The organism is Ereboglobus sp. PH5-5, assembly GCF_029504805.1.
In the GTDB taxonomy this organism is placed as follows: Bacteria; Verrucomicrobiota; Verrucomicrobiia; order Opitutales; family Opitutaceae; genus Ereboglobus.
In genome coordinates this window covers 1-115343 of record NZ_JAQFIT010000012.1, presented here as the reverse complement: position 1 = coordinate 115343, position 115343 = coordinate 1, and the positions used below count along the sequence as shown (strand labels likewise).

83 protein-coding genes and 1 tRNA gene (1 of these 84 running past the window's edge) are annotated in these 115343 nt (G+C 58.8%); 27 read left to right on the top strand and 57 right to left on the bottom strand.

Annotation, left to right across the window (positions count from 1 at the left end; genetic code table 11):
- On the bottom strand, positions 1 to 416 hold the 5' end (the start) of the coding sequence (locus M2103_RS09400; RefSeq protein ID WP_277510187.1) for a PilT/PilU family type 4a pilus ATPase. The gene continues 751 nt to the left of window position 1, outside the view; only the first 416 of its 1167 coding nucleotides appear in the window; the start codon lies at positions 414 to 416; its stop codon lies beyond the left edge, outside the window.
- 765 nt (positions 417 to 1181) lie between these two features.
- On the opposite strand from M2103_RS09400, the gene M2103_RS09395 reads away from it, so the two are divergent.
- The 3 genes from M2103_RS09395 (at position 1182) to M2103_RS09385 (ending at position 4910) form a co-directional block, all read left to right on the top strand.
- Entirely contained in the window at positions 1182 to 2036 is an 855-nt protein-coding gene (locus M2103_RS09395) for an MBL fold metallo-hydrolase (RefSeq protein WP_277510186.1), read from the top strand.
- 287 nt (positions 2037 to 2323) lie between these two features.
- Positions 2324 to 3667 carry a thymidine phosphorylase gene (locus M2103_RS09390; protein WP_277510183.1) on the top strand — a complete coding sequence of 448 codons (1344 nt, stop codon included), beginning with the start codon at positions 2324 to 2326 and terminating at the stop codon, positions 3665 to 3667.
- Positions 3668 to 3878: 211 nt separating this feature from the next.
- Positions 3879 to 4910 carry a DUF4886 domain-containing protein gene (locus M2103_RS09385; RefSeq protein WP_277510181.1) on the top strand — a complete coding sequence of 344 codons (1032 nt, stop codon included), beginning with the start codon at positions 3879 to 3881 and terminating at the stop codon, positions 4908 to 4910.
- A gap of 12 nt (positions 4911 to 4922) precedes the next feature.
- Here the strand turns inward: M2103_RS09385 and M2103_RS09380 are convergent, their stop codons facing one another.
- Complete coding sequence (locus tag M2103_RS09380; protein WP_277510179.1) at positions 4923 to 5579, bottom strand: guanylate kinase; 657 nt, start codon at positions 5577 to 5579, stop codon at positions 4923 to 4925.
- Between the two features lie 18 nt (positions 5580 to 5597).
- Positions 5598 to 6143, bottom strand: coding sequence for a hypothetical protein (locus tag M2103_RS09375; RefSeq protein WP_277510177.1), 546 nt, complete (start codon positions 6141 to 6143; stop codon positions 5598 to 5600).
- Positions 6144 to 6314: 171 nt separating this feature from the next.
- Between M2103_RS09375 and M2103_RS09370 the strand changes: the two genes are divergently transcribed.
- Both M2103_RS09370 and cls read left to right on the top strand, forming a co-directional pair.
- Positions 6315 to 6390, top strand: a tRNA-Gly gene (locus M2103_RS09370).
- 191 nt (positions 6391 to 6581) lie between these two features.
- The gene (gene cls / locus M2103_RS09365; protein ID WP_277510174.1) at positions 6582 to 8177 is read left to right on the top strand and encodes a cardiolipin synthase; all 1596 of its coding nucleotides are present in this window, start codon (positions 6582 to 6584) and stop codon (positions 8175 to 8177) included.
- Between the two features lie 60 nt (positions 8178 to 8237).
- On the opposite strand, the gene M2103_RS09360 is transcribed toward cls, so the two are convergent.
- From M2103_RS09360 to M2103_RS09340, 5 genes are all read right to left on the bottom strand, one after another.
- Entirely contained in the window at positions 8238 to 10346 is a 2109-nt protein-coding gene (locus M2103_RS09360; RefSeq protein WP_277510172.1) for a prolyl oligopeptidase family serine peptidase, read from the bottom strand.
- A 60-nt stretch (positions 10347 to 10406) separates the two neighbouring features.
- Positions 10407 to 11390 carry a DMT family transporter gene (locus tag M2103_RS09355; protein WP_277510170.1) on the bottom strand — a complete coding sequence of 328 codons (984 nt, stop codon included), beginning with the start codon at positions 11388 to 11390 and terminating at the stop codon, positions 10407 to 10409.
- 89 nt (positions 11391 to 11479) lie between these two features.
- Positions 11480 to 11761, bottom strand: coding sequence for a hypothetical protein (locus tag M2103_RS09350; protein ID WP_277510169.1), 282 nt, complete (start codon positions 11759 to 11761; stop codon positions 11480 to 11482).
- Positions 11762 to 11861: 100 nt separating this feature from the next.
- Positions 11862 to 13100, bottom strand: a complete 1239-nt coding sequence (locus M2103_RS09345; protein ID WP_277510168.1) for an alginate lyase family protein — start codon at positions 13098 to 13100, stop codon at positions 11862 to 11864.
- 149 nt (positions 13101 to 13249) lie between these two features.
- Entirely contained in the window at positions 13250 to 14482 is a 1233-nt protein-coding gene (locus M2103_RS09340; protein ID WP_277510167.1) for a glycoside hydrolase family 88 protein, read from the bottom strand.
- A 441-nt stretch (positions 14483 to 14923) separates the two neighbouring features.
- On the opposite strand from M2103_RS09340, the gene M2103_RS09335 reads away from it, so the two are divergent.
- On the top strand, positions 14924 to 16582 hold the full coding sequence (locus M2103_RS09335) for a hypothetical protein (RefSeq protein ID WP_277510166.1): 1659 nt from the start codon (positions 14924 to 14926) through the stop codon (positions 16580 to 16582).
- A gap of 152 nt (positions 16583 to 16734) precedes the next feature.
- Here the strand turns inward: M2103_RS09335 and alaS are convergent, their stop codons facing one another.
- From alaS to M2103_RS09315, 4 genes are all read right to left on the bottom strand, one after another.
- Positions 16735 to 19515, bottom strand: coding sequence for an alanine--tRNA ligase (gene alaS / locus M2103_RS09330; RefSeq protein ID WP_277510164.1), 2781 nt, complete (start codon positions 19513 to 19515; stop codon positions 16735 to 16737).
- Between the two features lie 67 nt (positions 19516 to 19582).
- Entirely contained in the window at positions 19583 to 19960 is a 378-nt protein-coding gene (locus M2103_RS09325; protein WP_277510162.1) for a GxxExxY protein, read from the bottom strand.
- Between the two features lie 45 nt (positions 19961 to 20005).
- Positions 20006 to 21118, bottom strand: coding sequence for a 3-isopropylmalate dehydrogenase (gene leuB / locus M2103_RS09320; RefSeq protein ID WP_277510161.1), 1113 nt, complete (start codon positions 21116 to 21118; stop codon positions 20006 to 20008).
- 254 nt (positions 21119 to 21372) lie between these two features.
- Positions 21373 to 21678: an HPr family phosphocarrier protein gene (locus M2103_RS09315; protein ID WP_277510159.1), complete on the bottom strand. Its 306-nt coding sequence runs from the start codon at positions 21676 to 21678 to the stop codon at positions 21373 to 21375.
- Positions 21679 to 21766: 88 nt separating this feature from the next.
- Between M2103_RS09315 and kdsB the strand changes: the two genes are divergently transcribed.
- Positions 21767 to 22513, top strand: a complete 747-nt coding sequence (kdsB, locus tag M2103_RS09310; protein WP_277510158.1) for a 3-deoxy-manno-octulosonate cytidylyltransferase — start codon at positions 21767 to 21769, stop codon at positions 22511 to 22513.
- Between the two features lie 92 nt (positions 22514 to 22605).
- Here kdsB and M2103_RS09305 read toward each other — a convergent pair whose 3' ends face one another.
- The 5 genes from M2103_RS09305 to M2103_RS09285 all read right to left on the bottom strand — a co-directional run bounded on the left by M2103_RS09305 (position 22606) and on the right by M2103_RS09285 (position 25634).
- Positions 22606 to 23298, bottom strand: a complete 693-nt coding sequence (locus M2103_RS09305) for an acyl-ACP thioesterase domain-containing protein (protein WP_277510157.1) — start codon at positions 23296 to 23298, stop codon at positions 22606 to 22608.
- An 82-nt stretch (positions 23299 to 23380) separates the two neighbouring features.
- Positions 23381 to 23797, bottom strand: coding sequence for a hypothetical protein (locus tag M2103_RS09300; protein ID WP_277510156.1), 417 nt, complete (start codon positions 23795 to 23797; stop codon positions 23381 to 23383).
- Positions 23798 to 23821: 24 nt separating this feature from the next.
- Entirely contained in the window at positions 23822 to 24298 is a 477-nt protein-coding gene (locus M2103_RS09295; protein ID WP_277510155.1) for a hypothetical protein, read from the bottom strand.
- Between the two features lie 89 nt (positions 24299 to 24387).
- Complete coding sequence (gene pdxH / locus M2103_RS09290) at positions 24388 to 24987, bottom strand: pyridoxamine 5'-phosphate oxidase (protein WP_277510154.1); 600 nt, start codon at positions 24985 to 24987, stop codon at positions 24388 to 24390.
- Between the two features lie 146 nt (positions 24988 to 25133).
- Positions 25134 to 25634 (bottom strand): hypothetical protein, encoded by a 501-nt coding sequence (locus M2103_RS09285; RefSeq protein ID WP_277510153.1) that lies wholly within the window; start codon positions 25632 to 25634, stop codon positions 25134 to 25136.
- Positions 25635 to 25735: 101 nt separating this feature from the next.
- Between M2103_RS09285 and M2103_RS09280 the strand changes: the two genes are divergently transcribed.
- The gene (locus M2103_RS09280) at positions 25736 to 26635 is read left to right on the top strand and encodes a DUF1266 domain-containing protein (RefSeq protein ID WP_277510152.1); all 900 of its coding nucleotides are present in this window, start codon (positions 25736 to 25738) and stop codon (positions 26633 to 26635) included.
- 36 nt (positions 26636 to 26671) lie between these two features.
- Here the strand turns inward: M2103_RS09280 and M2103_RS09275 are convergent, their stop codons facing one another.
- Positions 26672 to 27469: a phosphatase PAP2 family protein gene (locus M2103_RS09275; protein WP_277510151.1), complete on the bottom strand. Its 798-nt coding sequence runs from the start codon at positions 27467 to 27469 to the stop codon at positions 26672 to 26674.
- 101 nt (positions 27470 to 27570) lie between these two features.
- Here M2103_RS09275 and yegQ point away from each other — a divergent pair, with 101 nt between their 5' ends.
- Positions 27571 to 28944, top strand: a complete 1374-nt coding sequence (gene yegQ, locus M2103_RS09270) for a tRNA 5-hydroxyuridine modification protein YegQ (protein ID WP_277510149.1) — start codon at positions 27571 to 27573, stop codon at positions 28942 to 28944.
- 496 nt (positions 28945 to 29440) lie between these two features.
- Here yegQ and purU read toward each other — a convergent pair whose 3' ends face one another.
- The 4 genes from purU to sufU form a co-directional block, all read right to left on the bottom strand.
- Entirely contained in the window at positions 29441 to 30301 is an 861-nt protein-coding gene (gene purU, locus M2103_RS09265; RefSeq protein ID WP_277510148.1) for a formyltetrahydrofolate deformylase, read from the bottom strand.
- Positions 30302 to 30379: 78 nt separating this feature from the next.
- Positions 30380 to 31750, bottom strand: coding sequence for a hypothetical protein (locus M2103_RS09260; protein WP_277510147.1), 1371 nt, complete (start codon positions 31748 to 31750; stop codon positions 30380 to 30382).
- Between the two features lie 165 nt (positions 31751 to 31915).
- Positions 31916 to 33151, bottom strand: a complete 1236-nt coding sequence (locus M2103_RS09255) for a cysteine desulfurase (protein ID WP_277510146.1) — start codon at positions 33149 to 33151, stop codon at positions 31916 to 31918.
- Between the two features lie 32 nt (positions 33152 to 33183).
- Positions 33184 to 33627 carry a Fe-S cluster assembly sulfur transfer protein SufU gene (gene sufU / locus M2103_RS09250; protein ID WP_277510144.1) on the bottom strand — a complete coding sequence of 148 codons (444 nt, stop codon included), beginning with the start codon at positions 33625 to 33627 and terminating at the stop codon, positions 33184 to 33186.
- A 162-nt stretch (positions 33628 to 33789) separates the two neighbouring features.
- Between sufU and M2103_RS09245 the strand changes: the two genes are divergently transcribed.
- Positions 33790 to 38085 carry an autotransporter domain-containing protein gene (locus tag M2103_RS09245; protein ID WP_277510143.1) on the top strand — a complete coding sequence of 1432 codons (4296 nt, stop codon included), beginning with the start codon at positions 33790 to 33792 and terminating at the stop codon, positions 38083 to 38085.
- 72 nt (positions 38086 to 38157) lie between these two features.
- Here the strand turns inward: M2103_RS09245 and M2103_RS09240 are convergent, their stop codons facing one another.
- Positions 38158 to 39069 (bottom strand): A24 family peptidase, encoded by a 912-nt coding sequence (locus tag M2103_RS09240; RefSeq protein WP_277510141.1) that lies wholly within the window; start codon positions 39067 to 39069, stop codon positions 38158 to 38160.
- Positions 39070 to 39377: 308 nt separating this feature from the next.
- Between M2103_RS09240 and M2103_RS09235 the strand changes: the two genes are divergently transcribed.
- A complete protein-coding gene (locus M2103_RS09235; protein WP_277510139.1) occupies positions 39378 to 39809 on the top strand; it encodes a GYF domain-containing protein in 432 nt (143 codons plus the stop codon).
- Positions 39810 to 39885: 76 nt separating this feature from the next.
- Here the strand turns inward: M2103_RS09235 and M2103_RS09230 are convergent, their stop codons facing one another.
- The 7 genes from M2103_RS09230 to M2103_RS09200 form a co-directional block, all read right to left on the bottom strand.
- Positions 39886 to 40455, bottom strand: coding sequence for an iron-sulfur cluster assembly protein (locus M2103_RS09230; RefSeq protein WP_277510138.1), 570 nt, complete (start codon positions 40453 to 40455; stop codon positions 39886 to 39888).
- 137 nt (positions 40456 to 40592) lie between these two features.
- Positions 40593 to 41891 (bottom strand): Fe-S cluster assembly protein SufD, encoded by a 1299-nt coding sequence (gene sufD / locus M2103_RS09225; RefSeq protein WP_277510137.1) that lies wholly within the window; start codon positions 41889 to 41891, stop codon positions 40593 to 40595.
- Between the two features lie 213 nt (positions 41892 to 42104).
- Positions 42105 to 43553, bottom strand: a complete 1449-nt coding sequence (sufB, locus tag M2103_RS09220) for a Fe-S cluster assembly protein SufB (RefSeq protein ID WP_277510136.1) — start codon at positions 43551 to 43553, stop codon at positions 42105 to 42107.
- A gap of 65 nt (positions 43554 to 43618) precedes the next feature.
- Positions 43619 to 44380 carry a Fe-S cluster assembly ATPase SufC gene (sufC, locus tag M2103_RS09215; protein WP_277510134.1) on the bottom strand — a complete coding sequence of 254 codons (762 nt, stop codon included), beginning with the start codon at positions 44378 to 44380 and terminating at the stop codon, positions 43619 to 43621.
- A 125-nt stretch (positions 44381 to 44505) separates the two neighbouring features.
- Complete coding sequence (locus tag M2103_RS09210) at positions 44506 to 44952, bottom strand: transcriptional repressor (RefSeq protein WP_277510132.1); 447 nt, start codon at positions 44950 to 44952, stop codon at positions 44506 to 44508.
- Between the two features lie 263 nt (positions 44953 to 45215).
- A complete protein-coding gene (rrtA, locus tag M2103_RS09205; RefSeq protein ID WP_277510130.1) occupies positions 45216 to 45860 on the bottom strand; it encodes a rhombosortase in 645 nt (214 codons plus the stop codon).
- A 237-nt stretch (positions 45861 to 46097) separates the two neighbouring features.
- The gene (locus tag M2103_RS09200) at positions 46098 to 48179 is read right to left on the bottom strand and encodes a VIT and VWA domain-containing protein (protein WP_277510128.1); all 2082 of its coding nucleotides are present in this window, start codon (positions 48177 to 48179) and stop codon (positions 46098 to 46100) included.
- A 333-nt stretch (positions 48180 to 48512) separates the two neighbouring features.
- On the opposite strand from M2103_RS09200, the gene M2103_RS09195 reads away from it, so the two are divergent.
- Positions 48513 to 50093, top strand: a complete 1581-nt coding sequence (locus tag M2103_RS09195; protein WP_277510126.1) for a sigma 54-interacting transcriptional regulator — start codon at positions 48513 to 48515, stop codon at positions 50091 to 50093.
- Positions 50094 to 50332: 239 nt separating this feature from the next.
- Here the strand turns inward: M2103_RS09195 and fabF are convergent, their stop codons facing one another.
- The gene (gene fabF, locus M2103_RS09190) at positions 50333 to 51589 is read right to left on the bottom strand and encodes a beta-ketoacyl-ACP synthase II (RefSeq protein ID WP_277510124.1); all 1257 of its coding nucleotides are present in this window, start codon (positions 51587 to 51589) and stop codon (positions 50333 to 50335) included.
- 287 nt (positions 51590 to 51876) lie between these two features.
- On the opposite strand from fabF, the gene M2103_RS09185 reads away from it, so the two are divergent.
- From M2103_RS09185 to tnpA, 3 genes are all read left to right on the top strand, one after another.
- Entirely contained in the window at positions 51877 to 53571 is a 1695-nt protein-coding gene (locus M2103_RS09185; RefSeq protein WP_277510120.1) for a putative manganese-dependent inorganic diphosphatase, read from the top strand.
- A 187-nt stretch (positions 53572 to 53758) separates the two neighbouring features.
- Positions 53759 to 55777, top strand: coding sequence for an FAD-dependent oxidoreductase (locus tag M2103_RS09180; protein ID WP_277510117.1), 2019 nt, complete (start codon positions 53759 to 53761; stop codon positions 55775 to 55777).
- Positions 55778 to 55993: 216 nt separating this feature from the next.
- Positions 55994 to 56446 (top strand): IS200/IS605 family transposase, encoded by a 453-nt coding sequence (gene tnpA / locus M2103_RS09175; RefSeq protein WP_277510113.1) that lies wholly within the window; start codon positions 55994 to 55996, stop codon positions 56444 to 56446.
- A 189-nt stretch (positions 56447 to 56635) separates the two neighbouring features.
- Here the strand turns inward: tnpA and M2103_RS09170 are convergent, their stop codons facing one another.
- From M2103_RS09170 to M2103_RS09145, 6 genes are all read right to left on the bottom strand, one after another.
- Positions 56636 to 58066, bottom strand: coding sequence for a lipid biosynthesis B12-binding/radical SAM protein (locus tag M2103_RS09170; protein ID WP_277510111.1), 1431 nt, complete (start codon positions 58064 to 58066; stop codon positions 56636 to 56638).
- Between the two features lie 9 nt (positions 58067 to 58075).
- Complete coding sequence (locus tag M2103_RS09165; protein ID WP_277510109.1) at positions 58076 to 60484, bottom strand: MMPL family transporter; 2409 nt, start codon at positions 60482 to 60484, stop codon at positions 58076 to 58078.
- On the bottom strand, positions 60481 to 61158 hold the full coding sequence (locus M2103_RS09160; RefSeq protein WP_277510107.1) for a LolA-related protein: 678 nt from the start codon (positions 61156 to 61158) through the stop codon (positions 60481 to 60483). Before M2103_RS09160 ends, M2103_RS09165 begins: the two co-directional genes overlap by 4 nt.
- Complete coding sequence (locus M2103_RS09155; protein WP_277510105.1) at positions 61155 to 61946, bottom strand: glycosyltransferase family 2 protein; 792 nt, start codon at positions 61944 to 61946, stop codon at positions 61155 to 61157. Before M2103_RS09155 ends, M2103_RS09160 begins: the two co-directional genes overlap by 4 nt.
- On the bottom strand, positions 61943 to 62686 hold the full coding sequence (locus M2103_RS09150) for a lysophospholipid acyltransferase family protein (RefSeq protein WP_277510103.1): 744 nt from the start codon (positions 62684 to 62686) through the stop codon (positions 61943 to 61945). Before M2103_RS09150 ends, M2103_RS09155 begins: the two co-directional genes overlap by 4 nt.
- 265 nt (positions 62687 to 62951) lie before the next feature.
- Positions 62952 to 63833: an alpha/beta hydrolase gene (locus tag M2103_RS09145; RefSeq protein WP_277510101.1), complete on the bottom strand. Its 882-nt coding sequence runs from the start codon at positions 63831 to 63833 to the stop codon at positions 62952 to 62954.
- A 606-nt stretch (positions 63834 to 64439) separates the two neighbouring features.
- Here M2103_RS09145 and M2103_RS09140 point away from each other — a divergent pair.
- Positions 64440 to 66239 (top strand): DUF262 domain-containing HNH endonuclease family protein, encoded by a 1800-nt coding sequence (locus M2103_RS09140; RefSeq protein WP_277510100.1) that lies wholly within the window; start codon positions 64440 to 64442, stop codon positions 66237 to 66239.
- Between the two features lie 67 nt (positions 66240 to 66306).
- On the opposite strand, the gene M2103_RS09135 is transcribed toward M2103_RS09140, so the two are convergent.
- The 5 genes from M2103_RS09135 to M2103_RS09115 all read right to left on the bottom strand — a co-directional run bounded on the left by M2103_RS09135 (position 66307) and on the right by M2103_RS09115 (position 71026).
- Positions 66307 to 67221, bottom strand: coding sequence for a hypothetical protein (locus M2103_RS09135; RefSeq protein ID WP_277510099.1), 915 nt, complete (start codon positions 67219 to 67221; stop codon positions 66307 to 66309).
- A gap of 41 nt (positions 67222 to 67262) precedes the next feature.
- Complete coding sequence (locus M2103_RS09130; RefSeq protein ID WP_277510098.1) at positions 67263 to 67928, bottom strand: hypothetical protein; 666 nt, start codon at positions 67926 to 67928, stop codon at positions 67263 to 67265.
- A 164-nt stretch (positions 67929 to 68092) separates the two neighbouring features.
- Complete coding sequence (locus M2103_RS09125) at positions 68093 to 69289, bottom strand: hypothetical protein (protein ID WP_277510096.1); 1197 nt, start codon at positions 69287 to 69289, stop codon at positions 68093 to 68095.
- 31 nt (positions 69290 to 69320) lie between these two features.
- On the bottom strand, positions 69321 to 69596 hold the full coding sequence (locus M2103_RS09120) for a phosphopantetheine-binding protein (RefSeq protein WP_108824723.1): 276 nt from the start codon (positions 69594 to 69596) through the stop codon (positions 69321 to 69323).
- Between the two features lie 83 nt (positions 69597 to 69679).
- Complete coding sequence (locus M2103_RS09115) at positions 69680 to 71026, bottom strand: sodium-dependent transporter (protein ID WP_277510092.1); 1347 nt, start codon at positions 71024 to 71026, stop codon at positions 69680 to 69682.
- Between the two features lie 135 nt (positions 71027 to 71161).
- On the opposite strand from M2103_RS09115, the gene M2103_RS09110 reads away from it, so the two are divergent.
- Complete coding sequence (locus tag M2103_RS09110) at positions 71162 to 74140, top strand: VIT domain-containing protein (RefSeq protein ID WP_277510090.1); 2979 nt, start codon at positions 71162 to 71164, stop codon at positions 74138 to 74140.
- Positions 74141 to 74205: 65 nt separating this feature from the next.
- On the opposite strand, the gene M2103_RS09105 is transcribed toward M2103_RS09110, so the two are convergent.
- Positions 74206 to 74700: an HIT domain-containing protein gene (locus M2103_RS09105; protein ID WP_108824720.1), complete on the bottom strand. Its 495-nt coding sequence runs from the start codon at positions 74698 to 74700 to the stop codon at positions 74206 to 74208.
- Between the two features lie 507 nt (positions 74701 to 75207).
- Between M2103_RS09105 and M2103_RS09100 the strand changes: the two genes are divergently transcribed.
- The gene (locus tag M2103_RS09100; protein ID WP_277510086.1) at positions 75208 to 76002 is read left to right on the top strand and encodes an outer membrane beta-barrel protein; all 795 of its coding nucleotides are present in this window, start codon (positions 75208 to 75210) and stop codon (positions 76000 to 76002) included.
- 25 nt (positions 76003 to 76027) lie between these two features.
- Here M2103_RS09100 and M2103_RS09095 read toward each other — a convergent pair whose 3' ends face one another.
- Positions 76028 to 78241, bottom strand: coding sequence for an adenylate/guanylate cyclase domain-containing protein (locus tag M2103_RS09095; protein ID WP_277510084.1), 2214 nt, complete (start codon positions 78239 to 78241; stop codon positions 76028 to 76030).
- A 4-nt stretch (positions 78242 to 78245) separates the two neighbouring features.
- Positions 78246 to 78944, bottom strand: coding sequence for an MTAP family purine nucleoside phosphorylase (locus M2103_RS09090; RefSeq protein WP_277510083.1), 699 nt, complete (start codon positions 78942 to 78944; stop codon positions 78246 to 78248).
- A gap of 236 nt (positions 78945 to 79180) precedes the next feature.
- Between M2103_RS09090 and rpsT the strand changes: the two genes are divergently transcribed.
- Positions 79181 to 79441: a 30S ribosomal protein S20 gene (rpsT, locus tag M2103_RS09085; RefSeq protein WP_277510082.1), complete on the top strand. Its 261-nt coding sequence runs from the start codon at positions 79181 to 79183 to the stop codon at positions 79439 to 79441.
- A gap of 245 nt (positions 79442 to 79686) precedes the next feature.
- Here the strand turns inward: rpsT and M2103_RS09080 are convergent, their stop codons facing one another.
- The 3 genes from M2103_RS09080 to M2103_RS09070 form a co-directional block, all read right to left on the bottom strand.
- Positions 79687 to 80103, bottom strand: coding sequence for a secondary thiamine-phosphate synthase enzyme YjbQ (locus M2103_RS09080; RefSeq protein ID WP_277510080.1), 417 nt, complete (start codon positions 80101 to 80103; stop codon positions 79687 to 79689).
- A gap of 107 nt (positions 80104 to 80210) precedes the next feature.
- The gene (locus M2103_RS09075) at positions 80211 to 80699 is read right to left on the bottom strand and encodes a DUF6530 family protein (RefSeq protein ID WP_277510078.1); all 489 of its coding nucleotides are present in this window, start codon (positions 80697 to 80699) and stop codon (positions 80211 to 80213) included.
- A 19-nt stretch (positions 80700 to 80718) separates the two neighbouring features.
- On the bottom strand, positions 80719 to 81144 hold the full coding sequence (locus M2103_RS09070; RefSeq protein WP_277510076.1) for a hypothetical protein: 426 nt from the start codon (positions 81142 to 81144) through the stop codon (positions 80719 to 80721).
- Positions 81145 to 81226: 82 nt separating this feature from the next.
- Between M2103_RS09070 and M2103_RS09065 the strand changes: the two genes are divergently transcribed.
- Complete coding sequence (locus M2103_RS09065) at positions 81227 to 81910, top strand: trimeric intracellular cation channel family protein (protein WP_277510075.1); 684 nt, start codon at positions 81227 to 81229, stop codon at positions 81908 to 81910.
- A 55-nt stretch (positions 81911 to 81965) separates the two neighbouring features.
- Here M2103_RS09065 and M2103_RS09060 read toward each other — a convergent pair whose 3' ends face one another.
- A complete protein-coding gene (locus tag M2103_RS09060) occupies positions 81966 to 82745 on the bottom strand; it encodes a VC0807 family protein (RefSeq protein WP_277510074.1) in 780 nt (259 codons plus the stop codon).
- A 127-nt stretch (positions 82746 to 82872) separates the two neighbouring features.
- Here M2103_RS09060 and M2103_RS09055 point away from each other — a divergent pair, with 127 nt between their 5' ends.
- From M2103_RS09055 to M2103_RS09045, 3 genes are all read left to right on the top strand, one after another.
- Positions 82873 to 83619, top strand: a complete 747-nt coding sequence (locus M2103_RS09055) for a pyridoxine 5'-phosphate synthase (RefSeq protein ID WP_277510073.1) — start codon at positions 82873 to 82875, stop codon at positions 83617 to 83619.
- Between the two features lie 138 nt (positions 83620 to 83757).
- Positions 83758 to 84225, top strand: a complete 468-nt coding sequence (gene acpS, locus M2103_RS09050) for a holo-ACP synthase (RefSeq protein ID WP_277510072.1) — start codon at positions 83758 to 83760, stop codon at positions 84223 to 84225.
- A 156-nt stretch (positions 84226 to 84381) separates the two neighbouring features.
- On the top strand, positions 84382 to 84987 hold the full coding sequence (locus M2103_RS09045; RefSeq protein WP_277510070.1) for a hypothetical protein: 606 nt from the start codon (positions 84382 to 84384) through the stop codon (positions 84985 to 84987).
- 395 nt (positions 84988 to 85382) lie between these two features.
- Here the strand turns inward: M2103_RS09045 and M2103_RS09040 are convergent, their stop codons facing one another.
- Positions 85383 to 87470 (bottom strand): ATP-dependent helicase, encoded by a 2088-nt coding sequence (locus M2103_RS09040; RefSeq protein WP_277510068.1) that lies wholly within the window; start codon positions 87468 to 87470, stop codon positions 85383 to 85385.
- Positions 87471 to 87601: 131 nt separating this feature from the next.
- On the opposite strand from M2103_RS09040, the gene M2103_RS09035 reads away from it, so the two are divergent.
- A complete protein-coding gene (locus M2103_RS09035) occupies positions 87602 to 88489 on the top strand; it encodes a DUF3592 domain-containing protein (protein ID WP_277510066.1) in 888 nt (295 codons plus the stop codon).
- An 83-nt stretch (positions 88490 to 88572) separates the two neighbouring features.
- Entirely contained in the window at positions 88573 to 88947 is a 375-nt protein-coding gene (gene queF, locus M2103_RS09030) for a preQ(1) synthase (RefSeq protein WP_277510065.1), read from the top strand.
- Between the two features lie 109 nt (positions 88948 to 89056).
- Here the strand turns inward: queF and M2103_RS09025 are convergent, their stop codons facing one another.
- The 5 genes from M2103_RS09025 to M2103_RS09005 all read right to left on the bottom strand — a co-directional run bounded on the left by M2103_RS09025 (position 89057) and on the right by M2103_RS09005 (position 94165).
- Positions 89057 to 89452 carry a hypothetical protein gene (locus M2103_RS09025; RefSeq protein ID WP_277510062.1) on the bottom strand — a complete coding sequence of 132 codons (396 nt, stop codon included), beginning with the start codon at positions 89450 to 89452 and terminating at the stop codon, positions 89057 to 89059.
- 15 nt (positions 89453 to 89467) lie between these two features.
- Positions 89468 to 90355 (bottom strand): GIY-YIG nuclease family protein, encoded by an 888-nt coding sequence (locus tag M2103_RS09020; protein WP_277510061.1) that lies wholly within the window; start codon positions 90353 to 90355, stop codon positions 89468 to 89470.
- A gap of 83 nt (positions 90356 to 90438) precedes the next feature.
- Positions 90439 to 92085 (bottom strand): fumarate hydratase, encoded by a 1647-nt coding sequence (locus tag M2103_RS09015; protein WP_277510060.1) that lies wholly within the window; start codon positions 92083 to 92085, stop codon positions 90439 to 90441.
- Positions 92086 to 92904: 819 nt separating this feature from the next.
- Positions 92905 to 93270, bottom strand: coding sequence for a hypothetical protein (locus tag M2103_RS09010; protein ID WP_277510059.1), 366 nt, complete (start codon positions 93268 to 93270; stop codon positions 92905 to 92907).
- Positions 93271 to 93280: 10 nt separating this feature from the next.
- Positions 93281 to 94165: a hypothetical protein gene (locus M2103_RS09005; protein WP_277510058.1), complete on the bottom strand. Its 885-nt coding sequence runs from the start codon at positions 94163 to 94165 to the stop codon at positions 93281 to 93283.
- 576 nt (positions 94166 to 94741) lie between these two features.
- Between M2103_RS09005 and M2103_RS09000 the strand changes: the two genes are divergently transcribed.
- The gene (locus M2103_RS09000; RefSeq protein WP_277510055.1) at positions 94742 to 100720 is read left to right on the top strand and encodes an ATP-binding protein; all 5979 of its coding nucleotides are present in this window, start codon (positions 94742 to 94744) and stop codon (positions 100718 to 100720) included.
- A gap of 620 nt (positions 100721 to 101340) precedes the next feature.
- Positions 101341 to 102825 (top strand): Fic family protein, encoded by a 1485-nt coding sequence (locus tag M2103_RS08995; RefSeq protein ID WP_277510054.1) that lies wholly within the window; start codon positions 101341 to 101343, stop codon positions 102823 to 102825.
- An 87-nt stretch (positions 102826 to 102912) separates the two neighbouring features.
- Here M2103_RS08995 and M2103_RS08990 read toward each other — a convergent pair whose 3' ends face one another.
- Positions 102913 to 104550 (bottom strand): hypothetical protein, encoded by a 1638-nt coding sequence (locus tag M2103_RS08990; protein WP_277510053.1) that lies wholly within the window; start codon positions 104548 to 104550, stop codon positions 102913 to 102915.
- 799 nt (positions 104551 to 105349) lie between these two features.
- Positions 105350 to 115333, bottom strand: a complete 9984-nt coding sequence (locus tag M2103_RS08985; protein ID WP_277510052.1) for an immunoglobulin domain-containing protein — start codon at positions 115331 to 115333, stop codon at positions 105350 to 105352.
- Positions 115334 to 115343: the final 10 nt, after the last annotated feature.

Genomic DNA, 115343 nt, shown 5'->3' with positions numbered 1-115343 from the left:
GATTTGCCGGAGCCCGTGTAACCCGTGACCAGAATAAGCCCGGTCGGGCGTCCCTGGCGAATGAGGTCCTGAAACGCCTTGGGCAGCATCACGTCCTCCATGGACGGGATTTTTCCGCGCATAAAGCGGACTGCCAGAATCGGCTTCGTGTTGGCCCAGTAAAGGTGGCAGCGCATGTCCCAACCCGCGCAGTTCACGGCAAAGTCGGCGGCCAGCGCCTGCTCCTTGAACGCCTTGTGCTGGGCCGGGCTCAAGCGTTTGTAAACGTCCTCAAAAAACGGCGCGCCCGTGGTCAGTCCGGGACAGGAGACAATGTCACCGTCAAGACGCAGATAAATGTTTTCATCCAGCGCCAAGTGGACGTCGGATGCTTTCCGCCCCGTGGCGTATACAACAACTTGTTCCAGGGTATCCATGTTTTACCGCTTACAAGCAGATACAAGCACTGCGAAAGGCGGGCTTCTCAACAAAGCGCGCGCTATTGGGCAAATAAACATCCGTCCCGTGCCCCGCAGCCGTGGGCATCACTTTCTTTTTCGAAGAATATATCAGGAAACTGACCATGTATTTGCAGAATGTTTTAATTAAGTTTTATGGATACATGCAAGTGTGCGGCAATCGAGTCAACTTCTATTTTGAACTTTTTGCATATGGCTATCAATAAGCCCGCCGTGGTCTGTATTGCGCTAATCATTAGCGCATTAAGGAAGCGTCATATTACATTTTGAATCACAACTAGTTGCGCCGAACGTCATTACATTTCCTTTTTACTTTCCCTGCAATAAATCGAATTTGGCACCCCGCGTTCAACTGCACAAAAAAATAAGCGGAACAGGATGTCACATATATAATTACATGTTTTTGTTATGCCAAACAATTCGAATGCAACCAAAACGATGCCACAATGACATGGTGCGCATAAAAAAACACCCGCTTATGGTTGCCGCGCAAACAACAGAACCTTGGGACATCCCGACAGTTTTAACCGCAAGTTTGCACTTTATCCCGTGGCTTCCAACTGGTTTGTTTTTCACTTCCGCCACCGTTTTCCGAAGAGAATTCGCCCGCCCCAACAACACAAAGGAACGCCCATGAACCGACGCCACTTTCTCCGCGCCTCCGCTCTTTTTGCATCGATGGGTTTGCTATCGCGGGGCGGACTTTTTTCACAGACCAGAGCAATGGCATCGATGCCGGACGGTTTTGTTCGTCTGCGGCGCAATGTCGGCATTTTTAACGGACGCGGCGGCACCATCGGCTGGCTCGCATCACCCGACGCCCTCGCCGTCGTGGACACGCAATTTCCCGACACCGCTGCAAAATGCCTCGCCGGAATACCGCAACGCGGCGACCGCCAAATCGACGCGCTCATCAACACGCACCACCACGGCGACCACACTTCGGGCAATTCGGTTTTCCGCCCCGTGGTGAAAAAAATAGTCGCGCACAAAAACGTGCCCGGACTTCAACGCGCCGCCGCCGCGCGCGCGAAACCACCCGCGCTCGACAAGCAAGTTTACGCCGACACGACCTTCGCCGAAACATGGTCGCTCGCCCTCGGCGGATCGCGCGCGGGAACCGAGACAATCCACGCCCGCCACTTCGGCCCCGCGCACACGAGCGGCGACATCATCGTGCTTTTCGAAAAGGCCAACATAGTGCACATGGGCGACCTTGTTTTCAACCGCCTCCATCCGGTGATCGACCGCGCGGGCGGCGCGAGCATTGCCGGCTGGATTGCCACTCTTGAAACCGCGGCGAAAACCTACCCTGCGGACGCGATCTATGTTTTCGGGCATGGTGGCGCCACTCCGCGTTTCGGCGTGACGGGCGGGCGCGACGATCTGCTCGCCATGCGCGATTATTTGACCGGACTGCTTGATCACACCCACCGTCAAATCGCCGCGGGCAAAAGTCGCGCCGAAATCATCACACTCGATAAACTTCCCGGGTTTGAGGAATATCAACAAACCCGCCGCCTCGCCTCAAATTTGGGCGTCGCCCACGATGAAATTATAAACGCCCCGAGAGCTTGAGAATAGTTGCGCGCGCATCCGGCAAACCAGAATAAAAACAGGGGAAATGGCCTGCACAAGGACGCCTCGAACCAACACAGCCAACAAGTTTGCAGTTGTTCGACATCGTTTGCAAATGACGCAACCAACTATTGATTAATAAATTGCACACTTCTCAATCAACAGGCTCACGCTCGCCTCCCATAGTTTAAGCTCGACATCCGCAATAAGTCTGTTTGCGTTATACACTTTTACCGCCCCTGCAAAGGGGGGCGGATATTTTTTTCTATACACACGCAAGAACGACAATGACCAAACGCATAATTCCATCACGGAGATTTATCAAACCCACATTCGAATTTCTCATCGAAAAAAAACGCGACGGCGGAGAGTTCAACAAGGAGGAAATCCGCTACATCATCGACAGCATTCTCGACAATGAAATGCCCAAGCACCAGCAGGCCGCGCTGGCCATGTCGATCTTCTTCCGGGGCATGTCCGCCCAGGAGTCCGCGGATCTCACCGAGGAGATGATGCTTTCCGGCGACGTAATCGATCTCTCCGACATCGCGAAACCCAAGATCGACAAATACTCGACCGGCGGCGTGGGCGACAAAACCGACCTCGTGCTCGTTCCGCTCGCGATGGCCAGCGGCGTTGTTGTTCCCATGATGTGCGGCATCGAGCACGACTACGTCATCAACACACTCACCAAACTCTGCGCGGTGCCCGGCTTCAAGCACACCATCTCCAAGGATCACTTCGTTTCGCAACTCGCAAAAATCGGCGGCTCCATTGCCAAACAGGTTGACGACCTCGCGCCCGTCGAAGGCAAGTTCTACCAGCTCCGCAAGGAAACCGGCACCATCCCGAGCCTTCCGCTCATCACCGGCAGCGTGCTCTCCAAGAAACTCGCCGAGGGCGCCGAGGGGCTCGTCATCGACGTCAAGTGGGGCAACGGCTCATTCATCAAGGAACTCGAGCAAGCCAAGCAACTCGCCCGCTCCATGACCCGCGTCGGCCGCACGCTCAAGCGCCGCTGCGTCGCGCTCGTCACCGACATGAACCAGCCGCTCGGCGACACCGTCGGCACCTCGCTCGAAATCAAGGAGGCCATCCAGCTTCTCAAAGGCGAGGGTCCGGAGGACATCAAGGACCTCGTCATGAAACTCGGCATGGAAATCGTGCGCCTCGCCGGAGTCGCCGGCTCCACGCTCTCCGCCAAGCAAACCGTGCAACGCCACCTCACCGACGGCAGCGCGCTCCAAAAACTCAAGGACCTCGTCAAGGCCCAGGGCGGCGACCCCTCCTACATCGACGACCCGTCCAAATTCGCCACCGCGAAACACGTGCGCAAACTTCCCGCCCCCAAGCGCGGCTACGTGCACATGATCAGCGCGGGCATGATCGCGCACGGCGTGCACATTCTCGGCGCCGGCAAGACCAGCGCGCACGACAAAATCGACCACGCGGTCGGCGTCTCGGAAATCAAAAAAGTCGGCACGCAAGTAAAGCAAGGCGAGCCGCTCATGATGATTCACTACAACGACGAGGCGAAACTCGAGCAGGCGCTCGAATACTTCAAGAACGCCTACCGCCTCGCGCCCAAGCGCCCCACCCCGCCGCCGCTCGTCGTCGAGCGCGTCGCGTAAGCCCGCGGGCAAATCCCTTCCACACGAAACCGGATGTTTTGAAGACATCCGGTTTTTATTTCCCCCATTGCCACAACGGCCTGGAAAAAGCGGGACTCCATGCCCTGGCCGCCCTTCCCTCCGTGAGATTCACGCGCGGGCGAAATCAAGGCTCCACTTCCCCCGGTTTTTGACAAAGCTGATGGCTGCAATCCTCCAAAATACCACACCCATGAAACCCATCACACGCCTCGTCCGGCGGGCACAGTTCCCCCTCTCCGCATTTGTCATTCTCGGTGTGGTTTGCCTTGCGCAAAATTCCCCCGCCCAAACGCCCCCGCCCAAGCCCGCGTCGCGTGACGCCGCCAAGGTGCTCACCATCGGCAACAGCTTTGCGGACAACGCCACCGAGTTCCTGCCGCAAATCGTTGAGTCCACGGGACGGCAACTCGTGCTCTTTCGCGCCAACCTCGGCGGTTGCTCGCTTGAGCGCCATGCGCGCCACTTGCGCGCCGCGCTTGCCAATCCCGACGATCCCAAGGGCAGCCCGTATGCCAACAACGCCGGCGTGCTCGGCATCGCCGGCAAGAAAAAAGTCAGCCTTCCCGAGGCGCTTGCCGCCGTGGAGTGGGATTTTGTCACGATCCAGGAGTGGAGCCAGCGGAGCTTCAAGCCGGAGCACCAGGAACCCCACGCGAAGCAGCTCATCGACGCGATTCGCAAACTCGCGCCCACCGCCGAAATCGTCATTCACCAGACTTGGGCATACCGGGAGGATCACGCCTGGTATCAGAAAGGCGACGGTTTCACGCAGCAGAAAATGCATGCCGGCCTGCGCGCCGCCTACAAGGAGCTCTCCGCGCGCCACGGACTGCGCATACTGCCCTCCGGCGACGCGATGCAGGCCGCGCGCGCCACACCGCGCTGGACCTACGAACCCGACAAAAATTTCGACTTCAAAAACCCGCCGGAGGGAAAATTACCGGGGCAAAAAGGCAGCCTCAATGTCGGCTGGCGCTGGCGCACCAAGAACGGCAGGCGGACTTTCAGCCTTGATGCGATTCACGCCAACACTGCGGGAAAATATCTCACCGGCTGCGTTTTCTTCGAGGGTCTTTACGGGACGGACTGCGCGCGGGTGAGGTTTGTGCCCGAAGATTTGACCGGGGAGGATGCCGCGGATTTGCGCCGCATCGCGCACTCTGTTTCCCTCGGGAAAAAGCCCGGCGGCGCCAAGGCCGGAGCCGGGCTCGCAAAACCATGATCTAGGCCCGCCTCAAGCCTGCTCTTTTTGCGCCGCCCCGATTCGCTCGCAGGTGCCGCGCCACGCGGCCTGCAACGCCGCGAAATCCCCGTCCCTCGTCGTGCTCCTTATCAAATAGTCAAACTTGCCGGCCTCCCGCACTTCCCGCTCGGCGGTTTTCATCCGGCGTTCGATTTCCGCGTCGGAATCCTGGCCGCGCAATTTCATGCGCTTGCGAAGCTCCTCCATCGGCACGTCGATAAAAACCGTCGCCATGTGCCGCGCGAGAATCGGATTGGTTTTCGCCGCGTTGCGAAAACTTTCCACGCCCTGCACATCAATGTTGATCGCGAGGCTGCGCCCGTTCGCAAGCGGTTCGAGCACCGAGGACGCAAGCGTTCCGTAACGATGCTTTTGGTGCACCCACGCCCATTCCAAAAATTCCCCCGCGGCCAGTTTTGCGTCAAATTGTCCGGGCGTCAAAAAATGATAATGCACGCCGTCGATCTCGCCGGGACGCGGCGGACGCGTGGTGGTTGTCACGACCCTGGAAAACTCCGGCTCCGTTGAAACGAGCCGCTCGCACAAAGTGGACTTGCCCGAACCCGCCGCTCCCGCGATGACCAGCAGCACGGGCGGCGTTGGCTTGGCGTTGGATTGGTTTGGGCTGGCGTCCGGTTGCGATGACATCGTTGCGACAAGTGTGGTTTAATACGAAAAAGCGATTCCCGCGACGAGCAGCCCATACGCGACAAGAAACGCTCCCAGCGCGCGCGCGCGTTGCACGCGGACAAACAGCCACTGGATAAAATCGCGCGCGCGATACGGCACGCATCCGAAATAAATCGCCAGCACGATCGCCGCATACACAAACCCGACGACAAACAAACGGCGGCTGTAATCATACTCGCCAAAAAGCCCCGTCAAAACTTCCCACGCGGCGAGCAGCGTGAGCGCGCTCAACCCGCGAATTGCCAGGAAATCGGGCACAAAATAAAACGCCGCCACCGCCACCGCCCCGAAAAACGCCGCCCAGGGCTTTGGCGTCTCAAAAAGCACCAAGTCCGCCGGCGCCAAATGCCAGACCACGTAGAGAAACCAAACCGCCGCCGCGCCCCAGAACACCGCGGCGGCAAGCGGCGAGCGCGGCACCGCCTTGAGTGATGTCGCGATCAGCGAATTGCCGATGAGCAGCGGCACGCCAATCACGATCAAAAACAAACCCGGAAAAAACGTGGCGGAAAAAAGTGACATGTTTGAAAACCGGCTATGAGAACGATTTTCCCCCGAAGAACGAGAAAGAAAGTCGAGTCGAATTTCCCGCGGCGGAGCACCCGTGCTGATATTTTCCTAAAAATCCGTGCGAAATTGCTATTGACGCGGCCAAACGGCTGCTTACTCATTCACGCCTGCAAATCACTTTTTGCGGGCGTAGCTCAGTTGGTAGAGCACCACCTTGCCAAGGTGGACGTCGAGAGTTCGAACCTCTTCGCCCGCTCCATTTTCAGCCAAACGGGAGGCTGGGTTTTTTCAGGGGAGAGTGTTGCGAAACTGAACAAAAAACTCGCCCGCCAACCATGCCCGCAAGTTTACGGACTCATCGCCCGGCATGAAATTAATCACACCCGGAGCCCGCCACTTGCGCATTTTTCCATTGAGAATGAGGCGCGGGGCGCACACATATCAGGCGCAATGCGCGAACGTCGTCTCACACGCACTGTGGTTTTGCTCGGCATGGTTGCCGGTTGCTGCGCCGTCGCCCGCGCCGCGAACGCGGCTCCCGCATCCGAAATCGCAAGCGGATCAATTATCGACGGCATTGTCGCCTGGGCCTCCGCCGTTTGGGACTACGTGCGCTCGCACACCGGCGCGGTCGTCAGCGTCGCCTACATCCTCATCCAAATCGCGGGCGTGCTGACAAGCATCCGCGCGATTCTCACGGCGCGCACTTCGCAGGGCGCGGTCGCGTGGGTCGTCGCGCTCATTTTGATGCCTGTTGTGAGCGTGCCCGCGTATTGGGTTTTTGGGCGGAGCAAATTCCACGGATATGTCACGCTCCGCCGCCAGAGGTCCGCCATCTCCGCGCCCACGATTCAGGCCGCGCTGATCCGCATGCGGGCGAAAAACATGCTCGTCACTCCGCAATTCGGCGAGCCCTTCGCCATCGAACTGCTCGCGCACCTTCCGCTCACGCGCGGCAACGACGTCGAGCTGCTCATTGATGGCGACGACACGTTCTCATCAATTTTCGACGGCATCGACCGCGCCAGGGAATACGTGCTGGTGCAGTTCTACATCATCCACGACGACGACACCGGCCGCGAATTGCTTTCGCACCTCGTGGCCAAGGTCAAGGAGGGCGTGCGCTGCCACGTGCTTTTCGACGAGATTGGCAGCAGCGGACTGACGCGCAAATACGTGCGCGACATGCGCGCCGCCGGCATCAACGTCTCCGCGTTCAACACGAGACGCGGGCGCTGGAATCGTTTTCAAATCAACTTTCGCAATCATCGCAAAATCGTCGTGGTCGACGGACGCGAGGCGTGGGTCGGCGGCCTCAACGTCGGCGACGAATACCGCAGCCGCGACAAGAGGGCCGGCTACTGGCGCGACACGCACACGCGGCTTGCCGGGCCCGTCGTGCAATGTGTGCAGGCGGTTTTTCTTGAGGACTGGCATTGGGCCACCGGCGAGATTCCGAAATTCGAATGGCGCCCGGAGGTCGCGCCGAACGGCGTGTCGCGTGTCGCGCTTTGCCTGCCGTCCGCGCCTTCCGACGAGCTCGAAACCGCCACGCTGTTTTTCCTTGATGCGATCAACACCGCGCGCACCCGCATCTGGATCGCGAGCCCATACTTCGTGCCCGACGAACAGTTCATCTCGGCGCTTCAGCTCGCGGCGTTGCGCGGGGTCGATGTGCGCATCCTCATCCCCGACAAGGCGGACAACTTTCTCGTGCAGCTTTCCGCGTGGTCCTACATCGAGGAGCTCGAAACGGTCGGCATTAAAACCTTCCGCTACACAAAGGGTTTCATGCACCACAAGGTCGTCGTCGTGGACAACGCCTACAGCACAATTGGCACGGCCAATTTCGACAACCGCTCATTTCGCCTGAACTTCGAGCTGACGATGGCGTTTGCCGACAGGCAGTTCAACGAGCAGGTGACAAAAATGCTCGAAAACGATTTTGCGTGCTCGCGCCTGGCAACGTCGGCGGAGCTCAACGCGCGCGGTTTTTGGTTCCGCCTCGCCGTGCGCGTGGCCATGCTCCTCGCGCCGGTGCAGTGAGGCGGGCAAACGCGGCGGCCTCGGCGAGGCCGCCCTACCCTCGCGAAAGGAACGGTGGCGTTATAGTCCGAGCTCCTTTGCGAGGAAGGTGAACGACAGCGCCCACATGCGGGCGCGTTGCCCGGCGTTGGCGGCGCCGCCGTGGCCGCCTTCGATATTTTCGTAATAGAGCACGTCGTGGCCCTGCGCCTCCATGCGGGCGACCATTTTGCGCGCATGCGCCGGGTGCACGCGGTCGTCCCGCGTCGAGGTGGTGAAAAGCACGCGCGGATATTTCACGCCGGGTTTCACGTTTTGGTAGGGCGAGTATTTTTTGATGAAGGCCCAGTCCTCCGGCACGTCGGGGTTGCCGTATTCGGCCATCCAGCTCGCGCCGGCGAGGAGCTTGTTGTAGCGGCGCATGTCGAGGAGCGGCACCTGGCAGACGACGGCGCGATAGAGGTCGGGGCGCTGCGTGAACGCCGCGCCGACGAGCAGCCCGCCATTCGAGCCGCCCATGATGCCGAGGCGCGCGGGCGAGGTGATTTTGCGCGCGATCAGGTCCTCCGCGATGGCGGCGAAATCATCGTAGGCGCGCTGGCGTTTTTCGCGGAGCGCGGCCTGGTGCCACGCGGGGCCGAACTCGCCGCCGCCGCGCAGGTTGGCGAGCACATACACGCCGCCGCGCGCGACCCACGCCCGGCCAAAGTGCGCCTTGTAATCCGGCAGCATCGAAATCTGGAATCCGCCGTAACCGTAAAGCAAGGCGGGCGCGGTGCCGTCGGCGCGAAAGCTCTTTGGCGCCAGCACAAAATACGGGATTCTCATGCCGTCGGCGGAGGCGGCCTCGTATTGGAAAACCTTCATGCCGCCGGCGTCGAAAAAGGCGGGCAGGCGCTTGAGTGTTTCGCGTTTCGATTTGCCGATCGTGCCGAGCACGAGACTGGGCGGTGTGAGAAAATCCTGCGTCTGAATGAACACGTCGTCGGATTCGTCCTCGTCGATTCCCGAGATGCTCGTGACGCCGAAGTCGGGCGCGGGCACGGGCTGGCGCGTCCACTTGCCGGTCGCGGCGTCGAGAGTCCACGCGAATAGTTTGTTGCGCACGTTTTCGAGCTCGTTGACGACGAGGTGGTTTTTGGTGTCGGCGGTCCCGGCAAGCGATTTGCGCGGGCCGGGCTCGAAGAGCACGGTGAAATCGCGCGCGCCGGCGAGGTAGCGTTTCAGATCGGCGGCGAGGAGCGCGCCGGCGGCGTGGGTGCGCCCGCCGACAGTCCAGTCCTTGCGCAAAACGAGCAGGATTTGCCCGCGATGAAAACCGACGCTGACGTCGTCGGGCTTGTCGAGCCTCACCCACGCGCCGGCGGGGTTGCGAAGCAGGACTTCGTTGGTGAAAAAGGCGGGGCGTCGCAGGATCATGTCGTAATGCGCGCCGTGGTCATGTATCCGAAATGCGGATACAGACATGTCGGTTTTGTCCGCCTCGAAAATCGTCGCGGCGGAGGCGAGCGGCGTGCCGCGCTTCCATTCCTTGACGATGCGCGGGTAGCCGGAATCGGTGAGCGAGCCGGCGCCGAAATCGGTGCCGACGTAGAGCGTGTCGCGGTCGTGCCAGGCAACGCGGCTCTTGGCCTCGGGGAGCGCAAAGCCGCCGGCCCCGGGCGCGACGAAGGTTTTTGTTTTCAGGTCGAACTCGCGCACCACGTCGGCATCGGCGCCGCCGCGCGAGAATTTGACGAGCGCGCGGTCGCGGTCGGGGTAAAGGATGTCGGCGCCGTGCCACACCCAGTTTTCATTTTCGGCGGCGGCAAGCGCGTCGAGGTCGATGACGGTTTCCCACGCGGGGGCGGTCTTGCGGTATTCGGCAAAAGTGGTCCGGCGCCAGACGCCGCGCACATGGTTTTCGTCCTGCCAGAAATTGTAATAATGCGCGCCGTGTTTCGCGACGTAGGGAATCTTTTCCCTGGAGTTGTAGATGGCGAGGAGCGCGGCGCGGGTTTGCTCGAAGCCGGGCGAGCTTTCGAGTTCGCGCGTGCTGACGGCGTTGCGCTCGCGCACCCAGGCGAGCTGTTTGTCGCCGGTCACATCCTCAAGCCAGAGGTGGGAATCGTCAGGGGCGTCCGTTGAGGCTCGGGCGGGCATGATTGAGAGCGAGGCAAGGGCGAGGCCGGTGAGGATGAGTTTGCGCATGGGGAAAAGAGAGGCGAAGCATCGGGACATGTCAGGAGTTTTTTGCGGGGACGAAACCTGTCAGGATTTTACCGGAGGTTTCAGTTGCAGCAGAATATTCGCGGCGGTGATAAACGCGCCGCCGGTCAGAAGCGTCCAGGTGAAGGTTTCGTTGGCATAGTTTATTCCGAACGCGGCGGAGAACAGGCCGGGCAGAAACAGGGCGAGGAGCGTGCCGAAGATCGGCTCGAAACAATACACGAGGCCCGCCTCCGTCGCGGTGATTTTGGGCTGCCAGGCGTTCATCAAAAAGAACGCTCCAAACGTGCAGAACACAACGAGGAGCAGCGTGAGCATGATGAAGGCGGGCGAGGCCCACGGCGCGACGAGCGCGGAGAGATTCGGGGCGGTTGCGAATGCCATGATGGAATAAATCACGGCCTCGGTGGCAAACATCACGAGTGTGATGCGCATGACGCGGTTGCCCGCGAATTCGGGCCGGTCGAGCGTGAGGATTTGCCCGGCAAAGAAAAACGCGCCGAGCAGGGTTTCAAATTCGCCGCGCCCGAGGCGGAGTTCGCGCCAGTCAAACTGCCCGAGGATCGCCACGCCGGTGATCACGAGCGCGCAGCAAAACCACACGCGCCAGCCGGGATTCTTGCGCATGCGAAACGCCACGTAGAGCGGAATGAGGATGGCGGTGAGCTGCGTGAGAAACGCGGAGGTGGAGGCCGCGGTGAATTGCAGCCCGTCGTTTTGCAAGATCATGCCGCCGGCGGCGAAGGCGCCGAGGAGCAGGCCTTGTTTCCACTCGGCGGGCGTGGTGCGCCGGCGGGTGTTGCCGCGCAGAAAAAGCAAATGGATAATCAACAACACAACCGTGCCGATGACAAAGCGCGGGCCGACGGTCGCGGATGCGGTGAACCAGTTGCCGCTGCCGGGCTGGATCGCGGCGTGCACGAGCGCGAGCGCCTTTACGGTCGGAAAGCTCAGTCCCCAAAACGCCGTCGCAAGAACAAGCATGCCGATGGCGCGCCAGTGACGGACATTTTGCGTTGGATTCATGGGCGGGGGTTCAGGCGCGAGCGCTCGGCTTGCCCCGGCGGCATCCGGAGTTTCTTGCACGCGGGGGTTGCGCGTTCGCCGCGATCAAATCAGCGCGCCTGCCCGGCCGCGCCTTCCTGGGAAGGCTGGGCGACGGTTGTCGCGGCGAATCGTTTGCCGAATTCCTCGGTTGCGATGCGTTTCGCCTCGTCCGCGTCGGCGGCCTGCTTGAGCGCCACAAGGTCGGCGGCGCGCGCGATGATCCAGCGATCCTTAAAGTTTTGCTCGACCTCGGTTGCGATAAGGGGACTCGGCTTGGGTTTGCTGGAGCAACCCGCGAAAGGCAGGAGCGCAAATAACGGCAGGAGGCAAAGGAGGAGGAAGCGTTTCATTGAAGATTGGAAAAATATCTGACGGATAAAAGCGGCGCGTGTTCCGTTGTCAAAGGGCGAAAAAACAGGGGCTTCGTTTTTCAAGCGCCAAAAACAGTCCCTACCTCGGGAGGGGCGGCAGAAGAAGATGCCAGCGCTCCTTGGCGAGGTCGGGCGTGGAAACGGAATAAGTTTCGTAGAGCGCCTTGAATTGCGCGTCGTCCTGACGGGCGAGATAGGCGCGAAGAAGCGGCAGGATGCGGGCGGTTTTTCCGGGCGTGATGTCTTTCTTGGGCCAGGGCTTGGCGGGGTCGAGGTAAGGCGCCACATAGGCGAGGGCGGCGCGCAGGCTGCGCCCATCTTTCGTTGTGTGAGTCCAGCCGCCGGTGTAGCCGGCGCGTTCGCCGAGCTGCGCGAGTTCAAAAAGGGGCTCCAGGTTAAAAATCGAATAGTGCAGGGAATTGGTGCGCGCGAGTTCGTGCGGCTGGCGTCCGTCGGGCTCGATCTGCGTGGCGATGTAATGCGGAAGTTGCTTCTCGACGCGGCGGCGCGCGGCGGCGGTTTTGCCGAGGGCGAGCTCAAGGTGCGCGGCTTGCACGGCATACCATGTGCCGTGGTTGTTGGCGGCGGCCTCGGCGAGACCGATTTTGCTGGTGGTGAGCCAAGTGTGATACGACTCGAGCCAGGCGCGCATGGCGGTTTGTTTTTCGGCGGGCCATGCGGACGAGGCGGCGATGAGCGCGAGGCCGTCGGTGAGCGCGGTGATGTGTCGGCCCTCGAGCACGCCGGCTCCGCGCCCGCTGTTGCGTCCGCGAATGCCTTGCGCGTGATTGAGGTTGGGGTTCATGCGTGTGGCTTCGTCGAGAAACCAGACGCGGGTGAGCAGCGCGGCGGTTTCGGCGTAGGTTTCCCTGCCGGTGAGGTAATAGGCGAGGCCGAGCGTTTTGACGGCGTTGCAAATCCGGACGAACTTGAGCGCGTCGTTATCCCGCTTGCTCTCGGGGTTGACCTGACCGTCGCGGCGAATGTAGGGCAGGCCGTCGGGCTTGGCCGGATCGGGCCACCAATAGGGAGCGAGCGAAAGGTAGTCGTGTTTGTCACCCGAATCGGCGGTGAGCTTTTTGTCGATCACCGACAGGGGTTTGAGGGCGAGCGCCTTGTCCGCCTCGCGAAGCACGCGGTCGTAGGCGGGGCGAAACGCGGGGTCGTTTGCGTGAGCGCGCTCGCGGGCGTTGGCAAGCACGGCGGGATCGCAGCAAAAGATCGCAGGCGGTGGGACCGAGTTCGCGAGCGCGGCGAGCGGGAATAAAATGGCGGCCACGGCAAGGGTGGCGCGACGCAGGCGGTCGGTTGTGTTCATTGGGGCTTCATGACGCGCAAGATGCGCGCGGATTTCAAAAGGGGATGTTTTTTCCGGGAAGTTTTTTTGGCGATGCGCTCAAAGGCGCGCCAAAGAGCGGAGGCACGGGCGAGCCGTCCGTGCCTCCGCAAACCATTTCGGACGCGGGCTTAATTTACGGGCGCGGGAACGGCGGGTTTGCCGGACATCTTGGCGCGGTAGCGAAGGAGCGCCTCGAGGAAATAGTAGTCGGCGTAGTTGAGCGGCACGTCGATTTCGCTGTTGCCGGGAAGATGGCCGACCGAGTGCATCAGGATGAAGCCGCCGTTTTCACCGACCTTGGCGCGATAGGCGGGAGAGGAAAGCGAGAGGAGCTGCTTGCGCGCGGTGTCGAGATACCACTTGGAGAACTTGGCGTCGGTCGTGTAGTCGCTCAACTCGATGAGCGCGGAGGCGATGATCGCGGCGGCGGACGCGTCGCGCGGCGCGTTCGGAATGTCGGGCGCGTCGAAATCCCAGTAGGGGATTTTGTCCTTCGGGAGCCTGTTGTGATGGAGGATGAACAGGGCGATTCGTTGCGCTTGCTCGAGGTAGGCGGGATTGCGCGTTTCGCGATACATCATGGTGAACCCGTAGAGTCCCCACGCCTGGCCGCGCGCCCATGGCGACCAGTGGGCGTAACCTTGCTTGGTGTGGCGGAACAAAACCTTGCCGGTGCCCGGATCGTAATCGACGACGTGATAGCTGCTGCCGTCCTCGCGGAAATGGTTGGCGAGCGTGGTTTGCGCATGGCTGATTGCGATTTCGCGGTAGCGTGGATTGCCGGACTCGCGCGAGGCCCAGAAAAGAAATTCGAGATTCATCATGTTGTCGATGATGACGGGGAACGTCCAGTAGCCGTGATCCCACGAACGGATGACACCGGCGCAGGGATTGAAGCGACTGGCGAGCGACTCGGCGCCCTTGAGCATGATGTCGCGGTAGGAGGCGTCGTTGGTGAGCCGGAGGCCGTTTCCGTAGCTGCAACCGATCATGAACCCGAGGTCGTGCGTGCCCTTGTAGTCCTTGATGCTTTCGAGGCGCGCGGTGTATTCGCGGGCGGCGTCGCGCCATTTTGCGTCGCCGGTGTATTCGTGAAGGAGCCAGAGCGAGCCGGGGAAAAAGCCGCTGGTCCAGTCGCGCGGGCGGATCGTTACGAGCTTGCCGTTTTCGAACCTGCGGGGCTGGCGGTTTTTCTCGGCGACATCGGCCATCGATTGGAGGAGTTTTGTGTATTGTTGCGCGGCGACGTCGAAGTTTTCGCGCACGAGTTGCTCGGTTTTGTCGTCGGCTTTTTGGGCGAAGGCCGGAATGGCCAATACAGCACTGACAACGGGGATGAGGAGGGCGTTTCGGAGTGTCATGGTAAGAGGGTGAAAATTAGAAGCCACAAATGCGGGTAAATGCACGCGAATTAAAACGGGGATAAAAGAGCCTCTCGTTTTTTGGACACAGATTGACGCATATTCAACCCGATTGGCCGCAAAGAGGCGCGGAAGTCGCAAAGAACGGAGTTTCCTTTTTGCGCCTGTTGTGCTTTTCGCGGCAGATTCTGATCTGCATTCATTTGCGTGCGTTTATTTGCGGTTAATTTTTTCCTGGGTTGGTTGTGAAAGTCCTCAAAACGCCACGCGCCAACATGTGATTTGGCGCTCTTTTTTCGCACGCATATTTTTTAATATTCCCGGCGTTCGCAGGTTGGGAATATGAGGCGTGCGGATGTTGACCGTTTCCCGAAACGGGCTTCTACTCGCGCAACAACCACCCGATAAATTATCCAACCCTGCTTCACATTCATTTGCTTTATGAAAAATCCCAAAGTCTTGCTCATGTGCTTTTGCTGCGCACTTGTCGGAGTTGTGTTGGGCGTGGGATTGGGGCGCGTGTCGGAGTCAGGTGACGGGACAAAGTCCGACGCGGGCAAAAACCCGGCAGTAATTGATTCGCAAGGTGCGACTTCAAAAAGCGGCGGTAAAGCCGATGCCAGCGGCGAGTTTCCAGACTTGGCCGGCTTAAAAACGCCGGAGCAATGGCGCGGGTATATTGAGCGGTGGATGACGGCGGGGTGTCCACCGGGACAACAAAAAAATGTGTTCGAGGGTTTGCGGCGTTGGTCGGAGGTCGATGCGGACGGGGCGTTGGCGTTTGTTGACGGAGCCGCAAAATTTCCGGTGCGCAATGAGGCATACGCGATTCCGCTGGCGGCAATCGGGACGAAGCACCTGGGGCATGTGATCGGCTGGCTTCAAAAAAATCCCAACAAAAGCGATAGCGGCAGAATTGCCGAGATGGTGATACTGAAACTGAAGGACGCTCATCCCGAAGAGGCGTGGAAACTCGCGCTTGCGGATGCTATTCCTGTGAGTCCTCACTATTTTGGGGAGATCATGCAGTCGATGCTGAAGACAAACCCGGCGAACTCGTTGCGGGTGCTGGAAAGTTTATCAGATTACGGCAAGGACGATGTTACGGGTGACTTTGCCGTCGCATGGCTGAAAATGGACGAAAAGGCCGCGCTCGAATGGTGTGCGCGGCAGCAGGACAAATCGTATGGAAGCGAGATGTTTTCTAATATTCTAAATTATTACGCCAAAGAAAATCCTTCCGCGATGCTTGCGGCGATTGAAAAACTGGGAGCTGTATTTAAGCAAAACCAACACTATGGATTTATGTATGAGTTGGCGCGAAAAGACCCTCTGGTCGCCTTGGAGGTGCTGCAAAAAATGCCAGCCGATATGATGGGACAGTATGGAAACGGCGTAATATGGGAATTATTCAAGACGGATGTCGACCAAGCGGTGGCAGCGGCACAGGTGATTTGGTCTGATGAAGTCAATCGCTCGGATAACCTTTGGCGAAATTATGCTAACTGGGCACGTTCCGACCGCAAGGCCGCCGAGGCGTGGCTGGAGAACGAGGCTGATGGCACGCTGCGCGAACAAATTAAAACGAGGCAATTGTTGCAGGATAATCCAACCGCATTTCTCGGCTCAGTGGGTGCGAATATTAACTCTCCGTTAATGAAAAACTACATAAATGAGGCGATGTGGATGGCTGCTCGGCACGGTCAATCCGACGCTGCGTTGCGCTGGCTGTTGGCAAATCCTGATCAGATTACCCAAAGCCGGATGAATGATTTTCTATACAGAGGCGTATCGAACTGGAAAAGTGTGCTGACGCCGACAAATATTTCCACGATTTCCGAGGGCAAGGGACGCGAGACGTTGATTGATTTTGTGGCCGAGGCATCAACACAATCACAGGATTGGCGGAGTGCTGTGGAATTGCTGCCGTTGGTCACAGATTCCGGCAAGCAGGACGCACTGCGTTTCAAGATTTTTTCGAGCATGATGAGCCGTGAGTCCGAACGCGAGGCCGCGCGTGAATGGCTGGCGACACAGCCATTGAGCGAAGAGGTGCGCACCTCGTGGGAGGCGCTTGCCGGGCCTGCGACTAGGGAATGATGCGGATGGCGGCAGGGCGTCGGCGCATTTCAAATTTTGATCGAACTACGCTTGCGCCCGGGAACGCGGACATCCTGTCCGCAAGTTTGGAAGTTTGGACGGCGCGGCGCGGCGTCTTGCGGGCAGGATGTCCGCGCTCCCGGGAAGACGCTCTACTTTAACACTTCGGCGAGCTTGCCGGCGGCTTTGCCGCCGCCCATGGCGAAGTCGGGTTTGCCGCCGCCTTTGCCGTCCAATTTTGCGCAGAGTTCGGCGACGAGTTTGCCGGCTTGATGACCGGCTTTGTTCGCGGCGGGGGAGCAGAAGACGACCACGGATACTTTTTCGGGGCCGAAGGCGGCGCCGAGTTTCACCACGCCTTCGCCGAGTTTGCTTAGCACTTGGCTGCCGATGCTGCGGAGGGCGTCGGGCGTCGGGGCCTCGACAACGGCGGTGACTTGCTTGAGGCCGTCGGCGAGCGCGGTGGCTTTCGCGGCGAGGTCGGCGGCGAGGCTGGCGGCGGCGCGTTGTTCGTGGAGTTTGAGTTTCTTTTCCGTCTCGGTTTTGTGCGCGAGAAGGGTGTCGAATTTGTGGAGGAGGTCTTGCGGGCCGGCTTGGATGCGGGCGCCGATTTCCTTGAGGAGCGTTTCGTGGTCGGAGGCGAGCGCGTAGGCGTGGAGGCCGGTGACGGCTTCAATGCGGCGCGTGCCGGCGGCGATGGCGCTTTCGACGGTGATTTTGAGGAGGCCGAGTTCGCCGGTGGCCGCGGTGTGCGTGCCGCCGCACAGTTCCATCGAGTAGCCGTCGAGTTTGCCGGGCGTGCCGCCGATTTGGACGACGCGGACGCGGTCGCCGTATTTGTCGCCGAAGAACTGGTTGATGTCCTTGCGGGCGGCGATGTCGGCGTGCGCGACTTCGGTGGCGCTCACGGTGGCGTTTTCGATGATGCGCTGGTTGACGAGGGTTTCGATTTGGCGGAGTTGGTCGGGTTTGACTTGCTCGAAGTGCGCGAAGTCGAAGCGGAGGTAGCCGGGGTTGACGGAGGATCCGGCCTGGCGGACATGCGCGCCGAGCACTTCGCGGAGCGCCCAGTGGAGGAGGTGCGTGGCGGTGTGGTGGCGCTGGATCGCGCGGCGGCGGACGATGTCGGGGGAAAGGCTGAAGGGCTGAAGGACTGAAGGGCTGAGCTCGGCGGCTTCGGCGGGGTTGGCGAGTTCGTGGAGGTGGCGGCCGGATTTGTCCTTGATGGTGTTGGCGATGGCGTGGGTTTTGCCGTCGATGGAGACGGTGCCGGTGTCGCCGACTTGTCCGCCCATTTCGGCGTAGAAGGGCGTGCGGTCGAAGACGAGACAGGCGCGTCCGTCGGAGACGGTGATGATTTCTACGAGGCTGGCAGTTTGCGGCTCGGGCTCGGCGTTGTATTGCGTGTGCGTGTAGTCGAAACCGGTGAAGAGCGTGGGCTCGGCGGTGGCGCCGTCGTTTTCGTTTTCGGTGACGGTGATGATTTCCCTTTTCTGCGCGGCACGGGCGCGGGCGCGCTGGGCTTCCATTTCTTTTTCGAAGCCGGCGGTGTCGACGGTGAGGCCGCGTTCGGCGGCGAGGAGTTCCGTCATGTCGAGGGGGAATCCGTAGGTGTCGTAGAGTTCGAAGGCGGCTTTGCCGGGGATTGTTTTGCCGGCGAGGTTTTCGGTGGACTGATTAAAAACGGCGATGCCGCGGTCGAGCGTTTTGCCGAAGTTTTCCTCTTCGTTGCGGATTACTTTTTCGATGAGCGTCTGCTGCTCTTTTAGTTCGGGGAAGGTGCCGCCGAGGGAGGCGACGACGGCGGGGACGAGTTTGGTGAAAAAGCCGGTGGAGAGGCCGAGGTCTTTGCGTCCGTAGAGGATGCCGCGGCGGAGGATGCGGCGGATGACGTAGTTGCGGCCTTCGTTGCTCGGCAAAATTCCGTCGGCGATGGCGCACGAGACGGTGCGGGCGTGGTCGGCAAGGACGCGGAAGGCAATGTCGGTGCGTTGTTGCGCGGTGAGGTTTTCGCGGGTGGCGGGGACGGTGCCGGTGTAGGTTTTGCCGGAGAGTTTGGCAATGGCCTCGAAGAGCGAGGTGAAGATGTCGGCGTTGTAGTTGGAGGGCTCGGGCGTAAAATCGGTGAAGGCTTTTGTGGTGGCGTAAATGCCGGCGACGCGTTCGAAGCCCATGCCGGTGTCAACGTGGCGCGCGGGGAGCGGCGAGAAGCTGCCGTCGGCGCCGGCGTTGAACTGGATGAAGACGTGGTTCCAGATTTCGATGCAGCGGGGGGAGCCGGAATTGACGAGGGCGCGGCCGGCGGCTTCGTCGTCGGAGGGGAGGAGGTTGAAGTGGATTTCGGAGCAGGGGCCGCAGGGGCCGGTGTCGCCCATCATCCAGAAGTTGTCTTTTTTGTTGCCGTTGACGATGTGGACGGCGGGGTCGAGTCCGGCGGCGCGGAAGAGGCCGGCCCAGATGTCGTGGGCTTCCTGGTCGAAGTCGGCGGGGTCGTTTTTCGATTTGTCGGGAGAGTAGACGGTGGCGAAGAGGCGCTTGGCGGGGATGCCCCAGACTTTGGTGAGCAGTTCCCAGCCCCAGGCGAGGGATTCTTTTTTGAAGTAATCGCCGAACGACCAGTTGCCGAGCATTTCGAACATGGTGTGGTGGTAGGTGTCGAAGCCGACGTCATCGAGGTCGTTGTGCTTGCCGCCGGCGCGGATGCATTTCTGGGTGTCGGTGGCGCGGGTGTCGAGCGCGGGGCGGAGGGTGTTGGGGCGGTGCGCGGCGTCGGGTTTGCGTTCGTTGAGGAAGATGGGGACGAACTGGTTCATGCCGGCGTTGGTGAAGAGCAGGCCGGGCGAGTCGGGCATGAGCGAGGAGGACGCGACGATGCTGTGCTGCTGCGAGGCAAAGTAGTCGAGGAAGGATTGGCGGATTTCGGAGGCGGTCATGTTGAAATGGAATTTATTTATTCACCACGGAGACACGGAGGGGCACGGAGATCGGAGGTGAGTTTTTTTAGAGGGAGAGGCGTTTGATGCCGTCGCGGAGGAGCGGGACGTTGAAGTTGATTAGGAGCGCGGTTTTGATGTTGGCGAGGCGCAGGTGGGTGAGCGTTTGCGCCGTGTGGATGGGCATGAGCGTCTCGACGGCTTTTAGCTCGAGGATGAGTTCGTTGTTGATGACAAAGTCGATCCGATAGGCGTCGTTTATGTCTTCGTCGCGATAGGTGATCGGGAGGATTTTTTGCCGTTCAAACGGGATGCCAAGATGGCGGAGCTCAATGGCGAGGCACGTTTCATACGCCGGTTCCAGCAAGCCCGGACCGAGGTGTTTGTGGACGGCGATCGCGGCCCCAATAACACGCCCTGCCAAATCATCCCGATCCAGACTCATATTTGAACTCCGTGCTTCTCCGTGTCTCCGTGGTGAACAAAAAACTCAGAGGTTTTTGATGATCGCGTCGGCCATTTGCCTGGTGCCGACGGACGGGCGTCCGAAGGCGATGTCGCCGGTGCGGATGCCGTCTTGCGTGACGGTTTTGCGGACGGCTGCCTCGATTTTTTGGGCGAGCGCCTCCTGTCCGAAGCTGTGGCGGAGCATGAGCGCGGCGCTGAGGACTTGGGCGCAGGGATTGGCGAGGCCTTTGCCGGCGATGTCGGGCGCGGTGCCGCCGGCGGGTTCGTAGAGGCCGAAGGGAAGTCCGAGGGAGTTTTTGCCGGTGCCGAGCGAGGCGGAGGAGAGCATGCCGAGCGAGCCGCAGATCACGGCCATCTCGTCGGAGAGGATGTCGCCAAACATGTTTTCGGTGAAGAGCACGTCGAATTGGTTCGGGTCGCGGGCGAGCTGCATCGCGGCGTTGTCCACATACATGTGCGAGAGGGCGATGTCGGGGTGGTTTTTAGCGAAGTAGTCGGTGACGGTTTTGCGCCAGAGGACGGAGGTTTCGAGGACGTTGGCCTTGTCAACGGAGCAGACTTTTTTGCCGCGCGATTTTGCGGTGGCTGCGGCGGTTTCGGCGATGCGCTCGATTTCGGAGACTTTGTAAACCATCGTGTCGCAAGCTTGGAGTTCGCCGTTGTCGAGGGTGATGGTTTGCTTGGGCTGGCCGAAGTAGATGCCGCCGGTGAGTTCGCGGATGCAGACGATGTCGATGCCGTTGGGGATGCGCTCGGACTTGAGCGGGGAGGCGTCGGCGAGTTCGGAGTAAAGCAGGCCGGGGCGGATGTTGGCGAAGAGGTTGAAGGCCTTGCGCAGAGGGAGGAGCGCGGCGCGCTCGGGCTGCTCCTTGGGAGGGAGTTTTTCCCACTTGGGACCGCCGACGCTGCCGAAAAGGATGGCGTCGGATTCGCGGCAGACTTCGAGCGTGGATTCGGGGAGTGCTTTGCCGTGGTTGTCGATGCCCGCGCCGCCGACGTCGGCGATTTTGTAGGAGAGCGCGAGGCCGGCGGGTTTCGTGGCGTGTTCGAGCACACGAAGGGCCTCGGTCATGACCTCGGGTCCGATGTAATCTCCGGGAAGAACGGCGAATTTAAGCGTGGTGTTGTTCGACATGATAAATGGAAAAGTGGAAATCGGTAGCGGTTGGGGGCGGGGTTGGAAAGCGAGAAGTGCTGGAGGGGGAAATTCCAAAATTGCGAAATGCCAACTCCAAAAAAATTTCGGCCCCAAAATTCCAAAAACGAGTCGCTGCGAAACCCGGCGGTTCGCGCTACGAAAATTGCGCGAGGAAGAGGGCGCGCAGCGGCGCTGACTTTTGGAATTTGTCTATTGGTTATTGGAATTTACCGCGGCGTCCACGCCGCGGTCTATGCCTCGTCGAACTTGCGGGCGAAGAGCTGCTCGAGCTCGACGAGCATTTGCGAGGCGTCGGCGCCGCTGGCGGTGAACTTGATCTTCGAGCCTTTGCCCGCGGCAAGCATCATGAGGCCCATGATGCTTTTGCCATTCACCTGTTCGCCGTCCTTTTCCATGAACACATCGGCCTTATATTTGTTCGTGATACGCACAATCATGGCGGCAGGACGGGCGTGAATGCCCATTTTGTTCTGCACGACGAGCTCTTTTACCAGCGGGCTGGCGGTCGCGGATGATGACGTTTCTGTATTTTCCATTAAGGTGTGTTATGTGCGGAGAGTTGCCCATGGTTGGATTGATGGCGCAGCTTGCAATCTCAAAAACATGCCACAAAGTGTGCCAACCATGTTCCCTGATGTCGCAATCATCGTCCCCTGCCGGCTCGAATCGACGCGGTTTCCGCGCAAGCTTTTGCATGAAATAAAACGCAAACCCTTGATATTGTGGGTCGCGGAACGAATCGCCAGCGAGGCTCCGGAACTGCCCCTCTTTTTTGCCGTGGACGACCCGTTGCTCGCGAAACCTCTTGAGACATCAGGATTTAAAACAATCCTGACAAGCGTGAAACACCAGAGCGGCACTGACCGCATCGCCGAGGCAAACACCACCGTGCGCGCCAAGCGCATCGTGAATGTGCAGGCCGACGAACCGCTGGTGACGGGCGCGCAGATTCGCACGCTGGCGGAGTTGATCGCCGGACCGGCGGACATGGCGACACTTGCGACGCCGTTCACGCGCGCGGCGGATTTTGCGAATCCGAACCAGGTGAAGGTCGTGGTGCGCAATGACGGGCGCGCACTGTATTTTTCACGCTCGCCGATGCCGTATGCGCGGGACCGGGCGGGACAGGTCGATGATGCGTGGGTGGCTGCGAACCCGTGTTACCGGCATCTCGGCCTCTACGCCTACAAGGCGGAATTGCTGGAACGGTTTGCGACCCTGCCTCTGAGCCGGATGGAGCAGATCGAAAAGCTGGAGCAACTGCGCGTGCTCGAAAACGGCTACGAAATCGCGGTCGGTTTCACGAAGGACGCGAGCATCGGCGTGGACACGCCGGAGGATGCGGAAAAGTTCGAGCGGGTTCTCGGCTGATTTGAGGCAGGGCGAACCGTCCCGGTGAGCCGAAACATTCCCGGCTCACCGGGACGGTTCGCCCTACCCAAAAAGCATTTTCTTGCGACAACTTACCGGTCGCAAAACTCCAGCACCGCGTGGCTCAGCCCCGATTTGTTTTTTAGCCGCGTGTATATGCAACCGTTTTCAGTCGCCAGGGTTTGCGGATGCAGGGTTTCGCCGAGCTTGGCGGGGATTTTGTATTCAACCCTGAATCTTTTAATCTCAAACGAAGGCGGCAGCAACTCGGCGGCGATGCGCGCATACTGCGCGTTGTTCATGTGGCGGTTGTAATCGATGTCGTCCCTGAGCACCTCCACCGGCGCGTGGTTTGCGGACTCCCCGGCGGGAACGGTTATTTTCCGGTCGAGGTATTCCATGCCGTATTTTGCGTCGATAACCAGCGAGTTCACAACCTCCGCAGGTATTTTGGACATGCGCCCCGTGTTGAGGTTTACGAACGCCCCAACACACCATGTGGCATAACAGGGCGCGCCGGATTCATCATATATGATCGTATTGCGATGCCCGAACGCGCCCGCGCAGCCAAACACGCCGGTTGTGATGGTCAGCTTTTCCTTGATGCGGGGGACTCGCAACACATCGACCTGGCGCGAGACGAGCAGCTGCGCGATGTTGTTGGCGCGAAAGTAATCCCTGTATGCGGGCTCGGAATCAATCCACAGTTCCGAGCAATCCTGCATCATTCGAAGCGCGGAAACAAATTTCAGCCGGCAGTCTTCACCCGTCCGGCTAGGAGTCACGGTTTCTGTAATACTAAACATGCGATGTAAAAACTCGAACTGCCTGACAGAAAACAGGCGGCCAGGGTTCCCCCGGACTTTGTCAGGTTTCGCCCGCGAGCGCCTTTTCGAAGGTGCGCAGGGCGGCGCGGATTGCGGAGAGCGTGCGCCCGAGAATCGCGGTGAAGCGCTCGGGTTCCGGCATGAGCAGCTCGGCCACGCACCAAGTGTCATCATCGAGGGTGAAAATTTTCACGACCTTGGTCGAGGCGGTGGCTTCCTGCGCGGCGGCGGTGGCCTTGGCACGCGCGGCCTCGTCCTCGAGGGGATGAAAATTGATGATCACGATGCGCAGCATCTCGCGATCCTTCTCAACAGTTTGGAGATAACAAACCTTGCCCTCGAAATGGAACATGATTTCGCCGTCGGCGTTGACCGAGGGGCGGTAACCCTCCGCGGACATGTATTCCGTGATGGTGTTGCGAAGCGATGCGAGCGATTCGGGTGTGTGATTTTTCATGGCGTGGTTTCCTTTCCGCTGCGTTCAGTTGAAGCCAGCGTCATCGTCGTCATCGTCGGCGCCGGGCAGGGGCGGCGGTTTTGACTGGCTGCGCATGTGCTCGGTGAAGGTGTTGACGGCGGCGCGGATTGCGATGAGGCAGCGCTGGAGGATGGGGGCGAAAAGCTCCTGTTCGGGCAAAAACAACTCGACGGCGCACCAGGTGTCGTTGCGCACGATAAAGACCTTGGCGACCTTGATGTCGCTGCAGGTGATGTTGGCCGCCTCGATGATGCGCGCGCGCTCCTTGGGCGATTCGATGTCCCAGAAGTTCGGCATGACGACGCGGAAAAACATCGGGTCATCCTCGCGCACCTCGATGAAGTAGCTGTTGCCCTCGTGGCGGAAACGCACGTCGCCGTCCTGGTCCAGCTCGGGGCGGTAGCCTTGTTGCTCGAGCGCGTCCATGTAGAGCTTCTGGAGTTCCTCCCTTGTGCGGCGATGTGGTGCTTGTGAAGACATGACTTAAAAAGTGTGCGTGATTGTGGTGCGTTTATTTTGGTGAAAAGGACGGGCAAATATGGGCGGTGTGCCGGCGCGCGCAAACATGATTATGGATACAACCACTGCTCCCCGCCCCAGGGCGCGTCGGTCGAGGGGCGCTCGTAGGCAAAGCGCTGGTGATGGCGGAAGGGCTTCTGCCACCAAAACTCGATGCGCAGCGGCTTCACGCGAAAGCCGGACCAGTTTGGCGGACGCGGCACCGAGCCGATTGGAAAACGCAGCAGCGTGGCGGCGACCGCTTTTTCGAGCTCCCAATAACCTTCCATCGGGCGCGATTGTTTCGAGGCCCACGCGCCGATCTGGCTGAGCCGCGCGCGCGTGGCGAAATACGCGTCGGCCTCCGCGTCGGCCACCGGCTCGACCGGTCCCTCGATTCGCACCTGCCGGTCGATTGCGTGCCAGTGAAAACAAAGCGCGGCGCGGGGATGCGCCCGCAAGTCGGCGGCCTTCGGACTGTCGAGGTTGGTGTAGAAAACAAACCCGCGCTCATCGAGCGCCTTGAGCAGCACCACGCGCACGGACGGGCGACCCTGCGCGTCGGTCGTGGCAACCGCCATGGCCGTCGGGTCGCAGGTTTTGGTCCGCGCGGCGTCGTCCTGCCATTTTTTGAAAAGCGCGATCGGATCGTTGTTGTCGGTGTCGGGCATGGTTCAAAACGAAGGCGCGGAGCTCCCAAGCGACAAGCACGAAAGATTTTTTTATAAGGAAAAATGCCGATTCCCGTGCGGGAGCGAGCCTTGCGCGCGCCGATTTTGCGCGTCCGCCGGCGGCCAAAACCTCCGGGGAAAAATCCCTACAAAAACAAGAGGTGCAGCTTCGCGTTGCGCGGGGTGCGCGCGGCGGCGAGCTCGCGAATAAAGTCGAGCAACTCCTCGTAGTCGCGCACGCGCCTGGGCGTCTTGCGGCGCTCGGGCGGCAGGAGGGCGGGACGGATGTTGGTGATGAGGAGCGTCGATTCGTCGTAGGGCGCGAGATGTCTCAAGCCGGCCATGACTTCGTTGCGCGCGAAAAGCGGCGTGGCCGACTCGAGCGACTTGGCGGCGTCCCAATGATAAAACCCGTGCTTCTCGTGCTCGTGGAAAAACTTCTCCAGCAATTGCGCGGCGGCGGCGGTGAACGCGGCGTCGTATTTGGCGGCCATCTCGGGATGCTCGGCGGTTTGCTGCTCGAGCTCGGCGAGGCTGAACGCGATGGCCGCCTTGATCTGCCCGGCCAGATAGAGGTCGCGCCCCGTGACGTGCGCGAAAAGGGAATTGATGAAATGAAGGCGGCGGAGTTCGTCGCGAGTGGACATGCGCGTCATATATGGGAGCCGCGAAACGGACTGCCAAGTCCCGGCGCAAAAACTTATTCACATTGCTTTTAAACGCATCCCTTTTGTATTTTTCGCCAATCATGCCCCTGCTGCAAATTGCCATCACCATCCCCGACTCGGCCACGCCATACATCGCCGCGTTCATCATTACGGTCACGGCGAGTTACTTTTTCTTCGTCAAAATACTTCCCGCGCTGCAAGGCCGCCCGAGCCCGATTCGCGAAGCCGGCGATGACGAGGAGGACGACGAGTATGATGATGAGGACGAGGACGACGAGGATCGCATGATTTATTACAATGATGATCCCGATGTCGCGCTACCGCCCGAACAGTATAAAAAACTCTCCCTCGGCGCGATTTACAGCGAGCAGCAAAAGGCGTGGCTGAACACACTCGACACCGGCCTCCCCAAAAAAGAAGTCCGGCGCGTTGTCGGCGAATGGTGGGGAATCGCGGGCGTTGATGATGCGGCCACCACGCTCGATTACCTGCGCGACAAGGGATTTCGCCATTATTTTCCCGTCGTGATGCGCGCCTATCGCGAACCCGCCGCGGAGCAAAAACGCATCGTCGCGGCCGCGTTTCCCGACAGCGAGGAGGACCGCGAAAAAACGCTGGCTCAAATTTCCCACCTCAACGAAACGCTTGATGAGCTCGTGGAGGACGGCGTGATCGACTCGACGGCGAGCGCGAGCATCGAGCGTTACGGAGTCGCCGGATGGGATTGCGGGCGGCTTGTGTATCTGGCGCGACTGTGCCGCGAGATGCGTTACATCAACGACGAGCAAACTTGGAATTACATTGAGGCCGCCCACCAAATTGCGGGGCAAACCTTCGGCTCGTGGAAAGAATACGCGAAGAGTTATGTGCTCGGCCGCGCGCTCTGGGGCGGCGCCGATTGCGACAACAGCGACATTGCCGAGATCGCCGATTATTTGCTCGAGGACGAGGACAGCCCGTGGGTGCAAATGCCGTGGTGACGAGGCGCGAACTATCCGCGCGCCGCCAATGACGGCTTAAGAGCCGGCGCGCCCCGCGGGCGGTGTCATGCGATTTCGGCAAACCGCGACAAGACCCGCAACAACCACCCAGCCCAGTAACACACCCGCCGCCACATCGCCGGGCCAGTGCATGCCGAGCGCAAGGCGCGTGATTTCCACGAGCAGCGCCCATGCAACCAGGGCGCAGCAACACACTCGCCCGCCCCACCCCCGCCTCCACAACAACGTCACGCCCAGCAACGCCCAAACTGCGACAAAGGCCGTGTGCCCCGAGGGAAACGAATACCCCGTTTCCGCCTCCCAATGTTCGCGCAGCGCTTCGGGCACTCGCGGGTCGGCGGCGATGTTTTCCCGCAACCATTCCGCGCGCTCACCGCGCATCATCGCGTAAAACTGCTCGCTTTTTAGTCCGTGATTTTGCGCAAGCCATTCGACATACGGACGCGGTTCCTGAAATAAATTCTTCAACACCGTCTTGACGATTTGGCCGCCGCAAACCGCCGCCGCGCACAGCAGCACAACCATGAGCGCGCCGCGCGGCCACGACGGCTTGATCAACAAGACAAACAACGCCGCCAGCGCCGCGCATGTCGCGATCGCGAAGGGAAACCCCGCGGTGTCCGTCACAATTACCGCCACGGAAACCCACGATTTGTTTTCGGGCGCCCACTGCCAGTCGGCAACCCATGCCGCCAGCGCGGGAGCAAGCAGCACGACCGTTGCGATTGCGGTCGCGAGGACGATTCGCGACAAACCGGCGGATCGATTTGCGACACCGTCACGGGCGCGTGATGAGTTGGAAGGCTGGGACACGCCGGAAACTATTGGCGGGCGCGGCGACATTTGGAAATCCTTTTAACGCGGCGCGATTTTGCACCTCGCAACACACACCGCGCCGTCTTCTCATGGCGCGCATGAACAAACCACGCCGTCCCGAACTCCTCAGCCCCGCCGGTTCGCTGAAAGCCCTGCGCTTCGCCTGCGCCTACGGAGCCGACGCCGTCTACGCGGGCCTGCCGCGCTACAGCCTGCGCGTGCGCAAAAACACCTTTCGCAACGCCGCCGCCCTCGCCGAGGGCATCGCGACCGCGCACACCGCCGGCAAACAATTCTTCCTCGCCGTCAACCTCGTCCCGCACGACCGCAAAGTGCGCACCTTCATCGACGACATGGCGCCCATCCTCGACAACGCGCAAAAACCCGACGCGCTCATCATGGCCGACCCCGGGCTCATCATGCTCGTGCGCGAACGCTGGCCCGAAATGCCCGTGCATCTCTCCGTGCAGGCAAGCACGATGAACTCCTCGAGCGTGCGCTTCTGGCAAAAGCTCGGACTGCGCCGAATCATCCTCTCGCGCGAGCTTTCGCTCGATGAAATCTCCGAAATCCGCCAGGCGTGCCCCGACATGGAGCTGGAGGTGTTTGTCCACGGCGCGCTCTGCATCGCGCATTCGGGCCGCTGTTTGTTGTCCGGTTATTTCAGCAGTCGCGATTCAAACCAAGGCGCGTGCACCAACTCCTGCCGCTGGAAATACGGGATTGCCCCGGCCCCGTCCGCGGAGGCGCGCCCGCAAGACGCCTTCACCCCCGATCCCGCCTACCATCCGCATCCGCTCGCGCAACAACCCTGGCTCATCGACGAAACCGCCCGCCGCGCCGGCGAATACATGGAAATCTTCGAGGACGAAAACGGCGCCTACATCATGAACTCGCGCGACCTCCGCGCCATTGAGCACGTGCGCCGTCTCGTCGAGATCGGCGTTGACTCGCTCAAGATCGAGGGCCGCACCAAGTCGCACTACTACGCCGCCCGCACCGCGCAACTATACAAGCGCGCCATCGACGACGCCGTCGCGGGCCGCCCCTTCGATCCCGCGCTCCTCGCCAAACTCGACGGCCTCGCAAACCGCGGCTACACGGACGGTTTTCTCGGACGCCACGAGGCGCGCGAAACGCAAAACTACGAACGCGGCGAATCACGCACCGACACGCAGGAATTCGTCGCCGAGGTGACTGCCTATGATGCGGCGACAGGCTATTCCACGCTCGACGTGAAAAACCGCTTCGCCGTCGGAGACCGCTTGGAAATCATCTCGCCCGACGGCGACCGCGACATGACGCTTGGCGCACTCGAAAACACCGAAGGCCAGCCCGTCGAAACCGCCCCCGGCAACGGCCACACGGTTCGCGCCAAACTCGGCGAAACGCTCCCGGGATTGACGCTGGTGGCGCGGTATTTGCAAACAGCGCGGGAAGCGCGTCCCCAACCCGGCCCGGCAGGCTCGTGATCTTTATTGTTTCTCCAGCAAACACAAAAACTCCCGGACGTGTTTAGGACGGCTGCCCAAGTTTCGGCTGGCGAGGAAGGTGTTATATTTTTGTTTCGAGAGATAATATTCGTTTGTGATGCGGCTGTAGTTTTCGAGATCGTTGGCGATTATCTGCCGAAGTGCCGCTTGAGGTAACGCGCCGCGATTCCTGTGCCCGAAAACAAACCGAGCGAGCGCGGTTAGTTTTGCCCGAGCCGCCTTTTGACAATGCCGAGCCCCTCACCGATGAACGGCAGCAACGCGCGCTTGTTGCCGATGCAGGTGATGACTCTGCGGCTGGAGGCAGGCGTCGGATTTCATGTGGGTCAATCGTCCGCGAGGGTTTTCATATTGGCCTGAGGCGGCTTTGTGCTTTGGCCAATCGCTGAATCAATCCAGCAATTGGCCAAGTCTTGGTGTGAATAAATCGATGGCGTGCCACCTTGATTGCGCTGTGCCTGGCATTCCACTCGGATCAATCAAACACCACGGTTTTGTTTCCGTAGATGAGCACGCGGTGGTCGAGGTGCCAGCGGACGGCTTGGGCGAGGACGATTTTTTCCAGGTCGCGGCCCTTTCGAATCAAATCCTCCACGCAGTGACGGTGCGTGACTCGGGCGACGTCCTGCTGGATGATCGGGCCGTCGTCGAGCACGGGCGTGGCGTAGTGGGCGGTCGCGCCGATGAGTTTCACGCCGCGCGTGTGCGCCTGGTGATACGGTTTGCCGCCGGCGAAGGCGGGGAGGAACGAGTGGTGGATGTTGATGACGGGAAACGTCGCCTTGCCCAGAAAATCGGCGGAGAGCACTTGCATGTAACGCGCCATGATCACGAGTTCGACGCCGAGTTTTTCGCAGAGCGCGAGTTGCGCGGCCTCGGCTGCGGGTTTCGTCTCCGCCGTTACGGGAATGTGGTGAAAGGGCAGCCCGTAGTTTTGCGCGGCGGCTTCGAGGTCGCGGTGGTTTGATACGATGGCGACGATGTCGCAGTGGTAGTCGCCCGATTTCCATCGGAGGATGAGGTCGTGAAAACAGTGGTCGAACTTCGACACTAAAATGGCGACGCGCGTGCGGTGCGAGGCGTTGGCGACGCGGACGTTCATGCCGAGGTTTTCGGCGAAGCGCTTGAAGAGCGTGCCATCAGAGGCGAGCCCCTTGCCGGTTGTGGCGGTCCACTCGATGCGCTGGAAAAAAATTTCGGCCTGCATATCGCGATGCTGGTCGGCATGGAGAATGTTGCCGCCGTTTTCATAAATCCAGCCGGAGGTTTTGGCGACGAGTCCGGGCTGGTCCGGGCCGTGAAGGAGCGCGACGAGGGTGGTTGTGGTATCAATCATATATAAATCCGTGGTAAGATGTGTGTGTATTAGTTAAGGCTCGCGATTCAAGATATTCGGAGTTTTCGCCAAACTGAATTACGGGCGAGTTGATTCATTTTTGGGATTGGGCTGACCAACCGCTTCGGCAAGAATGGCGCTCAAGTTGCCATTGGTTAGTTTTTTCCACGCGCTTTCCACAGTTTTCATCGACACTTTTCTTATGGGTGTTTTGCCGATCTCCGCAAACAAGCGGGGCAGAATATCATTCCCTGCTTTTTGATTCATTAAAAAGACCGCTTGCGTGGCGAAGGTGTAATTCGCGGAGTTGAGGCGACTTTTGCGGTCCTTTTCGGTTTGTTTTGCCGCAACAGGCCATTTGCGCAGATCAATCTTGGCGCGCAGATTGTCATAGCGTGTCAGCTGGGAGCGCACATCATAGACGGATGTCGCGATAGACTCACCGTGCATGTCGCGAACTACCCGCCAGGAAATATAATTGGCCACACCATCGCAAAACCAACGCCTGTCCGACTTGCGATAGTAATGATCTATAATGCCGATCTCCGCAGTCTCATGCAGAACGATTTTGGCGATACGATAATCAACAAGGGGGATGCGAATACTCTCAACACCTTCGAACAGCTTTATGAAAGATTCGTTCCATAGTTTGGCGGCAAGTTCATGGACTGGAGCATCAACATCCACATCGGGGATAATTACCGGGAACCATCCTGTATTTTCCTTGGACGCGGTGTTTTTAGTTTTCGATGGTGACGTTTTTGCAGGTGACGCGTTGCGTTTTTTTGTCGTCACCCGCCCACGATAAGAAACGTGGTCACTGTCGCCATCAAGCAGCAGTTGATATTCTGCGCGCAAAGAATCCCTTTCGACAGACAAAGTCTCCATGTTCTTTTGCGTTTCACTAAAAAAGCTAAATTTAGCCCCCACTTTTTTCGCAACTGGATCGTAACTCATGCCGGAAATCTTTTCTCCGGCCTCCAGTCTGCGCATCAGTTCAGGCCGGTTCCAAATCGTAATGCGCCCGCACGTTTTGATAAATGTGGGAAAATTTCTCATTTCCGCATAACCGCGCATAGTCGCCTCGTAATTTTTCAAAAATTCGTCATAGCATTCCTCCTGCCAGTCCGTTGGCTTTTTCAGGTTCAACTGTGACGCAATATGGCGAAGATAATCATCGCGGTGAGCCCGCATTTCAGCGGGACTGAGCGGCTCCTTGCTTTCTGTTTCTTCTGCGACAGTGCTTGCCGGTGTCTCGTGGTGATATTGGTTCAAACGGCGCGCCAGCTCTTGCGCCAAAGTTTCCTGCCCCGGCGAGAACTCGCACTCAATGTCGTGGTATATCGCGGTAAGACGTCCGGCTGGTGCCGCTGTTAAAACCGTGGTCATGAACGCCCAGAGAAAAGTGAACGCGAGCAGGGCGTAATGGGGTAATAAATGAGGCTTCATGCATATCATGTTCTTTGGTGTTTATCTGGGGTGGTGGCGGATGACATGGATGGTTTGTTCGAAATTTTTATTAACCACGGAGAACACGGAGAAGCACGGAGGTGAAATATTTGTGCTCTGTCTGTCTCCGTGTCTCTCCGTGCCCTCCGTGGTTAAATAATAATACTAACTGCCGAAGAATTTCAGGATTTTGTGGAGGGATTTTATCAAGGTGTCGATTTCCTCCGGCGTGTTGTAGATATAAAAACTGGCGCGCGTGGTGCTGGGCAGGCCGAGTTTGCGCATGAGGGGCTGGTTGCAATGATGGCCGCCGCGCAGGGCGACGCCGTCCTGGTCGGCGAAGGTGACCACGTCGTGCGCGTGCACGTCCTTGAACGCAAAACTCACCAGGCCGCCGCGTTTGCTGTTTTGCTCGGGGCCGAGGATGCGGATGCCGGGCAGCTCGGCGAGCGCGGCGCGGGCTTGCGCGGCGAGGCTGTTGTCGTGTTCGGCGATGAGCGGGCGTCCGATGGCGTCGAGGTAATCCATCGCGGCGTGAAGGCCGATGGCTCCGGAGACATCGGGCGTGCCGGCTTCGTAGCGCTCGGGCGAGGGTTTGTAGGTGGTGTTGAAATATTCGACGCTGGCGATCATGCCGCCGCCGCCCTGCCACGGCGGCATCGCGTCGAGGAGCGCGCGGCGTCCGTAGAGAACGCCGATGCCGGTGGGGCCGCACATTTTGTGTCCGGAGAAGGCGAGGAAGTCGCAATCGAGCGCGCGGACATCGATCGGTTCGTGTCCGATTGACTGCGCGGCGTCAACGAGCGTGAGCGCGCCGATTTTTTTCGCGCGCGCGCAGAGTTCGGCGACGGGGTTGATGACGCCGAGGGTGTTTGAGATGTGCGTGAAGGCGAACAGCCTCACGTCGGGCGTGAGGAGTTTGTCGAGCGCGTCGAGGTCGAGCCCGTGCTGCGCGTTTTCGCCGGCGACGGGCACGTAGCGGAGCGTGGCGCCGGTGCGCCGCGCGATTTGCTGCCACGGCACGAGATTGGAGTGATGCTCCATTTCCGTGATGAGGATGACGTCGCCGGCGCGGAGGTTTGCCGCGCCCCAGCTTTGCGCGACGAGGTTGACCGACTCGGTGGTGCCGCGCGTGAAAATGATCTCGGCGGGATCGGCGGCGTTGATGAATTGCGCGGCGCGCTTGCGGGCGGCCTCATAGCCGTCGGTCGAGCGCATGGAGAGCGCGTGGAGGCCGCGGTGGACGTTGCTGTTGTCGCGTTCGTAATAGCGCGAGATCGCGTCGATGACCGCGCGCGGTTTTTGCGAGGTGGCGGCGTTGTCGAGATAGACGAGCGGATGCGCGCCGACATTTTGGTTGAGCGCGGGAAAATCGGCGCGGGTGTGTGCGAGTGAAGTCATTTCGAAAATGGGAAGGCGGCGCAATCGCGGGTTTATTGTTGGGGCTCCGGCGTTTTGTCGGGCTGCTTGAGCGCCTCGAGGGCGGCGTGCCAGGCGAGCGTGGCGCATTTTATGCGCGCGGGAAAGGCGTGCACTCCCGCAAACGCGGCCAGCTCGGAAAACTCCTCGGGGGCGTTGCCGGTTTTCACGATTTCGGCGAATTCGTTAAACGTAGTCTCCGCGTCGGCGGCGGTTTTGCCCTTGAGCTGCGTGGTCATGAGCGAGGCCGACGCCTGCGAAATCGCGCAGCCGGAACCCTCGAAAGTGATCTCGCCGATGCGGTCCGCGTCCATGCGCACATACACCGTGCACTGGTCGCCGCAAGTCGGGTTGTCGCCCGTGGCGACGCGCGTGGCGGCGGGCAGCTTGCGGCGGTTGCGCGGGCGCTTGTTGTGGTCGAGGATGACCGATTGGTAGAGATCGTTGAGCTCGCTCATGAGATGAAAATTTTCCCCGACTATGGGAAAAACCCCGCGCGGCGCAATAGCGTGAAAATCGCGCGAATGGCCAAAAAAACTTGGGCTTGCCGCTGTCCGGATATCAACGTAGTCAGAGCATCGACACAGCCCCGCGTTTCGCAACCCCCGACACCCCTCGACATGCCCGCAACATCCCGATTTTTTGTGGTTTTTATTTGCGCGTTCGCACTAGGCACGCTTTGCGCCGACCCGGTCCTCATAACAACCAGCACGACCATCGATCCCGCGCCGCGCACGCTCAACGCCTCCGGCACCACCGCCTACCTCGTCGCCGACGGGGCGACGCTTGTGTTCGCCAACGGCCTTGGCGCGAGCGGCACCGATGGCGGCGTGTTCGCCTACAACGGCTCCGCGTCCGGCATGGTGCTCAACTTCGCGCCCGCCCCGGCCGCCATCGCCGGCAACGGCGCGGTGAGGTTTCAAAACAATCGCGCCGACAAACACGGCGGCGCCATCGGCATCACCAACAACCGCGTCCTCCTCACACTCGCCAACGCCATCCTCGAGCTCAATTCCACCGGATCGGGCAATGGCGGCGCGCTCATCACAAACGGCACCTCGCGCATCCATAACGCCGTTTTTGCCTCCAACACAGCGGGCGCGAGCGGCGGGGCGTTTTACGGCACCGGTTACGCCACCATCACGCAAAGCCATTTCGACGGCAACACTGCCGCGACCCACGGCGGTGCGGTTTACCGCGGCGGCAACACGCTCATCCTCACCGGCGGCACATTCTCGAACAACACCGCCGGAACCAATGGCGGCGCCATTTACAACACCGGCGCAAACACCAGTTCCTTTTTGACGGATGTTGTGTTTGCGGACAACACGGCCAACGCCGGCGGCGCGCTCTTTGCCAACAGCGGCACGGTCGTCGTTGAACGCGCGCGGTTCAAGGGCAACGTCGCGGCCTCGTCGCACGGCGGCGCGGTCAACGCCAGCACCGCGGCCTCGGTGGTGCTCGCCGACGTCACGTTCACCGACAACACCGCCGCGGGCAACGGCGGGGCGATATTCACAAATCGCGGCACGCTCACAATCCGCGCCACCACATCCGCCACCAGCACCGGCAACAAATCCTCCGGCACCACCGGCGCGAGCGGCGGCTTTCTCTACATCACCGGCACCAACGCCATCGTGAACTTCGACATCACCGGCCCGGACACGCGCTACGTTATCGGCGATGCGAACGCCGCCGACCGCACGCTCGACACCATTGCCGACGGCGGCTCAAGCGGCGCGGCCATCGGCCATGTTATCAACAAAACCGGCGACGGCGCGCTCGTTCTCAACGCCGACAACTCCAACTACCGAAGCGCAATCAACATCACCGGTGGCGCGCTTCTCCTCGGCAACGCCGGCGCAAAACTCAACGCCTCCGCATACACTGTCGGCGGCGGCGCGCTCGGCGGCATCGGCGCGCTCTCGGGCTCCGCCGCGTTTCTCGCCACCTCCACGCTCTTCGTCGATGGCGGTCTTCTCACCATCGTCACCACCGCGACAACCGGCGTCACACTCCGCGACGGCGCGGCAATCGGCGGCTCCGGCACGCTCGTCCTGGCCGGCGAAAACAACACGCTCCAACTCGACGCCGGCGCCATCGCCGCGACCGTTGGCGCGGGAAAAACGCTCACCCTCGCCGCCGCGCTCACCGGCGGCGGCGTGCTCGAAAAACGCGACTCCGGCACGCTCCTTCTTGCGAACGCCGACAGCACCTTCACCGGCGGCGTCATGCTCGCCGGAGGCACGCTCGCCATTTCCAACGCCGCGCAACTCGGCGCGACCACAAACGAAATCCGCTTCGCCTCCGCGAGCGGGGCCACGCTCCGCGTCGACGCCAACGAACAAACCCTCGCCAACACCATCACGCTCGCGCCCGCCTCGTCGGGCATCATCGACACGCGGACAAACACGCTCGCGCTTTCCGGCGCGCTCGCCTCCGCCGCCGACTCCACGCTCACAAAAACCGGCGCGGGCGCGCTCATCTTTCTCGACGCCGACGCCACCGCGTTTCTCGGCACGCTCCGCGTCGCGCAAGGCTCCATGCGGCTCGCCACCGCCGGCGGCTCCACCGCGCCCGCCACGCTCACGCTCGGCGGCGCGCTCGCGCTCGAAAACGCCACGCTCGCGTTCACACTTTACGACGGCGTGGCGTCCGACGGTTATCTCGAATCCGACCGCATCCACGCCGTCTCGCTCAACATTACGGGCGCGAACACAATCGACGTTGGCGGACACATCCAAAGCGGCACCTACAACCTCGGCAACCTCGCCGCGCTCGCGCCCGCCGTCACCCTCACCGTCGATGGCGCGGAGCAACTCGACGACTTCCGGCGCAAGGCCGTGCTCAAAACCAGCGGCAGCCTCCTTCTCGTCGAAACGCAAGTGGACATGTCGCGCGCGCTCGCATGGACGGGCGGCACCGGCGCGACCGCGAACCTCTGGACGGGCGCGCACGTCGGCCAATGGACCGACACCGGCACGGTCACGCGCTTCGCCGACGGCGACCGCGTCACCTTTCAAAACACCGCGGCGCCAATCGACATTCCGACCGCCGTCACCGTTTCCGACATCATCGTCTCGGGGAACGCCACGACAACCTTCACCGGCGACACCATCACCGCCGACGCCGCGAGTGTTGTCACAGGCACGCTCGCCGGCGCGACAGGACGCCTCCGCAAAACCGGCGCGGGCACGCTCGCCTTCGAGAACGCCGCCAACACATTTCACGGCGGCATCACGCTTGAGGGCGGCGTCATCGCATTCACGCGCGCCGCGCAACTCGACACCCCCGCCATCAACATAACCGGCAACGGCACACTCTCGCTCGCCGCCTCCGCCGAAGTAGAAATCACCGCGCCGATATCAATCGCTCCCGAAACAACCGCCGCCATCGCAACCGCGGACGGCGGCACGCTCGTCCTTCGCGGCGCAATCACCGGTTCGGGTGCGCTCACGAAGGCGGGTGCGGGCACGCTCACGCTCGCCGCGTCCGCCGATTACAGGGGCGCCACGCTCGTCCAAACCGGCACGCTGCGCGCCGCCGCCGCAAACGTGTTTGCGCGCGACTCGCGCCACACCGTGCACTCCGGCGCCGCGCTCGATCTCGCCGGCCACGACCAGGCCGTCGCCTCGCTCACCAGCAACCGCGGCCTCGTGAACCTCTCCACCGCGCACCTTGCCATCGCGGGCGACTACGCCGCCGCGCGCGGCACGCTCACGCTCGACCTCCTGCTCGCCGACGGCGCGGAGCCGCGAGCCGGCTCGCTCGCCATCTCCGGCTCCGCGTCGGGACAAACGACGGTCCGTATCCAATTAACGGATACGCGCGCCACCGCCGACCGCTCGCCGCTGCCCGCCTCCACGCCCGCGCTCATCACCGCCGGGGCGGCGAGCCCCGGTGACGCCTTTGCGCTCGCCGGCGGGTCGCGTTTTGTCGTCGGCGCATACGATTACCTGTTCCTTCCCGACAACGCCGCCGCCGCTCGCGAATGGCGTCTTGTGCTTGATAACTTTTCGCCCGAGATCCCCGCCGTCGCCGGCACCGACGCCATCGCGCTGCAAGCCGGTCGCGCCGCCTTCGACACGCTCCTCGCGCGCCTCGACGATCTGCGTATTTCCGAAAATCCCCGCGCCCGCAACGCCGACCTCTGGGCCGGCCTCGCCTATCGGAGGGATCGCGCCAACCAAACCGTTTACACCGGCGCGTCCATTGAGATCGCCGGTTTGCAGGCCGGCGCGGGACTTGTCCGCAAAACCGGGAGTCGCACATTCAGGCTGGGACTCTTTGCCGATCTCCTCGACGCCGAAATGGAACTCTCGCGCGGAACAAGAACCAAGGCTGACATTCGCGGCGCCGGCCTCTACGCGGCACTCGCCGGACAGGCCTGGAACGCCGCCGTCATCGTGCGAGGGGCCAGGGCCGGCTACGACATCAGCGCTCCCGGGGCCTCCACTTTTTCGACCGATGGCGACGACATAGGCGCGACCATCCAAATCGGCCGCGCCTTCGGCACTAAATCGGGCTGGCGCGTCGAACCGCTCGCCGCCTTCGAGCACCAGTGCCACGACATCGACAACACAACCGACCGCTTTGGGCGCATGTATGAAATTGCCGATTTCACGAGCCTGGCCGCGCGCCTTGCCGTTGCCTTTGATCGCGCATGGCCGCTCAAGCGCGGGCATTTGATTCCGCGCGTCCGTCTCAGCGCCCTGCACGAATTCGACGGGGAAACCCGGATGGCCATTGCCGGGGATGCAATCAAAGCCGACTTTGGCGGCTTGAGCGCCGAGCTTGACGCCGGCCTGATTTGGCGCGGCGGCGGGCGCTGGGCGGCTTCCGCCTCCGTCACCGCGCGCGCCGGCGGCAAATTCGACGGCTACACGCTGCGCCTTGGCGCGGACTGCGCGTGGTGATCGACAATTAAATAATTATTATTTTATATAATTCGCGACCGCCCGCCGCGGCAAAACGGAAATCCGCTTATATTATTTCCAGATAATCGCGTTTATACTGGCGAGCACCGGATCAATCCATTTGTGAGCAAGAAGAAAATAAACAAGCCCGCCCGCGGCGAGCATCGGGCCGAAGGGAATGTGGGAATGCCTGTTCAGCTCGTCCTCCTTTTCGGGGGACTCGAGCGACTTGACGCGGATTTTTTTCGAGGCGACCGCGTTCCACGCGAAGACCAGCGCCACGCAAAGCAGGCCCAGAAACGCCCCGCCGAAAATTGAAAACACCGCCCCCTGCCATCCGCAAAACGCGCCGATGCCGCCGACCAGCAGCACGTCGCCGAAGCCCATGGCCTCCTTCTTGAGCAGCGCCTCCGCGACGAGGGCGATCCACAGGATCACCGCCGAGCCAATCAGCAGGCCCTGCAGGCTGAGAAGCCCGGAGCGCAGGGCGGCGAGGGCAAAAATTTCGTGCGACTGGCCGTGCAACGACGGCACGAGGCAGGAAAGTATTATCCCCGCGATGCCCAACCCTATGGTGAACACGGAGGGAAGCTCAAAGTGGTCGATGTCGATAAACGCCCCGCATATCAGAAAACTCACCATAAGCATGCCGCTTAGCGCCTTGAACGGCGGAAACAAAAGCCAGCAGGCGAGAAAAAGCGAGGCCGTGAGCAGCTCGACAAAGGGATAACGCGGCGAAACACTGGCTCCGCAGCAGCGCGCGCGCCCGCGCAAGACCAGCCAGCCGAGAATCGGAATGTTGTCATGCCATGCGATCGGTTTGCCGCAAACGCAATGCGAGCCGGGCCGCACGACCGACTTGCCGGCGGGAATGCGGTAGATGCACACGTTGAGAAAACTCCCGATGCATGCGCCCACCAAAAACACCAGCGCCGGCGAAAGCCACGGCAGCAGGGTGAAGAGGGATTCATTGTCCAAGTGCATTAAGTTGATCGGATTGTAATTTATAATTATGCGCCACGCCGGATGCTGGCTGCCAATACGTGTAACTCGATTTGTTGGCGCATAAAGACTATTATCGAGGCATTTCGAGTTGACAGAAAACCGGCGGATTTTGGAATGCGGCGCGCGTTCCCCGCAATGCAAATCCATGCGATTATTTGCACGTAAATCCCAAATAAACAGAACCGATGTTTCATGACGCTGTCAGAGCCCCGAACGTCATTTTTATATTTTGCCCTATGTTCATCATAAAAACCAAAAATGGAACGGACTCCCCCCCGCTCACCCCCGTGGAAATTCGCACAATGATAAAAAACGGCACCGTGCGCCCCGACACCCTGGCGCGCAAGGACACGGACGGCGGATGGGGCAAGCTGTATTCATTCCCTGAATTCTTCACGGTGGTTCCCGGCAATGTGGCGCCGCCGCCGGGGTCCTACTCGAAGTCGCCCTTCGACAAAAAAAGCCTCAGGCAAATTCAAGAGAGCGATGATGTTTTCACGTATGCGGACGAGGATGGAAATGTGTTCGGTCCGCACAATGTCGGCGAGTTGAAACACATGCTTCGAAAGGGCATGATAACGCATCGCACACGCGTCAACCGGGGCGGAAAAAGCGCGTGGCGCGAGCTGGGGGCGCAACCGGAGTTTTTCGGTTTTCCGGTGCCCAGTTCCAACCCGCCGGACACAAGCTATTCGAGCCCGGCGTTTGCGAACGAGTGAGCGAAACCGGGGCGCGCCCGCGCGCGGGTGTTGCGCAATTCGGATTACTGCCCGAACAGACAAAAACCCTCCGCGATCAGATGAGGCCGAGCTTCATTTTGCCTTCTTCGCTGATCATGGACTGGTTCCAGGGCGGCTCCCAGGTGATGCGGACTTCGGCGTCGCTCACGCCGGGGACGAGGAGGATTTTGCTTTTGGCGTCCTCCGCAATCGCCGGGCCCATGCCGCAGCCGGGGGCGGTGAGCGTGATGGCGACACTGACTTTGTAGGCGGGAGACGCGTCGGGGGCGGCATCGGCGGCGGGGTCGACTTTTTCGACGTCCATCGTGTAAACGAGGCCGAGGTCGACGATGTTCACCGGGATTTCCGGGTCGTAAACTTTTTTGAGCTGATCCCAGATCGCCTCGGGGTTGGGCGCGCCGCCCTCGAGCGTTTCGGTGTGCACGCGGTGATCGGCAACGGATTCGCCGATCGCGTCGCCGTCGGCTCCGTCGATGCGGTAGAGGCCGAAATCGGTTTGCACGGTGAAGCTGCCGCCCAGCGTTTGGTGGAGGAAAATTTTCGTGCCGGCGGCGAGGGTTTGCTTGTCACCACTGGGGATTTGGGTGGCGGTGATTTCGCGGGAGAGGGTGCGTTCTTTGGACATGGCGGGTGGGTTTGTTGGATTTTATTTTTTAACCACGGAGGACACGGAGTGGCACGGAGATTTTTAGGAAAACCGGGCGTCGCAAGCAACGCCCCGCAGTATTCTCCGTGTTTCTCCGTGTCCTCCGTGGTTAATTCTTATTTTTTAAATTTGCCTTCGATCATTGCGCGCAGGGCGGTTCGGATTTCTTCGTTTTCGAGTTTGGCGAGGACTTCCTCAAAGAAGCCGGCGACGAGGAGTTCGTGCGCGCTTTTGGGATCAATGCCGCGGGATTGGAGGTAGAACTCCTGCTCGGCGGGGATGCGGGCGCTGGTCGAGCCGTGCGTGCAGCGGACGTCGTTTGCCTGAATTTCGAGGCCGGGGAGGCTGTTCGACTCGGCGTCGTCGCTGAGCATGAGGTTGCGGTTCGACTGGTAGGCGTCGGTTTTTTGCGCGTCGGGTTCGACGACGATCAGGCCGGAGAAGATCGTCTTCGCGGTGTCGAGGAGCGCGTTTTTGTAGAGGAGGTTGGAGGAGGTGTTGGGCGCCTGGTGTGTTTGGAGGGTGCGCTGGTCGAATTTTTGCGCGCCGGTGGCGACGGTGAGCGCGAGCATTTCGGAGTGCGCGCCGGGGCCTTGGAGGCGGGAGTGCGATTCGTGGCGCGCGAGGCGTCCGCCGAGGTGGACGTTGAGCGAGAGGATGCGCGCGTCGCGTTGCGCGACGATGGAGTTGGTTTGGAACGCGAGGGTGTTCGTTGACCAGGTTTGCGCGCCGATGTAGGTGAGGTGCGCGCCGGGGCCGGCGTGGAGGTCGTTGACGCCGCTGGCAAAGTGGCGGGCCCCGGGCTCGGCGCTGGCGAAGTATTCGACGAGGGTGGCGCGGGCGTTGTCCTCAAGGATGACGAGCGTGTGCGGATAGACGCTGGTGGCGTCGCCGGCGGCGATGTGCTTGAGGAGGAGCGGGGTGGCGATGGTGACGCCTTTCGGGACGTAGAGGAGCGCGCCGCTGGTGGTGAGGGCGGTGTTGAGGGCGGTGAATTTTTCGCTGCCGAGCGCAACGTCGTGTTTTTGCAGGTAGGCCTGGATGTGTTGCGGATATTTTTCGATGGCTTCGTCGAGCGGGCAAAAGATGACGCCCTTGGTGGCGAGGTCGCCGGGGAGCGGCGCGCGGTGCGCGAGGCGGTTGTTCACGAAGGTGAGCGACGCGGCGTATTTGGTTTTGGTGAATGGCGACAGGGCGGCGACGCCGGCGCCGTCCACGGGCTGGCCGTCCGCGCCTTTCAGGTTGTAGCCGTCGAGCGTGATGGCGGCGATGTCGGAGAAGCGCCAGCGTTCGTCATCGCGGGCCGGGAGCGGCGTGGTGCTGTAGCGTTCCCATGCGGCGGCTCGGGTTTCCTGCCACCATTGCGGCGCTGCTTCTTGGGAGGTGAATGCTTTTGGTTGTTCTGCTGATTGCATGTGCAAAATGTGGTTGGTCGTTATTTGGTGATGCGCAGCTAATGGAGAATGAATAATGAAAAATGGAGAATGGGGCGCGACTGTGTCGCGTCCGGCGGCTAGAAAGCCGCCGCTCCTTGCGCAAGCGTGCTTTCGGTGAGTGGCTGCTTCTGTCTCATTCTACATTATTCATTTTTCATTCTTCATTAGGTTGAGGTCGCGTGAAGCGCGGCCTCAGCCGACGGAGCCTTCCATTTCGAGTTCGATGAGGCGCTTGAGTTCGACGGAGTATTCCATCGGGAACTGGTTCGCGAGGTCGTTGATGAAGCCGTTGACGGCGAGGCTCATCGCCTGCGCCTCGGTGAGGCCGCGTTGCTGCATGTAGAAGATCATTTCCTCGCTGACTTTCGAGACGCTGGCCTCGTGTTGCGTGGCGTGCTTGTCGCCGCGCACGGTGATCGCCGGATAGGTGTCGGTGCGGCTGTTGGTGTTGATGAGGAGGGCGTCGCACTCGGTGTTATTTTTGCAACCTTTCAAGTGCTTCGGGATGTAAACCTGACCGCGATAGGTGGCGCGGCCCTGGCCGACGGAGATGGATTTCGACACGATGGTCGAGGTGGTTTCGTCGGCGGCGTGGATCATTTTCGCGCCGGTGTCCTGGTGCTGTCCGTCGTTGGCGAGGGCGATGGAGATGACTTCGCCGCGGGCGCGGCGGCCCTTGAGGACGACGCCGGGATATTTCATGGTGAGGCGGCTGCCGATGTTGCAGTCGATCCATTTGATCTCGGCGTCCTCCTGCGCGAGTCCGCGCTTGGTGACGAGGTTGTAGACGTTGGACGCCCAGTTTTGGACGGTGATGTATTGGATTTTCGCGCCCTTGAGGGCGACGAGTTCGACAACGGCGGAGTGCAGCGTGGCGGTGCTGAACTTCGGCGCGGTGCAGCCTTCCATGTAGGTGACTTCGGAGCCTTCGTCGCAGATGATGAGCGTGCGCTCGAACTGGCCGAAGTTTTCCGCGTTGATGCGGAAGTAGGCCTGGAGCGGTTGCGCGACCTTGACGCCGGGCGGGACGTAGATGAACGAGCCGCCGGAAAACACGGCGCTGTTGAGCGCGGAGAATTTGTTGTCGCTGGTCGGGATGACTTTGCCGAACCATTTGCGAAAGATCTCCGGGTGCTCGCGGAGCGCCTCGGTGGAGTTCATGAAGATGACGCCCTGCTTGGCGACGATTTCCTTCACGTTGGAGTAGGCGGCCTCGGAGTCGAATTGCGCCTCGACGCCGGCGAGGTATTTGCGCTCTTGCTCGGGAATGCCGAGGCGTTCGAAGGTTTTTTTGATGTCCTCGGGCACTTCGTCCCATGTGCGCTTGGGCTTCTGGCCTTGCGCGAGGTAGTAGCGGATTTTTTCGAAATCGATGTTTTCGAGATCGCGCGTGGCCCAGTGCGTGGGAAGCGGTTTGGCGAGAAATGTTTTGAGCGCGTTGAGGCGGAAATCGAGAATCCAAGGCGCCTCTTTTTTGACGGCGCTGATGTAGCGGACGGTGTTTTCCGTGAGGCCGTTGCCCGCGTCGTAATCGTATTTGATGTCATACGAAAAATCGCCCGCGGACTGGTCGATGCCAATCGCGGCGGCTTGCGCCGCTTCTTGTGCATCGGGAATGGCTGGTTGTTCTAAAGGTTGCATGATGCGGAAAGGAATGGGACGGATGGGACCGATATGACTGATGGACGGAGGTGGCGGCGCGGACTTTAGACGGCGGTTTCCGTCTTGAGCCAGTCGTAGCCTTTTTCCTCGAGTTCGAGGGCGAGGGTTTTGTCGCCGCTCTTCACGATGCGTCCGTCATACATGACGTGCACGTGGTCGGGGACGATGTGGTTGAGGAGGCGCTGGTAGTGCGTGATAAGGAGGACGCCGAGCTTGGGGCCGCGGAGCTGGTTGACGCCCTCGGCGACGATTTTCAGCGCGTCGATGTCGAGGCCGGAATCGGTTTCGTCCATGAGCGCGAAGGCGGGCTCGAGCATGGCCATCTGGAGGATTTCGCAGCGCTTTTTTTCGCCGCCGGAGAAGCCTTCGTTGACGGCGCGCGAGGTGAACTTGCGGTCGATTTTGAGCATGTCCATTTTCGCGTAGAGGCTTTTGTAATAACCGACGGCGTCGAGGTCCTCGCCCTCGCCGAGACGGGCCTGGAGCGCGGCGCGGAGGAAGTTGGCAATGGAAACGCCGGGGACTTCGCTCGGATACTGGAACGCGAGGAAGATGCCCGCGCGGGCGCGTTCGTCGGGCTCCATTTCGAGGATGGATTTGCCGTCGAGGAGGACGTCGCCGCCGGTGATCGTGTAATCGGGATGGCCGGCGACGGCCTTGGAGAGCGTGGATTTGCCTGTGCCGTTGGGCCCCATGATGGCGTGAACTTCGCCGGATTTGATCGTGAGGCTGACGCCTTTGACGATGGGCTTGTCGGGTGTTTCAGTGAGGGCGACAACGAGGTCGCGGATTTCGAGCGTGTGCATGATGTGAAGTTCTGAAGACCTGTTTCGAGCGAAGCGACAGTCTGCCAAGCCTGAAGGCTAAAGGTCGGAGTTGTAATGGTGGGAAAAGTGGCGAGTGTAAGCGTTTGGTTTCTGTTTTCAGCCTTTCAGTCGTTTAGTTTTTCAGGCTTTTCCGCCCCGCGGCCGTGATAGGTGATGTCGATCATGTCGGCGGTGTAGCCTTCGGGGAGGAGTTTTTTGAGGGCGGCGAGGAGTTCCTCCGGCAGGTCGATGTCGTGCGTGACGCCGGTTTTGCTGTCGTGAAAATGCGCGTGCGGGACGAGGTTCGGGCAGTAGCGGGTCGAGGCGCGCTCGAAATGCACGGCGCGCACGAGGCGGCACTCGATGAGCGTTTCGAGGCAGTTGTAAACGGTGGCGAGCGAGATGGTGGGCGTCTCGGCCTTGACGCGCGCGAAAATCTCCTCGGCGGTCGGGTGATCGCGGCGGGCGAGAATGCTCTGGTAAACGAGTTCACGCTGCGGGGTGTTGCGCAAACCGCTGTCCGCGAGACGTTGCGCGAGGTCGTCAGAATGATGTGTCGTCGAGTGAGCCATTGAAAATGGTAAGGATTTCTGAATTTCTGATCTTCGGGATGAAATTAGAATGCGTCTAAAATGCAACAAAAACTTAGAATCATTCTAAGAAGAGGGCTGTATTCACAATAATTTACCAACCTCAAACGTCCTTTAAATTGCCTAATATGTTTATCTACAATAGATAAATTATATTTGGAAGGGCGGCGCTTTGCGCCTGGCCTCCAAATACACGCGAGTCAACCCCACCACACAACCCACCCAAAGGTGGCCATAGCTTAGTCCTACTGGGCCAATCCAGTGCTCACGCTACCAGCCACGCCACCGGAAGTATTCGTGCATCCAGTGCACATCTCGCTGACAAAACCGCGCACGAACACAGTTAGCACACCGATTGAGGCACCAACCAAATGCGCCAGCGGCACGGGCGCAAACGCCTCGGTCTCGCCGACAAAAAACGGATTGCCCGTGATCAGCTCGTAACCGCACTTCGCCAGCGCGCCGCCGCACGCCAGCACGCCAAGCGCGAGCGTGGGCGTGTGACGCTCGCGCCAGCCGTCGCGCAACAAATGCCCCGCCACGACACCGTAGGCCGCGCAATCAAGCCCCGATAAACCGCGATACGTCTCGAAATGCGGCTGGAGAATCCAAACGGCCAGCGTGATCAGCGGCGCGGACACGGCGAGTGTCACAAGCCAGTCGCGCCGCGACTTCAACTCCGCCATTGAGCCGAGGAGCAGCAGCGCAAACACATCCCAGCGCAAATGCGCCGCGTCGAAATGTGTAAGATGCGCGGTTAGCACGCGCCAGATTTCGCCGCGCGCGAAGGATTCGCGTGTGAACTCGAACGCACTCGTGAACGACGGCAGCGCGGCGGCAAGAAGCGCGAGCGCGGCGAGGGCGAGGGTGATGAATGGGATGCGTTTCATTTTTATATTTTTCAAAAGCTCCCCAAACGTAATCCCAATAATGCGATTAATATAATAAATCGAAAAATTATAATATGTGGTTTCATGATATTGGTGAACGAACAATAATTTGCAGGTGTGGGGGCGCACCTTGCGTGCGCCCTCGTTCGCGCAGGCTCTGCGGTTGCGTTCGCAAATAGTTTTTCGCACACGAGGGCGCACGCAAGGTGCGCCCCCACGGTTCGGCGCGACATCCGTTTATTCTTTTTGCCGCTTCATCGTCCGGCGCCTCATGCCGGCGAGGGCCGCGACAACGCCGGCGAACAGCGCCATCAGCGCCACGTCGCGGAACTCCAGCGCACCGCCACCGCCGCCGCCGAAACCACGCGAGCGACTGACATGCGGGGCGGGCGCGGAGTAAGTGGGTTGTTGCGCGTCCACCTGGTAATTTTTCGCGGACTGCTGCGCGCGGACGCTTTGCGCGGCGCGCTCGAGGGCGATGCGTTTTTGATTGTTACGCTCGATCCCGCGCGCGGCGTGCGTGGCGTCGTCGAGCACGACCATCGAGGTGTGGTCGGTGACGAGTTGATACATCACGCCGAGGTCGGCGATGGCGTCCTTCGACTCGGACGGCGGCATCTGGCCTATGTTTTCGAGCAACTCAATCTGCTCGATTTGCGCGAGCGCCCAGAGGCGTTCGAGTTCGGGATTGTCGGTGTCAACCTCGGGGAAGTTGAATTTGGTCGCGTAGGTTTTGTCCTCGCCGGTGAGCTTGGCGTTGAGCGTGAGCGTGGCGGGGCCGGCCTTGTTGTAGCGGCCAAAGATAACGAGTTGCTGCCCGCGGTAGATTTTTTGGGGCAGATCGCCCGTGAGTCCCGAGGTTGCGCCGCCGCTGAACTTGAACGTGGCGTGGTGCAGCGACTCGTGGGTGACCTTGGATTTTGCGAGCAGGATTTGCCCCACAATGTCGTCGGCGTTCGACACGCCCGCGTAGAAGCCGCCGGTCGCCTCGCCCATCACGCGCATGAGCGGCCAGTTCGCGCTGCTGCCCATGAGGAACCCGAAAAAGCGCACGTCGTTTTTCTTGAGCAGCGCGTAAAATTTCTTCGGGTCAACAATGCCCTCGTTGGTCACGCCGTCGGTGACGAGTATGACGCTCGTCGCCCGATCCGCGTCGAGGCTGTCGAGCGCGAGCTTGAGGCCGGAGTAAATGTTTGTGCTGCCGTTTGCGTGGAGCGATTGCACGACCTTGATTGCCCGCGCCACATTTTCGGGCGTGGCCGCCGTCAGCGGAAACACTTCGCTCGAGCCTTGGTTGAAGGTGATGATGCGGAAGCGGTCGCCGGGATTCATCTGGCCGAGCACTTTTGCGATGCCGTTGGCGAGCGTGGCGATTTTCCCCTGCATGGATCCCGAGATATCGAGCACAAAAATATAATCCGACGAGCTGATCGGCTGCAGGTCCAGGCCCGGCGTGACGACGGCCATGAACGTGCCCGGCTTGTCCGGCGACGCGCGGTAGGGAATCACCTCGACGCGTCCGGGAAGGTCGGCGGCGAGCCGGTAGTAGAGCACGAAGTCCTGCGCGAGTTGCGCGCGGTCGCGCTCGAGCGTGAGCTTCCAATGGCCTGTATCCAGTTTTTGGATATTCGCCGCGGCTTCGTTGCCCGGGGAGCGCAAGTCCTCGACGGGCCAGGCGGATTTCAGCTCGACGTTGATCGAGAGGCGTCCCTCGACCTGCGCGTTTGCCGGCTGCCAGAACGAGCTCGCGATGTCGTCGGTGCCGCCCTCCTCGAGCGGATACAGATAGCGGCCCACGCCCGTGTCGATTTCGAGCGACTGGTAATACACGAAGCGCAAGTGAACCTCGGCGTTGGCGCGCACGGGGCTCACGCGAAACTCGTAATTCTGGTAGCCGTTTTTCGAGGCGAGCCCGGCATCGTTGCCCTTGGCCTTTTCCTCGCCGTAGATTTTTTCGGCGTCGGCCTTGCGGAGCACCTCGCCGTGCAATGTCTTCTCGCCGGTTTGGATGGTGACCTCGGAAAGGCTCGCGCTCTTCGGAACGGGAAACGCGTAGATCGCCTCGAGGTCGGCGCCGTTGGGATTGAAGAACGTCTGCAACACCTCGGTCTGCGCGAAGCCGTTGTTGATGGTGACGTTGACCTGATGTTCGCGGATCTGAATCGGCGCGTCGGCGGAACCGAGCGGCGTCAGCGTGCCCGCCGCCCGCAACGTCCCCGTGAGGACGGCCAGCGACAGGAGCATCGAAAACATGGCCATTAAGAACGTGGCCCAGCGAAGGGGCCGCGCAAGTGAGAGGTTTTTGATCGTGGTTTTCATGACGCCTCCCCGTTTAGCCAATGGCGTGCCAAGTTTTTTGATAATTTATTAATTTACTACACTACAAGTGATTATAAATACATGAATAAAAGCGTCATTTTATCAAATAGACATTTTATGATGATTGATTGACATTTTTTGCCATATGCGATTGTCTCATTTTTCACTTTGGAGTGCGGTGGCAGAGCGAAGCGCCGACACCGCTTTGGAAATGTCGCAAAATTTTCCGCCATTCGAAAGCGGTGTCGCCGGTCGCTAACGCTCCCTCTGCCACCGCACTCCAAAATAACGCCACGCAATCTGAAATCCACACACATCCACACACAGACACCCATGAAACGCTTGTTCTCCCCCGATGAATTGCGCTTCGCCCAAGCCGTGGGGCGCATCAGCGCGTCGAATCATTTTCTGCCGGAGCGCGTGCAATTGGAGCGCGAGGCCCTGGGGTCCGCGTTCACCGAATCGGGCGCCGCCTGGAACGAGCACATATCCGACGACAACGCGCTGACGCATCCGAACATCGTCGCGCTCCTCAAGCGCTCCGAGACGCTCGCCGAAAAAATCCGCGCCCGCTGGCCGAAGGACGGGCGCGGCATCACGCGCGAGGAAATGGTCGCCTACATCGACGTCGCGAGCTTCTGGCTCTACCACGCCTACGCGCTCCAGTTTGACGCGCTCATCCAGGAATCCGAGGAACGCCGCCGCGCCGCCGCAAGCAAGCAGGAAACCTCCCGCGCCGAAACCGCGCCGGACAGCAAGCTGACCATCCGCCCCAATTTCTACGGCGCGTTTCGCAACACGCTCGAACGCCTGCTCCGCCTGCCCGGCATCGCGATTCTCGACGAGGAACCCGCGCCGCACCTGTTCGCGTATGCGTTTCAATTGCGCCGCGCCTTTCACCACATCCACCGCGCGCTCGCGGGCGGCTCGAGGCCGATGGTGCGCCTGCGCGCGCAAATCTGGGAGTCCATATTCACGCGCGACATCGGGCGCTACCGCCGCGCGCTCTACTCGCGCATGCACGATTACGCCACGCTCATCACCGGCCCCTCCGGCACCGGCAAGGAGCTCGTCGCGCGCGCCATCGGCCTCTCGCGCTACATCCCCTTCGACGCGCGACGCGGCGAATTTGCCGACGACTACACGGGCGCGTTTTTCCCGCTCAACCTCTCCGCGCTCTCCCCCACCCTCATCGAGTCCGAACTCTTCGGCCACCGTCGCGGCGCGTTCACCGGAGCGCTCGCCGACCGCGCCGGCTGGCTCGAAATCTGCCCCGCAAACGGAGCCGTGTTTCTCGACGAAATCGGCGATGTTGACACCGCCATCCAGGTAAAACTCCTGCGCACGCTCCAGTCGCGCGCCTTCCAGCGCCTCGGCGACACCGGCACGCGCACCTTTCAGGGAAAAATCATCGCCGCCACGCATCGCGACCTCCCCGCCGAAATCCGAGGCGGACGTTTTCGCGAGGATTTTTATTACCGCCTCTGCTCCGACGTCGTGCGCACGCCATCCCTGCGCGAGCAACTCGACGACGCGCCCGCCGAGCTCGAAACACTCGCCGCGCACATCGCGCGCCAGTTGCTCGGCGACGGCGAGGCGCCCGCCTTCGCGCGCGAGTCGGTCGCGTGGATACGCAAGCACCTCGGCGCCGCCTACGCGTGGCCCGGCAATTTCCGCGAACTCGAACAGTGCATGCGAAACCTCCTCGTGCGCGGCGAATATCATCCCGCGTCGCTGCACGCGTCCGGCGGCGACACCGGCGACTGGAACGCGCTGCTCGCAAACGGCAGCCTCACCGCCGAGGACCTACTGCGCCGCTACACGCGCCAAGTCCACGCGCAATCGGGCCGCAACATCGAGGAAACCGCCCGCCGCCTCGACCAGGATCGCCGCACGGTGAAAGCGCGGCTGTGAGTTTGCGCGACACAGCACGCGCTATGCGTCGCGCGAGTTGGACCAGTTAATAAAACGAGGACGTCCTGAGTAGGACGGTCGCCTCTCGTATTTCTCGGCGCGCCCGGCGCGCCCGCCCTATCCAAGGCAGTTACAGAATCGAACCTTTTCCCGGGGAAACGGCCCAAGGTTTGGGCAAAAAAATCGCCCCCGAATCAACACATCCGGGGGCGAATTGTTTGAATATTATAATCCCGCCCTTACAGCGCCTTGAAAACCGCGGAGGCGTTTTGGCCGCCGAAACCGAGGTTGTTGCTCATGGCGACCTTCACGGTGGCGGCGCGCTTGGCGTTCGGCACGTAGTCGAGGTCGCACTCGGGGTCGGGCGTGGTGAGGTTGATCGTGGGCGCGATCTGGCCGGTCTGGATCGTCTTGACCACAACCACCGCCTCGATGCCGCCGGCGGCGCCGAGGAGGTGCCCGGTCATCGACTTGGTCGAGCTAATCGCGAGTTTGCGCGCATGGTCGCCGAAGACTTTCTTGATGGCGAGCGTCTCAAATTTGTCGTTGTAGGGCGTGGAGGTGCCGTGCGCGTTGATGTAATCGACTTGGTCGAGTCCGATGTCGGCGCAGGCGAGCGCGCGCTTCATGGCCATCGAAAGCCCCTTGCCCTCGGGATCGGGCATGGTGATGTGATGCGCGTCGCATGTGGCCGCATAGCCCACGAGTTCGCAATAAATGTGCGCGCCGCGAGCCTGCGCGTGGGCGAGCGATTCGAGGACGAGCACGCCCGCGCCCTCGCCCATCACGAAGCCGTCGCGTCCGGCGTCGAAGGGACGGCTGGCGTGCAACGGGTCGTCGTTGCGCGTGCTCATGGCCTTCATAGAGCAGAAGGCCGCGCACGAGAAGGGTGTGATCGTGGCTTCGGCGCCGCCGGCGATCATGACTTCCGCGTCGCCGCGGCGAATCATGTGCATGGCCTCGCCGAGGCTGTGCGTGCCCGTGGCGCAGGCCGAAACGATGCCAAAGTTCGGGCCGCGCGCGCCGATTTCGATGGCGAACAATCCGCTGCACATGTTGCTGATAAGCGAGGGAATCGTAAAGGGGGAGACCTTGCGCGGGCCCAGTTTGAGGAGGCGCTCCATTTGCGTCTCGTGCGTGGCCATGCCGCCGATGCCCGAGCCTATGAGCACGCCGACACGGTCGGGGTCCTCCTTTGACATGTCGAGCTTGGCGTCGGCAAACGCCTGTTTCGCGGCAACAATGCCGAAATGCGTGTAGCGGTCGTTGCGGCGCGCCTCCTTGGGATCCCAGTGGTCCTCAATATTCCAATCGCGCACTTCAGACGCGATTTGCGTGGTGTAATTCGTCGCGTCGAACTGCGTGATGCGGTCGATGCCGCATTTGCCCGCGAGCAAGTTATTCCAGAACGTATCCACGTCATGGCCGATCGACGTAATTGCGCCGAGACCGGTGACTACGACCCGTTGATGAGCTGAGAGGGGAGCTTGTTGCATAGGTTGGAATTATGGAAAGCCGCCGATTAGATAGAAAAACGCGGGTATGCGAAGCCTCGATTTCCGTTTGTTCGGCACATTATTTTTGCGTTTTTTGCGTAAAATTTTGAACGCGGCCGTCTCAGTTTTCAAAAAACCCCGCGCCCTTGGTCTACCAAGACCGTCATGATCGCGGTAAAAAAATCCCGATTGCCGCCACGGCGCGCCAGAATTATTGATTTTCGGCCAATCGGCCCGCACATTGTCCGCACAGTCAGGGACAAATCTTCCAATCACACACCCGCTCAATGCCTCCGTCTTCCGACAACTCCGCCCCCGCGGCAACCTACGTCATCGGCCATCGCAACCCCGACACCGACGCCATTTGCTCCGCCATCGCCTACGCCGCCTACAAAAAGGCGCGCGGCGAACACGGCTACATCCCCGCCCGCTGCGGCAATTCCAACGCCCGCATCGACACCGTCCTGCGCAAGTTCGGCACACCCCTGCCCCTCTACCTGAGCGACGTCACCCCGCGCGTGCACGACGTCATGGTGCGCGACGTCATTTCGCTTCCCGAAACCGCCACCTGCGCCGAGGCCCTCGAGCTGATCGACGAACATGACGTGCGCGTGCTCCCCGTCACCACCGGCGACCAGCGCGTGCTCGGCACAATCTCCATTTTCCAACTCGGCGGCTACTTCACCCCGCGCCTGCGCGCGCCGCGCGACATGCGCAAGGTCGAAACCACCCTCGCCCACGTCACCCGCGCCCTCAACGCCAACATCCTCCACCTGCACGACCCCGACCGCATGGAGGACCTCTACGTGCGCATCGGCGCCATGGACATACGCTCCTTCGGCAAGCAAACCGAAAGCGGCAGCATCCCCATCAACAAAACAATCATCATCGTCGGCGACCGCTGGGACATTCAACAACGCTCCATCCAGTTCGGAGTCCGCGCGCTCATCGTGACGGGCAACCTCCCCATCGACACCGAGGTGGTCGAGCAAGCCAGGGCCGCCGGCGTCAGCGTCATCAGCAGCCCCTACGATTCCGCAACCACCGCGTGGGTCGTGCGCACCGCCGGCACCATCGAACCGCTCCTCGACCGCAAATTCGCCTCGATCTCCGCCGAACTGCCCCTCGGCGAACTGCGCCGCCGCGTGGCCTCCTCGAACATCCCCGCCTATCTCGTCACGGGCGAGGACGGACGCCTTCAGGGAATCATCTCCAAATCCGACGTCATCAAACCCGTGCAAACGCGCCTCGTGCTCGTTGACCACAACGAAATGAACCAGGCGGTCCCCGGCGCGCACGAAGTCACCATCACCGAGATCATCGACCACCACCGGCTCGGCCCGCTCAACACGCAACAACCCATCCTCTTCATAAACGAACCCGTCGGCTCCACCTGCACAATCATCGCCGACCTCTTCCGCCGCGACAACCTCCGCCCCGCGCCCGACATCGCCGGGCTCATGATGAGCGGCATCATCACCGACACACTCCATCTCAACAGCCCCACCACCACGCCCAAGGACACCGAGCTGCTCGCCTGGCTTTCCGAAATCGCGGGCGTGGATTCGCGCGCGCTTGCCGATGAGATTTTCAGCTCCGGCTCCGTCATCCTCGCCAACACCCCCGAATCGGTGATCCGCGCCGACCTGAAAATCTACGAGGAAAACGGAAGCCACTTTGCCGTCTCGCAAGTCGAGGAGCTCGGCTTCGCCAACTTCTGGAAGCACGCCAAGGAGCTTTCCCTCGCGCTCGGCGAATTGATCAAAACCGAGCGCCTCGACTTTGCCTGCCTGCTTGTGACCGACATCAACTCGCAAAACTCGCTGCTGCTCGTCCGCGGCGACAAGGATCTCATCAGCCGCATTTCCTACCCGCACCTTGAGAAAAACGAAATCTTCGAGCTCGCTGAAATCGTCAGCCGCAAAAAACAACTCCTTCCCTACATCACGTCGATCCTCCGCGAAATGCAGGCAGAGAAATAGAAACCGCCGCCCGGAACCGGCGGCGGGACTGGCGAGCTTGCCATTCGACCGCCTGGCGTCGAGTCTGCAAGCCCCCGTGGGGAACAATAAAAACCGCGGCTTTTTTCATCCGCCGCCCAGTAATTGTTTGCCGCGCTCAACTCACCGCCCCAATACATTCCCTCTTCACACCCTCCCCTTTCCCCTCATGAAACCCAACCAAATCAGCAGAAGAAAATTTCTAACCCAATCGGCCGTTTCCGCGATCGGCTGCACGATTGCCGTGACCGCGCCGCAAACACTCTGCGCGGCAACCCTCGCGGCGGCATCCGCAAGCGGCGGCGCGCCCGCGCCAACACCCGCGTCCGGCGGCAAAAGCGCGAAACTCCCGCCGCTCGTCAAGGGCGGCGCCCACGCATCCTACAAGGCGCTCGCGGACGAGCCGTTGATGCGCCAGCTCGATCTCAAGTGCGACGTGCTTGTCGCCGGCGGCGGGCTTTCCGGAATCGCAACCGCGCTGGCCGCGGCGCGGCGCGGCAAAAAAGTCATTCTCGTGCAGGACCGCTCGCGACTCGGCGGCAACGCTTCATCCGAAATCAAAATGCACCCGCTCGGCGTCGATCCGCGCAAAACCGGCTGGCGCGAGGGCGGCATCATCGAGGAGCTCAAACTCGAAAACGCCTGCAAAAACCCCGGCCTCTCTTGGGAGGTGTGGGACTTCATTCTCTACGACAAGGTCGTGTCGGAGCCGAACATCCAGTTGCTTCTCGACACATCGGTTTATCGCGTGGAAACGCGCGGCGACAAAATCACCCACGCCTGGACGCGCAGCGACACCACGCTCAACGCCTGCCGGATCGAGGCCGCGCTCTTCGTCGATGCCACGGGCGACTGCCGGCTCGGACGGGAAGCCGGCGCGCCGGTGTTCTCGGGCCGCGAGACCAAGGAGACATTTGGCGAATCGCTTTCGGGCTACGACCCCGAGGGCACGCGCCAGGGCTCCACGCTCATGATCACATCGCGCGCATACGACAAACCCATGCCGTTCCAGCCGCCGACATGGGCAAAAAAAATCACCGCCGAGCACCTCAAGCTCCGCCGCATCTCCGACAAGAGCCTCGAATACGGCTATTGGTGGATCGAACTCGGCGGCGTTTACGATGCCATCCGCGACAATGAACAACTGCGCTTCGAACTCCTCTCAATCGTGATGGGCATTTGGGATTACGTGAAAAACAGCGGCAAGTTCCCCAACGCCGCAAACCGCGTGCTCGAAACCATCGGCATGGTTCCCGGCCGCCGCGACACCTACCGTCTCGTCGGCGACCACGTGATGACGCAGCTCGACATCGAGGGCGGCTGGAAACAATTCGACGACGCCATCGCCGTCGGCGGCTGGCCCATGGACGACCATCCCGCCGAGGGCTTCTGGGCGTCGGACCGCCGCGGCTGCCGTCAAATCCACGGCAAACAACCCTACTACAACATTCCCTTCGGCTGCCTCTACTCGAAAAAAATCACGAACCTCATGATGGCGGGCCGCAACATCAGCGCGTCGCACGTGGCCTTCTCGTCCACGCGCGTCATGTCCACCTGCGCCGCCATCGGCCAGGCCGTGGGCACCGCCGCCGCGATGTGCCTCGATGCGAACATCTCGCCCGCTCGCCTGCGCGCCGACAAAACCATGGTGAAACGCCTTCAGCAGGAACTCCTGCGCGACAACCAAACCATCCTCGACATCAAAAACGAGGACCCGCGCGACCTCGCGCCGAAGGCGAAAGTCACCGCCTCGGAATCGGCGCTCGAATCGAAACCCGAAAACGTGGTCTCGGGAACCCTGCTCGACAGTCCGAAAACAAACAACAATCGCTGGCTCGCAACCGCCGACGCCAAACCGTGGCTCAAGCTGGAATGGGACGCGCCCGTGCGAATCTCCCAAGTGCGCCTCGCCTTCGACGGCGGCAAAAGACGCCTCACGCAAACCGGCCAGCAATCCGTGATCAAGACCATGGTCGTGGGCGTGCAGCCGGAACTGGTCCGCGACTACACGATCACCGCGATTCTTCCCGACGGCTCCGAGCGCGCGCTCGCCGAGGTGAGCAACAATTACCAAAACCTCCGCGTCCACGCCTTCGATTCGGTGACTGCAAAAGCCGTGCGCATCGACATCGCCGCCACCAACGGCGCCGGGCACGCAATCATCAAGGAAGTGCGCGTGGAAAGTTAGCGCGGGCTTGATTTGCCCTGTCGCATTTTAAGGCAGGGCAAACCCCGCCGGGTGAGCCGATAATGCTACGACTCACCCTCATAAGCGCTGGCTTGCTTTATGTTTCCCGCACGCCAAAGGCGTGCCATTCGTCAGCCCGGGGTCGAGCTTGCGAGACCCCGGGTAAACGATAAAAAAACAATGCGCCCTGTCAGGGCGCCACAACACCATATCATCATGCCCCAATCCCTTGCCCACCTTGCTGTTCATCTCGTGTTCAGCACAAAGAATCGGGAGCCCTTTATCGACGACGGTATCCAACCCGCGCTTCATGCCTATCTTGTTGGAATTCTTAAAGGCCTTGATTGCGTCCCCATTCAAACCGGCGGTGTTCTCGACCACGTTCACTTGCTTTTTGGTTTGTCGCGCACGCGCGCCATCGCCGATGTGACACGTGAGTTGAAAACCAATTCCACAAATTGGCTGCGCCTGCAAAGCTCGCGTCACAACCAGTTTCATTGGCAATCCGGCTACGGGGTTTTCTCGATAAGCGCGTCCAATATTTCCAGTGTAAAATCATACATCGCCAACCAACGCGAACATCACCGAAAAATGACATTTCAGGATGAATACCGCTCTCTTCTGGTAAAACATGACATCGTTTACGATGAACGTTACGTGTGGGATTGAGGCGCATGTGGCGCCCTGACAGGGCGCGTGTATTCTATTTCGAAGATCCGGGGTCTCGCAAGCTTCGACCCCGGGCTAACGAATGGCGCGCCTTTGGCGTGCGACAAATGAACAAACAATTCACGCCCACGAAAAGCGCATCTTACGAGTTACGGTTCACCCTGAGGGTTCGCCCTGCCAAACGCCACGTTACCCTTGTGTCTCGTGTGCCTGGTAGCGCTGGAGCAATTCGATGTATTCCCAGAGCGGGCCGCTGAGGCCTCGGTCGCGAAGCTTTTTCATCGTAGCAACGAATGCCGGCGGCGGGTCGCCCACGACCCAGTTGGGCGCGGTTTCGCGAAAGGCGCGCAAGCGCTCATACATGCCTTGCACGGTAAGCGGCGGCTCAATGTGAAAACGCGGCGTGGCGAGAAAAGCCTCGCGCGTTTCGCCCGTGGCGGGCGGACCGTGCTTTTCCCAAAGACGCGTGCCGGGATAAATGCGCATGCCCAGCGTCGCGAAAAAGAAGGCGCGCGGCATTTCCGCGGCCCGGGCAAGGGTTTCCTCAATGCTCCCGGGCGTTTCCCCCGGCCCCCCGAAAATCAGATAATGGCTGTAATTGATGTCGAGGGCCTGCGCGTCATCACTCACCCTCCGGATGTCGTCGAAAGTGAACGATTTTCCATAGGCCGCGAGCACGGGGTCGCTGAAGCTGTCAGAGCCGAACTCGACGTCCTTCAAGCCGGCGCGTTTCATGAGTTTCAGGTGTTCGCGCGTGAGTCCGCGCGGGCTCAGGAAACATTCCCACTCCATGTCGAGCTTGGCGGCGATCAAGGCTTCGCACACATCGACAATGTGCCTCTCGCTGGTGTTGAAAACGGAATCGACGATAAAGGTGTAACGCACGCCAAGCGCGCGCAGGCGCGCCATCTCCTCGACCACTTGCGCGCCGGTGCGGAAGCGGCTGCGGCGACCCTCGATGTGCGGATAGGCGCAGTAGCAGCACTTGAGCGGACAGCCGCGCTGCGTTTGCACGCCGATGATCGAGCCGGTGGAAACATAGGCGCTGATGATGCCGGGATCGTGCGCGGGCTCGGCGGTGAAACCGGCCTGCATGGCGGCGCATTCATTGCAACGGGAGTCGCGCGGGGATTCATTCCACGCGACTCCGGGGATTTTGGAGGGCGCGCGGCCGTCGCGAAGCGCGGAAAGGAGTTCGACAAGCGGCGCCTCGCCCTCGCCGCGCACGCCGTAATCCGCGCCGGTGAGCTCGAGGAGCTCGGTCGGGAAAAGCGAAAACGCGCTGCCTCCGACGATGAGCGGCGCGGTGGTGACCTTGCGCAACACCGAGCAGCAATCGGAGAGGTTGCGCACGAAGGAAAGCGGATTGTGGCTTTGCGCGTTGTCGATGTTGCGAAGCGAAAGCGCGACATAGTCGGGTTTCATCTTCGCTGCGCACTGATCGACGGGCTCGCTGCTGGTGCGCGAATCCCAAAGGCGCGTCTCGTAGCCCGCCTTGCGCAGCGCGCCGTCGATGTAGGCGAGCCCGAGCGGATAAACGGGATACGGCTGGTCGTAGGTGTTGAGGTTGACGAGCAACACGCGCGGCTGCGCGTCGCCCTGCGGACGGTTTGTTTCCATAAAGTTCGATTACGTTTGCTGTGGTTGTTCGGATTTTGCGGCGCGCTTCAACTCAACGATCGCGAGCGCGGAGAGCACGATGAGCGCGACGGTGACGCCGAGCGCGGACACGACGGGGATGCCGCTGCACGCGAGCACGCCGAACGAGCCCGCGGTGCTGAACGCGGAAAGGCGGATCGAGGGCGGCGGGCGCTCCTTGCGCGCGTCGTTTTCGGCGGTGAAAATGGCGTAGTTGTGGCTGAGGCAGACGCCGAGAAACGCGCCCAGCAAATGAAAGAGGTTCAGCGTCACGCCGCACAGCCCGAGCACGCCGAAGGTGAAGAAGCACGAAAAAACCGGCGTGGTAAAAATGAGCGTGCCGCGCCTCACGCCGTAAATCGCCCACATGCTCAGGCCCACGAGCACGAGACCGATGACGCTGAGGCGCAGCGCGGAAAGCCGGTAGCGCGCGAAGAGTTTGTTGAGCGACTCGAGCTGGTTGAGGCTCGTGGTGGCGAGCGCGGCGGGCGGATCGTCGGCGGGCGCGGGATGGTCGGCCACGGTGAGCAAAAAACTCGCGCCGGGCGTGTCGGCCATGAGGAGCGCGGTTTGCCCGTGAAGCGACGAGGAGAGATTGGCAATGACGTCGTCGTAGGGGCGCGCCTTGCGCGCGCCCTCGCGTTCGAACGACGAGAATTTCTCCCACGCCTCAAAAAACGGCGCGAACTCCGCCGCGTCAAAACCGTGCCGTTCGAGCGAGGCGCGCAGCGCATCGGGAAACCCGCGCAGCGTTTCGAGGCGCGCGGCCATCGCGTCATAATCGGCGCGTAGCGGAAGCGCGTAGCCGAGCGAGGCCGCGGCGGCGTCGGGAAACTGCGCGCCGTGCCACGCGGTGAATTTTTCGAGCGAGGCGCGCGCGTCGGCGATTGTCTCGCCGCGCGTGAGATAAACGGTGCGCGCCGCCGAGTCGCCGAAGAGTTGGCGCACGCCGGCGGCCTCGTCGGCGAGCCGCGGCAGGCGCGGCTGGAGTTCCCTCGTGCTGTCGTGCCAGTGCAAACGCCACGGGCCGAGCAGCGCCACGAGCGCGCCGGCGCAAAGCAGCGCGATGGCGGCGCGGCGCGTGCGCGGGGTGTGCGCGAGTTGCGCGCTGGCGAACGCGCGCGCTTGCATGTTGGGGTTTTTGATTTGCGCAAACCAGAGCACCGCGGTGACGAGCGCGCAGAGCAGCCCCGCGCTCACAAAAACGCCAAGCTGCCGGATGAGCGCGAGGTCGGAAAAAAGGAGCAGCGAAAATCCGAGCACGGTGGTCAGCGCGCTTCCGAGAAGCGGCTTCATCAGGCGGCGGACTTTTGCGGCGTAGGGTTCGCCGGGGGTTTTTTGCGGCTGCAGGTAGAGGTAGAATCCGTAGTCGATCGAGACGCCCGCGAGCATCAGCCCGAGCACGAAGACAAGGAAATGCACATGCTCGAAGCACAGCGTGACCGCGACGCACGCGCCGAGCAGCGCGCCGAAAACAACCGGCGCGAGGTTGAGCGCGCCGAGAATGCGCGGCAGGCAAAGGATGGCGATTCCGAGGACGACAAACAGGGTGAGCGGCGTGCCGACAAACAGCTCTTGCATGATGCCGCGTTTGCTTTCGGCGGCGAAGCGGCTGATCGCCGCCCAGCGAATCGTGGCGCCGGGCGCGACGGCATGCGCGGCGGCGAGGGCGGCATCGACGGCGTCGAACACGGGTTTTTGTCCGGCTTCGTGGAGCGGGTTTTCGCGGGTGAGCGTCCAGATGAGCGCGGTGTCGGCGGGCGCGTCGGCGGCGGTGTCGAGCGTCTGGACTTTTTCGACGAGGTCGGGAAGAAGGAGGAGCGGGTCGGCGGGAATGAGCTCGGCGAAGGCGAGCGCCTCGGGCTTGGCCATGAAGTGTTCGAGGTCGGCGGCGGTTTTTTCGGCAAGCCACTCGGCGAAGGCATTGTCCCCGGGAGCGCGGGCGTCCCGCCCGCCGTTTGAAGGGTTGTCCTGCGGGCGGGACGCCCGCGCTCCCGGGAATGCAATTTCGTTTTTCGCGAGCCAGCCGGGAAGCAGGAGGTCGAGGCGTTGGGTGAAAATTTGTTTGGCGAGGTCGTTGCGCGAGGTGCTGTCGGAAAGGATTTCGGCCTCGGCAAACGCGTCGCTCGCGAGAAGCGCGGCGGTGAAGGCGCGGGCCGCGCGGTCACGCGTTTCGTCGTCGCTGGGGGCGTTCAACGCGAAGAGCGCGACGCGGGCCTGCTTTTCGTTGGCGAGGGAGCGGACGACGGCGAGCTCGGGCGAGCGCTCGGTGGGCGGAATGAGTTCCAGAATGTCCGAGGTGAATCTTTCGCCGAAGTCGAGCGACGCAAGCCACGCGGCGCCGGCGAGCAGGCCGGCGAGCAAAAGGAGGCGGGCGGGCGTTTTGCGCAGAAGGCTCATTTATCGGCGCGGAAATAGCGTTGCAGTTCGTCGGCGGTGAACGCGACGCCCGCCTTGCTTTCGCCGACAAGCACTTCGACGCGGAGTTTGGGCGAGGTGTTGAAGGTGATTTTTTTTATCTCGGTGCCGATGCCGGTGACGACGATTGCGCCGAGCGCGGAGGCGAGTTTTTCGTTGAGCGGAACAAAGTCGAAACGCCAGTCGCCGCCGTCGCGCGCGGCGTAAACGGTGAACTGCTTGAAGAGTTGCCCGCTGTCGAAACGCATGACGGGCAGGAGCGCGGTGACGAGTCCGGCGTCGCGCGTGCCGGCCTTGATTTGGCGAGTGCGACCCTTGGCGTCGCGAAGCAGCAGGCCCTCCGAGTCGATGATCGTGAGCGTTTCCCCGGGCGCGGTGTAGCGGAGGCTGAGGCCGCGCTCGGGCGCGAGGCGCATTTCGCCTTGCAGGGTGATCGGCTCCTTGCGCGCGGTGAAGTAGCGGTTTTCGGTGAAGGTCGAGAATGTCGCGCCCTTCGCGGCAAGCGCGGAGAAAAGCCATTGCCACTCGTCGGCGCCGGAACCGCGTTCGATGACGGTGCCTCGCTCAGCCGGCGGGGCGGCGGAGAGGAAGAGTGAAGGGTGAAGGGTGAAAAGTGATAGAAGGAGAAGCGCGACGAGGCGCGAAGTGGATTTCATGCGGAAGATTGTTGTTTGCGTTTTTTTTGGGCGCGGCGGGCGGCGGGCCATTTGTGAAGGAGGAGCTCGGTGATGAGGCGCGTGTGCAGCCAGATCATGCGGAGGTTGTCGCGCAGGTAGTGAAAATGGGAAACGCCGCCCTCGGTGCGCGAGAGATATTTGCACGCGGCGGGAAGGTTGACCGGGGGGACGCCGGCCCAGAAAAGGCGCACGGCGAGCTCGGGGTCAAAATCATAGCGCCGCGCAAACCACGTGCGGCGCATCACGTCAACGAGCGGCGCGAGCGGATACACGCGGAAGCCGAAAAGCGGATCGTCGATGCCGCCGCCGAGGCACTCGAAATGCACGAGGCCGATGCTGAGCTTGCGGCCCTTGAGCCGGACGAGCGGCGCCTCGGGGCCGAAGACGGGCTTGCCGAGCACGAGCGCGGCGGGCTCGGCCTGCGACGCCGCCATGAAATCGCGGATGCGCCCGACGGGATGCTGCCCGTCGGCGTCCATCACGAGCGCGTGCGTGAAACCTTCCGCAAGCGCGATTTTCGCGGCGTGAAAAACGCTCGCGCCCTTGCCGGAATTTTTTTCGCGCACGATGACGCGGAGGGTTCCGTCAGGTTGCCCGGCGGCGAAAGATTGAAGCGCCTCGCCGCTGCCGTCGGTGCTGCCGTCGATGACCACCCACACGGGCGCCCAATGCGCGAGCACGTTGCGCACGGTTTCGAGCAGGAGCTGGGCGCCGGTGTTGTAGCTCGGGATGAGCACGAGGTGCGTCTTGGAAACGGGCGCGCTCATGCGGACATTTTCCCCCGGACGTATGACTCGATTTCCGCGGAGAGCGCGGCGGCGGATTTTTGCGGATCGTGCGGCCACTCGCGGTCGAGCGAGAGCTCCATTGTCGCCGGCACCACGTCGGGGATTTTCCACCAGGGACGCCCGCGCGTGACGAAGCCGGCCGACGCCCGCACGATGACAAGCCGCACCGGCGCGGCGGCGCGATTGGCGATGAGCGCGAAGCCGGGCTTGAAGGGATTGAGCGTGGCGCCGGGCTCGGTGCGCGTGCCCTCGGGGAAGATGAGCAGCGACGCGCCCGCCTGGACTTTTTCGGCGACGGCGCGCACCATGTCCACATCGTTGGAGCCGGTCACGTAACCCGCGACAATCGCGGCCGCGCCCAGCGCGGGGTTGCGCATGATGGCGGGTTTGACGACGCAAATGGTGTCGGGCAGGCGGCCGAGCAGGAGCGGCGCGTCGATGAGGCACGGATGCGTGGAAATGTAAACCGTGCCCGGCGCGAGCGGCCCGTCGAAGTTTTTCCACGTTATGCGCACCACGCCGCACGCCCGGAACCAGCGCATCCAGACGCGAAACAGCACGCGCTGGACGGCGCGCATTTTTTTATGAAGCCCCCCGCGCTTGCGCCACGGATAAAGCGGCAGGCTGAGCACGCTGATCAAAAAACCCACGCCCATGAAAAGCCCCCACGAAATATAGTAGGCGACGGCGTAGTAGATATGTTTGAGCGTGCGAATCATCTGTGGTTCACGACAGCGGCGGGAGCCGGTGCGCGGGAAAATTTGAATTTCAAAATCCCAAATCCAGAAAAAATCTCAACATCCAATGTCCAAGGCCGGGGCGGCGTTTTTTACAGCCGGGAAAAGACGGGGGAGAACAAGCTCCCGCCAATGCGCGCAACGCCGACAACCCGGGATGAGGCGCGGCGCCCGCGTTGTTTGTTTGGCTTCGTTGCGCGCGGCTTTCCCCGGGATTAAAATTCAGGTTGCTCAACCGCGTGAAAAATCAATCGGCCAGGTGCTTGTCGAACCAGTCGGCCATCAAAGCGCGCTCGGGCCCCTTGTTTTTCCAGCCGTGGGCCGCCCCGGGTTTTATGTGGAGCCGGGCTACCGCGCCGAGCTTGGCGGCGCGTTGTATAAAGATTTCGGATTGCTGCAAGGGGACGAGTTTGTCGGCGTCGCCATGCACGATGAAGGTCGGCGGCATTTTTTCGGTTATATAATAAATCGGCGAAAGCTCGCGGCCAAGCTCCCGGCGCCCCTCGGGCGTTTCCGCCTTCGGGCCGAACGCCTTCATGTAGTTTTTAAGGGTCCCCGTGCCCGCGCCGTCGAAACCCTCCTTCCCGTAATTGAGAAAATCGGTCGGCGGGTAAAAACACGCCACGGCCTGCACGGCGCTGGACTCGCGATCCACGGGATCCTTGGCCTTGGGATCGCCGGGGCCGCCCTTCGTGCCGATGGTAAGCGAAAGGTGCCCGCCCGCGCTGCTGCCGGTGATTCCCAAGCGATCCGGGCGCACATTCCAGCGCGCCGCGTTGTGCCGCACAAATCGCACGGCGCGATGAATATCCTGCGCGATCTCGGAAATGACAAACTTGGGTTGCGAGCCATGGCGCACGGCAAACACCGTGTATCCATGATCGAGAAATTCGGCGTAGTTTGAGGGATTCACCGGCGCGTTGGACGACTTCCAGCCGCCGCTAATCAACGCGAGAATGCCGCGCCCGTTTGGCCTGGCCGGCTGCATGACGTCGATCGTGAGCGCGAGGCCGAACTTGCGCGCATAAACAATATCCTTCTCGTGAGTGACAACGACGGGGGACGCGGCGTGAATGGCGCCACTTAGCAGAATCAGGGCAAGGGCAACTGCAATTGTGCGTATGTTCATGACACGCAAATCACGGCCGATATTATAAATGAACACAACAATATTACGCCCACCGCTCACCCCACTCGCAGTGCAGCTAACGGAGGAAGAAACCCAAGACGCGCTCGCCGACTACCCATGCAATGTATTCTCGGCGTAAACGCCCTTGTCTCGTGGTAGCACTACACGCACCGAAACATGCATCCTTCCATACGTGGAGAAGATTACGAACGTCTCTATCCTTCTCACACGGCGAACTCGGCTTCATGCGCATTTCGATGCGAGTGCACCGATACACACTTGCCGACGCGCAATCCGAGCTTGCCAAATGATTAAAAAAAGAGGGCACATCGCCAAATGCCCGCTACCCGGTCTTGTCGCATAGGCATCAACCAGCGTAAAAACGACGAGTTCTTATCTTTGCCAACGTGCTGCCGCACACAAAGCGCGACTGGCCACCGTCGACAGCAGCATCAAGAATCCTAGCGCGTTCCTGATTTTCTAAAAAAACACTGAATCGATGAGGCCATTGATAGTTCTACCGTAAAGAATGTCAAAGCAATGTCGGGTATTCGATTTCATACTTTTTCATTGTAATCATTTTGATGATCTCAATACTAGGAACGTATGAAAATTACTCCAGCATCTTTAACTATTACCCAATTACTCAGTTCGACTAACGAATTGTATGCTGTTCCCGCATATCAACGACGTTATTCGTGGCATGAAAAACAGCTCAATGAACTAATCGCAGATATTGATCAGTTAGAGAATAACGATACACACCTTTTGGGAAGTATCGTGTGCTTAACTAGTCCACATACCGCTGGACTCAATGAGTTGGAGGTGGTCGATGGTCAGCAACGAATTACTACCGTTTGTATAATATTATCATGCATAAAAGAAAGATTAATCAAAGAGGATAAGACACGCATGGCTCAAGAAATCGAATCATTGCTGCAAGCCAAGGCATTTGGAGAGTCGCCTGTTCGTAAAATTAGACTAGGCTCTTTAGATGCCGAGGGGTTCGACCAACTAGTTGAGGGAAAGAGTGCAGTATATCAAAAAAATCAAAGCCTAGAAAACGCTTTTAAGATATGCAGGGACTGGATGGAAAATAAAGCAATAAATGAACTAGAAAAGTTTTTATACCGATTAGTTAATCAGGCATTGATTATCAGGCTTGAAGTAAATAATGCAAAAGATGCATTTAAACTATTTGAAACAATCAATAATAGAGGGTTAAAGTTGAGTGCTACTGATATAATAAAGAATTTTATATTAGGGAATGCTGCCCGTTTTGGCTATGGAGATTTAAACTTAGCCCGCAATAAGTGGGCAGAACTATTGAAGAACCTTGATGGTGTCAATATAGAAACATTTTTTCGACATTACCTATGTGCTCAGTTAAAAAGTCGAATCACCGCTTCATATGTTATAATCTATTTCAAAAGACTATTTATGAAACAAGTGAGCGAGGCGAGAACTTTACCAAAAAACGAACAACGCCTCTATCTTGATGTTGAAGACAATGAAAGTGATGATGATAGTGATGCTACATCCATTTCCGCCGAAGACATTTTAAATGACCAACCCAATGATAACTCCAGTCAGGTTTCATTCTCTGAATTCATGGAGAATTTGACGAAACATGCAAAACATTACTCAGATGTTATTTATGCAAAAACAGGAAATGCAAAGATAGATAGACATTTACGTAATCTGAAAGGAATTAAGGCAACACAAACATACGGGTTTTTAATGTCACTTCGTGTCAGCAACTGTTCTGACAAAAACTTTATCGAAGTTCTTAAATTAACTGAATCCTTCCTTATGCGACGCCATATATGTAAGCGGCGAGCCAATGAGAACGAGTCTGCATTCGCACGGCTGTGCGGAGTGGACGGGAAAAGTCCACAGAAATCGGTGATCGAAGAATACAGAAAACTATGCCCGCCCGATGCTGAATTCTTAGATAAGTTTTTTGCTTTCGATTTTACTTCTAATCTCATTGAAAGAGCGCGTTATTGTCTTACTCAATTTGAGACCCTACTACAAGGAGATCACTTGGAACTTTTAGTAGGTGGCCCTGACATAGTTCATGTCGAACATATTATCCCTCAGAAAATCAGAACAAAAAAGTCAAAGGATGAGTTTGGCGATTGGGTTGAATACCTAGGTGAATCAGCCTTAATGGAACATGAGAAATATGTTTCACGAATTGGAAATATGACATTATTCTCGGGTGAATTGAATATGATTGTCTCCAACAATCCCTACGAACGTAAGAAAACGGCTTACCGACGCTCATCAATAAAAATTACGAATGCACTTCCCGACGATTATTCTGATTTTAGATTTATCGATGTGGAGAAAAGATCACGCCATTTTTCAGAATTAGCGGTGAAAATTTGGCCTATCCCTTAATATCTCACAGGAAAGGTTAAATCTCAGATATTCACTTTTTTTGCGTGTGCCCATCGCGGCCCGCCATTCACTCGGAGGGTTTCGAATTCCACGGGAGAAAATTGAACCAGATATACGGTTTTTCGCGCAGGATGTTTTCGAGCTGGCGGAGGAAATCCTGAAAGTGTTTCTGGCCGCGGGCGAGCGTGGCGGCTCGCGGCTCGCCGGGAATCGGGTCGAAGCGCGGCGGGGAATGCAGGGCGGCGAGGCCGGGTGCTTGGGGGACGCCAAAGGTGAGGATGACGGGACGCCTAAAAATCGCCGCGAGGATGTAGATCGTAATCGGGAAGCGGCGCCTGGCGCCGAGAAAATCGAACTCGGCGGTGCGCGCGCTGTGCTCGCAGCGGTCGCATTGGAGCGCGATGGCGTTGTCGGTGAGCGCGGCGTCCTTCATCGCGTAGATCATTTCCCGCGGGTCGTTGACCCAGATAAACTCGATGCGTCCACCGAATTTTTCGGCGAGCTTTTCGGTGTCGTGCGAATTGCCGACGCGTTCGCGCACGATGTGGACTTTGTTGTGAACGCGCGCGTGGAGTTCGTCGCCGATAAGGAAACCCTGAAGGTCGGAATCCCCCACATGAAAAGTGCCGAGAAATGCGGGGCCGCCGTTTTCCATCCACTGCCGCGCGTCATCCGCGCCGGGCGCGTAAACGGTTTTGTGCGGACGCCCGTTGAGGACGCGCAGCTTGGTCATGAGCGATTCCTCGAAGGCGAAAAAATGGCGGAACACATCGCGCGTCGTCGGGCGACGGTTGAGCGCGAGCGCGAGGTATTCGCGCGAGTGGCGGCGTTGCGCGGGCATGAACGCCATCGCGATGAGCGTGCCGATGCCGCGGATGGGCTTGTAAACGAATTCGGGCAGAAGAAAATCAACCGCGCGCAAAAAACCGTAACCCCAACTGGGGCCGGGATTGCGACGGCGTGTGGCGGAGGGCGTTGACATCGATGCGACCAAGCGATGCGCGGGCATGTTTTCCGCGGCGATTATTGCCACTCAATCGTGGCGCGCCAGCCGGGCGAGAGCACGCCGGAGAAATTTTTGCGCGCGTGCACCAAGTCGAACCACTCGCCGGACAGCAATGGCGAAACGGCCTCGTCGCCCGGCTCGAGGGCGATGCGGCCAAGCGGCCGCGCGTCGCCGTCCGCGGCGGGTTGCGCGAGTATCATTCCGTAGGCAAAGGCGCGTTCGCTCGCGCCGTCAATGGTGGCAAGCCAGGTGCCGCGCTCCTCTCCCCCGCAAAGAACGACGCGGGCGGCGGGCGCGAGCAACGCGGTGAGCAAGGATTGACCGACAAGATAATCGCGGCCGGCCATAGGAAAAAAATCACCGGCGGGTTGCGCGCGGCGAATCATGCCCTGCTGCACGGCGCCGGGATGAATCGATGTCTGGAAGCCGGTGGGGCTGGCCGTGGGGAAACTTTCCAGGTAGGTTTCGAGCGTGCGGCCCTCGGCATACTGGCTGGCGTAGACGATGGCGTCGTCGGGCGCGGGCGCGAGGTCGTTGAGGATGGTGCTCATCAACATGCCGAGTTGCGTCATGCGCCGGACGGCGCCCGGCGGGAATCCAGCCTTGAGGCGCTCGCGCGTGGCGGCAGCGTCCTCATGACCGGCGTCGTCGGTGCGAAGTGTGATGATGTGGCGTTCGAGCATGGAGGAGAGAAAGGAGTCAGAAGTCAGAATACAGGAGTTAGGAGATGAAGAATGGTGAATGGTGAAAAAACGGACTTCGAACAGAGGCGCGTCGGTGAAATGAGTTTAAGTTGAAAAGTTTAAGTTTCTGATTTTCCGGCATTCTGACTCCTGTATTCTGCATTCTATTTTCCGTCTTTCAACAAAAGCAGCGCGGCGTGGGCGCCGCCGAATGCGTTGCTGGCGCAGACGACTCCGTCGAACGCGGCCGTGTCGAAAGGCGCGGTGGCGACTTGTGATGTGAAGACCGGAGCGCTGGTGCCGACGGTGCCGGGCGCGCGCAACGGTTGCCCGTCACTGGCGGGATTGCGCATGGACGCGGCGGCGATGGCGAGTTCAACGAGACCGCAGCTTCCGAGCGTGTGGCCGAGCGCGCCTTTCCAGCTGACGAGCGGCGCGCCAGGAAACGCGGCGGCGACGGCGCTTGATTCGAGGCGACCCGCCTCGAGCGTGCCGGTGCCGTGACCCTTTATCCACACGCGCATTCCGGCGGCGGCCTTTGCAATGGGCGCGAACACGGAGGCGAAACCCGCGCCGTCGGGCCGGTTCGCGGTGAAGTGATGCATTTCGTTGTGCAGGCTTTGCGCGGCAATCCGGTGCGCGCCGCGATCGCGCGCGAGCACGGCAAAACCCGCGCCGTCACCAAGCCCGATCGAGCCGGTGGCGCGATCCATGTAGGGCGCGGGAAATTCGGTGTTGAGGATTTTCAACGAATGGAACCCGCCCGCGACAAACGGACTGAGAAAATCGTAGGAAACGACGAGCACCTCGTCGACGGGGGCGCGCCCGGCGCCGCTGTCATTGGCACCGCCACCGCCGAGCGCAAGCAGCCGCGCGGCGTGCACAAGGCCGAGGTGCGCGGAGACGCAGGCGTGAGAAAAAATAGTGATGTTCGGCCCCCACTCGCAGGCATCGCGAAGACTGGCGACGGATTTGTGGATGGGGCCGTAAGGCGCGTGGTTCGCATCGGCCGCGGTTTGCGCGTGATGATACGCGTAGAGACTGCCAACGCCAAAGTTGCTGCTCGTGACGATGACGGGGCGGCGCGCGGTGCCCCACATCGGGCCGGTCACGGGCGCGAGAAACTGGCGCAACCGCGCGAGCCACGCGGGCGGCGATTCCTCGTTGAGCGCGCGGTCCGGCAGCAAGGCCAGCGGCACGAGATCGCCGCCATCAGCGCCGAGGACGTGCGTCGCGCGCAAGGCGCTTTCACCGCGAAGCAATGCGGCGAGGGTCTCGTTTGTGCCACCGAAGGGCGTGAGACATTCGCAGGCCGCCAGGCGGACGGCGGGCGCGGCTGTTTCCAAGGAGGTGTGCGGCACGGATTGCAATTCGGGGAAGAGAAGCGGGCGGTCAGGCGGAGAGCTTGGAGGGGTCGGCGCGATTGCGAATGAACTCGGCAAGGCTCGTGATGCTCGCAAGGGCGGCGCGCGATTCCTCGCTGCTGGAGATTTTGATGCCGAATTCCTTTTCGAGTTTCACAACGAGCTCGAGCGCGTCGATCGAGTCGAGCGCCAGCCCGGAGCCGATGAGCGGCGCGTTCTCGTCAATCTCCTCGGGAGTCATTCCCTCGAGATTGAGCGTTGTGATGATGATCTGTTTCAAACGTGGTATGAGCGAATCGGACATGAATAGTAAAAGTGTGCCTCAAGAAAAAACGCTGTCCGGGCGCCCCTAGGCAAGCCAGTAAAGCGCGGATGCGGAATCGCGGCCTATAATCCGCTGATCATCACGATCACGATCAGCACGGGCAGGACGAAGCGCAAAAAGACTCTCATCGCGCGCATCAACACCGAGCGCGAGTCGCTCGCGCCCACCTGCGTTTCGATCAGGGGCCAGGCAACCCAGCCGGCAAAAATTGCCAGCGCCAGCTCACCAAGCGGCATGAGAAGGTTCGAGGTCGTGTAATCATAGAGGTTGAAAAGATTTTTTCCAAACACGGTGGCGCCGCCCAGCCAGCCGCCGTCCTGCGACAGGCAGGCGCCCAGGCCCGTCACGCAAAACGCCGCCACCGTGAGCCACGCGGCCTTGCGGCGCGACCAGCCGAATTCGTCGATCAGAAAACTCACGATCACCTCCAAAATCGACACCGACGAGGTGAGCGCCGCCACGAGAAGCAGAAAGAAAAACGCCATCGCGAACATGCTGCCCGCCGGCAGGTGCGCGAACACCGCGGGCATCGTGACCATCGTCAGGCCCGGCCCCGTCGTCGGGCTGAAACCGAACGCAAACACGGGCGGCAGCACCATCAGCCCCGCGAGAAAGCAAGTCGTCACCGCCAGGAAAATCACCCACAGCGACGAGCGCACGAGCTTGGTTTCGCGGGTGATGTAGGAGCCGTAGGTCACCATGATGCCCATGCCCAGCGAAAGCGAAAAAAGCGAGAGGCCCATCGCGTCGACCAGCATCCCGCCGGTGATTTTTGAAAAATCCGGACGCAAATAATACAGCAGGCCGTCGGTCGCTCCGGGCAATGTGAGCCCGCGCACGATAAGCACGAGCATCAGCAAAAACAGCACGGGCATCAGGTATTTCGAAAGCGTTTCGATGCCCTTGCTCACGCCGCCAACCACGATCCACGTGGTGAGCGCCGCGAACGTCACGAAGGAAAGCGACGACCACAGGGGATTGCCCACAAACGCGTCGAATTGCGCCTTGAGCACCTCCGCGTCCGGAGTGAGCAACGGCCCGCCGGCGCCGAGCGACTTCAGGAAGTAGGCAACCGTCCATCCCCCCACGACGCAGTAAAACGAAAGAATTAAAAAGCAGGTGAGTATGGTGCCGTAACCGATGAGCGCCCACGCGGGGCTGGCGCCGTTTTTGGTTGCGCGCTTGAACACACCGACCGGCCCGGATTGCGCGGCGCGCCCGAGCGCCCATTCCGTGACCATGAGCACAAGCCCGAGCGTCAGGCTGATCGCCAGGTAAATGAACAGAAAAACGCCGCCGCCGTTCGTGGCCGTGACGTAGGGAAACTTCCACACCGCGCCAAGCCCGACAGCCGAACCCGCGGCCGCCAGAATAAACCCGAAACGTGAACTCCACTGAGAGCGAGCCATGGCAAAAAAAGCGTCTAACTAAGTAAGCTTTTCATGGGGGCGCGAGCATTTTAATGGAGCAGGAGCCTCCTGATAATCACCCAATTAATAAATTCCCTGCTCGCCCGTAAAAAAAGCATGTCCATATTTCATATTATGAAATCCTGCCCGTTGCCTCGCGGTTTTGCCCTTCTCGCCGTTTTTCTGCTGATATTGACGCCGATTGCCCGCGCGCAGATCGTGCTCACCCCCACCGACCCAAAAGCCGAGCGCGTGCTCATTCGCTCCGCCGACATTTCCACCGAAATCACGGGACGTTTTGCGGTGACAACTTTCGACCTTGTTTTCGCCAATCCCAACGGACGCGATCTCGAAGGCACGTTCGAGTTTCCTCTTCTCGACGGGCAGCGCGTGGTGCGTTTCGCGCTCGATATCAACGGCGCGCTCCGCGAGGCCGTGCCGGTTGAAAAGGAAAAGGGCCGCGTGGTGTTCGAGGAAATCGAGCGCCGCCAGGTTGATCCCGGCCTGCTCGAACAAACCGCGGGCAACAATTACCGCGCGCGTATTTTCCCAATTCCGGCCAACGGCACGCGCCGCATCGTGATCGCGTATCAGGAGGATTTGATGACCGCGTCGACCGCCGCGAACAAAGCGCCGCGCTACCGCCTCGCGCTCAATTTTCCGAATGAGCTGAGAACCTTCAATCTCACCGCGAGTGTCTTCGCCGCGCCCGGCGCGAAACCGGCGAAGGCGAGCACCACGCTCGCACTCGAATTGCCCGCATGGCGCGACGGTCATGTGCTTCAGGTGAAAAAAGAAAACTTCACCGCGCGCGGCGTGCTCGAGCTCGAGTTGCCTTCCGCTTTCGCGAACGCCGATCTCCGCCCCGCCGTGATCACGGAGACGTTCAACGGACGCGAATATTTTTATGCCGAGGCGCCGGTTTCCCTTCCGGCGATTGCTCCAAAACCGCGCGCCACGCCGAAGCGCGTTGGCATCCTGTGGGATGCCTCCGGCTCGGGCCGCGCACGCGATCATGAGCGCGAGTTTGCGCTGCTCGACGCGTGGTTTGCAGCGGTGCGCAATGTCGAGGTCAGGCTTGTTTTCCTGCGCAACACGGCGTCCGATCCGGTTGTGTTCAAGGTGCGCGACGGCAAGTGGGCGGAGCTCCGCGCCGCGCTCGAAAAAACAATCTACGACGGCGCAACTTCGTTTGACGGCATCGCTGACGACGAATCCGTGGGCGAGTGGCTGTTGTTTTCCGACGGCCTTATCAATTTTGGCGCGACACAAAATCTTGAAAAACTTCCTCTGCGCGCGCCCGTGCATGTCGTAAATGCGAGCGCAAGCGCCGCGCCAGCGCTGCTTCGCCGACTTGCCGCAAGCGGAGGAGGAGAGTTTGTCGATCTAATGGCAATCGACGCCAACGCGGCACGGTATCGGTTGCGCTGGCACTCGTTGAGCATTGTGGCGGTGGAGCGCGATCCCGAGGCGGTTGCTCAAGTATTTCCCGAGGCGGGAACACCACTGCCATCCGGAAATACGATAATCGTGACCGGTATTTTGAGAAAATCCGAGGCAACCGTTCGCTTGAAAATCGGCCTGACTGGAGGAGGCGTGCTGGGCACAGTCGATGTGCCTGTGAGGTCAGGCGAAAATCCAAGCACGCTCGCCGCGCGCGCGTGGGCGGTGGCGAAGATCGAAGCGCTGGCGGCGTCCGCTGGCGACAACCGCGAGGACATCCGCCGCACAAGCCGCGAGTTCCGCATCGTCACGCCGGACACATCGCTGATCGTTTTGGAAACGCTCGCCGATTACATCCGCTACGACATCGAACCGCCTGCGGAATTGCGTAACGAATGGCTCAAACAACGCCGCACGACCGACGCCGTAACCAACAAAAACCGCACGCAACAGATTGATCGTGTTGTGAAGATGTTCGATGAACGCGTGAAGTGGTGGGAGAAGAAATTTCCGAAGGACACACCAAAACCAAAGGTCGCAGAGAAAGAGAAACGTGCCACAGAGGAAACACGAAGTGATGTAGTTACCTTGGAACGCTTCGCGGTTTCTGCTGCCAGATCACGCGCGCCTGCAAGAAGTCAGGTTCAGGAAAGTGTGGTTCTGGCTGACTCTCCTGTTCCAGCCGCAAGCTTCTTCAGTGTGTCGGAATTAGATCGACCCGGCTTTAAGGACGGACGGCGCGTGGATGAGCCACCGGTCGCCTCCATCGCCCTCCAGCGCTGGTCGCCTTCGGCGAGTTATCTCGACCGGTTGCGGCGCGCGCCGGAGGCGGAGCGATTTTCGATTTACCTTGAGGAGCGCGCCGACCATGCGCGAGAGCCGGGTTTTTATCTCGATGTCGCAGGATATTTCTTCGACGAGGCCAAGCACGCGCCGACCGCGTTGCAGATTTTGTCCAATCTCGCGGAGCTCGGGCTTGAGGATGCGGCGCTGTTGCGCGTGCTCGGCCATCGCCTCACGCAGGCGGGGCGACCCGATCTTGCGCTGCCGGTGTTCGAGCGTGTGTTGAAGATTCGCGGAGAGGAACCGCAGAGCCGCCGCGACCTTGCGCTCGTTTGCGCCAAGCTCGAGCAGTATCAGCGCGCGGTCGATCTGCTTTGGGAGGTTGTGAGCCGCAAATGGGACGGCCGTTTCCCCGAGATCGAGATGATCGCGCTCGGCGAGTTAAACGCCATCATAGCCACGCATGAGGGAAAAATCGACGCCTCCAAAATCGACAGGCGTTTGCTGAAAAATTTGTCCGCCGGCCTGCGCGTCATTCTGACGTGGGACGCCGACAACTGCGACATCGACCTGTGGGTTGACGACCCGAACGGCGAGCGCGCCATGTATAACCATCCGCTCACTTATCAGGGCGGGCGCATGTCGCGCGACTTCACCGGCGGCTACGGGCCGGAGGAATTTTTGGTGCGCACGCCGAAGGCCGGCAAATACACGGTGCGCATCAATTATTACGGCGACAGCCGCCAGACCGCGCTCGGTCCGGTGACGGCGCAGGTGCGGTTGATCACCGATTTCGGCACGGCGAGCGAAAAGGAAAAACTCATCACCGTGCGGCTCGTGGACAAGAAAGAGGAGCTTGAGATCGGCTCGATTGTAATCGGGGAATGATCGCACCGGAACCGCTGCACGGAACCGGTTGCGCAATCCGCAACCTGCCACACTTGTTGCGAACCTTACGAGGCCGCGAGGCGCGCGGCTTCCGCGTGCAGTTTCTCCCACGTCGTTTCGAGCGCCTGGGGGAGCACGCGTGTCTGGCCGATTACCGGCATGAAATTAGTGTCGCCATTCCAGCGCGGCACGATGTGCGCGTGCAAATGCTCAATGCTGCCGCCCGACGCGGTGCCAAGGTTGAAACCCACATTAAAACCGTCCGGCCCGATCACCACGCGCAGCAGTTTTTTTGCGAGGATAATTGTGCGAAACAAATCCGCGCTTTCCTCCGGCGTCAGCTCCTCAATGTCCGCCACCTCGCGAAAGGGAATCGCGAGCAAGTGCCCCGGGTTGTAGGGGAAGCGGTTCAGCATCAAGTAGGACAACGCACCGCGATAAACGATGAGCGCGGCGCGGTCGTCGCCCATCGCGGGCAACGCGCTGAAAGGTTTCGCGCTTTTCGGCGCGCGCGGCGCCTCGATGTAATCCATGCGCCAGAATGCGTGAAGTTGTTCCATGATTTGAGCGTGATTGCTCCCGCCGTGAAAGTCAAAGACGCGCTTGCGATGAAGCGACGGTCGGGAGACCGCCGAAGGCATGGGCGAACAACACGGGGATTGTTGCATGGCCGCCCGCCCCGCCTTCAAATTCATTTCATGAGGGATTTTGCGGTTGAATCAGCGCGGGCGCGGGCAACCTTCCGCGTAAAACCAAAAGCGCAGCGAAATCACCGGCAAATCCATGAAATGCGACAACCCCCGTTCAAAATAAAAAAACACGCCGGCACTTCGCGTATTTGAAAATACAGGCGAATTGCAATTCATTTATATGCAACAGTTAGAAACTCAGTGTCATTTAATGGATGACTTTGAGTTTGGCGTTTTATTGGTTCGTAAAAACTAGATTTATGCGCGGCTTTTTATCAAAAAATTGCACCAAAACACATAAGCAGTGTCCAAGTGACTCATCCCAAGCAAACACACCAACACACCTCCAAACCACAGCCATCAAGAACTCCTCAAACTATGAAGACTAAAATCTCATTACTTGTCGCCTTGTTCGCCGCCGCGGCATTTTCCGCGCACGCCCAAACTTCGGTGCCCACGCCCAAAAGCGTCGCGCCCGACTACAAGCCGCCGCAAAGCGTCTCCACGTCGCCCGCGCAGACCACCTACACCTATCAAGCGCCGCACGCCGGCACCTGGGACTTCTACGTCGTCACCGGCGCGTGGTTCTTCGACGACTTCAAGATGAAGGCGAATAACGTGCGCATAGGCAGTCGACCGAATGAGTATTCCAATCGAGCCAGTGGCAAAATGCACATAGACCTCGACGACTCGTGGTTCATAGGATTCGGAGCCGGTTACAACATCACTGAACAGCTTTCCGTGCATGCCCAGTTCGCATTCACCAATCCCGATTATTCAGCCACGTTCGTGGGTGAGACAAGAGACGGTGATCCTGTAACACGCCACACCAACCACGAAGCCGACATCGGCACCGGTGACATTTCCATACGATACGATTTGATGACCGGAAAATTCCGGCCTTTCGTCCAAGGCTCCATCGGGTTTATGTATATCGATACTAACATAATCAATGGACACGGATGGGGGCATTGGGATTCGTGGGACAACTATTACTGGGACACACCCACCGTTGACGACACCTATTTCACTCTTGGCGCGACCGCGGGCGCCAACATCTACTTCAGCAAACACGTTTTCGGCCAGCTCTCCTACACCTGCAACTGGGCCAGCACCTCCGGCAACGGCATGATGAATCACCGCGTCAACGTCTCCGTCGGCTGGAATTACTAAGCCACAAAAAACGACGGCGCGACCGTCACTTTGTTTCCATCACATACACGCCCGTCCAGTCCCCGCTGGGCGGGTTCTTTTTTAGCGCCTCGCAACGATCCAGGAAAACCTCCGACGGCGTGCGCTGCCCGGGGACGATCACCGGATACCATTCCAGCTTGGCACTTTGAGCGAACAACTCCGCCGCGCCGGCCCAGTCGCGCGCGAAAAATTTTTCCAGCCCCTCCTCGAACACCCGTTTGCACTCCAGCGCCGCCGCCGGCAGGCGGTCGCGCAGCCCCATGATTTCGTGGATATCGACGGGGTGCTGGCGGCCCTTCACGACGATTTTGCCCAGATTGCGAAACACGCACTGGTTTCCGTATTTTTCCGCGCCCTCGCGCGTCTCACCCGAAACCAGGGTCTGCACGCCGTAAACACGGGCCGCGTTTTCGAGGCGCGCGGCGATGTTCACCGTGTCGCCCATCATCGTGTAGTCGAAGCGCGTGCGCGATCCGATGTTGCCCACGGTCGCCTTTCCGGTGCTCAGACCGATCTGGCTGCGCACGGGCATTTTTTGGACGATTTCGGGCCAGCGCTCGCGGATCTCCATGTTCTTCGCATGCACGAGCTGCGTCGCCACGCACGCGCGCAGGGCATGGTCCACGTTCGCCACCGGCGCGCCGAACATCGCCACCACGGCGTCGCCCATGTATTTGTCGAGCGTGCCCTCCTGATCGGTGATCACATCCGTCGCCGAGGAAAGATAGTCGTTCATGAACTCGACGAGCCGTGTCGGCGAAAGCGACTCGGCCACCATTGTGAAGTTTTGAATATCGCTGAAATACGCCGTGATCGGCACCTCGACGCCGCCGAGTTGCGGTTCATCGCCCGACTCGATCATGCGTTGCACAAGCGCGGGGGACACATACGTGCCGAAGAAACTCGTGATCCTGCTGCGCATCCGTTCCGCGACCACCAGCAGCAGCGCCGTCAGCGCAAAGCTCGTCGTGAACGCCGAGAACAGCGGGATCACGAGCGGCAGGATCAAATTGTAACGCAGAAAAACAAAAAACACGCACCACACATACGCCACCACGAGCGCCGCCGCCCCGGCCTTCGCGGCCACGCCCCAGCGCCCGCGGAGGTTCGCCAGTTGCAGCCCGCACACGCCCGCGGTCAGGCCGATGATCAGCATCCACTGCGCCCACGCCGGAACGCGGCGCACGTAAGCGCCCGATTGAAACTGGCGGATCAGCGTGCCGATCAAGCCCACGCGCGGCACCGGCAGCGCGTCGAGGCGCGTCGGCGCGCGATCCTGCAGCAGCGGATCGACCGGGCCGATCAGCACGATCGAGTCGCGCATCCGCTCGAAAAGCTTCATCGCCGCCTCGCGCTCCTCGGCCTTCTCCGATTTCAACATGCCCGCGGCCGCAAGCGCGTCGGAGAAGCTCGCGCGCGCGTTCTGCGGCGAATCCCAGCGCGTCGACCAGTTCACCTCCACATCCTGCCCGTCGAGCAACGGCACCGAGGCCAGCACCACGCCGTCGGCGCGCACAAACTCCAGCCGGTTCGCATGCACGCGCACGCCCTTCTGCGGAAGCTTCCACGCCAGGCGCGCGAGCTCCACGCTCATGTGATACCACGTCCTGTGCTCGTCGGGCGCGAAAAGCGGCACCCGGTTCATCGCGCCGTCAATCGTGTCGATCAACCCCACATGCGGCGGGGTGTAAATGCGGTTGCGCACGCGAATTTGGGGCAGCTCCGGAGGCTGCGCCTTTGACGAGGAATCAAGCACGCGCGGCATCTCGCGCACGATCGGCAGGCCGTTGATGTCGCGATCATGCGACGACGCGTAACCCGCCGCGAGCACGACGGGCGGCGGCGGCTCCGAAAACAACAAACCCGCCATGCGCAATGTGCCCTTTTGGAAACGCTCCCTGTCCGCGATTTCCGGCATGCCCCGGTCCGAAAACACATAGTCGATGCCAATCGCGCTCGCCCCGCCCTCCTTCAACGCCGCCTCGCACACGTCCACATAATACGCGCGATCCCACGCCAGGTTGCCGATGTCGGCGATGGATTTTGCGTCGACATCCAGGTAAAAAATCTTCCCCTGCCCCGGCAGCTCGCCCCGATATTGAAACCGCCAGTCAACCGTCTCCTCCTCGATGAATTCGAGCAGGCCAAAATAATTCACCCCACACCAAATCAGTGTGACCGCGAGCAGGATCAACCATTTGAACGGCGAGTTCCGCATGGGATCAGGCAAAGACCTCCAGAAGGCGCGCGAAGAGACGGTTCACCTTGATCTGGTTGTCGCGCACCAGGTCCTTGAATTTAATGAAGTCGATTTCCTCGCCCGCCAGCCCGTTGGCGTAATTGTCGATGATCGCGAGCGAGTTGTAACGCAGCCCGATCTCGCTGCACAGATCCGCCTCGTGCGCCGCCGTCATGCCGACCACGTCGCCCCAGTTTTTGAGAATCTGGATTTCCGCCTTCGTCTCGAAGCGCGGCCCGCGCATCTGCACATAAACCTTCCCCGTCTGAATCTCGAACTCGGGCGCGAGTTTTTCCACGAGCATCGGAATCAGGTTGTTGTCGATGCCCGCCGAGCCGCCCCTCAACTCGTCGTCAAAAAATGTCCGCGGCCCGTCCTGCAAACAAACATAGTCGCCGCACGAAACAATCGTGCCCGGAGTCAGGTTCAGCCGCAACGAGCCGACCGAGTTCAACGACACCACATCCGTGAAACCGAGATCGGCCAGCGCGCGAATGTTTGCGCGGTAGTTGATCGCATGCGGCGGCTTTGGAACACCGGTGCCGTGACGGTTCAGAATCACATGCTCGCCGCGCGCCTTGTAACCAACCGTGCCGTATTTTGTCGTGGCCGAACGCTCCTCCCATTCCGAAAAAAGATCGGAGTTCACAATGCTGGTTCCGCTAACAAATGCGACTTTCATGACGCAATGCGAGCAGAACACATGCCACACCTCAAGTCGAAGCTGGCTTTTGCAAGTCGAATACATTGGCGCGCAAACTTCAAAAGAATCGAAAAACACCATGCGAAAAACTGCTTGTTAATTTCCGCCATTGGAGAATGGCGAAAGGCGTCCCGCATTGGGCACGGCAAAGAAAACCTTGACTCGCCCGCCCGTGTTTGGGTTTCTACGCGACTTACACATTTTATTCATAAGTCATGGCCAACACTAAATCCGCCATCAAGGCAGCCCGCAAAACCGTGCGTTTCACCGCGCGCAACAAAGTCGTCAAGACCCGTCTGAAGACTCTCCACAAGAAGTTCAAAGCCGCCGCCAAGTCGGGCGACGCCGCCGCGGCCAAGTCCGCCGCAAGCGCCTACGCCTCCGCGATGGACAAGGCCACTAAGTCCGGTGTCGTCCACAAGAACGCCGCGGCCCGCGCCAAGTCCCACGCCGCAAAATACGCGCAAGCCAAATAAAACCGCCTCGCGCGCGTTTTGCGCCGGCTTGCCCGGCGACGCTCTTGTTTTCAAATTTACGCAGGCCCCCGCAAGCCGCCAAGGTTTCGGGGCCTGCTTTTTTGTGCCCGGTTTTTCGATCGCAAAAACACGGGCGCGCGCGAAATGAAACGGCAGTAGGGGCGAACCCTCCGGGCAAGCCCTAACATCCACGGCTCACCCGGAGGGTTCGCCCTACCCCAAAACGGCCATGCCGTTTCTCGGAATCACTCGCCGATGATTTTTATCAACGCGCGCTTGCGGCGCAGGCCGTCGAGTTCGTAGTAGAAAATCTGTTCCCACGGGCCGAAATCGAGGCGGCCATTGGTCACGGCGACGACGACTTCGCGACCCATGATTGTGCGCTTGAGGTGCGCGTCGGCGTTGTCCTCGGCGCCGTTGTGGGCGTATTGTGAGTGGGGTTTTTCCGGCGCGAGTTTTTCGAGCCATCGCTCGTAGTCGGCGTGCAAACCGGATTCGTCATCGTTGATGAACACGCTCGCGGTGATGTGCATGGCGTTCACAAGGCACAAGCCCTCGCGAATGCCGCTTTCCTTAAGTGCCGCCTCGACTTGCGGCGTGATGTTGACGAGCCCGCGGCGTTGAGGGACTTCAAACCAGAGTTCCTTGCGATGGGATTTCATGCCGCTGATTTTTCGGCAAACACCGGGGTTTTCAACAGAAGAAATGATGCGCCGGTTTGCAGACACGGCAAAATCACGACAAACGCCCGCGGCTTTTCGCAAAGATTTCAGTAGCCCATTTCGCGCAGGATGCCCGCCAGCGCCTTTAGGCGTTCGCCCAAAAGTTCGTCGTCATTGCTCAGCGCCTGGTGGAACAGGTGAATGTCTTCGTCGAGGTTTTCGTTGTCGGTGCAGATTTTCAGCGTCATGGCATCGCCTTGAAGCCCCACGCGGTCGATGACGGGATTTTGCTCGTCGTAAAGTTTCGGAAACCGGTAGGCGTCCTTAAAATGTTGCTTTGCGCGGCACACAAAAATCGCGAGATCAAGCACCCGATGAAGGGGAAGCTCCTCGGACTGGCGCGACCACTTTTCGCCGGTGTGCCGCCAAACCTTCGCAGAGATATCGACTTTGCCGCGGTCATTCCATTGGGCGAGGCCAAGCGATAGTCCGTGCGTGTCCGTATCATAAGCAGATCGACCGTCGACATTTGCATAATCCTCGGCAATGACGACAGGTTTGTGCTTGAGGGTGGTTGGTATTTTTAGTGGTTCCATAAATTAGCTCGTTACTAATTTAGTAATTTACTAATTTAGTAAAGAAAAATCTCAAAGCTAAGTGAATATTGGGTGTGCTCAAAAGTGTTACAGGAACTGTGGGGAGTTTGGTTTCGCCGTTTCGAGCGATAGCGACAGTCCGCAACCGCCGCGTCCGTCCCTCGCAATTCTCGGCGCGCTCGGCGAGCGCGCCCCTCCCTTGAAAACCATCACAGCGGTCACGTTTTTTATCACACCTGTGAACACGCTGGAGAACTGCGGGCGCTGCTGGAACCGGCTTTGTCCGGTCCGCAAATAACAAACGGCGTTCGTTTCCAAACCAGCCGATACGGAGGCCGTCCCACCAATCAAACATCAACAACTCAATGAATGAAACCCTATGGGCATCAAATTTATGACTGTTCGTGATAGCGGAGTCGGTGCGCTTTTTGTGACAACCGGCCATTGTTGGGGTAGTTTGAAATATTGGATTCAAGCGCGCTTGCACAGACGCGGTCCATCGGACAGCGTCGCCGATTTTCTCGCAAATGGACCATCTGTTTTTTGTCGTTCTCAATATCATTGGCACGTTCATGTTTGCGGTGTCGGGCGTGTCGGTCGCCATCAGCAAGGACTATGACTTGTTCGGCATCGCGGTGCTCGGCTTCGCGACAGCGATCGGAGGCGGCACGCTGCGCGACATGATGCTGGGCGTCGGGCCGGTTTCGTGGATGTCCGACCACGCGACGATCATCACGGTGCTGGCGGCGATCATCGTGTCGTCATTGTTTCTTGGATACATCCACAAGCTCGGCTGGTGGAACATCGTTTTCGACGGCGCGGGGCTGGGCGTGTTCACGCTCGTGGGCATGCAAAAGGGAATCGACCACGGGCTTTCGCCGCTCGTGTGCGTGCTGCTCGGCACGATCACGGGCGCGGGCGGCGGCGTGATCCGCGACGTGCTTTCGGGCGAGCGACCGATGCTGTTTCAAAAGGAACTCTACGCGTCGGTGTCGATCGCGGGCGGCGCGTTTTATTTCCTTCTGCGCGCGCTGGCGTCCGACCGGCTCACGTGGCACTGGCAGGCGGTGGCGTGCATCGTGTTCATCGTGGCGCTGCGCGTGATCGCGGTGCGTTTCAACTGGTCGCTGCCAAAAATCCGCGCGCACCGCAGCGGCACAAACCGCGCGCGCCTGCGCAAGATGGCAGGCTTGTTTCGCGGCGGAGAGTGAGGGCGCAAGCGCGATTAGGCGCCCTCGTGATTGCCGGCGTTCTCCCCGGTCGAAATTATTTTCCCTGCCCGTCCTTCTCCCCGCCGCGGAAAATCGCGTCCTGCTCCAGGCCGGTGAGTCGTTGCAGGCCGCCGAGCAGTTTCCACAAAATCACCATCAGCATGACCATGCTCGGGAGCACGATCACAGGCCAGCTCCAGAGCTGCATCTGGCCGAGTTGCGAGTTAAATTCCTCCGTGCGCGGTGTCGCCGTGATCAGTCGGCGGGCGAGAAAAAAATTCAGCACCGCGCTCACGAAAAACGTCAGCGCGAGCCACTTGTTCGCGCCCGCGAGCAATTTTTCGAAGGCGCCGTGCGTGCCGCGCTCCTCAAGCGCCGCCTTCACGCGCGCCGTGTCGATGATCTGGTCGTTGTAGATGAGCGCGCGCACAAGCGGTTTTTTCAAGCGCGCCGAGACGAGCACCGCGATGCCGATGATCGACGGCACGAGCGCCTCCTTCACGGCAAACCAGAAGCCGCTCACCTTCAGCAACCCGAGTCCGCCGCCGAGCAGCACGCCGCAAAATCCCACGATCGAAATCATGTTGGCATGCTTGCGCGTCGCCATGTCCCACGCGCCGTAGCAAACCGGAAACGCCAGCGCCACGAGCAGCCCCCACAGAGGGCCGAGCCATTTGTCCGAGCTGAACTTCATCAATATCAGCGTCGGAAGCGCGATGTTGCAGATGAGGTTGAGCAGCATGTTTTCCTTTTTCGGCGCGGGTTTGGCGGACGCCCCGGACGCGGGCGATGCGGCTGCGGGAACGACGGGCTGGCTCTCATCTGGTGTGGACATGCGCCCACTTGCTTATGCAAACGCCGCCGTTCAGAAAGGAAAAAATGGAAGCAAGACGACGGCGCGCCATCGGACAAACGCACTTTAGTGTTTTCCTGCCAGCCCCAATGCTGCCACGCTCGCCCGCATGATTCTCCTTGGTGTCAACATCGACCATTGCGCCACGCTCCGCCAGGCCCGTTACAAACAAGCCGCGTCCACCGTCGGCCGAAACGTCGAGCCCGATCCCGTCACGCTCGCCGTTCTCGCGGAGCGCGCCGGCGCCGACGGCATCACCGTCCACCTCCGCGAAGATCGCCGCCACATTCAGGAACGCGACGTGTGGCGGCTCCGCGAAACCATCGCCACGCGCCTCAACCTCGAAATGGCCTGCACGCCCGCCATGACCGAGTTCGCGCTCAAACTAAAACCCGAATACGTCTGCCTCGTTCCCGAAAACCGCGAGGAAGTCACCACCGAGGGCGGCCTCGATGTCGCCGGCAACCGTGACCGCGTAAAAGCCACCATCGACGCGATGACCGCCGCCGGCATCAAGACGAGCCTCTTTATCGATCCCGACGCCGCGCAAATCGAACTCGCCGCCAAACTCGGCGCGCCCTTTGTCGAGCTGCACACGGGCGCCTACGCCAACGCCTATTTTGACGACACCGCCCGCGACACCGAATACAAGCGCCTCGCCACCGGCGCCGCGCTTGCGCACAACTGCGGCATCCGCGTCAACGCCGGCCACGGCATCAACTACGTCAACATCGAACAAATCCGCGACCTCCCGCACCTGCACGAGCTCAACATCGGCCACAGCATCATCAGCCGCGCGCTCGTCACCGGAATCGACGAGGCCGTCCGCGAAATGAAAACCCGAATGAACCGCTGAGAAATAATAGCCACAAAAAGGCATCAAAAATGCGCAAAGAAAAGCCTCCTGTTTCGCTGACATTTTTTTGCGCTTTTGTCAGGCCACTCGCAGACTCGTAGAGTGCCTCTTTGCGGCCATTGGCTTAAAAAAATTTCCATGGACACTGACCTCAACGCCCTTCGCGAACGCCCGCAACCCGGCCCGCACATCCCCTTCCCCGACATGCCGCAAGGCGGAGTGCTCGTGGGACTCGGCGCCGACGTGATCGACATCGAGCGCATCCGCGCCGTGCACGAGCGACAGGGCGACCGTTTTCTCGAGCGCGTTTACACGCCGGGCGAAATCGCCTACTGCATGGGCATGGGCGATCCGCACCAGCACCTCGCCGCGCGCTTCGCCGCCAAGGAAGCCGTCGCCAAGGCCTTCACCACCGGCATCGGTGCCGAAATCGGCTGGCACTCCGTCTCCGTCTATCACGGCACGCGCCAGGAACCGCTCGTGCAGCTCGACGAAAAAGCCCGCGACCTCCTTGCCCGCGTCGGCGCGACGCATGTCCTCATCACCCTCTCGCACACCAACACCGTCGCCATGGCCGTCGCCGTTTTGGTGAGCGCTTCGCGCTAACGAATCATGCAGAATGAAAAATGAGAGGCAGAAGCCAGAGTGCCAGAAGTAAACATAGCAAACCAACAATCCCCGCACTTCGCCTACTCACCACCCGCTACTTTTCATCATTCTCCAGCTCCTGACTCCTGTATCCTGACTCCTGACTCCTTTTATATGTCCGCCGACAACAACACCGAAGAAGACCTGCGCTCGCCGCGAGAAAAGGCCTCGAAAATTCCCTCGTGGATCATGGTCGGTTTTATTCTCGGCGCGCTCACCTTCTACACAGTCAGCGATTACCTGAACCGTCCCGAAAAAGAGCAACCATCCGCCCCTTCAGAAACACAGAGCTCCGGCACCGCGCAACCAACCGACACCGCCGCAACCGACCAGCAGTCTCCCGCACCAGCCGCCACCGCCTCCGGCAGCGACGCTCCAAAACCATCCGACACCCCTGCCCCGCCCGAAAACGCCCGATACATGAGCCTTCTGGTAATGGACGCGATTTTCCGTCAATGGTCGGTCAACGCCATGTGGGAATACAACACCACGCAGGTCGTTTTCTGGAACCCGGCCGACAACAAATACTCAGTCGCGGTCGAAGTCTTCCGCATCGGAGGCAACGACGATGATGGCACCTATTATTACCGAATGATCGACCGCCCCACGCGCCCCGTAATCCGCAACGACTCCCGCCCCGACGCCCCGATCCTCTTCACCGAATCCGAGGACGCCACCCAACGCCGCAAAGAAAACGAAAACCAACGCTGGTGGCGGTGAATGAGTGAAAAATCTACTTTTGCCACAGTGAAAGCTTGGGGTGCTTTTTTCGAGCCATTCGAATACGGCTTTGCGCAGAGTCATGGCTCGATTGACTGCTTATTCCCTCCAACAGTATGCTTTAAGCAGCCAATTTATTACCAGCGGTCAACCACCCGATGAACATTTTGATCGAACCACGCATTCGCCCGGGAGCGCGGGCATCTTGCCCGCAGGTTTGGAGGTTTGTGCGGCGCAGCGCGCCGTCTTGCGGGCGCAAGCGTGTTTTTTTGCCCCTGCAAAAAATAAGATGTGATCCCTTTTTGTATGCCTTTGGGGTGAACTGTTTGTCTCAACTTCTCATTTTCCTCCACCATTTCACGCACTTTCCCCAGCCCTTCAACTCATTCCTCCGCCTACCAATAACTCCGCCGGGGCGGCTTGAGGATGTCGTAGAGGCCGGGGTCGATTTCTTTTAGGAAGCGGCTGGGTTCGAGGAGCATGCCGCCGGGGCCGGCGCGGGTCGCGACTTTCGGATAACATAAATACAATTCGTTTTTCGCGCGCGTGGAGGCGACGTAGAAGAGGCGGCGCTCTTCCTCGACATCGCCGTCCTCAATCGCACGGCGTCCGGGGAAATAGCCGTCGGCAACGCCAATCACAAACACGACATCGTATTCCAAGCCTTTCGCTTGGTGCACGGTGGTGAGCTTGATCGCCTCGGCGTCGGGATCGACCTGACGGTCGCTTGTCTCGCCGTTGAGGAGCACGATTTGCGCGAGGAGGTCCTGCATCGTTTCATAGCGCGAGGCGAAACCGACCAGCGCCTTCAACTCCTCAAGGCGGTCAATGTAATCGGCAAAGGCGCCGCGGAGATAATCGCCATACCAACCGTTGACCGCCATGTCGAACGCCTTGGCGGGCGGCGCGGTGCGCATGGTTTCGGCGACTTCGGAGAGCGAGGCGCAGAAGCTCGGCCAGTCGTCGAGCGCGCCCTTGGGCACCTTGGTTTTCACGTCGTCGGTTTCGAGGACGGCGATTAAGTCCTGCCGCATGAGCGCGGCGTGTTCGCGCGCGACAGCGTGAATTTTTTGCGCGCTTTTTTCGCCGACTTTTGGGAGGAGGCAGGCGATGCGCTGCCATGCAAGTTCGTCGGCGGGGTTGTAGACGAAGCGGACGAAGGCGACGATGTCCTTGATGTGCTGGCGCTCGAAAAACTTCACGCCGCTGGTGATGTGGTAGGGCATGCCGGCGCGGGAAAGGGCGAGCTGCATTTCCATCGCCACGAAGTGCGAGCGGTAGAGCACGGCGATTTCCGAGGGGGAGACGCCGTCCTCGTCAACAAGGCAGCGGATGCGGCGAATGACAAAATCGGCTTGTTCGCGGTCGTCCATTGTCTGGACGACTTGGGGGCGCATGCCGTGACCGCGGGCGGCGCGAAGCTCCTTTGCAAGCTCGGCCCGCCGGTGAGGCTGGGCGTCGAGTATTCGATTGGCAAAATTGAGGATTTCGGGCGTGGAGCGGTAGTTGGTTTCGATGCGGTGGATGGCGGTGCCGGGATGCCGGTCCATAAATGTCGCGATGTTTTCGAAATCCGCGCCGCGCCACGAGTAGATGCACTGCGCGTCGTCGCCCACGGCCATCACGCGATGATGCGTGGCAATGCAGTCGACGATCTGCGCCTGCACGGTGTTGGTGTCCTGGTATTCGTCGACGAGAATGTGCCGGAATCGCTCGGAAAAATACTGGGTGACGGAGGGTGATTTTTGAAGGAGCCGCAGCCAGTATTCAAGGAGGTCGTCGTAGTCGCAGACGTTTTGCTCGCGCTTCTTTTTTTCATAGGCGACGGCAAAAGGCGGGATGAGGTAGGCGATATCCTTGTATTGGGGAAAGTATTTTTCGATCGTGTCGCCAATCGGAAGCTGGGTGTTGCGCGAGAGGGAAATGACGTTGAAGAGCGGACCGGGCTTCGGGTTGGTCTTGTCCTTGAAGAAGCCCTTGCTCTCGGCATCGACGGTTTGCTTGAGAAGCGACTCGGCTTCGTCGGCGTCGAGGATGGTGAAGTTTTTCGGCAGGCCGATGTCCTCGCCAAACATGCGCAAGGCGCGGTGGCCGATGGAGTGAAATGTGCCGCCCCAAAAGCGGCTGGGCTCGACGCCGGTGAGGTCGTTGACGCGGTGGAGCATTTCCTTGGCGGCCTTGTTGGTGAAGGTGAGCAGGAGAATCTCGCCCGGGCGCACGCCCTTGGAGAGCAGGTAGGCGACGCGATAGGTGAGCGTGCGCGTCTTGCCGGAGCCCGCGCCGGCGAGGACGAGGAGCGGGCCGGGCTCGGCGGTGACGGCGGCGTATTGCTCGTCGTTGAGCGAGGCGCGAAAGTCGATGGAGGGGACGGCGGATTGGGGAATGGCGGAGGAGGCGGACGCGGAAAGGCGAACCGGCCGCGCTGGTTGCGGCGGCGGGCTGAAGGGCGAGTCGGTTTCTTCGGAGTCGAACGGGGAATCCATGGCGTGCGAAACCCAGACGCTGAGGCATGGGCGCGGACAGGGAAATGTTTTTCTGAGTGGGACGCGATTTGCGGCAACGCGCGGCGCTTTGTTGGTTGACGCGATGAGGGCGGGGAGGAATGCCTTGTGGCATGGATAAAAATGGCAGCTTTGGCGACCGCGCGCGCGATGCTTCCGGCAGCCAGCCGGGGCATGCGATGCCGAGCTTGACGCGCGAGGCCGGGGAGGCGCTGGCGGCGTTCCTGCTCGCGCCTGTGCCGAGACGGGAAATCCCGCCTGTGATAAAACGCGCGGCGGGAATAAAAACCCAAGCGGCCGGAGTTTTTTTATTCGGCCTGTTTTTTCTAGTTCTGGGCGGAGTTTTCACATGGATCTTTTTCCCATACAACCTGCACCGGGACTGGCAGCTTGACAGAAGCCACTTGGTAACGACCGGACGCGTCTCGGAGGCTGAAAAGAGCAATATGTCGATAAATGAAACACCGGTTTATCGTTATGCCTTTGAGTTCACGCCAAGTGAAAGCGGCGAGGTCGTTCAAGGCGTGTGCTACACAACCGGGCGGACATGGAACAAAGGCGACAAGGTGGACGTATTATACATTGGGGGAAATCCATCCACCGCGCGCATTCAGGATTCCCGATTGAGCATGGGTTCGGCGGCCACCTTGTTTGTCCTGATTTTTCCACTCGTCGGCGCGATCGTGGTGGTTGTTGCAATCCACGCGCCCTTGCGGCGGCAGTGGATGTTAAAAAACGGCATGGTGGGTGAGTTCCGCGTGCGCAAAATCGTTTCCACAAATGTGGAAATCAACAAGCAGCTGCGTTATCGCGCCGAGTGCGAACGCGTTGATGATGCGATGGACGACGGCGTTTATTCATACGCATCGCACACGCCCGGAAAAATAAAATATCTGCGCGCGCTGGAGTCCTCGGGACGCGCGGTGTTCGGCCTGTATGATCCGAGGGATCGCGGCGCAAAACGCCGGAAGCTGGAACTGCCCGAGGCGTGGTTCATGTGAGCGCCCCCTTTTTCGGGGCCGGATGCGATTTGCGCGCGGTTGCGAGTGGACACGGCTCGACGGCGATTGGTAGGTTTTGCGTCATGGTTGATCCGAAGATTCTTGAGACGTTTCCCAATCCCGCGCCCGTGCGCGATTATGTGATCGAGCACACGCATCATGAGTTTACCTCGTTGTGTCCGATGACGGGACATCCGGATTTCGCCGACATCACGGTGCGCTACGTGCCGGACAAGGTGTGCGTGGAGTTGAAATCGCTGAAGCTGTATTTCCACGCGTTTCGCAACGAGGGCAGTTTTTTCGAGGCGGTGACCAACACGATTTGCGACGACCTCGGGCGCGCGATGAAACCGCGCTCGCTCACGGTCGTTTCACGATGGAAGGCGCGCGGAGGGTTCACGTCGATCGTGACGGCGGAGTGGAGCGCGAAAGGTGGCAGGGCAAAACGCCCGCGCTGAATTAATTCGGCCCTAAAAAAGCATCGAGGGTATCGATGCTGATTTTTTTGGACTCGCATGGGCACAGCCGTTCACGAAGAAGTCGTTGCCTTTGTAATTCGTCATTGTCCTATGAAACCGCATCAAATGCGCCCTCGGAAAATGTTCCGCCGCACCTGGGACATTTCGCTCCGGTCAGATTGAATGTGTCGCGCAGATTGGACGAGTTGCATTTACCACACGCCATCCCGTCCCTGCCGGGGTCGAGCAGCGTCGTGTGTCCGCAATCAAGGCAAAGGTGAGCGGGCGCGTTTCCCGAATGTTTGTTGATAAATGCGTCGAGCATTTCATCGGTCGCGGAACTTCCCAACGCCTGCTTCGCCACTTCGCGCATGATGTCCTCCCTCGCCGGATGATAACAATAGGTGCGCTTGCCCGGCGGATGCTCGACATACGGATTGCCCTCATCCCAGCCGCTGATCGAGAAGCCGCACGAACCGCAGGAAAACTTTAGGCTGAACGCCATTTCACATACATTCGTTTAATTTTCATTCAACCCGTTCGGAGCCTCCGTGTGCAGCCGTTTTTTCCAAGTGCGCTCCAATGAGATAATTTCATCCGGGGGCATGTCGGGGGAAACACGTTCAACTATGCTAAATTGAAAATTTCTTGGATCGCGATTTTTCAACAGCTTATTCCCCCCATGTCCACTTTTGGCATAATTAAGCCATCTCCCGTATATATTAAATTCGCCATAAGCCGAGCCCACGTAACCTTTGCCGTCTGATTTATCGAAAATATAATATACACCGCGCCACTGGGCCAGTGCCACCCGCCATTGCTGCGGCAATGCCTGCAATTCCTGCCACGACAGGTTGATTTCGCGCCATTTTGGAACGGGTTTAAGCAAGGCGCTTTCCTCCAGTATGGACACAATGCGCATGTCGTTTCTATGAGCCCGCCTCCACCACGAACGCTCGGGCGGCGTCCAGGCAATTGTCAATTTGCCATTCCAGTCGGCATGAATGCCGGTGGGTTTCAGGTTAAAATACAGTAGTGACGGATGATTTTTATCTTTTTGAAATCCCGCCATTCCGAATCTTTCGGATAGCTCCTTAAACTCCGCACGACTCCAAAATTGCGCATACGACAGTGGCGTCGATGATTCAATTTTGTATATCCCTACAAACAAAGCCCGGCCCGGCTTGTGACCAATAAAAGAGGCTATATATCCGGAGCCCGTCAGCCGCGCCATGGCCTTCTCCAAGGGAATGGGCTGCGTCGCTTGATATGCGTCGAATAAATCATGCCGCTCCGAGGCGATCCAAAGAAAAGCCTTGTTGAGTGCGGGCTCGTATGGACGATGCCGCAACATGATGACATGGCTGGGATCGATGTTATTTTTTATCAGTAAATCATTAAAATTCATGTTTTTATTTTATACTATAAAACAAAAAAACAATGGGTTCGCGCAGGACACCCATTGTCTTGGTTAAAACGAATTAAACTGGACTATTTTTTCTCCGGCGTGCCGCAGGCGGCGCAGCCGCTTACGAAGAAGTCGTTGCCCTTGTCGTCCACCAGGATGAACGCGGGGAAGTCTTCCACTTCGATTTTCCAAATGGCTTCCATGCCGAGTTCGGGATACTCGAGGAGTTCGACTTTTTTGATGTTGTCCTTCGCAAGGATCGCGGCGGGGCCGCCGATGCTGCCAAGGTAGAAGCCGCCGTGTTTTTTGCACGCGTCGGTAACGGCCTGGCTGCGGTTGCCCTTGGCGATCATCACGAGCGAGCCGCCGTTGGATTGGAAGAGGTCAACGTAGCTGTCCATGCGGCCCGCGGTCGTGGGGCCGAAGCTGCCGGAGGCGTAACCTTGCGGCGTCTTGGCCGGGCCGGCGTAGTAGATGGGGTGCTTTTTGATGTAGTCGGGCAGGCCCTGGCCGGAGTCGAGGCGTTCCTTGAGCTTGGCGTGGGCGATGTCGCGGCCGACGATGATGGTGCCGTTGAGCGCGACGCGCGTGGTGACGGGATATTTCGAGAGCGTGGCGCGGATGGCGTCCATCGGCTGGTTGAGGTCGATTTTGACGATGTTGTCGTCCTTGAGAACGCGCTCGCTTTCGGGGATGAAACGACCGGGGTTGGTTTCCATTTTTTCGAGCCAGATGCCGTCCTTGTTGATCTTGGCCTTGATATTGCGGTCGGCGGAGCAGGAGACGCCGAGGCCGACGGGGCACGAGGCGCCGTGGCGGGGAAGGCGGACGACGCGCACGTCGAGCGCAAAATATTTGCCGCCGAATTGCGCTCCGATGCCGGATTGCTGCGCGATTTTGAGAATCTTTTCCTCCATCTCAAGGTCGCGGAAGGCGCGGCCGTGCTTGTTGCCGGTGGTGGGGAGCGAGTCGTAGTATTTGGTCGAGGCGAGCTTGACGGTTTTGAGGCAGGTCTCGGCGCTGGTGCCGCCGATGACGAACGCGAGGTGGTAGGGCGGGCAGGCGGCGGTGCCGAGCGATTTCATTTTCTCGGTCACGAATTTTTCGAGCGATTTCGGGTTAAGGAGCGCCTTGGTTTCCTGATAGAGGTAGGTCTTGTTGGCGGAGCCGCCGCCCTTGGCGACGAAGAGGAATTTGTATTCGGAGCCGGGCGTGGCGTAGAGGTCGATCTGCGCGGGGAGGTTGGTGCCGGTGTTGACTTCCTCATACATGTTGAGCGCGGCGGTCTGCGAGTAGCGGAGGTTTTCCTTGGTGTAGCACTCGTAAACGCCCTTCGACAAAAATTCGGCGTCGTCCGCGCCGGTCCAGACTTGCTCGCCCTTTTTGCCGACGATGGTGGCGGTGCCGGTGTCCTGGCAGAACGGGAGGATGCCCTGCGCGGCGATCTCGGCGTTCTTGAGCATGGTGAGCGCGACGTAGCGGTCGTTGGCCGAGGCCTCGGGGTCTTGCAGGATGGCGGCGACTTGCGCGAGGTGTTTCGGGCGGAGCATGAACGAGCAGTCGTGCATGGCCTGTTGGGCGAGAAACGCGAGCGCCTCGGGCGCGACTTTCACGATCTCCCTGCCGTCGAGCGTGGTGGTCGAGATGCCTTCCTTGGAAAGGAGGCGGTATTCGGTTTCGTCCGCGCCGAGCGGAAATGTGTCTTGGTAGAAGAATTCAGGTGTGGCCATGGGATGAATGCGGGAGGGAATGAGAAGTTTGATGAATGTGCGGGTGTGGATGGTGAGAGGTTTGGGCGTTTTGAAAAGCTGGAAAACTAAACGAAAGGGCAAACGTTTGGGAAGGGATAAAAAACACACGCAAACGATCCGGCATCACAGTTGCCCCAAACCGTCGCAAACAATTCGGTCAAAAACAAAAGCCGCCCCATGAAGAGCGGCTTTGGCCGGAAAAGTGGTGGACCCTATTGGAGCCTTCAATTTCCCTATGAGAGCGTCTCCTGGTTTGCGTTTGGTTTGTGTTTTGCCGGATTTTTTTGACAAAAAATTCGGACCATTCCAGACCCTGCGCAACTTCTTTCACCAACTCCAATCGGCATCGTGGTCGCGGAGGAGCGGGACAGTCTCAATAAGAATTCCGCAGTTTTAATGCTAAAAATCACCTCATTTGAGGCAAGCGATACTATCGCCTGTTGAGTGACTCGGGCGTCCAGCACGAGTCCCCGCAACTGGTGTTTATTGTCCTTTCCCCGCTCCAATCCTACCCTCATACACCTGTTTCCAACCAACAAAACCACAACACCGGATCTTCCTCCCTCCATCTCCTCACCCCATTGCACTAACTATTGGCCACCGGGTCTGCTGATTCGCTAATCTATTTATTTTTAGAATGTTCTATAACGAATTAATGGCCGGACTTTCGCCTTTTCGACCTTTATTAGCCCAGACTTTCGAGTAACAAAAAAGGTGCCTCAAAAATACCCCGGTTCACAACGCCGTCGCTGGCAAGCGCGGCAGGGTGAGGTTGCGCTGCGAGAGGATTTCAATGCTTCATAACGCCCGCAGTTTGCTGCGCGGGCCGGTCTTCTCGTCAGTTTTCCGCATCCACGCCTCGTATTCGCTGAAGGGGATGCGATAGGGCTTTCGCCCAAACACAGTTTTGATTGAACGCGCCTTGCAATGGTCGGAAATGAAATGCGGGTGTCTGCCGACGGCGGCGGCGAATTCCTTCACCGAAAAAAACCCACGCGCCTTTCCGGCCTCGCGCGCGAACAAAGCTTCGCGAGCGTCATCTGGAATGACGTTCGTGAGGGGTTTTGTATTGGTATTCGCGTTTGCCGCGAGCCCAGACAGAACCGCCTTTATCTCCGCTAGGTCCGCCTTCATGGCTCGCCACTCTTCGGCGGGGATGCACACTGTGCCTTCGTCAGCTATTTGCCGGCGCTCCCTTCTGGCGTGATTTCAAATTCTCCTGCTCCGAAGACGGTTGATGGAGTTGCGGCTCCGGGATCGACGATTTCAACTTCAACCGCTCCGCCTTTCGGGCGGCCTTCTTTTGAGCCTTGGCTTTCATCACCTCCTTCTTTTTCTCCGCCTCTTTTTTGCGGTCAGCGGCCCATGTTTTTCTCGGCGGGCTGTCGGGTGCGTTGACACGGTTTTCTTCATATGCGTTTTTCGCGCGGGTAAACTTCACCGACTTTCGTTCCATCATATTGCGCATGATCACCTCCACGCTGCTATCGACCTCGCGCCCACAATGAGGATTCTTCCTCGCAAAGTATATTACGCTGTTGAGCTGAAGGATGTTCTTGTGGCGCTGGGTAGTGCGCTTGTCCTCGTTGGCCTCATCGGTGTCGTGGACGACCTTGGCGATTGCGTCCTTGATTTTGGGTGCGGTTGGCCCCGCAGGCCCAGACAGCTCGAAGGCTTTCTTCAACACAATCGCCCGCTTTTTCTGAGCCACCTCGGCAAGCTCGCACGCGGCCTTCACGTTTGACCACATCTCGACTTTGCTAATGAAGGCGGCATCAGGGACGGGAGCGTGGTGAAGCTCGTCAAGGAGGTTTGTCACAACCTCCCCAGCCTTCAGGTAATTGCGCGTTTGAACGGCCTGAAACTTATACTCGCCGAGGCAAAATGCTTCGATGGTATCGTAGAATGGCCGGTAGCAGCCGGATTTTTGAATTGCGAAGAGAACCCGGCCGAGGCCGATGCATTTGGAAAGCAGAAGGTGAATCTGCAATTGGAAGAACTGGAAATCCTGTCCTTCGGTTGTTGTGGTGGTGCTGTGCGCATGAGCGTGTGAGTTCATGACCATGTAAGTATGAAAAGCTTCCCGCAAAATCCAAAAGGTTCCTTTCAGTTTATTTTCCTAATTTTTTGAGCCACCAATTATCCCGTTCTTGTTACTCCAAGCCTCCCGATCTCGCATCACCCAATGCCTCACCCCCCTGCGTTGACATTCTAAACGCCAGTGCCTCCGAGCAGCCCGATGGTTTCAGCGCAAACTTTCGCGCCCACTTTAGATTTTTAAATGTTTAAGCCCCTCGGGAAATCGCTCCGGCGGCGAATCTGCACATGTTCGTTTCCCCGCGACCGACAACACTCGCCACTTGAAGCCGTTCCTTCGCCTCGGCATCTCCTCTTCGACGCACATCCGCTGTTTTGCACTTTCCTCACTCCAAGCATCCCCTCATACATTTTTCACACTCGGTAAAGATCCTCGGAGCAAGCCAGCTCCGATGGGCATTTGAACAATTTCGCCAACGCTCACCCGCTAATATGCAAATAACGCTCATGCACGCTCAGCCAACCAAGCCGGAGCAAGCTGCCGGGATTATTTGACTACCCTTTTAACGCCTCCTAATTCCACCCCGTCTGGCAAACCATGGCCAATCTCGCAGCAGCTCATAAAGGGTATTTTTACCAAGACATCGTTACCGCTTATTTTCTGGCACGCAGCTTGGTGGAGCGAGTGCAATCTACAACAGTGGATGCGAAGTTTCATGCCTACGACCGTTTCGACGATCTGTTGAGCGTAATGGATGACGGAACCAAAGTTCGCCGACAATTCAAACACAGCGAGTCGCCGAAGGCATTTGAACGGTCTTTCCTTACCAGCGATTCCTGCGACCTTCGCCTCGACCAACTAATAAAGTCCTGGCTATCTGATCCCGCAAAGGTTCGCGCGACGGAGTATCGGGTTTGCGTCACATGGCGCATTCCTAATGCAAAGGATGACCGGTGCCTTCTTAAACATTCCACCGCGCCAAGTTCGTTTGGAGGCCAGAGTTCCTGTTTTCAACTTGATGTTGACGTCATCTGGCCGAAGCGAGGGCAACCCCAGTTCAGGTGTCTGAAGAACACAAAGCGCGCCGCTTTTGTGGCATTCGCCAAACGCCTGATCATCGAATTAGAATGCCCACGGGCGTCGCTCGATCTAGACCACGCCGGTCCGATGGAGCAATTGCTGCTAAACGTGCTGGGGGATCGCGTTGGCTTCGGACGTTATCCAAACCAGCAACGAGGACCGGTCGAGGCTGCCGCGCAACTCATCCTCCTTGCTTACAAAACCCGCGGAACTGACTTGGCTCGCTCGACTTTGACTCCGGATGTGGTCATAGCGGAGCTTGGATTGATTACCGACTACGGTCGGATCTCGCAGCAATTTCCGTTCAATGCAGGCGTCTTCGTCTCGATGCCCGAACTTCGGCGAAAACTTAACGAAAAAGTTAAGGCAGGAGGGATCACTGTGCTCTCCGGAAAACCTGGTGCCGGCAAGTCATGGGAATTGACCGATCTCATGAAAAAACTGCGAGCACGAAAAGTAATCGTCGCTGCGCACTATTGCTACCTCGAGCCCGGCGATCCGCTCGTGCAAAGTCGGATCACCTTGAATACCTTTTACGGCAACCTAATCGCCGAGATCGTCGATGCGGTGCCGGAGCTGAGCGAACGCAATCCGACGCGATACGCCGCTGGACCGCAAGAGTTGCAGGCGTTGCTCGATGCCGCAGGTGCGATGAATCCCGCGCCACGGCTGGTTGTGATCGTTGACGGCCTTGATCACATCGCCCGGGTGCTTCGCGATGCGCGGACGCTTGCCCCAGCGGATACGCAGATCGCGCGAGACTTGTTGGCACTGAAGCTTCCCGAGAATGTCAGCGTGCTTGTCGGCTCTCAGCCTGGAGATCACATCACACAACTCGCCCGCTCGGGCACAGTCCTGTCGGTGCCGGATTGGGAAGAACCAGAGGTCGAAGCGTTCCTCGGGCGGATTCCGTTGGGCAAGAAATTAAAGGCACAGTGTTGTCGGGATGACGATCGGAGCGCACTCATTGCCGAATTAACGCGGCGCTCACAGGGGAATGCGCTTTACTGCACCTACCTCTGCCGAGAGCTGGAACGCCGGCTTGAGGCCAGTCCTGGCGCGGAGCCATTGACGCTTCTCCGTGTTCTTCCGGCAAATGAAGGCAAGCTCTCCACTTACTACGAATTTTTGCTCGACAGCTTGGATACTGGCGGACGGTTGGTGGGCGAGGTCATGGGCCTGATCGACTTTGGGATCACGCCCGAGGAATTGCAGGAAATTTTCCCTCTTTTCCGTGGCCGCATCGAGGAATTCCTCACACAACTCGCACCGATTCTTGAGCGGACACGCGGACAAGGCGGGCTGCGTATCTACCATGAAAGCTTTAGACGGCACCTTTTCGAAACGGCCGCCACCAAGGCGAACGGCCTTGCCCCGAGCCTAAAAGACGTAATTGCTTGGCTGGATGGCAAAGGCTTCTTGAGCGATTCGCGGGCGTTCAGGTTTTTGCTGCCAAATCTTGTCCGCGCCGAACGAGCTTGCGAGGTATTCGATCGAATTGACCGCGACTTCGTCGTGAAAGCTGTGGCGGAGGGCCATCCCACTGATGCGATCGCGGCAAACTTGGGCGTGTATTCCCGCGTCGCATCGGACGTTAAAGACTTCCCTAAACTGGTTCGTGCCGGTGAACTCATTCGCGCGCTCGGAACATGCAACGATAATCTCAACGATGTTTACGAATATGGCACGACCTACGCCGCGATTTTCGGGGCCGACAACCTTGCGCAGCGTCTATCCTTTGACGGTGCGCCGACATTCGATGTCTCGGAAGGCCTCAAGCTCTGCTCATTTTGCGCAGATGCCGGCGTTAGTCCACCATGGCATGCTTACCTCCGCAAACCGCGCCCCTCCGAGGAACAGCAGGACATGCGAGCAGAGATGGCTCGCTTCCATGGCCGTGCGCGCACGGGCGAGGGTGATCGCCTCCGTGCTCGGTTGGTCGAATTCCTGGGTAAAGCCGGCGACGACGTTGATTCGGGCTACGTCGCTGGCCTCGCGCGCCGGTGGGCAGAAGTGGCGGGAGCCGACGACCTGCCGCACCTAACGAAAGAGTCTAAATGCAATGTAATCATCGCTGAAATCTTCGACCTCGAATTCGCGCGGCGCACGTTGAATGCGCAGAACCGCAAGGCTGCAGCCACCCGCGTCGCGCGCCGCACCACCAGTGCCCACCGCGCCATCGAAGCCCTACGGCTCGGGGCTGACCCAAAGCTCCTGACGCATTGGACGAACGACCTCGGTAAATATGAGATCGGCGTGGGAGGCCGGGGAATCGGCAAGGGCGAGGCGCTACCGCAGTGGGTCCTCAGCGTTCGGATCGCCGCCTACGTCCAGCCAAAGCTCCTCGATGCGGAGGAAATTCGAACTCGAGGTTCGGGTTGGTATCGGAACTGGCTGGCATTCGTCATCGAACTCGCACGGATCGAACGCCGCGCCGTCCACTCGCCTGCGAATGCGGCCGAAGAAGTCGTTGACGCGTTCCGCGCATTGGCAACGGATGTCAACCCATTCAAAGGTTCACCGCGCGCCTGCGACCTTTACTTCGGGCGTGGCGCCATTCACGAATCGTTCGAAGTCGCCCTCAACCTCCTCCAGACCTCCGAACAATGGCGCTGCGTTATTGCGCATCTAAAGAAAATTTCCTCGGGCACGACAACATCGCTTCAACGTTCGAAATCTGGTCCACTTACTGCATACGCCCTGGTTGAACTGGTCGCACCGTTTGCGAGGCGCAAGGAGCTCCATGCGTCGATTCGACGCGAGATCGAACCGCTCATTCGAAACCAACACGATGGCGGACTCTACCACGAAATAGCGTCCGCCGAAATGGCGCTCGCCTCGCTTCTAATTACGATGGGCGATCGTGTGGCCGCGCTGGAGCATTGGAAAACCGCATGCCTCCATCTTTGCGCCTATGGGATGCGCAAAGATACCACGATCTTCGAACTACTCAACAGCATCGAGGGGCTTATGCGTGCTGGTAAGCCACAGTTGCTTGAACGGCTTGCGAAGCTGTTGCCCATGGTTCATGCCGTGATTCTTCACACGGACGGGAGAGAAACAAGGCATTCCGCTGGAACGTGGTTCAAGAGGCTGTTTGCGGTGGACGAGTCCTCCGCGGCGTGGCTGCTTGGGCGCTCAATGACGGATGACGGGGGGAGTTACGATTATCGGCTTGAAGACGGCCTCGTTCACTGGCTCGAAAACGTCAGCACGATGGACACGCGGTGGCGCTGCCGATTGGAACAGCTGGTTGAAGGCCCATCCGACGTCGAAGAAGTCAAACGGCGCCTCGGCCGGATAGATTTACTGCGTAACCAAAACCCTGCAGCATCCGGCCTTGAGTTTCAGTTGATGGCTGCAACTGTGCATGGCGATCCCGTGGAACACCCCCAAAAAGCCTACGACACACTCCTCCACTTTGCCAAAAAATCCGGATTCGTGCTTCCAGTCGGCGATCCGGATATCAGTCACCCCAAGCACAAGGACAACACGCCAGCCCTGCCAAGTGATTCGATCCCGCCAAAGCTCCGTTGGCAGCCACCCAAAACTCCGCTGGCATTGCTTCAACGTTTCCAAAAAGTTCTCCATGGGCGTGAGGTTTCCAACGAGGCGCTCTTGGACTATTGTAAAGTTCCGATGGTCGGATGGTCCGACAGCCATCGCCCTGAGATTGAGGAAATCCTCACCTTCATCGCCCGCTCGAACCGATTCGGCACTTGGGCCGACTTGCTCACGGGCCTTGGCAAGGCGCTGGAATCGGCTGGCAAGACCGAACTGGCTGCACATGCGCTGACGCTCGCATTTGCGGGTCATCGCGGAGGCGGAGGGTGGATGTCGTTTGGCGACGAAAACCACGAAGATTTGTTGATGCGTGCTTTTAAAAATTCTCGTCCCGTTGCATTGACCGTCCTCGCGCAGGAAATGATGCACCGCAATGGCGAGTGGGGCGTGACGCAACACGTCATCGGGTTCCTCGGACGCCACGACGATATCGCACTTGCCACTGCCATGTGGGATGAAGCGTGCGAATCCATATTGGTCCGCCTGCCCGGGCATGAGGCTGCGCAAGGCCCCTTCCTCTCATTCGAGCCGACTGCGGTGCCAACGTGGACACCCGACGATGCCGCGCTATTTCTTATTCTGGCTCGCATTTCCCATCCGGAACTTCGCCGCAAAACCACAGCACTCTGTGCCGCGGCGTGGCTAGTGCAGCGTGATCCTGCCAAATGCGTCATTGCTTTCCGCGAGATACTGAAGGCATCGCTTTGCTTCACACATCAACTATGGTTGCTAAACCTCTTGGAGCAGTTTGAGCCTACACCTTACGTCATCACTCAGGCACTCGTCGCTGAGCTAAATGCCTTCATTGCCTCCGGACGCTGCGGCACCGAACAACTCGCGTTGATGCTTTTAACCCGCGCGAGGGTCACCGTAAGCGGGAGACCTGCGCGAACGAAACCGATAGTGCCGACCGCGTTGCCATTAAATAAAATAAAAGCAATCATGTCACTTGACGTTCATGATGTCGTGCAGCGGGTCGCCAAATTTTGGCCGGAATTTCCGGAGCTCGTGGCGGGGCGGTTCGAAACTATAATGCGTTCCGATGAGTTGCATAAGGACAGGATGCAAGACCGTCGTGAGGCGCGCATGTCTATTTCGAGAAGGAGCTATCCTTGGGCAATGTTTCATGGATGGGAAAATGAACTCTTTACAGACAGCTTGAACGAGGTTCTGACGGGACTTGAAGAGCACTTATGGCTGAAGGGCGAGTGGGACGACCGTGTCTGGCTCGAAGTGTTGCCTTTGCTACTGCCACATGCGGAGATTCCCGCCCGTCACTACTGGAGCCGACGCGTTCGCCCGTCGTGGCCTCTTCCTGCGGCAATATCTAATGGCGTGCATCCAGTTCAATCTGTGCCGGACGGCGAACTTTCCGGTTGGAAGCGGATTGCATATTTCGAGACGTATTTCGCGAAGGAATCCAGCTTCGATGAAATCAAGTTGAGCACACGCGTGACAGCCGGGGTGATGCTTAATGACAAAATCGAGCCACTGCCGCAGAGAATGTTGCCTCTCCGTGAATCAAACAACTGGGATTGGAGGCGTAAGGCTCGACCGCTCTTCCCCTTGGGTGGTTTTTCAGGTGCAGTCGCCGGTCACTCATTGTTTGGAACTCCGTTCCAGTTTCACGAACTGCTCGGCCTGGCTCCTAATCTGGCCAACACACTGAATCTATCCGGACGCCCGGAGATTGGCCCGCTCGATCTTTTCGATGCTGACGAAAAACTGGCGGTGGCTTTTCGCTGGTGGAGATGTCGCCCTTTGGGCGACCATGGATTCGCAGACGAAACGCCCCGGCTATCGGGTGGTGCGTTGATGATGCGACCTGACATCTTTGAACAAATTCTTTCGGAAACCAAATTGCAGGCATTTGAAGTAACTTTGCTCCAAGCCGAAAATACAGAGCAGTTAATCGCCAAACACACAGCCTAAAGATCGGCCCCCGTTCGCGCCTCCTCGCCGTGTGCTACAAACAAACTTTTGATACCTGCATCGTTGAAAAAGGTTAATCCAACATAAAAACCTTGTCGTCTTTTACGGCTTTGTCGAAGACAAAGCTACACCGAAGCTGGCATGAATAGCGTGCAGGTCGATGAGGATTTTTCCAGTTCCCTTGCAAAGGCAAGCTGCTGCTTAGAAACGTGAGCTGAACGGAGCTGAACCAGTCCGCAGGTCGGAATCCTCGAGGTCGGCCTCGGTTTCGCCTCCCGTTTCGGGGGGGGCGTTTCGGCACCGGTTTCCGGGGCGGATGCCGCCCGGCTTGTTCGCCGCTTGGCACCCTGTTGAGGTTGAGTGCACCGAAGCATAGACGTGGCGGTGAACGTCATGATTGCTCAAATATAATGAAAGTTTGCGCACCTAACTCCTAATCATCTTAAATTTTTCTTTTTCGATGATATCGACGACTATTTCCGAAATTTATTGCCTCCGCCTTCAGGACAAATGTCCTCTCGATCAGCAGTTTATTGTTGTTAAAATTGGCACATCTGTCTTTTATTTATATGAAATTTGACATGCCATGTCTGTTTCAATGCTCCAACTATAGAAAATTTATGTCCCTGACTTTCGGCTCATCCAATCCAATCCGCTCCAGTAAAATCGCCCGTGCAGTCGCATACGGAAAACTGCGAAAAATTGCCACGAAGATTTACACGGACGACATGACCTCGCCTGTCGAAACTATCGTGCAGCGGCACCGCCTGGAGATTATCGCGCATTTTTATCCGGGCGCGGTGATCAGCCATCGCTCTGCAATCGACAACAAACTGTCACCCGCGGGCAAACTTCATATAAGCGTGCCGGACGCGGTGGCTCCCGTGCGCAAGTTGCCCGGTTTGGAAATCCGGCTTTGGCGAGGCCCGGCGGCGCAACCCGACGACATTCCGGTGGTATTTGGTGACAGCGAAAAGCTATTCACTGCAAGCCAGCCGCGCGCGCTTTTGGAGAACATGCAGATTGCGCGCGCGCGCGCCGGGGATGAACCAAAAATCCTCTCGAAATCCGAACTTGAGCACTGGATTGACCGCCAGATTCGCATCTTCGGCACGGTCTGGCTTGAACAGATGCGAACGCGCACAGCCGGACTGGCGGAGCGGCTTGGCTGGCAAAATGAACAGCGGGAATTTCAAAATCTGGCCGACGCATTGCTGGGGCGGCGTTCCGCCTACCGGCTCACAAGCGACCTTTCGCGTTCGCGCGCCCACGGAAAACCTTACGACCCCGAGCGGGACATTCTTTTCCGCAACCTTCACGCGCGCCTCGCGGCGGAAGCATTCAAGGAGCTGCCGGCGCCCCCGGCCCCGGAGTTCGACAACCGGGCCTTTTGGGAGGCGTATTTCTCGAACTTCATCGAGGGCACAAAATTCACCGTCGAAGAAGCGCAATCAATTGTTTACGCCGGCGCGGCGGCCGGGCGCCTGCAAAGCGCGCGTCCCGAGGACGCTCACGATGTGCGCGAAACCTATCGGCTTGCCACCGATCCCAATATCAGCGCAGCGGTGCCGGAAAGCCCGTCCGAGTTGATCGACCTCATAAAACGACGCCATGCCCGCATGATGGCCGGCAGGGCGTCGGTCGAACCGGGTGTCCTGAAAACGCGAAACAACGAATTTGGTTCGCGGGTGTTTGTCGCGCCGGAGCTCGTTGTTGAAACACTCGCGCGCGGATGGACGCTGGGACGCGCGTTGCCGTCGCCGGTCGCGAGGGCGCTTTACGTGCTGTTTCTCATGGCGGAGGTGCATCCCTTCAACGATGGCAACGGACGCATCTCGCGCCTTGGCATGAATGCGGAGCTGGAGGCGGCGGGCCGAATGCGCCTGATCATCCCCACTTCTTTCCGCAGCGATTATTTGACGGTGCTGGAGGCGCTCACGTTGCGAAGCGACGCCGAGCCCTTCATCGCGTTTGGCCACAAGCTCATTGAGCTAAACAGCCGCATGCCATTCGAGTCGTTTGAAAAAACCCACGAATATTTCCGCGGCACCAAGGCGCTCGACGAACACGCCGCTCCATTCGGCCTGCCGACGATTCTTGACTGAGGGCGGGCGGGTTCCGGGGCAATTTTGAATGGACAAAAAAATGCCCCGAAGCGCGAGGCTTCGGGGGCATTGCGGGCGCACTTTGGCTCAGGTTTGGTCGAAAAGGCCACCGGGTGCGTCGCCGAAAAACAGTCCGAAATCGGCCTGGCTCTTATCATTAATGTTTTTGCTTCTGCGCCTTTTGGGGGTTGGCGTTGTTTGCAATTCGCTTTTTGAGGCGGCCTTACCGTTGGTGTGCGGCGCGGCCGGCGCAGTGTTCGTCGGTTTGGGCGTGGAGGTGTCGTCCGTATGCGGATGCGGCATGGCCTCTCCGCCATTTGCTTTGGTTTTAACCGAGGCTGCATTTGCCGCCGTCACACTGGCAGATTCGGGCGTGGAGGCAGCGTATTTTTTGCGCAAGGTTTCGACATCCACGAGACCCGCCACGAAGGGCTTTTTGGCATCCAAAGTTGGCTTATATAAAAGAATATATTCAAAGGGTGTGCCGTTTTTGCCGCGAAATTCTTCCACATAGCCTGAGGCCACAAGCGTGTTGAGGTGCTTCCGACTTTGCGACGCCGCCGACTGCGTGAAGGCGCGATATTCGTCGAGCGTGAAGCGGCGGAATTCTTGGGAGACCCCTTCCTCCGCGCATTTCGTTTCGAGCATACCAACCAGCTTCGTGAGGAGTGCCTGCGGTCCGGGTGAGAGATCGCCCACGCTCCTTCCGAAGAAATGCCCCATCAGGTGATTTGCCTGTTCAATGTCGTCGATAGTAATGTTTATATAAGGGATGGTTTTCCTTGCGATTGTGTGCATCATTATCGGCCGCTGGAATTGATGCAAAAGCGCGATGGCGTAAATGAGGGTGAGGTATTTGTCGTGGTCGCGTCGTGCGTTGGCGCCTTCCACGGGGAAGGTCATGTCATTCGCGAATGGATTCATCACCTTGAGCGGGAGGAGCATCGACTGCACCAATTGCTGGATTCGCACAATCTGCTTTTTGCGTTCGGCACGTTCAAGGCCCTCGATGGTTCCGTTCAGACGCTGCAGCTCCATGATGCGTTTCGTGTGCGCGTAACTCTCGTCCGTGTGAACGATCATACATCTGCTGAGGAGCTCTCTCTCTACATCAACGGCAGTGGTCGTGACCATGATTGTCACCGGGCCGTGCACTTCATAAACACGCATGCGCCGGTCACTGCCTTTCGTGATTGTCACCGCCTTCGTGAGGACGCCGGCGGATTGTAGAACCCGGAGCGGATGCGCAACCTTGTTGACACCGGCAAGCTCCTCGAAAGCAAGGACTTTGTGTTCAAGTCCGCCATCGATGTAATAGAACGACTCCGCCGACGCCGTTGTAAGCTTGACGAGCTCATTATCGGGGACGAATTGAAGTGTCACATCCTGAACGGTCGACTTACCGGTGCCTGCTGGCGCTTGCGTTATGAGCGCGAGCGGGCGATCCAGCTTGCGGGAAGTAATAACAAAAAATGAAAGGAGTTTAAGCTCATCCTCTCCCGAAACGCCGCAATCCTCATAGTTTTTGAGGGCTTTAGATATCATGTTTGGTGCCAAGAGAAAGTCACGCGCCATGGACTTTTCTATGGGTGTGAAATTGCTTTCCGCGATGAACTCGAGGATTTTATCAATTGCTAACAAGCCATTTTTATTGATGAGCAATGAGCTCGCAGGCGCACCGTTATGGACATCGGTGTTTTTATGCATGGGTGTGGCTTCTGTCATGTTTGTTTCTTTTCGATTTGTGGTTATGGTTTTTGGCGTGGTGTGTTTTGCTTCTGTCATTTATTCTAACTTTCTAATGGTTGTTGGTTTGTTTAGGTTGTTTGCGTTTGCAGTCCGCGCTTGTAGTTCAACGAATTATGTATCGTTAAAGTGTAAAAATATATGGAGACATAGCGTTGCCTTGTGACGGTTAAGCGCACGTGAAGATGTAATAACGTATCCAGTTTATGGATATATATTCATCCGCATGCGTGCCGACCCGGCATTACGTGGCGATGTTATTATGTGGTGTCTCAGCAGGCCCGAGGGGGTTCAGCCTGCAATGACGCGCATCGAGAGGTTACTCCGAGCGTCATGGCATGAATTTGAAAAATTCATGCTTTGGAAATAATAGAGGGACTTGGTTGGTTTTGAGTTAACGAAGAATGTATAAAGAACCGCTGACGGAGCGGGACCATTTATAAAAATGGCGTTTTGTCAATGCGCGAAAGTGTATTTTGATGTTGACGATGCATGAACCTGGCACTAAAAAACGGTAGTAATATGTTTATGTTATCCTAACATATTGGGGGTCACTTTTCCCCCTGAAAATATTTTTCATTTTTTTGCGACACACCTGCTTTTGCCCTACTGCCACCGCATGTTTTCACGGTTTTCGTATCACCGCCCACCGAATGGCGTTGCGATCAGTTGGCGCGGAAAAGTTTCCAAAAAAGCAAGCGGAAGACTCGCGGCGTAAAAACCGCCGCAAAGTCATAGCAAAAATCACCCGGCGAAAAAGGAGTGGCGGAGGGTATTGTTATGGAGTCCTCCGTCCGATGAGGCGCCCAACCGCCAATGCTGCGAGCGCGGCCAGCCACCAGAGGCTTACCGCGCCGCCGCCTCCACCGCCGCCGGAATTGTTGTTTCCGCCGTTGTTGCCGCCGGTGCCGCTGGTGGTGGTCACCGTTAGCGTGGCGGCGCTGCTGGTGACTGTGCCCGACGGATTCATCACGAGCACGCTGTAGTTGCCCGCGTGCGATTGCTGCGCGTTGGTGATTGCGTGGGAGGCGCCGGTGGCGCCGGCAATGCTCGATCCGCCTTTCCTCCATTGGTAAGACAAGCTCTCGCCGGTGGCGACAACTGTGAAAGTCGCGCTGCCGCCGACATTGATTGTTTTCGACACGGGATTCGACGTGATGACTGGCGGCGCGAGCGCGCCCACCGTCACCGTGAACGCGCCGGAGGTCACGATTTCTCCCGTGCCGGCCGTCAATGCCACGGCATAGGTGCCGGCGTGCGCGGCGGCGTTTGCGTTGATAACGGCGTAGGAGCCGGAAGTCGCGCCGGCGATGGCAAAGTTGTCGAGATACCACTGCCGCGCAGCGGGCGCAAAGCCGGTCGCAGTTGATGCGAGAGTAAAGCCTCCCATCGCGGGCACATGGGCGCTGACATTGGTCTTGCTCGCGCCGGAGCCGGTCACGGTTGCGCTGATGCCGGCGGTGCCGCTCATTTGCGCGGGCGTGCTGGAGTTTTTACCCGCAGTGTTGCCCGCATTCGCCGCGATTGAGGCTTTCGTGACGGTGTCGGCGGGGTTGATGATGTGCGAATACGAGGGGACAAACACCTCGTCATTGCCCGGCTCGGTCGTGCCGGTGGTCGAAATCATGCTGTTGCCCGACGCGTGCAGCAACCCGGTGGACTGCGTGGTGAGCGGGTTGTGGGTGCCTTCGTAGATGTTGTTGACCGAGAGGATTTGCGCGCCCGCTCCGGCAACGGTTGCGGTGGTGTTGCCCGTTGCGGTGAAGTAGTTGTTATACATGTAAACGCGCGCATTGGTCACGCCCGGCATGTCGGATTTCAGCCCGTCACCCCACAGATTATTGTGCAGGAGGATGCCTGTGCCCGCGCCTGCGTTGGAAATGGTCATCGCCGAGCCGCTGCCGCCGCCCGTCGCGGTGAATTCATTCCACGAGAAGGAAATATTGTCCGCACCGTCCGTAATGGTGACGGGCGTGTCGGTGAACGTGCAATGCGTGACCTCCACATCACTCGCACCGTTGATTGTCAGCGTGCCCTCGGTGAAGTTGATGCCGATAATGACATTGCCGCTCGCGCCCGCCGGAATGGTGACGCCGCCGATAATCGTTGAGGAGGCATCCGCACCCTCAATGGTTTTGCCGGACGGAATCGTGATTCCGCCAACCAGCGAAAAATCAACCGTGCCCGAAATCGTGACCGTTGCCGTGCCCGGATCCTCGATTTGCGATTTATATTGATCCGCAATAGTCTTCGGACTCGCAACGACGGTGAGCGTGGCATTCAGCGATGCGGTGTCGGCGGCATTGGAAACCTCGACCTTATAAACCGCGCCATTGTCGGAGAGCAGCGCGGCGGGCGTGGTATAGGAGGCGGCGGTAGCGCTCGCGATAAGCACATTGTCCTTGAACCACGCATAGGTGAACGGCGCGCTGCCGGCGGTCACTTCCACGACAAACGTCGCCGTCGCGCCATCCTGCACGGTCTGGCTGCCGGCGTTGGGTGCCCAAGCAATCTCGGGCGGAGTCAAAACAGTCAACGAAGCCGGCTCGCTCGTGACCGACTTGAAGATGTTTGTCACCGCGACCGTGTAAAGGCCCGCGTCGTCAGCCAGCACGCTCGACAACGTGAGCGTCGCAGATGTTTGGCCTTCGAGCGCAACACCGTCCTTAAACCACTGATACGACATCGGCTCATAACCCGTGGCGGCCACGGTAAACGACGCTGAAGCTCCAAGCGCCTTTGTAGCGTCGGATGGCGGCGTGGTGATTTCCGGAGCAGTCAACCCCTCGGCATACACGGTATTGAACCAAGCCGGATCGGTGACGATCACCTCGTTGTAATCAAATATAATATCCGCGCTGCTGTCGATACGCGCATTATGTGGCGCGTCGGCCTTCACCTTCGCGCGATAAGCCACGTAACCCTCGCCGCGCCCCGTTTCGTCGTTCGGCAACAGGAAGCCCGCATAAGGATCAAGCGGCCACTTGTCGACGGTGGAAGGATCAACCGACCGCATATACCAATAAACCTTTCCGGTGCTTTCATTATACGAAGCCTCCACGCGCACCTTGGTGCTGGTGCCCTTTTGCGCGACCTCGATCTGTCCGCTCTTCAAACCGCGCAGCCCCATCTCGATCTGGTTGGCAAACGAAACCTCGGCAAATTCAAACGAACTCCAGTCCAAATACTGGCTGAGCGCATTGTTGACATGCACCTCCTGTGCAGCCGCCGTAGCAGTGGCCATGTTTTCAAAATACACCTTAAAATCGAGCCATTCGCCGGGAATCACATAGCGCTGTTCTCCAGCTCCTGCTGGGCCTGTCATTTCGTTGGGGTCATTTGAACGATGAATAGGAATGCCATTTTTATCAACACAATCGCAGCAGCTTATACCATCGCCCTTGCATTCTCCCTTGCATGGACATGTTGCCACAGGACAGCCGCAAAAATAAACCAGTCCGCATCCACAACGGCAATCCTCCTTGCAGCCATCGGAGGGGGCTGAAGCCATCGAAAAGATGGGATTTTGAGACATTGCTAAAGATGCATAGGAAGTAATTGTGGCTTGTTCGGTTTCGCTGGAAGCAGTAACAGGCATCACCGGAATGGTGAATGTGTCCATTGCCCATCCAGATGCCCCTAATACACCACTCCTCACAACCTGGTTGTCACTCCCCTGCCAGAGAGACACCAGCAACTGGGCGGGCGTGTCATTTTTACGCCAAGAGGAAATTTCTATAGCCTCGATATTATTTATAGTCGATAAAACCGCATTGGGGGGTTGCCATATATCGGCATTGTAGGACGCCGACATAATTGTATGCTCACCAGAATCATTCATACCCATCCACACAACAACAGGGACGTTTTTCAGTGAATCGAATCCCAGCTTAGGTCTGGTCTCCACGACGTCAGCATTGGTAACTCTTCTGGGTGAAGACCAAGCTCCCGAACTGCGCACTGCATAATATAATCTTGTGTCAAAACGGGAGATTGATCGCCTGAACGCGTTCTCGGAATCCCGCAATGGCTCCGCCTGCGCCCAAACAACAAGAAGATCACTATCATTGATGGCGAGCATGGACAAGCCGGTCACATTGACATCCCCTTGGGATAATTCCCGCAAACCCTCAATTTGATCATTCCGAATGTCGCCAACTAGCAATTTCCCCATACTCAAGCCGTCAGACACGACCTGCCGAATCCATGCTAGTGTGTTTCCATCTTGTGTCCCAATTAAACATGGGAATTCATTGTTTAACGGATAACCGTCCTGTAGTTGCCCTGGCGCAAACACAGTATTGTGTGATAGGTCTACAGATATGTCATCCAACGGAGACATCGCGGACAAAAGCGTCGTTTCAGGCAGTAGGTAATTGACGGCTTTGCTCATCGACATCGAGCTCTTGTTAGATTTGGAGTCGAAATATTTCTGAATATCAGGATCCCAAGTGAATTTAGGCTTAAGTAGCGTGGAGGAATCTTCAGTTAGCATACCTTCCCATTTAAACACTTTAGTCACTTCTACCTTATATGAGAGCTCCTCTCTTATACCTCTTATTCCTTTCGTTGAATCATAGTAAACACCAACATCAGCTCTGGCGCTAGCGGCGGTGATCCCTATCGTAAATTCTTTTATATATGCAGCATCTTCGGGTTCAAGCGCATCTTTGAGAGCATTCGTAAGCGCCGCCTGAGCTGCGACTTGACCGACCAAAGAAAACTCCATACTTGCCTCGTGTTTTGTTGTCTCACTTCCATTTATAGTTAATAATTTATTATTATAACCAATTTTCGCCCGGATTTTTCCAGAAAGCTTTCCTAGATTTAGAGGCAAAGGAACAGACCTGGTGAGGTCTACCCAAACAAAACCTCCAAGCGCTCTTTCTTCTGAGAGCAATCTTATAGGTGCATGATTGCATTTATTTGCCTGCGCATTCAATTGGCACGTATATTTGCGATCCCACTTTCCACTAATATCCACCCCAGTGCTGATCGCGGCTCCAGTAACAATTTTTGTCCATGATTTCATTTGCAACGCCCCCGTCCCCTTGAACCCAGATGACTGCAACCAATCGCAACACTTTTCCTCGGTTTCCTGATCACCCGTAATCTCGATTGACACTTTTATATCACCAACTGCAAACGGTATGGTGAAATTTGTCTTAATAGGAGGCATGGAAAAAGTTGATGCAAACGTGGAATCCATTAATATAATCGGAATATCAATGAATTCATTTTTATTTAATTTGTAATATCTCAACGATGAACCCGAACCAGCTTCTAAATCAAGAGCAACCCCGGTGTAGTTTCCTATTTCATCAGAAATTAACACAATTTTATCATAATCAAAATTTTCAATATGCTCTTTATAATCTACCCACTGAAAATCCCCGTGCGCGGTTATTTGAAGAGTGGCTTTCGATATCTTTTTGCCACCACCATCAAGCAGGAAGACAACTATTTCATTCGGATTATCCTGTGAATCAGGGACAACAACGGATGAGTATGTTTTTTCTGACTTATAGTAAGTGTATTGCGCCAGTTTGGACATATCAGCCGCGAACAAAAGCCCATTATTTAACCCTACGCACAATTGCATACCTCCTATGCCAACAAGATGCAGAGAGCTCAAGTCCTGTCTTGTCTCAGCCTCTTCGATCTCTTCCTTTTGGCAGAACAAGAGAGCGCGATCAACTTCCACATGTTCTGTGATGTTATCGTTAATGGGAATAATGGCCTCGACATCCAAGGTGTTGCTCGCGCACACGAGCGTTCCTTTTCCAATCCCATAAAAGAAAAATCGCCCATTGGCATCTGTCTTGGAGACGGCTACGCTGGATGACTGTTCTGCCGTGCAAGCATGAATTACAACATCCGGCACCGGCGCTCCCGTGTCCCGGTGCAGCAGTGTTCCTTTCACAATGGCGTATTCAGACTCGGGGAGGCATAGGGATTTTATGCGGAAGAAATGTTCCGCGCAAATTGGGCGAATGCCAATATCCGCGCACTTTTGGACATCCGCGAAAATGGCGTCATAGTAGCCGGTTGTGTTCTCTGCGCCATACGCGTCATAGAGTCGCTGGAGTTTTTCCGGTTCGCTTGACGCAAGATTAAAGAGACCACTCCACGCAATAATATCTTTCCCATGATTATATACCAAATTGCTAATCACCACAGCCGAACCCGTGCTTGCGGTTTTGAACTGCACAAGCATGCTATAACTCTTTCCAGGCGCGATGACCAAGGGGTTGCCATCCTGGGCCAGTCCAAACAAACGAATCGAATGCTCAAATTCTTCCACTCCGTTGTCTGGTGACAAGAACACCTCCGTCTCGCCAAACAGGGTGATAATTGGCGCGTGGGCATCCGCGTCACCCTCATTGGTGTAATTGACCACAAGCATGCTCCAGCGCTCCGGGCGGATGCCCGAAGGCACTTCGAGAGTCACCGTGAGCTTTGGGCCCACGGAGGTCTGCAATACTTGAATCGGCCTATCAAATGTCACCTGACTGAAACCGTTGCTAACTATAATATCATAGTCGCCCGCTGTCGCATTATCCAAGGCGAACGTTACGGACAATTCCACTGGCGAAATGCAAGTGATGCGATTAGGTAGAATCGTTTGGCCGTTACTCCGAAACTCCACAAGTGAGGACGCTGTAAATCCCGTGCCATATAGAGAAAGTGTCACCTGCCCGGTATTTGGAAGCGTGTTTGTGCTCACGCCAAGAATGCTCAGTGCCGCAGTAGGTTTTTCTATCTGAATGGTTTTATCAGCAATGGTTGGGTTTTCGACCGTCAAATACATGCTGCCTTCACCCTGCGGCACCGTGATGGCGTAAACACCATCGCCGCAATAAACGGCCTTTATGTCGCTCTGTCCGACACCCGGCACATAGCCAAAGGCACCATAGATGTTCAAACCTTCCGGCGCATAGATCAAGATTGTGCCCGCTTCGCTGGCGGAGGCCTCGACTCTGAAGGTCTGGCTGGAGTTGCCGTTGATTACGGCCGTGGTCGTCCCACCCAATGCCGCCATGCTGATGCGTATCACATCCGATGTCGTGTAGAGATTGTTGTCAGTATTGCGTCCTTCAAAAATAGCCCTGTCAGGGTTCAGTAGAATCTGCAAATGCCAGTCGCCCTCCGCCAAGCTCGGCACGGTGACACTTGCGGTCAACTCGACGCTCTCATTAGGCTCAAGGCTCAGTGTCGAGCTGATAGCGTTCGCGCTTCTATTGGGCATGGTGGAATTACCGACAAACGTGATTTCGTTGCGGCAGGTGCCGCGCGCAGGCAGGCTGCCGACATTGGTAACCGTGTATCTTATTTGAATCGTATCCCCGACATTTGCCGACGCAGGGATGACCACTTTGCTCACTGCCAAATCGACATCCGAAACCGCATTGGCGCTCATTTCGTGAATGCCAATATCCGGGCACGCCCCATTTGATGCCGGCGTGCCCGTATTTTCCACATACATGTCATCGACCCGCTCTTGCCCAAAAAAATCACGCTCAGGGGCCACAGAGCCGTCCCCTGCATCAATGCACGGACTGCCGATTTTCAGGGTGAAATCGCCATTTTCGGCAGCATGGAAAAGAGGATCGCTCCACAGATTCCCATTTGATCCTACCGCACTGTAGGATTGGGGACCATACCCCGCAGGGTTCCAGAAAAGACAGTTCTTTATCGTTATTGACGAACCCGCATAGATAAAGCTGGAGGAAACCTTGGACAAAACACTGTTATACATCCTCACGATGCCGCCGTGTGCCAGAACTCCATGATTACCTGTCATTCCATAGAACACACAATTAACCAAATCGGCCTGTCCACCCAAGACTTGGATAGCCCTATCGCAATAAAATACAGTCGTATTTTCCACCAGTAGACTGGGGGAGTATGAGGAAACACCATCAAATTTTCCATCCGAAATCAGACATGAGTCGACGACACCTGTTGACCCGTTCAAATAGGTGATGACTCCGCCTTCCGCGCCCGACCAACCTCCTGAATTCGTGTTGCCGCCGAAAAGCAATTTGCAATGCCTGAAATCCGCATGGCCGCTGATGAGCAAACTCCGCCAATCGCCCATTGAGGGAATAGTGCTTATTCCGTCGCCATTCGTGTCGCCACCATGAACATCGTCTTTAATGGAGGTGAAAATCACATTATTGTTCCTTGCACCTGCCACATATAGAGAACCTCCTGCCTGCACGGTGATGCGCTTGCTTTGGTCGAACTTCAGAATAGCGCCCTCAAGGATCGTCAAACTCACGCCATTTGGCACAACCACATCGGAGGTGATGCGATAAACCCTGTTCCCAATCCAAATTTGATCGACTGAAAGTGTTCCGCCGTATTCGAAGGTCTTAAATCGAAAGTCGCAGTCTGCCGAAATCGAAATCTGACCGGAACCTGTTATTGTGTATTGATTGTGGCTTGGCACGGAGCGGTTGCCGTCTTCATTTGTGTCACCACCGATAGTGTCATCAGCGAGATGAGTGAGAACGGCTTTACCAATATTCAGGGTCGCACCACCCTCAACATTAAGCCCCGCACCATCGGCAAACTTTATGATCGCGCCATCTTCGATATTCAGCGTCACGCCCGAAGTGAGCGTATATAGATCATTAACGGCATATACAGATGAGTCACCGAGCACATTAATTGTGAAGTTTCCGCCGTAGGGAAGGTTCGCCAAAATCTTGTCCAAAGAACGCTTGGCCGTTACCGGGGACGTCCCATCGTTTGCATCATCACCTGTCCCAGAAACATAAATTACACTTGGATAAATCGTCACCGTATATTCAGCAGACCAAGATTTATCATCAAGTGTGATTTCGACGCGATAATCCGATGTTCCTAGTCTGAATGCTTGCTCCGACAAACGACTACTTGTTTCGATCGGAACAAGTAGCCCGTCTTTATACCACTTGAACACAAATCCCATTTCTGCACGAGTTTCGCTCCAAACCACATTGAGTGTGTAATCAGAACCAATGGTATAGGCCCCCGTGCCCAATATCGGCATAATTAAGGGTTGTCCACTAGGTATGATTGCCTGCGGCTCATAAGCTCCAATTGTCGGTCTTGAAAATGCGGTTCTATCCACTCCCCTAGCATCTACCGTTGGCAATACTACAGAATCACCAAGTTCAGCTTGATTGATGCCTGCTTCAACTGCGCAACTCCCAAATGCAACAGGAATTATCGAAACCACCCCACCATAATTTTCAAATTCCCGCAGAAGCGGATCGGCATCAATGTTGTTGGTTCCGGATGCGCCCCCCTGCACTATGCAATGGACCGCGTCGGTGATATTTTGCAACTGCGAGCCCTTGTTCCCCCATACTATGCTATTTATCACCTTCATCGGACCACTCGTCGTGTCGAGCACAATCCCGCCTCCCTCGTTTTCGGTGCTCGTGCAGTTTATCACCACGGCGTTTGTATTCCAATGCACATACACACCGTGGCCCCCGTTTCTGTAAAACGTGCTGTTCACCACCGTTGCCGTCCCGCTATACCCGTGCTGCAATCCATTGCCGCTGTTTCTATAGAACGTGCATCCGTCCAATACCGGCGATGCATCATCCTTGTCATACACTCCGGCCGCACCCGCATTCCCGTTGAACGCGCATCCAATCACCTCCGGACTCGACCAGCTCCCATTATACAGGCCCGCATGCAGGTTTCCTGTAAACACACAGTTTACCAATCTCGGACTTGCCCTGTTGAGGTTCCGCATGCCTCCCCCTGAACTCAACGAGCTGCTGGGACTTCCGCCCCGTATCGTCACATTGCCAAGCACCGCTGTATTATTCAGTTGCACTCCCATCGGCTGCGGATGGTAAAATACATAGTAGGCGTTCTCACTGCTTCCCGATTTGAGCGCCCCTGACACTGGGTCATACACGTCGTTCCCGTTAAAGTCCCCCGACAGGATCGTCTCGTTCGCCAGCAGGTCCCGCTCCCCGAGCGCCGTCTCCGTCCCCGCAAATCCCCCATACACCGACACGTTGTTCCTCAACGAAAAATGCCTCTGTCGGTTGTCCGTCTCGCTCCCTCCGTTCGGACGACCCATCGGCACATACGTCCCGCTCGCAACCCATACCTCATTGCCGAAGCAGTTTTCTATCGCGTGCTGCACGCTCGCGACCGCCGTCGCCCATGACGATCCGTCGTTCTCGTCACTGCCTGTCGTGCTCACGTAAACCCGCGGACTCCTCACCAACACCGGCTCTGCGGCCAACTGATTTCCCTGCGCGTCATATGCCACCATGCGATACCAGCCGTAACTTCCCGGTCCCGCTATTATATTCCACTCGGATGTCTGTGTTTCGTTCAACAGTCTATAATTGAACATACCGTCATTCTTAAAATACCACTCATATCTTACCGCGTTGCTGACCGTGGATGATATTGTTACGGCGGCGCCATTCGGTGCGACGTCCATGTTTACTTGTGGCTGGCTCGATATTATCATTGATGAGGAGGTCCACTCATATGCTCCTATTGTCGGATGTTCAGGACGAGGCATTCCTCGGCCGTCAGCCTGCGGTATTGTTATACCAACCGCTGCTTCGGCCTGCGATTGACCCGATCCTATAGCAGGACTGCCTGCCGATAGCATCGCCACAAGATGCCCCATTGATTCACCTATCGGCAGCAGAAGCGGATCGGCATCAATGTTGTTGGTTCCGGATGCGCCCCCCTGCACTATGCAATGGACCGCGTCGGTGATATTTTGCAACTGCGAGCCC

Coding starts and splice junctions, on each gene's coding strand:
- M2103_RS09395 (WP_277510186.1), top strand. CDS start 1,182: ATGGCATCGATGCCGGACGGTTTTGTTCGTCTGCGGCGCAATGTCGGC.
- M2103_RS09390 (WP_277510183.1), top strand. CDS start 2,324: ATGACCAAACGCATAATTCCATCACGGAGATTTATCAAACCCACATTC.
- M2103_RS09385 (WP_277510181.1), top strand. CDS start 3,879: ATGAAACCCATCACACGCCTCGTCCGGCGGGCACAGTTCCCCCTCTCC.
- M2103_RS09380 (WP_277510179.1), bottom strand. CDS start 5,579: ATGTCATCGCAACCGGACGCCAGCCCAAACCAATCCAACGCCAAGCCA.
- M2103_RS09375 (WP_277510177.1), bottom strand. CDS start 6,143: ATGTCACTTTTTTCCGCCACGTTTTTTCCGGGTTTGTTTTTGATCGTG.
- cls (WP_277510174.1), top strand. CDS start 6,582: ATGCGCGAACGTCGTCTCACACGCACTGTGGTTTTGCTCGGCATGGTT.
- M2103_RS09360 (WP_277510172.1), bottom strand. CDS start 10,346: ATGCGCAAACTCATCCTCACCGGCCTCGCCCTTGCCTCGCTCTCAATC.
- M2103_RS09355 (WP_277510170.1), bottom strand. CDS start 11,390: ATGAATCCAACGCAAAATGTCCGTCACTGGCGCGCCATCGGCATGCTT.
- M2103_RS09350 (WP_277510169.1), bottom strand. CDS start 11,761: ATGAAACGCTTCCTCCTCCTTTGCCTCCTGCCGTTATTTGCGCTCCTG.
- M2103_RS09345 (WP_277510168.1), bottom strand. CDS start 13,100: ATGAACACAACCGACCGCCTGCGTCGCGCCACCCTTGCCGTGGCCGCC.
- M2103_RS09340 (WP_277510167.1), bottom strand. CDS start 14,482: ATGACACTCCGAAACGCCCTCCTCATCCCCGTTGTCAGTGCTGTATTG.
- M2103_RS09335 (WP_277510166.1), top strand. CDS start 14,924: ATGAAAAATCCCAAAGTCTTGCTCATGTGCTTTTGCTGCGCACTTGTC.
- alaS (WP_277510164.1), bottom strand. CDS start 19,515: ATGACCGCCTCCGAAATCCGCCAATCCTTCCTCGACTACTTTGCCTCG.
- M2103_RS09325 (WP_277510162.1), bottom strand. CDS start 19,960: ATGAGTCTGGATCGGGATGATTTGGCAGGGCGTGTTATTGGGGCCGCG.
- leuB (WP_277510161.1), bottom strand. CDS start 21,118: ATGTCGAACAACACCACGCTTAAATTCGCCGTTCTTCCCGGAGATTAC.
- M2103_RS09315 (WP_277510159.1), bottom strand. CDS start 21,678: ATGGAAAATACAGAAACGTCATCATCCGCGACCGCCAGCCCGCTGGTA.
- kdsB (WP_277510158.1), top strand. CDS start 21,767: ATGTTCCCTGATGTCGCAATCATCGTCCCCTGCCGGCTCGAATCGACG.
- M2103_RS09300 (WP_277510156.1), bottom strand. CDS start 23,797: ATGAAAAATCACACACCCGAATCGCTCGCATCGCTTCGCAACACCATC.
- M2103_RS09295 (WP_277510155.1), bottom strand. CDS start 24,298: ATGTCTTCACAAGCACCACATCGCCGCACAAGGGAGGAACTCCAGAAG.
- pdxH (WP_277510154.1), bottom strand. CDS start 24,987: ATGCCCGACACCGACAACAACGATCCGATCGCGCTTTTCAAAAAATGG.
- M2103_RS09285 (WP_277510153.1), bottom strand. CDS start 25,634: ATGTCCACTCGCGACGAACTCCGCCGCCTTCATTTCATCAATTCCCTT.
- M2103_RS09280 (WP_277510152.1), top strand. CDS start 25,736: ATGCCCCTGCTGCAAATTGCCATCACCATCCCCGACTCGGCCACGCCA.
- yegQ (WP_277510149.1), top strand. CDS start 27,571: ATGAACAAACCACGCCGTCCCGAACTCCTCAGCCCCGCCGGTTCGCTG.
- purU (WP_277510148.1), bottom strand. CDS start 30,301: ATGATTGATACCACAACCACCCTCGTCGCGCTCCTTCACGGCCCGGAC.
- M2103_RS09260 (WP_277510147.1), bottom strand. CDS start 31,750: ATGAAGCCTCATTTATTACCCCATTACGCCCTGCTCGCGTTCACTTTT.
- M2103_RS09255 (WP_277510146.1), bottom strand. CDS start 33,151: ATGACTTCACTCGCACACACCCGCGCCGATTTTCCCGCGCTCAACCAA.
- sufU (WP_277510144.1), bottom strand. CDS start 33,627: ATGAGCGAGCTCAACGATCTCTACCAATCGGTCATCCTCGACCACAAC.
- M2103_RS09245 (WP_277510143.1), top strand. CDS start 33,790: ATGCCCGCAACATCCCGATTTTTTGTGGTTTTTATTTGCGCGTTCGCA.
- M2103_RS09240 (WP_277510141.1), bottom strand. CDS start 39,069: ATGCACTTGGACAATGAATCCCTCTTCACCCTGCTGCCGTGGCTTTCG.
- M2103_RS09230 (WP_277510138.1), bottom strand. CDS start 40,455: ATGTCCAAAGAACGCACCCTCTCCCGCGAAATCACCGCCACCCAAATC.
- sufD (WP_277510137.1), bottom strand. CDS start 41,891: ATGCAATCAGCAGAACAACCAAAAGCATTCACCTCCCAAGAAGCAGCG.
- sufB (WP_277510136.1), bottom strand. CDS start 43,553: ATGCAACCTTTAGAACAACCAGCCATTCCCGATGCACAAGAAGCGGCG.
- sufC (WP_277510134.1), bottom strand. CDS start 44,380: ATGCACACGCTCGAAATCCGCGACCTCGTTGTCGCCCTCACTGAAACA.
- M2103_RS09210 (WP_277510132.1), bottom strand. CDS start 44,952: ATGGCTCACTCGACGACACATCATTCTGACGACCTCGCGCAACGTCTC.
- rrtA (WP_277510130.1), bottom strand. CDS start 45,860: ATGAAACGCATCCCATTCATCACCCTCGCCCTCGCCGCGCTCGCGCTT.
- M2103_RS09200 (WP_277510128.1), bottom strand. CDS start 48,179: ATGAAAACCACGATCAAAAACCTCTCACTTGCGCGGCCCCTTCGCTGG.
- M2103_RS09195 (WP_277510126.1), top strand. CDS start 48,513: ATGAAACGCTTGTTCTCCCCCGATGAATTGCGCTTCGCCCAAGCCGTG.
- fabF (WP_277510124.1), bottom strand. CDS start 51,589: ATGCAACAAGCTCCCCTCTCAGCTCATCAACGGGTCGTAGTCACCGGT.
- M2103_RS09185 (WP_277510120.1), top strand. CDS start 51,877: ATGCCTCCGTCTTCCGACAACTCCGCCCCCGCGGCAACCTACGTCATC.
- M2103_RS09180 (WP_277510117.1), top strand. CDS start 53,759: ATGAAACCCAACCAAATCAGCAGAAGAAAATTTCTAACCCAATCGGCC.
- tnpA (WP_277510113.1), top strand. CDS start 55,994: ATGCCCCAATCCCTTGCCCACCTTGCTGTTCATCTCGTGTTCAGCACA.
- M2103_RS09170 (WP_277510111.1), bottom strand. CDS start 58,066: ATGGAAACAAACCGTCCGCAGGGCGACGCGCAGCCGCGCGTGTTGCTC.
- M2103_RS09165 (WP_277510109.1), bottom strand. CDS start 60,484: ATGAGCCTTCTGCGCAAAACGCCCGCCCGCCTCCTTTTGCTCGCCGGC.
- M2103_RS09160 (WP_277510107.1), bottom strand. CDS start 61,158: ATGAAATCCACTTCGCGCCTCGTCGCGCTTCTCCTTCTATCACTTTTC.
- M2103_RS09155 (WP_277510105.1), bottom strand. CDS start 61,946: ATGAGCGCGCCCGTTTCCAAGACGCACCTCGTGCTCATCCCGAGCTAC.
- M2103_RS09150 (WP_277510103.1), bottom strand. CDS start 62,686: ATGATTCGCACGCTCAAACATATCTACTACGCCGTCGCCTACTATATT.
- M2103_RS09145 (WP_277510101.1), bottom strand. CDS start 63,833: ATGAACATACGCACAATTGCAGTTGCCCTTGCCCTGATTCTGCTAAGT.
- M2103_RS09140 (WP_277510100.1), top strand. CDS start 64,440: ATGAAAATTACTCCAGCATCTTTAACTATTACCCAATTACTCAGTTCG.
- M2103_RS09135 (WP_277510099.1), bottom strand. CDS start 67,221: ATGTCAACGCCCTCCGCCACACGCCGTCGCAATCCCGGCCCCAGTTGG.
- M2103_RS09130 (WP_277510098.1), bottom strand. CDS start 67,928: ATGCTCGAACGCCACATCATCACACTTCGCACCGACGACGCCGGTCAT.
- M2103_RS09120 (WP_108824723.1), bottom strand. CDS start 69,596: ATGTCCGATTCGCTCATACCACGTTTGAAACAGATCATCATCACAACG.
- M2103_RS09115 (WP_277510092.1), bottom strand. CDS start 71,026: ATGGCTCGCTCTCAGTGGAGTTCACGTTTCGGGTTTATTCTGGCGGCC.
- M2103_RS09110 (WP_277510090.1), top strand. CDS start 71,162: ATGAAATCCTGCCCGTTGCCTCGCGGTTTTGCCCTTCTCGCCGTTTTT.
- M2103_RS09105 (WP_108824720.1), bottom strand. CDS start 74,700: ATGGAACAACTTCACGCATTCTGGCGCATGGATTACATCGAGGCGCCG.
- M2103_RS09100 (WP_277510086.1), top strand. CDS start 75,208: ATGAAGACTAAAATCTCATTACTTGTCGCCTTGTTCGCCGCCGCGGCA.
- M2103_RS09095 (WP_277510084.1), bottom strand. CDS start 78,241: ATGCGGAACTCGCCGTTCAAATGGTTGATCCTGCTCGCGGTCACACTG.
- M2103_RS09090 (WP_277510083.1), bottom strand. CDS start 78,944: ATGAAAGTCGCATTTGTTAGCGGAACCAGCATTGTGAACTCCGATCTT.
- rpsT (WP_277510082.1), top strand. CDS start 79,181: ATGGCCAACACTAAATCCGCCATCAAGGCAGCCCGCAAAACCGTGCGT.
- M2103_RS09080 (WP_277510080.1), bottom strand. CDS start 80,103: ATGAAATCCCATCGCAAGGAACTCTGGTTTGAAGTCCCTCAACGCCGC.
- M2103_RS09075 (WP_277510078.1), bottom strand. CDS start 80,699: ATGGAACCACTAAAAATACCAACCACCCTCAAGCACAAACCTGTCGTC.
- M2103_RS09070 (WP_277510076.1), bottom strand. CDS start 81,144: ATGGCCGGTTGTCACAAAAAGCGCACCGACTCCGCTATCACGAACAGT.
- M2103_RS09065 (WP_277510075.1), top strand. CDS start 81,227: ATGGACCATCTGTTTTTTGTCGTTCTCAATATCATTGGCACGTTCATG.
- M2103_RS09060 (WP_277510074.1), bottom strand. CDS start 82,745: ATGTCCACACCAGATGAGAGCCAGCCCGTCGTTCCCGCAGCCGCATCG.
- M2103_RS09055 (WP_277510073.1), top strand. CDS start 82,873: ATGATTCTCCTTGGTGTCAACATCGACCATTGCGCCACGCTCCGCCAG.
- acpS (WP_277510072.1), top strand. CDS start 83,758: ATGGACACTGACCTCAACGCCCTTCGCGAACGCCCGCAACCCGGCCCG.
- M2103_RS09045 (WP_277510070.1), top strand. CDS start 84,382: ATGTCCGCCGACAACAACACCGAAGAAGACCTGCGCTCGCCGCGAGAA.
- M2103_RS09040 (WP_277510068.1), bottom strand. CDS start 87,470: ATGGATTCCCCGTTCGACTCCGAAGAAACCGACTCGCCCTTCAGCCCG.
- M2103_RS09035 (WP_277510066.1), top strand. CDS start 87,602: ATGGATAAAAATGGCAGCTTTGGCGACCGCGCGCGCGATGCTTCCGGC.
- queF (WP_277510065.1), top strand. CDS start 88,573: ATGGTTGATCCGAAGATTCTTGAGACGTTTCCCAATCCCGCGCCCGTG.
- M2103_RS09025 (WP_277510062.1), bottom strand. CDS start 89,452: ATGGCGTTCAGCCTAAAGTTTTCCTGCGGTTCGTGCGGCTTCTCGATC.
- M2103_RS09020 (WP_277510061.1), bottom strand. CDS start 90,355: ATGAATTTTAATGATTTACTGATAAAAAATAACATCGATCCCAGCCAT.
- M2103_RS09015 (WP_277510060.1), bottom strand. CDS start 92,085: ATGGCCACACCTGAATTCTTCTACCAAGACACATTTCCGCTCGGCGCG.
- M2103_RS09005 (WP_277510058.1), bottom strand. CDS start 94,165: ATGAACTCACACGCTCATGCGCACAGCACCACCACAACAACCGAAGGA.
- M2103_RS09000 (WP_277510055.1), top strand. CDS start 94,742: ATGGCCAATCTCGCAGCAGCTCATAAAGGGTATTTTTACCAAGACATC.
- M2103_RS08995 (WP_277510054.1), top strand. CDS start 101,341: ATGTCCCTGACTTTCGGCTCATCCAATCCAATCCGCTCCAGTAAAATC.
- M2103_RS08990 (WP_277510053.1), bottom strand. CDS start 104,550: ATGACAGAAGCCACACCCATGCATAAAAACACCGATGTCCATAACGGT.